We start from the raw sequence: 114,809 nt of genomic DNA on the forward strand, positions 1-114,809 counted from the left end.
ACTGCCGCTCGAAAGCATTGCTGCCAGCATTCGTGTGCAATTGGCCAAGGAGCACGCCAGTGCTGATGCCAAGACCAAGGCTGAACAGCTGATTGTCAGCCTGCGTGAAGGCAAGACACCGCTGGACAAGGCCATCGACGGTCAGAACTGGAAAGTGATCCAGGCAGCCACTCGTGGCCAGGAAGGGGTTGACCCAACCGTGCTGCAAGCCTTGTTCCGCATGCCGAAGCCGGCAGCCAAGGACAAGCCGACCTTCAGCAGCGTGACCCTGGCCGATGGTAGCCTGGTGATCGTGCGACTGAACGGCGTGAACGAAGCTGCCGCGCCGACCGAAGAAGAGAAGGCTCAATACCGCCGCTTCCTCGCCTCGCGCATTGGCCAGCAAGACTTTGCGGCTTACCGCAAGCAGCTGGAAAGCCAGGCTGAGATCAAGCGTTACTGATGCCTGACTGAGTTTCGCGCGACACAAAGACCCCGGCCGAAAGGCTGGGGTTTTTTTATGGCGCAATCAAAAGATCGCAGCCTTCGGCAGCGCCTACAGGAACATGCGTACACCTGCAGGCGCTGCCGAAGGCTGCGATCTTTTGACCTTTGCTTTGTTTTTAACGCCCCGCGACTTTTTCTGCATATGCGAGGTCAACACTTCTGTAACCGTTTTAAGACACAATCGATGCTCCGCTAAGCATCGATCTGTTGCACAATACGCCCCGAACCGTTTTCCTCAGGATGTTCAATGTTTAAATCATTTCCCATGCGGGTTGTCGGGCTGGCGCTGGTGCTGGCCGCTGCGGCCGGTTGCTCGTCGAAGAAAGCCGCCATCTATGAGCATGAGAACTTCGACGACTCTGGAACGTTTTCCCGTAATTATCCGGTGACTGATGCGCAAACCTGCGAAGCCGCCCGTCGGGCGTTGCTCAGCCAGGGCTACATCATCACCAGCAGCGATCCGAAACTGGTTAGCGGCCACAAGAGCTTCCAGCAGACCGGCGATACGCACATGGAGATCAGCTTCAGTGTGGTCTGTGCCGATGATGGCACCGAGGGCCACCACGCGACCATGTTCGCCAACGCCCTGCAGGACCGTTATGCGCTGAAGAAGACCAACAACTCCGCCAGCCTCGGTGTGGGTGTGTTGGGCTCGGTGTCGATGCCGATCGGCTCGTCCGACGACTCGATGGTCAAGGTTGCCAGCGAAACCGTATCGTCCTCCAAGTTCTACGAGCGTTTCTTCACCCTGGTCGAGCTGTTCCTGCCGCCGGAAGCGAAGAAGGCCGCGCACATCGTCGAAAAACCCAAAACCGACCTGGGCGTGCCTGAAGCCAAGGTCGCACCGGCTCCGTTGGCGCCGACCCCGGCACCCGCGGCTGAGCCTGCCCCGGCCCCGGCCGCTGAGCCCACTCCGGCGCCCGCTGCTTCGGAACCGGTAGCTCCGCCGCCTGAAGCCGCGCCAATTGCGCCGACCGAGCACAGCGAACCTTCGTCGTCCGCGGAAACCGTCACTCCACCGGCAGAGTCGACCTTGCCTCCACCGACCGAGCCGATTCCAGCCATGCCTGTCTCCAGCCACTAATCTGCCTCTGGCATTACGGGATCGGGTCAGACGACACCGATCCCGCCGTGGCTTTCAAAATTGATTCACGTCAAACCAGGTCGTTGTCCTACAGCCTGTATCGAAAAAATCCTGTGATAAATTCCTGACCGCCTGCTACGTTTTATTAAGTAGCCGCTGAGTGTCGTGCCTGCGTCATTTTTCTTTCACGTGGGCACTTTATGCTCAAGGCGCTGGTCATTTATTCAGGCATTTTTTTTAAACAAGCGTGGGGGGATTTGAAATGGACGAATATCAGGAAGAGTTGCTCGAGTATCAGGCGTTTGAACTCGACCCGCTGGAACCTGCCGAAGACGCTACCGAGCTGTAAGCGTCAGGCGGTTTGGCGATGACTGCGGCGAAACTCGCCGGGTGTCTGGCCATTCCAGCGTTTGAAGGCCCGTTGAAACGCTTCGGCTGAGGCAAAGCCCAGCAGGTAGGCGATTTCTCCGAACGCCAGTTCCGTATCGCGTATGTAGGTCATGGCCAGGTCGCGACGCGTGTCGTTGAGAATCGCGCGATATTGCGTGCCTTCTTCGGCGAGTTTGCGACGCAAGGTCCAGGTGGGCAGCTTCAAGCGTGCCGCCACTTCTTCCAGGTCGGGCTCCCGGCCACCATTGAGCAACGGCCCCAGCAGCGCAATGATGCGTTCGCGCAGACTGCGGGTGCGTGTCAGTTGCTCCAGTTCCCGTTCACACAACTGCAGCAAGTGCCGCCAGGTACTCGGGCAATGCTGCGGGTTGCGTTGGGCGAGGCCGGCCAGGCTCAAGCGCAGTTGATTGTGCTCGGCGCCGAACTGGATCGGGCAATCACCCAGAACGGCATAAGCCTCACGGTAATCCGGTGCTTCGAACTCAATCTCGATCCGTTCCGCGCGCAACGGGGTAGGGCTCAGGCTGGACAATTGCTGCAACCAGCCGGAAATGATCGAATCCACCACGAAGCGGTTGTAGGCGTTGTAAGGGCTGATGGAATAGAACCGCAGCCACGCCCCTTGAGCGTCTTCGTGAAAGCTCGACTGACCGCGATAGTTGGAGCCGTACAAGGCTTCGAAGCGAATCAGGCAGCGCGCCGCTTCTCGCACCGTCGGCGCCTGCGCGGCGGTGACCCCGGCCAGGCCAGCCTGGCTCAGGCGGCTGAGCTGGCCCATGCGCAAACCCAATGCCGGGTCGTTGGTCAGCGCAATGGCGCCGTGGCCCAGGCGCATGTAGCGCGGGATCGACAGCCTTGCGCCCGCTTCGCCAAGGCGTGCCGCGTCGAGACCGTATTGTTCAAGCAATGGCTGCGGGTCTGCACCCTGGCTGCGCACGGCGTCTGCCAGGCTATGAACAAAGCCCACTGACAGATCGCCGAGCCGCATCGGCTGCGGTTTCATCGCTTACAACCAGAGGTTCAGCAGGCGCGCGCCACGGGCATTGCCGTCGGCGAATTGCTGCCCGTTGCTGCTGAGAAAGCTTTGACCGGCGCTGCCCTGATCCCAGAATTGACCGCGCAGGAATACGCTCATGCCGGCGGTTGCCTGACTGCTGGGCGGTTGCGCGGTGAGGGTCAGGCGGTGCCAGGCCTGGCCTTCGCTGAGTTCGTCGGCCTTGAGGCTGACCGAGCCAGGCGTCGACAACCCCTTGTAACCGCGCCACGGTTTATCCCAGGTGCCGCGCCCGATGACAAAGGCCGGGACCGCGACGAACTGCGCGCCCTGAGCGTCGAGCTTGCGATAGTTGTCTGGATACCAGCTGTCGCTGCCGATCAGGATGCCGAGGCGTCCGGCCGGGGTGTCGACCACGCTGAGGGTATGCTCGCCATTAGCCGCGATGACCTCATGCTCAGCGAAGATTGGATGCATCTGACGCTGAGGCTGGCCGAGCGGCAGCCCGTCGCGGCCGAACACCACGCTGCTGTTGTACAGCGCGCCACGGCCGATTTTCAGGGCGCCGTCAATGATGCTGGGGTCAGGGAGCACGATGGAACCGGCCACCAGCGTCACGTTGAATTCCTTCGCCAGACCGCCGAACAGCGCCTGGTAATCCTTGGCCATGCCCTTGGCCTTCATGCGCAGGTGGGCGTCGTCCAGGCGGCTGTCACCCTTGGCATTGATCAGGGCGCGGAGGAACTTCAAGGGGTTGCTCACAGCCAGCCAGTTCATGGCTTCCTTGAGCGTGGTGGCTTGGTAAAGCTCATCTTTCTCACCGCTGACCATCAGCCACGTGCCGATATGCTCGGGCAGTACGACGATGGTTTTTTCATTCAGCAGGCCCTGGTCCCGGGCTTTCTGCAAATAGGCCGCGAGCTTGCGATGCAGGCGTTCGGGGCTTTGGTAGTCAGTGGGAAACAGCTCGGGCTGGATGCCCAGCAAATTGCCGCGATCGGCGGGCGTGCCTTGATCGACCGCGAGATTGATTCGCAGGTCCGACAGGTAATGACCCACCGGACGATCCGCGGCCCACATGGCGTAGGTCGTGAGGGCGGCGATCAACGCCATGGAAAAGGTCAGGTACAGAAGTTTGCGCATGGGAAAACAATCAACAGCCGTGTGCAGGGTTCGCCGACTAGGGTAGGGCCCATACCGGCGCTTGCCAAGGGCTGCTGCGCATTTGGATCAATAAGTTGTCAGTTACGGTCATTGAGCGACGTCGGGAGTGCTCATAGTCTGTTGCACATGAGAGGGGCGCCAAAGAGCGCCCACATTTTTCCGTGATCGCTCGTTGTGGAGTTACCGATGACCGCCGCTCATTACCCGCACCTGTTGGCCCCGTTGGACCTGGGTTTTACCACGTTGCGCAACCGCACCCTGATGGGCTCGATGCACACCGGTCTTGAGGAAAAACCCGGTGGCTTCGAGCGCATGGCGGCGTACTTCGCCGAACGTGCTCGCGGCGGCGTTGGCCTGATGGTCACGGGCGGTATCGGCCCGAACGACGAGGGCGGCGTGTATTCCGGTGCGGCCAAGCTGACCACTGAAGAAGAAGCGCTCAAGCACCAGATCGTGACCCGCGCGGTGCACGAGGCGGGTGGCAAGATTTGCATGCAGATCCTCCACGCCGGGCGTTATGCCTACAGCCCGAAACAGGTCGCACCGAGCGCCATTCAGGCGCCGATTAACCCGTTCAAGCCTAAAGAGCTGGACGAGGAGGGCATTGAGAAGCAGATCAGCGATTTCGTCACCTGTTCGTCTCTGGCGCAACTGGCCGAGTACGACGGCGTCGAGATCATGGGTTCCGAAGGTTATTTCATTAACCAGTTCCTCGCGGCCCACACCAACCACCGTACCGACCGTTGGGGCGGCAGCTACGAAAACCGCATGCGCTTGCCGGTGGAAATCGTGCGTCGGGTGCGTGAAGCGGTAGGCCCGAACTTCATCATCATTTTCCGCCTGTCGATGCTCGATCTGGTGGAAGGTGGCAGCACCTGGGAAGAAATCGTGCAGTTGGCCAAGGCCATCGAGCAGGCCGGTGCGACCATCATCAACACCGGTATCGGTTGGCACGAAGCGCGGATTCCGACCATCGCCACCAAGGTCCCGCGTGGTGCGTTCAGCAAGGTCACTGCCAAACTGCGCGGTTCGGTGAAGATTCCGTTGATCACCACCAACCGCATCAACACCCCGGAAGTCGCCGAGCAGATCTTGGCCGAAGGCGATGCCGACATGGTCTCCATGGCGCGGCCATTCCTCGCCGACGCGGACTTCGTCAACAAGGCCGCCGCTGGCCGCGCTGACGAAATCAACACCTGCATCGGTTGTAACCAGGCGTGCCTCGACCACACCTTCGGCGGCAAGTTGACCACGTGCCTGGTCAACCCGCGTGCTTGCCATGAAACCGAGCTCAATTACCTGCCAGTGCAGCAGATCAAGAAAATCGCCGTCGTCGGTGCCGGTCCTGCGGGCCTTTCCGCCGCGACCGTGGCTGCCGAGCGTGGTCATCAGGTGACGTTGTTTGACTCGGCCAGTGAAATCGGTGGTCAGTTCAACATCGCCAAGCGTGTACCGGGCAAGGAAGAGTTCTTCGAAACCCTGCGCTATTTCAACCGCAAATTGCAGACCACCAACGTCGAGGTCTGCCTGAATACCCGCGTCGATGTGGCTCGACTGGTCGAGGGCGGTTACGACGAGATCATTCTGGCCACCGGCATTGCGCCGCGTACACCGGCCATTGAAGGCGTCGAGAACACCAAGGTGCTGAGCTACCTGGACGTGATCCTCGAGCGCAAACCGGTGGGCAAGCGCGTTGCGGTGATCGGCGCCGGCGGGATCGGTTTTGACGTGTCGGAGTTTTTGGTTCACCAAGGCGTTGCCACCAGCCTCGACCGTGCCGCGTTCTGGAAAGAGTGGGGCATCGATACGCACCTTGAGGCGCGCGGCGGTGTCGCCGGGATCAAGGCTGCGCCGCATGCACCGGCCCGTGAGGTGTTCCTGCTGCAACGCAAGAAATCCAAGGTCGGCGACGGGCTGGGCAAAACCACCGGCTGGATTCACCGCACCGGTCTGAAGAACAAGCAGGTGCAGATGCTCAACAGTGTCGAGTACCTGAAAATCGACGATCAAGGCCTGCACATCCGTATTGGCGAAACCGGCGAGCCGCAAGTGCTGGCGGTGGACAACATCGTGATTTGCGCCGGGCAGGACCCGCTGCGTGAATTGCACGACGGTCTGGTCGCGGAGGGGCAAAACGTGCATTTGATTGGTGGCGCAGATGTCGCGGCGGAGCTGGATGCCAAGCGGGCGATCAATCAGGGATCGCGGTTGGCTGCCGAGTTGTAATTTGCAGGTCTCGCGTGCCTATGGCTATCGCGGGCAAGCCCGCTCCCACAGGTTCTATGTTGTTCATGCATTTTGTGAGCGATGCAAAACCACTGTGGGAGCGGGCTTGCCCGCGATGGCGTCCTCAACGCTGCTAAGATGCCGGCTCATTACCCGGACCCGGCATCGATGCTTTTCCCTCCCGACCACTGGCTACCCCAGGCCCCGCTCCAACCCCTGCATCTCGACTGGCTCACTGCCGCCGGCATCGAAGTCGCGATCCTGCGCCTGGACCAGATCGACCCGCTGATCAGCGGCAACAAGTGGTTCAAACTCATCGAACACCTGAAAGCCGCCGACCACGTCGGTGCCGAAGGCATCATCAGCCTGGGCGGCGCGCACTCCAACCATTTGCATGCTCTGGCAGCCGCGGGTAAACGTTTCGGCTTCCCCACCGTTGGCCTGCTGCGCGGTCATCCACAAGACACCCCGACGGTGAAGGATTTGCAGGCCTTCGGCATGCAATTGCATTGGCTCGGTTATGGCGGCTATCGCGCGCGGCATGAAGCGGGCTTCTGGTTGCCGTGGCAAACCCGATACCCGACCTTGCAGCCGGTGCCGGAAGGAGGCGGCGGTTTGCGCGGGGCGCGCGGTTGCATGCAACTGAAGGCGCAGGTGGGCGAGCAACTGAAGGATTTGGGCTGGAACGACTACGACGGTTGGTGGCTGGCCTGCGGAACCGGCACCACCCTGGCTGGCCTGGTGCTGGCCGAAGCGGGTGAGCACCCGGTTTATGGTGCGTTGGCGGTGCCCGACGACCATGGCGTGGCGCAGCAGGTCGAATCGATTGTGCGAGAGGCGGCTGTAGAGAATCCGGCTTACGAACTGTTCGATGCCAGCCGTGGGGGTTTTGCCAAAGTCGATCCGCCGTTGCTTGAATTCATTGAACAGACCGAGCAGGTCAGCGGCATTCCACTGGAACCGCTGTACACCGGCAAAGCGCTGTTGGCGCTCAAGCAGCACGTTGAAACCGCAAGGTTCGAAAAGGGCACACGGCTGATTTTCATCCACACTGGCGGCTTGCAGGGCCGCCGGGGTTTCCATCCCCAAATCTGAAAATCACCGCCAACCCCTGTGGGAGCGGGCTTGCCCGCGAAGGCGGTGTGTCAGGCAACATTGATTTCACTGACACGGCCCCTTCGCGGGCAAGCCCGCTCCTACAAGTTTTCGGTGGTGTCAGGTGTTACGAGGTTCGCGTTTGGGCATCATCCGCAGCAAGGTGTTATCGCCCACCACGTAATGATGATAAATCCCCGCTACGGCATGCAGGCCGATCAGCCAATAACCAATGGTGCCGCCGAGTTCATGCCAGCCCTGGATCTGCTTGGCCAATGCCTTGTCTTCCGCAACCAGCAACGGCAGGTCGAAGCCGTAGAACATCACTTGATGGCCCTTGGCGCTGGTGACCAGCCAGCCCAGGATCGGCATGGCGATCATGAAAATATACAGTGCCCAGTGCATCAATCTGGCCAGAACCGTCTGCCAGTGCGGCGACGCCGGGAAGATTTGCGGCGCCGGCCCCAGACTGCGAGCGAACAGCCGTAGCCATACCAGTACGAACACCGTCAAACCCAGCATGAAGTGCGATTCAGTGATCAGCGCTCGACCGCCGCTGCCTTTGGGAAAGATCCCGCGAAATTCGATACAGGCGTAAACCAGCACCAGCAACACCAGCATCAACCAATGCAGCGCGATCGATACGGTGCTGTAGCGCGAATCGGAGTTTTTCCACGGCATACGGCGTTCCTCACAGGTCAGGTCGAGCCACCGTTCTTGTTCGACGGTGTGCTTTAACTGTAATCCGTTTCGGAGGGTTTGCCTGAGGCGATCGATCGTCGAATGCGCTGGTTCAGGTAATAGACAGAAAAAACGCACAACCCTTGTAGGAGCTGTCGAGTGAAACGAGGCTGCGATCTTTTGATTTTGCTTTTTACAAACAAGATCAGAAGATCGCAGCCTCGTTTCACTCGACAGCTCCTACGGGGGCCGTGCGGTTTTGGATCAGTTGGTTTGCGGCATCTCGCCGTTGGCCAGACGCTTGTTGATGTCGGCGATGACTTCCGGCAGATCGCTAATGGTGTCGATCATGTAGTGCGGCCGCGAGCCGGCGAACAGGGCGTGGATGCGCTTGCGTTCGCTGGCCAGGGTGTCGCTGCTGAGCGCGCGATAACCTTCGTAGTCCAGGCCCAGCGCGTTGCCCGAGCAGATCAACGCCACGGTCCACATGCCGGCGCGACGTCCTTCGAGAATGCCTGGCACCGTGTCGTCGATCTTCACGCAGGCCGCAACATCGTCGATGCCCAGGGCGATTACGTTGGCCAGGGCTTGAGCCGGCCATGGGCGGCCGTTGGGTACTTCGTCGGTGGCGACCACGTGATCGGCGACGTAACCGTTGGTGGCGGCCAGTTCTACAACCTTGTCCATGACCTGTTTCGGGTAACCGGAGCAAGAACCGATCTTGATCCCTTGCTGGCGCAGGTTGGCGATGGTGTCCAGTGCACCCGGAATCAGCGCCGAGTGCTCGGCGATTTTCTCGATCTGCAAGGGCATGAAGCGCTCGTAAATCGCGGTGACGTCGTCATCGGTCGGCGTGCGGCCGAAGGCCTTGCGATAACGCTCGGCGACTTGCGGCTGATCGCACAGGGTGCGGATGTGATCCCACTTGCCCATGCCCATCGGCCCACGGGCTTCTTCGATGGACACCTGGACGTCGAACTCGGCGAAGGCTTCGACAAAAATCTGCGTTGGGGCGAAGGAGCCAAAGTCGACCACGGTGCCGGCCCAGTCGAGGATGGCGGCTTGGAGTTTGGTTGGGTTTGCGTAGTTCATGTCTCAAATCCTGTCGGTGGGAAATGGTGATTTTCTGTAGGAGCTGTCGAGTGAAACGAGGCTGCGATCTTTGAAACGGCAACGTCAAAAGATCGCAGCCTCGTTTCACTCGACAGCTCCTACAGGGCATCGTGAATCAGATGTCGAGGACTTCCATTTCGCGTAGCACGTCGGCAACCGCTGCCACCGCCGCGTGCATCTCGGCCTGGTTGACGTGCCCAATGCAGCCGACGCGGAAGGTTTCGACCTGGGTCAATTTGCCGGGATAAAGGATGAAACCCTTGGCCTTGACGCGTTCGTAGAACTCCTTGAACTGGTAGCGCGGGTCTTTCGGCGCGTGGAAGGTGACGATGATCGGCGCCTGGATTTCGGCTGGCAGAAAGCTGCGCAAGCCCAGTTTGGCCATGTCATCGAGCAGCACTTTGCAGTTGTCGGCGTAGCGCTGATGCCGGGCCGGCAAGCCACCTTCTTCGTTGTATTGCAGCAGCGCTTCGTGCAACGCGGCGACCACATGGGTCGGCGGGGTAAAGCGCCACTGACCGGTCTTGGCCATGTAGGTGTGCTGGTCAAACAAATCCATCGCCAGCGAGTGCGAGTTGCCAGCGGCATTCGCCAGCGCTTCTTTACGAGCGAAGACAAAACCCATGCCCGGTACGCCTTCCAGGCATTTGCCCGAGGCGGCGATCAGTGCGTCGAACGGCACCTGTTGCGCGTCAATCGGCAGGGCGCCAAAGGAGCTCATGGCGTCGATGATCAGGCGTTTGCCATGTTGTGCAATGACTTGGGCGATTTCCGGCAGCGGGTTGAGAATGCCGGTGCTGGTTTCGCAGTGAATCAGCGCAACGTGGGTGATGCTGGCATCGCCGCGCAGCAGGCGGTCGACGTCGGCGGCGGTGGTCGGTTCGTCTTCAGCGGTTTCGAAGGTGCTGAACGGACGGCCGAGCACTTCGCAGATTTTCGCCAGGCGTTTGCCATAAGCGCCGTTGATCAGCACCAGGACTTTACCGTCGCGAGGCACCAGCGTGCCGATTGCAGCTTCGACGGCGAAGGTGCCGCTGCCTTGCAGGGGCACGCAGTGGTGAGTGTCGGCGCCGTTGATGATCGCCAGCAGTTGCTCGCAAAGGCTGGCGGTCAATTGGTTGAAGCGGTCATCCCATGAACCCCAGTCGACCATCATCGCCTGACGGGTGCGGGCCGATGTGGTCAGTGGGCCGGGGGTGAGCAGGATGGGTTCGGCAGTACTCATTCTCGTGTCCTCGCAATCGATGGGATGAAGCTACGGGGCTTAAATTGCAATTTGCCGAGCTATCAATCAAATTGTTTGTTGTTATGCCAGCCATCAGTGAGGGTTATTCATGAACCTGTTCCAGCTCCGCGCCTTTGATGCGGTGGCCCGCGAGGGCAGCTTTACCCGGGCCGCCGCGCGTCTGTTCATCAGCCAACCGGCGGTCACCGGGCACATCAAAGCCTTGGAGGAGCACTATCAGATCACCTTGTTGCGCCGCACCGCGCGACGGGTGGAGCTGACGGAAGAGGGCACCAAACTCGCGGCGATCACCCGCGCAATGTTTGGCCTGGCCGAAGAAGCGCAGGTGATGCTGGAGGCGAATCGGCAGTTGCTGACTGGACGTCTGGAAGTGGCGGCGGACGGCCCGCACATGGTGATGCCGATGCTGGCGAGCCTGCGGGCGCGGTATCCGGGGATCACCGTGAATTTGCGCTTGGGTAACGCGCAGGAAACGCTGGCGGCGCTGTTGTCGGAACATGCCGACGTCGCGGTGCTGACCGAGGTCGAGCCGCGCAAGGGGCTGCATTTGCAAGCGTTGAGCGAATCAAGAATCTGCGCATTGGTGCCCGACAGCCATCCGTGGGCGCAGAAGTCCAAGGGTGTGCAGCTCAAGGAACTGGATCAGGTGATCATGGTGTTGCGTGAGCCGAGTTCGATCACTCGACGCACGTTTGATGAGGCTTGCGCCCAGGCCAAGGTTAATCCACGGGTGTTGCTGGAACTGGACAGCCGCGAGGCGGTGACCGAGGCCGTCGCTGCGCAATTGGGTGTGGGGGTGGTGTCTTCGGTGGAAGTCAGCCATGACCCGCGAGTGGCGGCGGTGCCGATTATTGGTGAGGGGTTGGTGAATCGGCACATGATCGGGTGTATGGAACGGCGGCGGGATTTGCGTTTGATACAGGCGTTTTTTGGCTTGGCGCCAGTCCGGTAAACCGTGGCGCGGCCATCGCGGGCAAGCCACGCTCCCACAGGTTTTGCGTCGTACACAAGATTTGCAGATCTCTGTGGGAGCGGGCTTGCCCGCGATGAGGCCGGACCGGCTTAAACCAGGCTTTCGCGAACCATCTCCAGAAACGTCGCCACCACCCGCCGGGAACTCTGCTCGCGCAAGCACACCAGCGTCTCTGTCAGCCGCCGTTTGCAATCGGTAATCGGCAACGCACACACCCTGGAATCCGCACCAAACTCGGCGGCCGACACCACGCCTACGCCAATCCCCACGACCACCGCCTCACGCGCCGCTTCCCGGCCTTCGACCTGAATCGCCGGGCGGATGCGAAACCCGGCCTGGGCCATCTCCTCTTCCAGCGTTTGTCGAGTCACTGAACCGATTTCCCGCAGCACCAACGGCGTGTCGTCGAGGTCCGCCAGGCAGATGGACTCGCGATCAGCCCAGGGATGATTGCGCGACACGAACGCCACCATCGGGTCATTGCGCAATGGCAGCGAAATCAGTCGTTCGTCGCTGACCTCGCGGCCCAGCAACGCCAGATCGGCTTGATAGTTGAACAACCGAAACAACGATTCATCGGTGTTGCCGGTTTCGATCTTCACGCTGATGCCGGGGTAGCGTTCGCAGAACCGTGCGATCTGCGGCAACACATGCACCGGCGCATCGACGGCAAGGATCAGGCTGCCGGTCTGCAATGCCTGCGAGTCTTGAAGTAACTCCTGCGCCTCGGCTTCGATGACGAACAGTCGCTGCGTGATGCTGAGCAAGCGCTCACCCAGATCAGTCAGGCGCACCGAGCGTTTGTTGCGGTGAAACAGCAACACACCAAAACGCTCTTCGAGTTTGCGCACCTGGTCGGAAATCGCCGGTTGCGTCAGAAATAACCGCTCGGCGGCTTTGGTAAAGCTTCCGTGGACGGCCACGGCGTGGAAGGCTTTGAGCTGGGCGTGGGAAACCGACATCGAAACCTCCAGTAACAAGCTGAGCTTATATTGGAAATACGATAAATCGATTTCACTTATTAATCAGTAATTGTTTTTATCGACCTCAGCCCCGGTGACTGGTCAGTCGAACAGCAGCGGTGGCCATGAGCCTGGCGTGCAACAGCAGGTCTCATCTGACCGATATCGCCTCAGGGAAGCAGCGGTATCGAAGTGCTCAACAATAAAAAAACAGGCGTTATTTCTCAAATTCTGCCGGCACACTCACACCCTGAGGTCAGAACCACAATGAACAAGCACATCGGCACTATCAAGCGTTGGCGCGTGCAGATCTTCGCGATCACCTGGCTCGCCTACGCCGCTTTCTACTTCACCCGCAAAGCTTTTTCCGTGGCAAAACTGGGGATCGCCGAAGACCCCACCTTCATGCTCGACAAAATGGCCATGGCCAACCTCGATGCCATCTACCTGACCGCGTACGCCATCGGCCAATTCACCTGGGGCATCCTCGCCGACCGCTTCGGCCCTCGGGTCGTGGTGCTTGGCGGGTTGCTGATTTCCGCCGTCGCCGCGCTGGTAATGGGCAGCTTCGCCACACTGCCGATCTTCGCCACGTGCATGTTGATTCAAGGGTTGGCGCAGTCCACGGGATGGTCGGGGCTGTGCAAGAACATCGGCAGCTTCTTTCCCGCCGAGCAGCGTGGGCGGGTGCTCGGGTTATGGAGTTCCTGCTACGCCTTTGGCGGTCTGGTCGCGTCGCCGTTTGCAGGCTGGTGGGCGTATACGCTGATCGGCACCTGGCACGCGGCATTCATTTCCAGTGCGGCGGTGGTTGGGCTGGTCGCCGTGCTGTTTTTTATTTTTCAACGCAACAAACCGGAAGACGTCGGCTTGCCGGCGGTGGAACCGGAGCCGGAGCTGACGGCGGAAGAGACCTACGCGCAAAGCAAGATCAGCGTTCTGGAACCGTTAAAGGAAATCCTGCGCAACCGCACGGTGCTGGTGCTGGGCCTGGCGTACTTTCTGCTGAAACCGGCGCGCTACGCGATTCTGCTCTGGGGGCCGGTGATCGTCTTCGAGCAAATGCCGACCGTGGGCAAGGTCGGCGCGGCGATCATTCCCACCGCGTTTGAATTGGCCGGGCTGCTCGGGCCGATCCTGCTCGGCCTGGCTTCGGACAAACTGTTCGGCGCCCGACGCATGCCAGCGTGCGTACTCAGCCTGTTGGCGCTGACCCTGACGCTGGCCTTGTTCATGGGCGCTTTGCACACCGGTAGCGTGTTGCTGGTGGTGGCGCTGTTATTCGTCATGGGCCTGACGTTGTACGGACCGGACTCGATGATCAGTGGCGCCGCCGCGATCGATTTCGGCACCGCCAAGGCGGGCGCAACAGCGGCCGGTTTCGTCAACGGTTGCGGCTCGGTCGGGGCGATTCTCGGCGGGTTGCTGCCGGGCTATTTCGACTCGGTCACCGTCTTTATCGTCTTCGCCGGCTGCGCCATGTTCTCAGCCCTGGTGTTGATCCCGCACTGGAACAGTCGCCCGGCTGGCCTGCGCCCTGACAGCGCCTTCGTGCCTAACCAAGCGATGACCGTAAAACCCCTGCGTAGCTGAACCCCTTTCCCTCGCGGCTTGCTGCGCCTGCGGCAGGCCGGCGTGTGGATACCTGACTGGAGATTTCCCCATGAGACCCTTTTGGCTGGACCAGGCCTTGAAGGCGGATACATCCGAAACCTGCCCGGCACTGGACGGCGACACCCGCGCCGATGTCTGCATCGTCGGCGGTGGCTACACCGGGTTGTGGACCGCGATCATGCTCAAGGAGCAAAACCCCGAACTGGATGTGCTGCTGATCGAGGCCGATATTTGCGGTGCCGGTGCCAGCGGGCGCAACGGTGGTTGCGCGCTGTCGTGGTCGGCCAAGTATTTCACTCTGGAACGGCTGTTCGGCGTCGAAGAAGCGGTGCGTCTGGTCAAGGAGTCGGAGCGCAGCATCCACGCCATCGGCGCCTTCTGCGAGCAGTACGCGGTGGATGCCGATTACCGCCTCGATGGCACGCTTTATACCGCCACCAACCGCGCCCAATGCGGCTCGACCGACGCGGTGATTGCGGCGCTGGAGCGCAACGGCATCAACTCTTTCACTCAACGGCCGGTGGCCGATGTGCAACGCATGGCCGGTTCCAGCAAGCACCTGGAAGGCTGGTTTTCCCCGGCCGCTGCGAGTGTGCAGCCTGGCAAATTGGTGCGCGGTTTACGCCGGGTCGCCTTGCAACTCGGAGTGAGGATTCATGAAAAGACCGCCATGACCGGACTGGAGGAAGGTAAGCCTGCGGGGATCAGAACCCCGAACGGCAACATCCGCGCGGACCGGGTGGTGTTGGCGATGAATGCCTGGATGGCCCGCGCATTTCCGCAGTTCGAACGCAGTGTGGCGATCGTTTCCAGCGACATGCTGATCACCGAACCACGACCCGACCTGCTCAACGAAATCGGCTTGACCAGCGGCGTCACGGTGCTCGATTCGCGGATTTTCGTGCACTACTACCACAACACCCCGGACGGTCGAATCATGCTCGGCAAGGGCGGCAATACCTTCGCCTATGGTGGGCGCATGCTGCCGGTGTTCGATCAGCCATCGCCCTATGCCGGTCTGTTGCAGCACAGCCTCGCGGATTTCTTTCCGGCGTTTGCCGAGGTCAAGGTCGAAGCGACCTGGAACGGTCCTTCGGATCGCTCGGTGACGGGGTTGCCGTTTTTCGGCCAGATGAGTGCCAGCGGCAACGTGTTCTACGGTTGCGGTTATTCCGGCAGCGGGGTCGGGCCGTGTCATATGGGCGGGCAGATTCTCGCCTCGATGGTCCAGGGCCTGGACAACGCCTGGACCCGTTCGCCGCTGGTGAATGGGCCCTTGGGCTTCTTTCCTCCGGAGCCGATTCGTTACCTCGGCTCACTGATGGTGCGCAACGCGATCCGTCGCAAGGAACGCGCCGAGGATCACGGGCGCCGGCCTCGGCATCTGGACGTACGCCTGGCGAAATTCGCAGCGGCGGCCGGCAAGGCTGACAAGGGCTAAAGATCAGGGCGATTGACCAGCCAGTCGAGCAGCAAGCGGGTATCGCTGCGGGAGTCTGGCGTTGGCGCGGGCCGAGGCATGTGAGTGCGGCCCAACCCGGCGCAGAGCACCGGACGATCCGGGTCGCTGTCGAGGAAACTGATGAGCACGTCGCTGCCAGCCCTCGGCAGTGTGCACGGGTTTATTCGGCCGTCCGGCGTGGCGAGGGCAACCGGTAGCCAGAGGCCGATGGATTGATCCGGATCGGGTTCCACGGTGGGCCATAGTCTGACCTGTATTCGACCGCGATCATCCAGCGTCGCCGGCTCCCCGTTATGGCCAAGCACCCGAGCGGGCTGATATCCCGGGATGCACGGCCTGATGTGTTCGAGCGCCGGCCTGAATACCGTTGACCAGGGAATGGCGGTGAATTGGTTGCGGTACGTCAGGGCGATATCGGCCTTGTCTCCAGCGAGAATCGAAGGCTGTTGCCCCTGATGTCGGGTCTCGGTGAGCAGCCATTGATCATTGAAACTCGACAGCGGGTGCTCGGCCACTTGCACGATCCGCGCGCTGTGCACAGCGCTCAGGTTACTTTGGCAATGAATCTGCACATGCTGGCAACGCAGACGCTCCAGTTGTCGGCGGCTGCGTTGATCACGATGGCTCTGTTCCGGGGCGGGGCGCGGTAGCGTCGGAGCCGATCTGGCAAAGGCGTGATTGGCCGCGCCGTCGTCGACGTTCAGCGCGCCACGGTTTTGTGCATCCGGTTGTGTAGGCATGGGCGGCGAGTCGTGCCGCTGGAACAATTCAGTGATCGTCGGCAGGGCACTTTCGCCGCTGGCGTCGTCCTCGAAGGTCATCAGCAGCGGCTCCTGCGGGAAGCTCAGGCTGTCATCGGCCAGGACCAGCACATGCCCATCGCGGTGATGTTCGAAGTGATAGTGAATGCCTTCCTCTTCGCACAAGCGTTGCAGCAAGGTCAGGTCAGTCTCTTCGTACTGAATGCAAAAAGGCCGCAGCGGGTAGTGCCCGTTCGCCAGCTCAAAACGATAGCTGCCCTCGGGCAAGTCATGTTCCTCGAATAACTGACGCAAGATCATCGGCACGCTCACGCGATGAAACACCCGGCGTGAACGGTGCCGGTCCAGCGCCTGAAGGTAGGGCACCAGCCACAGTTTGTAGCCGATGCGGTACGGGCCGCGATGTTCATAGCTGACGCTATGGAGCACCCCGTGAATACCGTTGCCATCCCCCAGGCTGAGAAAAGCCGCCTGTTGCAGCAGCCGGTCGAGGTTCATGGCCGGTGCCAGGCCGATCACTTCGATGTCGAATCGATACGGCCGGTTGAGGCCTTCACGGCCACTGAACTGCAACACCTGCAAACTCAAATCACCGTCGAGGAGTGTCAGGGTGAAGGGACTTTCCTTGTCGTTGTGCATCGATTGCGCTTCTGCCATGGGTACGGGCGCAGAGGGTACGAAACCATAGCGGTTTAAGGACATGGCAAATCGACTTTTCAGAATCGCCCTACAACCACCGGTGAAGATGTCGATCCGTCGTTGCGATTTTTTTGGTCGATTGCCAACTTTAGGCCGTATAAACTTGCGCCATGCGTCGGCCAATAGATGTCTCGGCGCCATAGATAAGAGAGTGAGTAATGGGCGCACAGTGGAAGGTTAAACACAAAGAAGCGGCATCTAACGCCAAGGGCAAGATCTTCGGCAAACTGGTGAAAGAAATAACCATTGCTGCGCGTAACGGTGCCGATGTTGCCACTAACGCACACCTGCGACTGGTGGTTGAACAGGCTAAAAAAGCTTCGATGCCCCGCGAAACCCTTGAACGCGCGATCAAGAAAGGCTCGGGCCAGCTCGGCGAAACCGTGCAATACCATCGCGTGACCTACGAAGGTTTCGCGCCGCATCAGGTGCCGCTGATCGTTGAATGCGTGACCGACAACATCAACCGCACCGTCGCTGAAATCCGCGTGGCGTTCCGCAAGGGCCAACTGGGCGCTTCCGGTTCGGTGGCGTGGGACTTCAACCATGTCGGCATGATCGAGGCGTCCCCGGACAGCCCTGACGCCGATCCGGAAATGGCCGCGATCGAAGCCGGTGCCCAGGATTTCGAACCGGGTGAAGAAGAGGGCACGACCCTGTTCCTGACCGAGCCTGCGGACCTCGATGCGGTGCAGAAAGCGCTGCCAGAGCAAGGTTTCACGGTGTTGTCGGCGAAGTTGGGTTACCAGCCGAAGAACCCGGTCACCGGTCTGAGCGATGAGCAGATGGCTGAAGTCGAAGCGTTCCTTGAAGGCCTCGATAACCATGATGACGTGCAGGACATGTTTGTCGGGTTGGCGGGTTAAAGATCAAAGATCGCAGCCTTCGGCAGCTCCTACAGGTGTACGCAAAACCCTGTAGGAGCTACCGCAGGCTGCGATTTTTTCAGGGATCACCAGCCATTCAACTCCCGCACAATCTCGCTGAATCCCGGCCGCGCCAGTACATCCGCCTGACAGCAGCGCAGCTGTAAATCCTCCAACTGCCCACGTCCCTCATCGCTCAGCCCCGAGTCGATCCGCTCCAGCAATTCCCCCAGCAAAACCCCGAACGCGCGCACTTCGATGCGTTGCAATGCGCGGCTTTCAAGGTTGTCCGTGGTGGCATGGAAAGACGCCGCGCCAAAGTCCCCCAGCAGACAATCACCTTGCTCGTTCCACAAAATATTGTGGCCGTAGAGGTCGCCGTGGGTGATGCCGTGTCGGTGCAAATGCTCGGCTACTGACGCGATGCCGCTGGCGATTCGCAAGGCTACGCCGGCACTGAACCGGGTGTCGTTGGCGTAGACGTCGCGGGTGCAGGACGCCAGGCTCGGCAGTGCGGCCAGGTTGCGATAACTCGGGTCGAGCAGTTGCATGACCAGCCCGACCTGATCGTGCGGATGCCCGACGATCCGCCCCTCGACCCGGATCAGGTTGGGGTGGATGCCGGCGGTGATGCAGGCGTTCATTTCATGCAGGGGCGAGCCATCGCTGGTCATTTCGCCTTTGTAAAGTTTGATCGCGACCGGCATGGCGGGGAGCCCCGGCCGTTGCCACGTTGCCCGATGAATCACCCCCGAAGCACCTTCGCCCAGTTGCTGCTCCAGGTGCAGTTCCGACCAGGGGATGCTCGGGGTCGCTTCAAGGGCGGCGGCGTCGGCTTCGGTTTCCAGCGGATTACCGGCGTAGGCCAGCCAGGTCAAGCTCGGCAGGGTCAGCAGCCATTCGGGCAGCTCGGTCAACCGGTTGGCGGCGATGCGGATCAGTTCGAGTCGATGACAGTGACGCAAGCTATCGGGCAAACGCTGCAGGTGATTACCGGCCAGCATGAGTTTTTGCAGATGCGGGCGTTCACCCAGCTCGGTCGGCAGCGCTTCGATGCAGTTGTCGGTCAGGATCAACCAGCGCAACAACGGCGGCAGGGCGGCGGCGGGGACTGTTTCGATGCGGTTGGCCTTGAAGCCGACCATGGTCAGCGCCGCGCACTGGCCCAGGCAGGCGGGCAGTTCGGTGAACTGATTGTCCGAACAGAACAACACACGCAGGCGGGTCAGGCGGTGCAAGTCGTCCGGCAGGCAGCTCAGGGCGTTGCCCGTGAGGTTGAGCACCTCCAGCGAGTCGGCCAGGTCGAAAATTTCACGGGGAAACTCGGTCAGGCCACAGGCCAGGTCCAGACGGGTGATGCCCGACAATTGACCGGCGCGCAGTTGTGCAAGGGTATCCATGAACAGATTCACTATTGATCGGGAAGAAGGCGTGGGTGGCATGATAACGACTTGGCATGAATCAAAGATCAAAAGATCGCAGCCTTCGGCACCTCCTACAGGAGTACGCGTGCAATGCAGGAGCTGCCGAAGGCTGCGATCTTTTGATCTATGCCTCGCGCACTTCCACCAGTTGCCCCAACCGACTCCGCGTACGCGCCAGGTCAATGGCATCGCCCCCCAGGCTTTCACGCAATGACCGCTGCCCGAGCAGGATCAAATGTTTGTCCTGGTCATACAACACGTCGACCAGATTGATAAAGCGCTGCTGGGCGGCGATGGAACAATCGGCAAGGTTGGGCAGTTCATCTATGACCCAGTGATCGAAACGCCGGCACAGCTCCAGGTAGTCCATGACGGCAGTGGGTTGATCGCACAAATCGCTAAAAGTGAACCCGATAGTGCGCTCGGCGCAGTATCGGGCTTGCAGATGCCGGGCCCCGACAGGCAGCGCGATGGCTGGCGTGTTGTGTTCGGGCAAATTCAGTGTCTGGCGCTGCGCCGCCGTGGCAGGCCAGATGTACTGACCCAGGGTGAACAACTGCTGCGCGTGGGTTCTGACCTGGCTGCGGTAATCGTGAGGGCCGCCGACTTCCAGGATCTGCATGCGCGCGTTGATCAAGTCGATCACCGGTTTGAAGCGCGCATGGTACAGCGGGTTGGGCAGCAGGCCTTCCGGTGGGTAATTGGAGGTGACCAGCAGCAGGATGCCGCGGCGAAACAACGCCTTGAACAGCCGCGTGATGAGCATCGCATCGCCGATGTCGTGGACGTGAAACTCGTCGAAGCACAGCACCCGGCAATCGCGCAGCAACTGATCGAGGGTGGCTGCAAGTGCATCGGGCTGATCGCGATGGCTGAACATGCCCTGGTGCAGTTGGGCAAAGAACTGATGGAAGTGCAGACGCTGTTTTTCCGCGATCGGCAGGGCCTGGAAAAAGCCGTCCAGTAGCCAGCTCTTGCCACGTCCGACGGCGCCATGCAGGTAAAGGCCCGGCAGTGTTTTCGCCGAAGTGCCGAGCAGCGCCGTGGCGTGCTGCGCCATGCAATCGATCACGCGCTGCTGGCTATGGCTGAGGGTGTAACCCTGGGCGTGGGCCTTGTGGTGGAAGTAGTCGTGGATGACTCGACCGCAGGCACTGGCTGGCGCAGCCGATGCCTTGCCGAACAAGCGGCGTAGCGTCGGCCAGCGTGGTGTGAGTCGCGAACGGCTTGGCGGTCGAACGGCCACTGTGATGTCACCCCCGTGATCTTCAGCCCGGCTTACCGGGCTGCGGCGGGGTAGTGTAACCAAACGGGGAATTTTCATTCCCGTGGCGTTATCGAAACCCTTGTAGCGGGGGAGCCTTGCTCGAAAACCAATCAACGCACGAAACCTGTGGGAGCGGGCTTGCCCGCGAAGGCGACGCATCAGTCGACATTGATGTTGTCTGACGCACCGCTATCGCGGGCAAGCCCGCTCCCACAGGGGTTGCTTTGTTGCCTCAATCGTCTTGTCTCAGTTCGTTAGCGCTCGATGCTGCGATTCCACCGCGCATTCCACGCCGGACGCTGTTCGTTGACCTGATCCCAATCGATCGCAATGGCGGTGGTCAGGTATTGCTTCATCGCCTCGACCTGACCGCGGGTCTTGTCGGTGGTCGGGGTGTTCGGGTTGGACGGGATCTGGTCGCCATCTTCAAGCGCGGCGGCTTGTGCTTCAGGTGTCAGCAGGAACGCGGCGAGTTTCTGCGCCAGTTCCGGCTGGGTGTTGTTGGCGATGGCGCATTCAGCGACGTTGAGCACCACGGCGCCTTCCTTCGGTTGCGCGTATTCCACCGGCATGCCCTTGAGTTTCAGGGCGGTGACCTGGGTCGGCGTCAGCGGGAACAACGCCGCTTCGTCGGTCTGGAGCATTTCGGAAATCTTCGCCGAGCTCGGAATGTACTCCAGCACGTTACGCCCGACCGTATTTGGCCACGCCTTGAAGCCTGGCTCGACGTCGGTTTCGCTGCCGCCCTGAATCCGGTTGAACATCAGGAACCCGTGCAGGCCGAAGGTCGAAGAGGCCATCGACTGGAACACCAGTTTGTCCTTGAAGCGCGGGTCAGCCATGTCCATCCATGAGGTCGGCGCGCTCCAGCCTTTTTCCTTGAACAACCGCGTGTTGTACGCCAGCCCAGTCACCCCGAGGCTGACCGCCACGGCTTGTTCCTTGATCCGCCCTTTGGCCGGAATCTGCGCCAGCGGTGCGCTGTCTTCGAGTTTGTCGCACAGGCCCATGGCGATGGCGCGGTACATGATGCCGTCGTCGAGGAACATTACGTGCATCTGCGGGTTGCCTTTGCTGGCCTGGACCTTGGCCAGAATATCGGCCGAGGTGCCAGGCACGATCACCACTTTGACGTTGTTGGCCTTCTCGAACACCGGCAGCACTTTGTCGGCGTACAGCCGTTCCATGGTGCCGCCGTTCATGCCCAGGTAAAGCGTCGGTTCGGCCTGGGCCTGGCTGACGGTGAACAGGGCGCTCAGGCAGGAGAAACCCAGCAATGCAGTGCGTTTGACGTTATTCATTGGCGCGACCTTCCTCTATCAAGCAACGGAGATGGAGTGAAACCGGGTGATGGAAAACGCATCCAGCGGCGTGGTTGACGTGCCGCTGCAGATTATTTCGGTGAGCGCCTGGCCCACCGCCGGGCCGATCTGGAAACCGGCGCCGGCAAAGCCGAACGCATGCAACAGACCGGGTTGCGTGCTGCTGTGGCCGATCACCGGTTGGCGATCGGGCAGGTAACCTTCGGTGCCGCTCCAGGTGCGAATGGCCTGGGCGCCCTCACGAAACGGGTAGAGTTCGACGGCCTGGCGCAGGATCTCGATCACCGCGTGCTGGCCGGGACGGGCGCGAGCGTCGTCGAGGGCAAACCCCTGGCCGCCGCCCCACACGCAATTGCCGCGCGCGACCTGTCGGGCATAAATGCCGCCGCCCTCGACGCCGGCGCTGGCGTTCATCACCAGTGGCAACGGTTCGGTGACCAGCATCGCCGGGTGCCCGGCGGGCATCGGCCCCGCTTCGCCGAATTGCGCGGCGAGGTTTCCGGCCCAGGCGCCGGCGCAGTTCAGCAGCCAGGGCGCCCGCAGTTCGAGACCGTTTTGTGTGCTGACACGAAAGCGCTGACCGTCGTGTTCCACCACATTCACCGCGCACTGTTCATGCAGTTGCGCGCCATGCCGACGTGCGGCCTGGGCAAACGCCGGGGACACCAGGCGCGGGTTGGCGTGACCGTCGTCCGGGCAGAACGAGGCGCCGACCGCCACCTCACCGACCCACGGAAAACGCTCGCGCAACTCGTTGCGGTCGAGCACTTGCAGATCGAGGCCGAAGCCCTGACTGCTGGCGGCATAGTCCTGCAAGGCGTGCAGATCGTTGAGGCTGCGGGCCAATTTCAAGTGGCCGCTGCGTTGATATTCGCCGTTGATGCCGATCAGTTGCGGCAGTCGACTCCAGATTTCATGCGCCCGTTGTGACAAGGGCAGTTGCGATAGCGGCCGGCCCTGACGACGCACGCCGCCGTAGTTCACGCCGCTGGAATGCGAGCCGCAAAAGTCCCGCTCCAGCAGCGCAACACGGCGACCGGCCTTGCTCAGGAACAGCGCGGCGGAGGCGCCGACAATGCCGCCGCCAATGATCACTGCATCGACCTCGATCATGCCTCGACCTCCAGACCAAACGGCAGGGGTTTGATCGGCGCCTGAGCCCGCAAGCGGCCAATGTCGGACACATCACGTTGGCTTTCGCAGGCAATGATTTCCGCTGCTGCTGCGCCGCACATCCGGCCCTGACAGCGACCCATGCCGACGCGGCAGTGGGCTTTGACCCGGTTGATTTCCCAATGGCCTTCGCGCACGACCTGGCGAATGTCTCCGGCCGCGACTTCCTCGCAACGGCAGATCATCACGTCATCCGCGACGTGAGTGGCCCAGTCTTCGGGAAAGGCGAAGGCCCGTTCCAGGCCCTGACGAAACTCGCCGATGCGCATCAGGGAATGTTCCAGGTGCGCGGGGCGCTCTGACGGGATCAGGTAGCCGATGTCTTCGAGCAACGCCAGGGCGGCCCGTTCACCGGCCATTTCGGCGGCGTCGGCACCCATGATGCCGGCGCCATCACCGGCCAGATAAACCTCGGCGACACTGCTGCGACCGGCGCTGTCACGTTGCGGCAGCCAGGCGCGGGTGAGCGGGTTCCAGGCGAATGCGCAGCCGGGCAAGTCGGCGGGCTGGGTTTCACTGCGCAAGCCATGGGCGAAGGCGACGGCGTCGCAGTCGATGTGTTGCGGGCCTTTTGCGTTGCGCCAGCTCAGTGATTGCACGCGTTGTTGGCCGTTGATTTGGGTCAGGCTGGCGCCTTGATGCACCGGGATGCCATGGGCGGTCAGCCAGGCGCGGTAATAAATGCCTTTAGCCAGTGTGGCCGGTTGTGACAGCAGGCCGGGGAGGGCGCGGGCCTGAGCGCTGAACGGTGAACTGTCGAGCACCGCAACCACCTTCGCGCCGGCCTTGGCGTATTGATACGCCACCAAATACAGCAACGGTCCGCTGCCGGCGAACACCACGCGTTCGCCGATGGCGCATCCCTGGAACTTCAGGGCGATCTGCGCCGCGCCGAGGCTGTAGACCCCCGGCAGCGTCCAGCCGGGTACTGGCAGAATCCGGTCGGTGGCGCCCGTCGCGACAATCAGCCGGGAGAACGCCAAGCGTGCGGCACGGCCTTCATGCAAGGTGTCGAGAGCACCGTCTTCGGCATTCCACACCAGGGTCTCGGGGCGGTAATCGAGGTGCTCGCGCAGCTCGTCGATGGTTTGATGCAGCGCGCTGGCCTTGCTGGCTTCGAAGCCATACAGCTTGCCCGGTGAACGCTTGAAATTGGCCGGCTGACGCCGATAAATCTGCCCGCCACCACGCGCTGCTTCATCCAGCAAAACAGGACGCACGCCGTGAGCAACCAGGGTTTGCGCAGCACGGATCCCGGCGGGACCGGCGCCGACGATGACCACAGAATTCATACCCACCTCGGCTGTGTATGCTTGCGGGCCCCATCGCGGGCAAGCCCGCTCCCCCCTTCGATTTGTGCCCGACACACCCCCCCTGTAGAAGCTGGTTTGCCAGCGAAGACGGCGGCCCATTCAACATCGAAGGTGGCTGACAGATTGCTATCGCGAGCAAGCTTGCTCCTACATTGGTTAGCGGTGTTCATAGCGAACGCCCCGGTTCACGGCTGATCTGCTGCCCGGCCTCAAGTAATGTCGAACAGGCCCGCACCCGGCGACCATCGCCCAGGCGTACCCAGCAGTCCTGACAGGCGCCCATCAGGCAAAACCCGGCGCGGGGTTCGGCGCTGAAGTCGCTGCCGCGCAGGTGTTCGCTGCAGGTCAGCACCGCCGTCAGCACGGTGTCGCCGAGCAGGCCGCTGGCCGGTTGGCCGTCGAGGGTAAAGTCCAGGGCCGGGCGGTCGCCTTCGGCCAGTCGTTTCAGCAGAGCCATGGCGCCCTCATTGTTTACCCACCAGAACCCGATCCAGGCCATAGACCCGATCAAGCAAAATCATCGTCAACGCCGTCAGACCAATCACCAGTGCCGACACCGCCGCCATCATCGGATCGATGGATTCGGTGGCGTACACGTACATCCGCACCGGCAAGGTTTGCGTGGCCGGCGAGGTGACGAAGATCGACAGCGTGACCTCGTCGAAACTGTTGATAAACGCCAGCAACCACCCTCCGGCGACCCCCGGCAGAATCATCGGCAAGGTGATCTGCCGGAACAGTGTGAAACGCCCGGCACCCAACGATTGCGCCGCATGTTCAGCACTGCGATCCAGACCGATCGCCGACGCCAGCACCAACCGCAACACATACGGCGTGATCACCAGCACGTGGGCAAAGATCAGCCAGCCGAAGCTGCCGTTCACCCCCATCAATGCAAACAAGCGCAGCAACGCCACCCCCAGCACCAGGTGCGGAATGATGATCGGTGACAGAAACAGCCCGTTAAAAAAATCCCGGCCGGGGAATTCGAAACGCGTGATCGCCAACGCTGCCGGCACCGCGATCAGCGTCGCCAACGTGGCGGCGCAGAACGCCAGGATCAGGCTGTTGTAGAACGCATCGACAAAGTCGGCACGCTCGAATACTGCGCGGAACCAGCGCAGGGAAAAGTCGGTGGTCGGCAAACTCAGGGTGTTTTCCGGGGTGAAGGCCACCAGGCACACCACCACCAGCGGCGCGAGCATGAACAGCACCACCAGGGCATGGAACAGCAGGGCGAAAGGACCGTTCTTGGACATGACGAGTTATCCCAATGACTTCTTGTAGCGGCCTTCGATCATCCGGTTCCACGACAGCATGATCAGCAGGTTGAGCAACAGCAGGGCCACGGCAATCGCGGCGCCCATCGGCCAGTTGAGCTCCGACAGGTACTGGTCGTAGATCAGCGTCGCGACCATCTTCAGGCGGCGTCCGCCGAGCAAGCCGGGAATCGCGAACGAGCTGGCGGCGAGGCCGAACACGATCAACGTGCCGGAGAGCACACCGGGCATGATCTGCGGCAGCACCACTTGGCGCATCACCGTGAAATGGCTGGCGCCCAGCGACAACGCAGCCTGCTCGGCGGCCGGATCGAGTTTCTGCAACGAGGTCCAGACCGGAATGATCATGAACGGCAGCATCACGTGCACCAGCGCAATCACCACCGCGAACGGCGTGTAGAGCAGCTTCATTGGCGAGCCGCCGAAGGCTTGCAAGGTCTGGTTGACCAGGCCGTCGGCACCGAGCAACAGGCTCCAGCCGAAGGCGCGTACCACCACCGAAATCAACAGCGGCGTGAGGATCAGAATCAGGAAAATCGAGCGCCACGGCGCACCCATGCGGCTGAGGATGTAGGCCTCGGGCACACCGTTCACCACGCAGAGCAGGGTGGTCAGGGCGCTGATCCACATCGTGCGCAGAAAGATTTCGTAGAAGTACGGATCACCCAGCAGGCTGCTGTAATGATCGAGGGTGTAGGCGTCGCCGTTGATTCCCGAGCTGTAGTCGAAGACGTTGAACGACAGCAGCAGCGTCAGGCCCAACGGGATCACCAGCAAACCGAGGTACAAAGCCAGGGCCGGTGCCGATAGCCAATAACCCTGGCGGCCCTGACGAATGGAAACGAGCGTACTCATGCCGACACCTCGTCGACACTCAGCACCCGCAACAGCGCAGCGTCCCAGTCCAGGCCAACTGCCGTGCCCTCGCACATCGGTGCCGATCCGTCGTTGCGGCGCACCACGCTGAGTTCGCCCAGGGTCGTCGAGACGCCATACAACCATTGGCTGCCGAGAAAGAAGCGGCTGACGATGTTGCCTTGCAGACGGCCCTGACCTTTTTCCCGCAGGTCGATTTTTTCCGGGCGCAGGCTGAGGGTCAGTTCACCGCCACTGCGGACCTGGACCACACCTGCCTCATCACGCTCGCCGGGCAACAGGTTGGCCTTGCCGACGAACCCGGAAATGAACTCGGTGCGCGGGTGTTCGTAAAGGGTGTAAGGCGCGTCGATCTGGGTGATGCGCCCGGCCTGCATCACCACCACGCGGTCACTGATGGACAGCGCTTCGGACTGGTCGTGGGTGACCATCAACGTGGTGATCCCGACTTCGCGCTGGATGCGGCGGATTTCGAATTGCATCTCTTCGCGCAGGTTGGCGTCGAGGTTCGACAATGGTTCATCGAGCAGCAGCACCGGTGGCTCGATCACCAGCGCGCGGGCCAGGGCAACCCGGTGGCGCTGGCCGCCGGACAATTCCCGTGGATAACGCTCGGCATGCTGGTCGAGCCGCACCAGTTTCAGCACCCGGTCGACCCGTTGCTGCAACTCGCCGTTGGGCACTTTGCGCATGCGCAGGCCGAAGGCGACGTTGTCTTTGACGGTCATGTGCGGAAACAGCGCGTAACTCTGGAACACCACCCCCAAACCGCGACTGGCGGGGTTGGCGGGGGTGATGTCGCGACCGGCCAGCACGATGCGTCCGCTGCTGACTTCAACGAAGCCGGCGATCATTTGCAGGGGGGTGGTTTTACCGCAGCCGGAGGGGCCGAGCAGCGAGACGAACTCGCCTTTCTCGACCGAGAGGTTGGTGGCGACGACGGCGTCGATCTCGCCATAACGTTTGCCGAGTCCTTCAAGTTGCACAAAAGCCATAACTGCGCTCCACCTGAGATTGTTATGCGCGGCCTGAGGTCGCGCTTTTTTGTATGGGCAGATACGAAAAGAGGTTGCTGGGTGCGTTGGCGCTCGACGTGGGTCGGCTGCCGCTGTTGTTCGAATCGCCCCTGATGGACGCAGAGTAGGACGAAGACTAGGATGGGCTCAATGGCCTATTTCACTGAAGCGATGACTATTTTCAGTTTCATTCGGTGAGTAAATTAATTATCGAGATAACCCATGTCAGATTCCATTGAGCGGAATGAAAACAAAAATGAAGTCGGTGTCGGCGCGGTCTCAAGGCTGTTTGCCGTGCTGCGCAGCCTGGGGGACACCGTCGAGGGCGGGGAGCGCGTGACGCAACTGGCTCAACGCATCGGGTTGTCGCAACCGACCACCCACCGCCTGCTGCGCAGCCTGATGGACGAGGGTATGGTCGAGCAGGATGCACGCAGCAAACGCTATCGCCTGAGCCTGGAGTTTTTTGCCCTGGCCGCTCGCGCCGGCAACAGCGGCAACCTGCGCGAACTGGTGCGGCCGGCGTTGCTGCGGCTGTCGGCGTCGTTGGGCGATTCGTTGTTTTTGCTGGCACGCAGTGGCTTCGATGCGATCTGCCTGGACCGCAGTGAAGGACCGTTTCCGATTCGCACGTTTACCGGGGATATCGGTGGCCGAGTGGCGCTGGGCGTGGGGCAGGGCAGCCTGGCGATTCTGGCGTTTCTGCCGGAGGAGGAGCGCGACACGGTGATTCACTACAACCTGCCGCGGTTGAAGGATTTCCACCTGTACGACGAGGTGTTCCTGCGCTCGGAAGTCGAGAACGTGCGCAAACTCGGCTATGCAGGGCGCAACACTGGCGTGTTGCAAGGCATGGCCGGGGTGGCTGTGCCAATTCTGGACCGTGAAGGGCGGGCCGTGGCGGCGTTGAGCGTGGCGACCGTGAGTGATCGACTCGGCCCGGATCGCTTGCCGACAGTGGTGGAAATGCTCAAGCGCGAAGCGGCGCTGATCGGGCCGCGGATCAATCCGTTTGATCCGTTGTTGCGCAGGCCTTCGCAAGTGTTTGGCCAGGGTTGAACACGACTTGGAAACCTGCACAAATCTCTGTGGGAGCGGGCTTGCCCGCGATGACGGCGGCAAATCCAACATTGATGGTGGCTGACAGTTTGCTATCGCGGGCAAGCCCTCTCCCACAGGATTGCGCTGTGATCAAAACCGCAAGGTTTGCTTGAGCATTTGCGCCGCTGGTGTATCGCTCGGGCTGACCATCGCGTAGTTGTAGCCGCCCCCCGACCAATACTCGGCCTGCAACTCGCCATCGCTGCGACTGCCCCTCGGCAACAGGTAGTTTTTCGGCCCCGGCGGTCGCACGTAGAAGCTGACCTTGTGCCCGCTGTGGTCCTCGTAAACCACCATCGCCGCTGGCCCTTGCTCGGTGCTGAGCAGGCGCCCGCTGACCGGTTTGAAACCTGCGCCCGAGAGGTCCGGCAAGCGATTGGCCTGGGTGAAATAACGGTCGAGCCAGCCCTGCATATCGCCGTCGTCGCTGACCTTGTAGTCGGCCGGCAACATCCCTTGCTGGGCAAACAGACGGTACGCCTGCATCGCATCGGCCATCGGCAGCGCGGCGCTGAGAAGGGTCATTTCCCGCGCTTGCCAGCCACTCAACCCGCCGACACTGACCGCAATCAGCAACACGGCGGCGCTGGCCAGGTGGCGGCGCGATTGCCGTTTCAGGCGGTGGCGAATCAGCGCCGGGTCGAGGTCCGGATTGGCCGGTTGCTGCAACGCACCACCGAGTGCCGCGCGCAGTTGCTGGGCGTCCTGTTGCCAGGCACGTACCTGCGCGGCAACTTCCGCGTTGCTTGCCAGAAAAGTGTCCACCAGACGTCGGTCGGCATCGCTGAGCTGATGGTCGACGTAGGCGTGCAGGTCATGCTCGCTTGGGGGCATGCTGATCATTTGAGTCTCCGCAGGGAAGGGCGGGTGATTTCGCCGTCGCTGAGTTGGCGCAAGGCCTGACGGGCGCGGGACAGGCGGGACATCACGGTGCCGGTGGGGACGTCGAGAATCTCGGCGACCTCCTTGTAGCTCAAGCCTTCCACCGACACCCAGAGCAGCAGCGCGCGCTGTTCGGTCGGGAGTTGATCGAAGGCTTTGAGGGTCGATTGGGCAATCACGGTGCGTTCCACCGACGGCTGCGCATCGTCACGTCCGGTAAAGAATTCGAGCATCCGCGCATACCGCCGCGAGCGCCGGTGGGCATCGAGAAACTGTCGATAAAGGATCGAAAACAGCCAGGCGCGCAAATCGCCCTCGGGGCGTTTGTCGGCCCAACTCGACAGCGCCCGTTCCAGACTCGCCTGCACCAGATCGTCGGCGCTGCTGGGATTGCGCGTCAGCGATACGGCAAACCGGCGCAATCTGGGAATGATTTCTCTCAGTTGTTCGTCGATATCGTTCATGAACTTTTTTCTAGTCACTACGCTGTGGACTAGGAAGACGCCCGGTGTCCGAGGTTATTCCACGCCTGAAAAAATAAATACCGCACGAGGGAATAAACCCTCGTGGGGTTCGTCTGCTTGATTCTTCTCACTTGTGGCCGATGGCCCTGGAGTCATTCATGGTAGATCGTTCATCACCGCCCACCCGGCCACCGCTGAGTACCGCAAACTTGATAGTGCGTTTGGCCGGCATTGCCGTGGTTGTCGCCGTTGTGGCCGGGGCTTTTGCCTACGTCAATGGCACCTTTGACCCACAGCGCCTGACGCCGAAAAAGCTGATCAATGTGTTGGAGACCAACAACGGTGTGCACCCGGGGTTTCGACGTAATCACTCCAAAGGGGTGTGCGTGATCGGGCATTTCGAGAGCAGCGGCGAGGCGCGCAGCTATTCCACTGCACAGGTATTCAATGACCCGCGGACCCCGGTGGTAGGACGTTTCGCTCTGCCGGCCGGTAATCCTTATGCGCCGGACAACAGCGTGCCGATCCGCAGCCTGGCGCTGCGTTTCACCCAAGCCAACGGCCAACAATGGCGCACCGGAATGAACAGCATGCCGGTGTTCCCGGTGGGCACGCCCGAAGCGTTCTATCAATTGCAGCAAGCCCAATCGCCAGACCCGGCCACCGGTAAACCGAATCCGGCGGCCGTGCCCGCGTTCTTTGGTTCGCATCCGGAAGCCGCGCCGTTTCTGGACTGGATCAAAACCGCCAAACCGTCGGCCAGTTACGTGACGGAAACCTACAACAGCGTCAATGCGTTTTACCTGGTGAACGCGTCCGGGCAACGGCAGGCGGTGCGCTGGAGCATGGTGCCGGTAGCGCAGGATGCGGCGGGCGCAACGGCGCCGGAGGGCGGCGAGTTCCTGGAGAAAGACCTGGTGCAACGTATGTCCGCAGGGCCGTTGCGTTGGCAGTTGAACATCACCCTGGCCAACCCCGGCGATCCGGTCAACGATGCGAGCAAGGCCTGGCCCGACGGCCGCAAGGTGCTGAATGCCGGGACCCTGGTACTCGAAAGCACCCAACCACAACTCAACGGCGAGTGCCGTGACATCAACTACGACCCGCTGGTATTGCCGGCCGGGATCGAAGGTTCCGACGACCCGCTGCTCGCCGCGCGTTCAGCCGGTTACGCCAGTTCCTATTTGCGTCGCACCAGCGAAGTCAGCCAGTTGCCCGCCGCTAAACAGGAGGCTAAACAATGAGCACTCAACCGACTCATTTCGCACCACTGGCGCGGCTGCTGCACTGGCTGATGGCGTTGATGATCATCGCCATGCTGTTTATTGGCGCGGGCATGGCCGCCTCGGTGTCTGAACGCCATGAGTGGCTGATCCATTTGCACAAACCCTTGGGTGTCGCGATCCTGCTGCTGGTGATCGTCCGCCTGGGGGTGCGCTTCTCCACGCAACAACCTCCGTTGCCGGCGGATTTACCGGGCTGGCAGGCGCTGGCGGCCAAGGCGTCGCATGTCTTGCTGTATGCGCTGATGCTGATTTTGCCGCTGCTGGGCTGGGCGATGATATCGGCGGCAGGCGATCCGGTGATGCTTAGCAGCTCGCTGCAATTGCCATCGATCGTGCCAGCGAATGCGCAGGTGTTTGCGTTCCTGCGCAAGGCGCATGGGTACTTGGCGTACCTGCTGTTCCTGACGGTGCTGCTGCATTTGGCGGCGGCGTTGTTTCACGGTTGGATACGTCGCGACGAGGTGCTGGACAGCATGCTGCGGGGGAAGGATCGCCACTGATCCCCCGCGAAAACCTGTAGCAGCTGTCGAGCTTGCGAGGCTGCGTTCGGCTGCGAAGCAGTCGCAAAACCAAACGCCGCGGTTATTCAGATTGACCGAGGTGAATGGCTTGACGACTGCTTCGCAGCCGGACGCAGGCTTCGCCCGCTGCTACATGGTCAGTGTGAGGCGGCTTCCAGCGGTTGGGTCTGGGTGGCGAGTGTTCGCCACCAGTAAATCAATGCCACGGCGTTGATGCTTGCACCTAACAGGCACACACCCATCCACCCGGCCCAGGCATACATCGCCGTTGAACCGATCGAGCCCAGGGCGCTGCCAATCGAATAAAACAGCATGTAACCGGCGGTGAGTCGACTTTGGGCTTCGGGGCGCACGCTATAAATCATGCTTTGGCTGGTGACATGCACGGCCTGCAAACCCAGATCCAGCGTGATCACCCCAAGCAGCAAGGCCCACAGTGAGGACTGGGTGAGCGCGATAGGCAACCAGGAAACCAGCATCAATAACAGTGACAAACCGCTGGTCCATTGACCCCAGCCACGACCGGCCGGATGCCCGGCGCGGGCGGCAGCCAAGGCGCCGGCGGCCCCTGCCAGTCCGAATAATCCGATTTGGGTGTGGGACAACGACAGCGGCGGTGCGCTCAGCGGCAACACCATGGGCGTCCACAACACCATGGCGCTGGCGAAGGTCAGCAGCGCCAGGATGGCCCGTTGACGCAACACCGGTTCTTCCTTGAACAACGTGAACACCGAGCCGATCAACGCGCTGTAACTGCTGCGGGTTTTGGCGGCTTCATGCTTGGGCAGCACGCGGAACAACAGCAGCGCCATCACCAGCGTCAAACCCGCCGACAACAGATAGATCGAGCGCCAGCCGGCCAGGTCAGCCATGCCGCCGGACACTGTCCGGGCCAGCAAAATACCGACGACGATGCCGCTGGTAATCACACCCACCACACGCCCTCGTTGCGCCGGCACTGCCAACGTCGCGGCATAGGCCACCAGCACCTGAGTCACGACCGCGAGCAAACCGGTCAACGTCATTCCGATCAGCAGCCAAGCGCTGTTCGAGGCCAGAGCGATCATCAACAAGGCCAACACTGATAAAAGGGTTTGCGTGACGATCAAACGTCGACGGTTCAGCAGATCGCCGAGCGGCACCAACAGCAACAATCCGACGCCATAACCGACCTGAGTGAGCGTGACGATAATGCCGATGGTTGCCGTATCCATGGCGAACGCCTTGGCCATGGCATCGAGCAGCGGCTGTGCGTAATACACGTTGCCAACGGCGAGTCCGCACGCGACAGCAAATAGCAGCACCACGCCAGTGCTGAGAATTGGTTGATTGGGCTTCATGCCAGGCTCCTAAAGTGGTTTCTAAATAAAACCAGTTGTACGGTAAGGAGTCCGGTTTTATATTGCAACCACATTTGTTGTCGAGAGCGTATTCATGGCCAAACGTACAAGCATGGAAGACGCCGAATGCCCGGTTGCCCGTTCACTGGATGCCATTGGCGATTGGTGGTCATTGCTGATCGTGCGCGATGCGTTCGATGGCATCCGCCGGTTCGGTGAGTTCCAACGCAATCTGGGCATGGCGAAAAACATTCTCTCGGCGCGCCTGCGGACGCTGGTGGCCCACGGGATATTCGACCTGGTGCCGGCCTCGGATGGCAGCGCTTATCAGGAATACGTGCTGACCGAGAAAGGCAAAGGCCTGTTCCCGTTGATCATTGGATTGCGACAGTGGGGGGAGGCGTTTTTCTATGAGGCAGGGGAGGCGCGTTCGCGGGTGGTTGACCGAGCTCATGGGCAGCCCGTGCGCCGGTTGGAGTTACGCGCCGAGGATGGACGTTTGCTGGGTCCGGAGGATTGTGTGCGGGTTGTGGCTGAGTGAAACGTCAAAAGATCGCAGGCTTCGCCAGCTCCTACAGGGTTTTGTGTACACCTGTAGGAGCTGCCGAAGGCTGCGATCTTTTGATCTTGATACGTGAAAACGATGATCAGCGTAGGGTATTGACCATCTCCGCCACCGTCGTCAACACATCCTTCCCCAACTGCTTCGATCGCTTCCCCGACCACCCAGTCAACGCATTCGGCGCGTCATTATTGTCCTTGAACGGCATCTCCAACGTCAGCGACAAGCAGTCAAATTTTTGCCCAACGCTGTTGCACGCCAGCGTCATGTTGGCCTTGCCCGGCTCATCTCGGGTGTAGCCGTGCTTGGTCTGGAAGTCTTTGGTCAGGTGCTTCAAGTGATCGCGGAAGTGGGTTTCGAGCTTCTCGATCCGCGGCGTATAACCAGGATTGCCTTCGCAACCGGCGGTGAATACGTAGGGAATTTCTTCATCGCCGTGGATGTCGAGGAACAGGTCGACGCCGTACTTTTCCATCTGCTGTTGTACGAAAAACACTTCCGGGCTGATTTCCTGGCTGGCGCTCTGCCACGCGCGGTTCAGGTCCTGGCCCATGGCGTTGGTGCGCAGGTGACCGTGGAAGGCGCCGTCCGGGTTCATGTTCGGCACCAGGTACAGGTCGGCGCTGGCCAGCAGTTTGTTGAGGACCGGGTCGTCGTGTTTTTCCAGGCGTTCGATCACACCTTCCATGAACCATTCGGCCATGTGTTCGCCCGGGTGTTGCTGGGCAATCATCCAGACCTTGCGCTGACCTTCGGCGCCAGTGCCTTTACGTAGCAGCTGAATATCACGCCCTTCGGCGCTCTTGCCGGTGGCCAGCAGCTCGGTGCCAGCCTTGGTCAGTGCCTGCTCGATCAGCCAGTCATGACGGCCACGGCTGTAGGGTTCGAAGTAGGCGAACCAGGCGTGGGTAGCCGTGGCTTCGAGGCTGAAGCGCAGGCAGTCGCCTTCGAAGATGGTCGGCACCCGGAACCAGTTGACGTGGTCGTAGGAGGCTACGGCCTGATAACCATCCCACGCCTTGTTGTACGAAGATTTGCTGGCATTGTTCAGACGAAACCAGTGCTCCTGACCGACGTGCAGACCGCTGGCCTTGAAGTGGAACCACTGAAAGTGCGGGCTGCGCGTGTCTGGCTTGATGGCCAGCAGGGCTTGCAATGGGTTGCTGATGTCCAGCACTTCAATGTTGCCACTGTCGAAGTTGGCACTGATGTCGAAAGAGGATTTAGCCACGGTCATAGTCGATTCCTGATTATGATTTTATGGCTGCTACTTTACACGCTGGGAAGGGAAAAACCGGGGGAAATTGCGGGGTGAAAGGGGGGCGTCCTCCTTGACGCCGACGCAGCTTAGAGACTGTGCGATTGATTCTCAAGTGCTATTTTTCATTAGTTTGGCCCAATGATGCCGGGCATCTCTTGCCAACGGACATTCTTTTGATATCATCCGCGCCATTCGAATTTGCAGCACCTAAAGACTTCATTAGCCTGAAGGTAAAGCCAGAATAACTGGCAAAAAAAAGACCCGGCAAAAAGCCGGGTCAAAAACCGTGATTAGCCTGATGAGGAGAGAGTCCAGGAGACCGACCTAAGGTTCCTTGGACAATCGACTGATCTCGCGACCAGCTACATGCAATAATAATCATTCTCGTTTGCAAGTCAAATGATTTTATCTGCGCGATTGGAAAATTCTTTCCCGTCCTCCTCGTAAACACCTCCGTCTCACCTGTTCTGATGGTCCTCCAGGGACCGATCCACCATCGCCTTGGCCATGTCGATCATGTGCACGGTCGAAAACGCCAGATCCCGAGGTGCGCCTTGCAGGTTGTTGGCTGACTCGAAGGCTGTCGCGGCGGCACAACGCAGCAGATCTGACGCATGAACCAAAGCCTCTTCGCAGCTGATGTTGCGGTTCACATCAAAGAAGCGTTCCTCGACCACCTCTTCTGAAACAGCTGGTTTCAAGTAATAGTCCAGCGCGCGCTGCGCAGCGGCAGAGCCTTGGGGGGAGGTGAGGCTGGTGTCGATTTGCATGTCAGGCAGGTCATTGCTGGGGATATTCATGGCGGGGGCAAGCTCCGTGTTAGATTCAGATCCGTGAACCAATCCTAGTACGAAGTGTATTTGTGACGAGAATTTAAATACTACAAGTTGTGTTTTGATGGCCGGAGGCGCCCACGTATCGTGCCGCACATGGATAAATGGATTGAATTGGTCAAGGCCAAGATGAGTGAACTCAAAGTCACTCAAGAGATACTCGCTGAACGCCTCGGGATGTCCCAGGGCGGCGTCGGCCACTGGCTGAATAAACGTCGCGAGCCCGGCATCGACAACATGAATCGCGTGTTGAAAGCGCTCGGAATGGACTTTCTCGAAGTGGCGCTGGTGATCCGCGAGCCACTCGTCCCGGACGCTGACGAGATACCGCTGGCGCACAAGTACAACCCGTACTTCCGCTATCCGGTCAGCGACTGGCGGGAGCCGGCTGAGGCGCGCGAGGGTGAGCTGAAACTGTGTAGCAAGGAGCGCTATGAGCTGACCGACTACCACGCCCAGGGCCCGGCTTTCTGGTTGAGTGTGGTGGGCGATGCGATGACCGCGCCCAGCGGTATCAGTATCGCCGAGGGCATGATGATACTGGTGGACCCGGCCATTGTGCCGGAACCCGGAAAACTGGTGATCGCGCGGTGGCAGGACAGCGCCGAGGCGACGTTTCGCAAGCTGATCGAAGAGGGCGGGCAGCGTTACCTGGTCCCGCTCAATCCGACGTATCCGAAAGCCCTGTTCACCGAAGAGTGCCGAATCATCGGCGTGGTGGTTCAGGCAACAGCCAAGTTCTGATCAGATCGGTCCTCGCAAGGCGTAGGACCGATCTTCGTTTCAGGCTTCTTCCAACTCGACCAGCGCGCTGCCTTCGCTGACCATCTCGCCTTCCTGGCAATACAACGCCTTGATCACGCCTGCGTGTGGCGCACGAATGCTGTGCTCCATCTTCATCGCTTCCAGCACCACCAGCTGCGCCCCGGCCTCGACCGTTTGCCCGGCCTCGACCAACACCCGCACGATGCTGCCGTTCATGGGCGCGGTGAGCCCGCCTTGATGGCTATGACTGGCTTCGACGGCACTGATCGGGTCATAAGACTCGATGCGGCGCAATTCACCTTCCCATTGCAGGTACACGAAATCACCACGGCGGATTGCCCGATGCTGGCGGCGTACGCCGTCGTGCTCGGTCAGCAATTGTTCGCCCTTGAGCTGTGCCGTGTGCGCATCGGACGCGCCCAGGGTCAGCGCCCGGTCTTGCCCTTCGCAGCTCAAGTGCAGGGTGATTTCTGTCGGCAGGCCCGCGCGGAAACCGTTGCTGTTGGCCCACGGCGAACCCAGGTCATCGGCGCGGGTTGAGCGCGGCTGGCTCTGGGCAAACGCCTGGGCGGCGGCTTGCCAGAACTCGTCGCTGAGGTCGGCAGGTGCTGGCAGCAGTTGTTCCTGATAACGCGGGATGAACCCGGTATCCAGTTCAGCCGCGGCAAACGCCGGGTGGCCGATGATCCGGCGCAGGAAGTTGATGTTGGTCTTGAGCCCGCCAATCGCAAATTCATCGAGCATGCTCAGCAAGCGCAGCCGCGCCTGTTCACGGTCCTCGCCCCAGGCAATCAGCTTGCCGAGCATCGGGTCGTAGAATGGCGAGATCTCATCGCCTTCCTCGACGCCACTGTCGACACGCCGCCCCGGACCTTCGGCGGATTCGCGATACAACTCCAGACGCCCGGTGGCCGGCAGGAAATCATGGCTCGGGTCCTCGGCATACAGCCGCACTTCGATCGCATGGCCTACCAGCGGAACCTCGGCCTGTGTCATTGGCAGCGCTTCGCCACGGGCGACGCGAATCTGCCAGGCCACCAGGTCGAGGCCGGTGATGGCTTCGGTGACCGGGTGTTCGACTTGCAGGCGCGTGTTCATTTCCATGAAGAAGAACTCGCCGCGCGAGTCCAGCAGAAACTCAACGGTGCCGGCGCCGACGTAACCGATGGCTTGTGCCGAATGCACAGCGGCTTCGCCCATGGCGCGACGCAATTCCGGGCTCAGGCCGGGAGCCGGTGCTTCTTCGACGACTTTCTGGTGCCGGCGCTGAATCGAGCAGTCACGTTCGTTGAGGTACAGGCAATTGCCGTGCTGGTCGGCGAACACCTGGATTTCCACGTGGCGCGGCTTGAGCAGGTATTTCTCCACGAGCATCCGCGAATCGCCGAACGAGGATTTCGCTTCACGCTGGGCCGAGGCCAGGGCTTCGGCCAGTTGGCTGACGTCCTCGACCACTTTCATGCCTTTGCCGCCGCCACCCGCCGTGGCTTTGAGCAGCACCGGATAACCGATGCGCTCGCAGGCATCGCGGAAGGTGTCGAGGTCTTGCGCTTCACCGTGATAGCCCGGCACCAGCGGCACGCCGGCGGTTTCCATCAAGGCTTTGGCGGCGGATTTGCTGCCCATGGCGTCGATGGCCGAGGCGGGCGGGCCGAGGAAAATCAGGCCCGCTTCTTCGATGGCGCGGGCGAACCCGGCGTTCTCGGAAAGAAAGCCATAACCCGGATGAATCGCCTGTGCGCCACTGGCCTTGGCGGCGGCGATCAGTTTGTCGATTTGCAGGTAACTGTCGGCGGCTTTGCTGCCACCGAGGTCGACGCGGATATCCGCTTCGCGGCTGTGCCGAGCGTCACGGTCGGTGGCGCTGTGCACGGCCACGGTGGTCAGGCCCAGAGCCTTGGCGGTGCGCATCACGCGGCACGCGATTTCGCCACGGTTGGCCACCAGCAGAGAGGTAATGACAGGTGCGCTCATCAACGCGGCTCCTTGGTGGTGGTTGCGGCTTGCCAGCTCGGCGGACGTTTTTGCAGAAAGGCCCGCAGACCTTCCTGGCCTTCGGGGCTGACGCGAATTCGGGCGATAGCGTTTTCGGTGTAGCGACGCAGGGCCGGGGTCAGCGCACCGTTGCCGACTTCGCGCAGCAAGTCCTTGCTGACGCGCATGGCGGCCGGGCTGTTGAGCAGCAGGTTGTCGATCCACTGTTCGACGTTCTGTTCCAGCTCAGCCGCCGGATAACTCTCCGACAACAAGCCGATTTCCCGTGCCCGTTGCCCGCCGAAACGTTCGGCGGTCAACGCATAACGGCGTGCCGCGCGCTCACCGATGGCTTGCACCACGAACGGGCTGATCACCGCCGGGGCCAGGCCGATGCGCACTTCCGACAGGCAGAACTGCGCGTCATCGGCACCGATGGCCATGTCGCAGCAACTGATCAGGCCCAGCGCGCCGCCGAATGCCGCGCCTTGCACAACGGCCACGGTCGGAACTTTCAGCTTCGCGAGGTTGTACATCAACTCCGCGAGTTCCCGGGCGTCGTCGAGGTTGGTGTGGTAATCGAGTTCGGCCGATTGCTGCATCCAGGCCAGGTCGGCGCCGGCGCTGAAGTGTTTGCCACGGCCACGCACCAGCAGGAATCGCAGGCTGGCATCGCTCGATACCTTGTCCAGGGCGAGGATCAGTTCGCGGATCATTTCGGCGTTGAAGGCGTTGTTCTTTTCTTCACGGCTGAGCCACAGGGTCGCAAAACCCCGTGGGTCGGTCAGCAGTTCGAGGGTGTTGAAGTCGCTCATATTCTTCCGTTCTCCACGGCACTGTGTAGGAGCTGGCTTGCCAGCGAAGGCGGCCTTGAGCCTTGCAGCGCCGATGAAGACGCCTTCGCCGGCAAGCCGGCTCCTACAGGATCACATCCGGAACACGCCGAAGCGGCTCGGTTCGATTGGCGCGTTCAGCGACGCCGACAAGGCCAGGGCCAGTACATCGCGGGTCTGCGCCGGGTCGATGACGCCGTCGTCCCACAAGCGCGCGCTGGAATAATACGGATGGCCCTGTTCTTCGTACTGGTCGAGGATCGGTTGCTTGATCTCGGCTTCCTGCTCGGCGCTGAAACCCTGGCCACTGCGCTCAGCCTGTTCCCGCTTGACCTGCACCAGCACGCCAGCCGCTTGTTCGGCACCCATCACACCGATCCGCGCGTTCGGCCACATCCACAGGAAACGCGGATCGTAAGCCCGGCCGCACATACCATAGTTACCGGCGCCGAAGCTGCCACCAATGATCACGGTGAATTTCGGCACCTTGGCGCACGCCACGGCGGTCACCAGTTTTGCGCCGTGCTTGGCGATGCCGCCAGCCTCGTATTTCTGGCCGACCATGAAGCCGGTGATGTTTTGCAGGAACAGCAACGGAATGCCACGCTGACAGGCCAGTTCGATGAAGTGCGCGCCTTTCTGCGCGGCTTCGGCGAAGAGGATGCCGTTGTTGGCGAGGATCGCGATCGGGTAACCGTGCAAGTGGGCAAAGCCACACACCAGCGTCGTCCCGAACAGCGCCTTGAACTCGTCGAACACCGAACCGTCGACCAGCCGCGAAATGACCTCGCGCACGTCGAACGGCTGCTTGGCGTCCGCCGAAACAACGCCGTACAACTCGTCGCTGCTATAAAGCGGCGCGATCGGCGTGCGTTGCTGCACTTCGCCGAGCTTGCGCCAGTTGAGGTTGGCGATGCTGCGTCGTGCAATGGCGAGGGCGTGTTCGTCGCTTTCCGCGTAATGGTCGGCGACCCCGGAAATCTTGCAGTGCACATCGGCACCGCCCAGGTCCTCGGCGCTGACCACTTCACCGGTGGCGGCTTTCACCAGCGGCGGGCCGGCGAGGAAAATCGTCGCTTGCTCGCGCACCATGATCGCTTCGTCGGCCATGGCCGGCACATAAGCACCGCCCGCCGTGCACGAACCCATGACCACCGCGATCTGCGGAATGCCCATGGCGCTCATGTTGGCCTGGTTGAAGAAGATCCGGCCGAAGTGTTCGCGGTCCGGAAACACTTCATCCTGACGCGGCAGGTTGGCGCCGCCCGAGTCCACCAGATAAATGCACGGCAGGCGGTTTTGCTGGGCGATGGTTTGGGCGCGCAGGTGTTTTTTCACGGTCAGCGGGTAGTACGAGCCACCTTTCACGGTGGCATCGTTGGCGACGATCATGCATTCGACGCCTTCGACACGGCCGATCCCGGCAATTACGCCAGCAGCTGGAACGTCTTCGCCGTACACCTCGTAGGCCGCCAGTTGGCTGATCTCAAGAAACGGCGAGCCCGGATCGAGCAGACGATTGATGCGCTCGCGAGGCAGCAATTTGCCCCGCGAAGTGTGGCGTTCTTGAGCCTTCGGGCCGCCACCTTGCTGCACTTGGGCGAGCAAGGTGTGCAGGGCGTCGACCTGTTTGAGCATCGCCGCGCTATTGGCGGCAAACTCCGCCGAACGGGGGTTGAGCTGGGTATGCAGGATAGCCATGGACAGCTCCGTTTAGCGGGTTTCGTTGAACAGTTCGCGACCGATCAGCATGCGACGGATCTCACTGGTGCCGGCGCCGATTTCGTACAGCTTGGCGTCACGCAACAGACGGCCGGCCGGGAATTCGTTGATGTAGCCGTTGCCACCGAGAATCTGGATCGCGTCGAGGGCCATTTGCGTGGCGCGTTCGGCGCTGTAGAGGATCACCCCGGCGGCGTCCTTGCGCGTGGTTTCGCCGCGCTCGCAAGCCTGGGCGACCGCGTAGAGGTAGGCGCGGCTGGCGTTGAGTTGGGTGTACATGTCGGCGACTTTGCCCTGGATCAGCTGGAATTCGCCGATGCTCTGGCCGAACTGCTTGCGGTCGTGGATGTACGGCACGATCAGGTCCATGCACGATTGCATGATCCCGGTCGGGCCGCCGGACAGCACGACGCGTTCGTAATCGAGGCCGCTCATCAGCACTTTCACGCCGCCGTTGAGCACGCCGAGGATGTTTTCTTCCGGCACTTCAACGTCGTCGAAGAACAGTTCGCAGGTGTTCGAGCCGCGCATGCCGAGCTTGTCGAATTTGTTGCTGCGGCTGAAGCCTTTGGAATCACGTTCGACGATGAACGCGGTAATGCCGTGAGGACCTTTTTCAAGGTCGGTCTTGGCGTAGATCACATAGGTGTTGGCGTCCGGGCCGTTGGTGATCCAGGTTTTGCTGCCGTTGAGGACGTAGTGATCGCCGCGTTTGTCGGCGCGCAGTTTCATCGACACCACGTCGGAACCGGCATTCGGTTCGCTCATGGCCAGGGCGCCGATGTGTTCGCCGCTGATCAGCTTCGGCAGGTATTTGATTTTCTGCTCGTGATTGCCATTGCGGTTGATCTGGTTGACGCAGAGGTTGGAGTGCGCGCCGTAGGACAAGGCGACCGAGGCCGAGCCACGGCTGATTTCTTCCATGATGACTACGTGCGCCAGGTAACCCAGGCCAGCGCCGCCGTACTCTTCCGGCACGGTAACGCCGAGTAGGCCCATGTCGCCGAATTTGCGCCACAAGTCGGCGGGGAACAGGTTGTCGATGTCGATCTGAGCGGCGCGCGGGGCGATCTCTTTGGCGACGAAGGACTGAACCTGATCGCGCAGCATGTCGATGGTTTCACCGAGGGCAAAGTTCAGGGATGGGTAGCTCATGGGTCACCTTTTGGCTTTTTTGTAGGGCGGGGAGGGCAGTGATTTGGCTCTCACCTTTACGTTAACGTAAGCCTGTGACGAATGGCTGTCAATCACCCTTTACGTTAACGTCAACTTAGGTGATTCTGTAGGAGCCGAGCTTGCTCGCGATGGACGTTAACGAAGACGGGTGCTGCCTGAATTTACGCGGTGCTCCGACGTCCTTCGCAAGCAAGCTTGCTCCTACACAATAAAGACAATAGGGGTCGTCATGGATCAACCCAGTGCAAGCCCGCAGCGCAGCTATACCCGTGGTTCCCAGGATAAATCCTTGCTGGCGATGACCATCGGTCAGGCATTCGATAACACCGTCGCGCAGTACCCGACCGGGGAGGCGCTGGTCGTGCGTCATCAACAGTTGCGCTACACGTGGCAGCAACTGTCCGCAGCCGTGGACGTGCATGCCCGGGCGCTGCTGGCGCTGGGTTTGCAGACCGGTGATCGTCTGGGCATCTGGGCACCGAACTGCGCCCAGTGGTGCATCAGCCAGTTCGCCAGTGCGAAAATCGGTGTGATTCTGGTCAACATCAACCCGGCCTACCGCAGCTCCGAACTCGAATACGTATTAAAGCAGTCCGGCTGCCAATGGCTGGTCTGCGCCGGTGCCTTCAAGACTTCCGACTATCACGCCATGCTGCAAGGGCTGGTGCCGGAGCTGGCGGAGCAATCCATCGGCAAGTTGCAGTGCGAACGCCTGCCGGAGCTGCGCGGGGTTATCAGCCTGGATGCGCAGCCGCCCTCGGGTTTCCTGCCGTGGTCGCAACTGGCCGATCTGGCTAATGGCATCTCGGTTGAACACTTGCACGAGCGCCAGGACAGCCTGCATTTCGACCAGGCGGTAAATATCCAGTACACCTCCGGCACCACCGGTTTCCCCAAGGGCGCGACCCTCAGTCACTACAACATTCTCAACAACGGGTACATGGTCGGCGAAAGCCTCGGCCTGAGCGCCGATGATCGGCTGGTGATTCCGGTGCCGCTGTATCACTGCTTCGGCATGGTCATGGGCAACCTCGGTTGCATCACCCACGGCAGCACCATGATTTACCCCAACGATGCGTTCGATCCGCTGCTGACCCTGAGCACCGTCGCCGAGGAAAAGGCCACCGCGCTGTATGGCGTACCGACTATGTTCATCGCCATGCTCGATCAACCCAAACGGGCAGAGTTCGATCTGTCGAGCCTGCGCACCGGGATCATGGCCGGGGCGACCTGCCCGATCGAGGTCATGCGCCGGGTCATCAGTGAAATGCACATGAGCGAAGTGCAGATTGCCTACGGCATGACGGAAACAAGTCCGGTGTCGTTGCAGACCGGTCCGTCAGACGAGCTGGAATTGCGCGTCACCACCGTCGGCCGCACCCAACCGCAACTGGAAAGCAAAATCATCGACGAAGCGGGCAACCTCGTACCGCGCGGCACCATCGGTGAGCTGTGCACTCGCGGTTACAGCGTGATGCTCGGCTACTGGAACAATCCGCAAGGGACGGCGGAAGCCATCGACCAGGCGGGCTGGATGCACACCGGTGATCTGGCGAGCATGAACGACGAGGGCTACGTGTGCATTGCCGGGCGGAACAAGGACATGATCATCCGCGGCGGTGAGAATATTTACCCCCGCGAGCTGGAAGAGTTCTTTTTTACCCACCCGGCGGTGGCGGACGTGCAAGTGATCGGCATTCCGTGTTCGCGTTATGGCGAAGAGATTGTCGCCTGGATCAAATTCCACCCGGGCCACAGCGCTACCGAGCAGGAACTGCAAGCCTGGTGCAAGGAGCGCATCGCGCACTTCAAGACACCGCGTCACTTCAAGTTCGTCGAGGAATTCCCGATGACCGTGACCGGCAAGATCCAGAAATTCCGGATGCGCGAGATAAGCGTCGAGGAGTTGCGTAGCCGGCAAAGCTGACAAGGCCTTCTGTAGGAGCGAGCTTGCTCGCGAAAGGCGTCAACGATAACGCGTGCAGTCTGGATCAACGCGGTGTTTTTGAGTTCTTCGCGAGCAAGCTCGCTCCTACAGAGGGGCGGTGTAAAACTTAAATGCCAGAAAGCACAAAGGGGAGCCGAAGCTCCCCTTTAATTTTGTCGTTGCGCGTGCTCTTTTTTTATTATTGAGGGGCGGTCTGTTTTTGTTTTTAGAAACCGTGACCCTTTACCGCTGTTTTTATCGATCCCCATCCGGGATCAAGAGCAAACGTATTTTTTTGAGCGCTGATCTACTTTTTCGCTGAGCGATCCAACCAGTTCGGGAGCTACCTGAAGGTAGTTTTATTGTTCTCTGCCCGGTTGCGGGTGACTTCGAAAAGCACCCTGAAAAGCACATCCTCTCCAAAAAAATCTGTTAGCTGCGTCTCTGCCGTGTTGTTTTTGTTATGTCAGAGTCGTTACGTCTTATTTTTATTAGGTTTGCCGCTTTTTTTGTTCTTGTTATGCAATAGAGATAGCAGAAGCCGTGCCAACTTTTAAAAACCCTTATAAATCAACGTCTTGTGGTTTTGTAGGATTTTTCGTTCGGTCAAACGCCGACAATTTGTTTCCGTGTTACTCGCTTTCGCCCACGTTTTTGAGGGTGCGGTAACACCCGGACACATCCGCGCGCTCACTGTGCGCTGCGAGCCTTGGCCACGCGCGAACCGGTAGGGCGTCCCAGCACGCTGCAAATTTGCTGGCCGGCCACAATCAACGCGTCGAGGTCGATTCCGGTCTCGATGCCCAAGCCGTTGAGCAGGTAAACCACGTCTTCGGTGGCGACGTTACCGCTGGCGCCCTTGGCGTAGGGGCAGCCGCCGAGGCCGGCAATGGAACTGTCGAACACCGCGATGCCTTCGAGCAGGCTGGCGTAGATATTGGCCATGGCTTGGCCGTAGGTGTCGTGGAAGTGCCCGGCCAGTTTCTCACGCGGCACCTGGGCCGAAACCACTTCGAACATCTTGCGGGTCGCGCCAGCGGTGCCGGTGCCAATGGTGTCGCCGAGGGACACTTCGTAGCAGCCCATTGCGTAAAGCTCGCGAGCGACCCGGGCGACTTGTTCCGGCGCAACGTTACCTTCGTAAGGGCAGCCGAGCACACACGACACGTAACCGCGCACGCTGACGCCATGCTGTTTGGCGGCGTCCATGATCGGCACGAAACGCTCCAGGCTTTCGCTGATCGAGCAATTGATGTTGCGCTGGGAAAACGCTTCGGAGGCCGCCGCGAACACCGCGACTTCCTTGACCCCGGCGGCGATGGCGTCTTCAAACCCGCGCAGGTTGGGGGCGAGTGCGCCATAGGTCACACCTGGCTTGCGCTGGATTTGTGCGAAGACCTCGGCGGAACCGGCCATCTGCGGCACCCATTTGGGCGAAACGAAACTGCCGACCTCTATATAGCCCAGGCCGGCGGCGGTCAGCGCGTCGACCAGTTGCACCTTGTCCGCAACGCTGATGGGTTGGGCTTCATTCTGCAGACCGTCGCGAGGGCCGACTTCGACCAGACGTACGTGAGTGGGTAGGGACATGGGGATTGACCTGTCTAATTGTATGAATACTCACAGAACCCTGTAGGAGCCGAGCTTGCTCGCGAAAGCGGTATGTCCTTCAACATCGATGTCGACTGACCTGACGCTTTCGCGAGCAAGCTCAGCTCCTACACGAGCTGCTGGCTTTTGATGGTCTGCTCCAGCGCCTGGACGCAGCGCTCCTGCGCGGTGTCCAGCTCCAGCTTCATCTGCTCGATGTCGAGCATTTGTTGCTCCAGCTGTTCGCGACGTTCGGCGATTTTGGTCAGCATGGTTTGCAGCTGTTTCTGATTGCCACCGGTCGGGTCGTAGAGTTCGATCAACTCGCGGCATTCGGCCAGCGAAAAGCCGATGCGCTTGCCCCGCAGGATCAGCTTCAGGCTGACCTTGTCGCGGGGCGTATAGATGCGTTCCTGGCCACGCCGCTCGGGGCTGAGCAAGCCTTGCTCTTCATAAAAGCGAATGGCCCGGGTGGTGATGTCGAGCTCGCGGGCGAGGTCGGAAATGCTATAGGTCTGGCTGCTCATGGAAGCGCTCGAATAAGGTCATGGCGCTAAGCTAATGGCAGGTTGACGTTTACGTCAAGGGGCAGGGGTTTATGGTGCTGCTGACGGCCCCTTCGCGGGCAAGCCTCGCTCCTACAGGTCTTGCACAATTCCTGTAGGAGCGAGGCTTGCCCGCGAAGAACGATGACGCAGTAACAAGCCCTACACCTTATCGAGCTTCTTCTCATGCGCCGTCACCTGCTGGCACAACTCGATCATCTGCTCGCGCATCCAGCGGTTGGCCGGGTCCTGGTCGGTGCTTTCATGCCAGTAAAGGTGGGTTTCCACCGGCGGCACATCATTGACCGGCAGATTAAACGCGTGCAGCTCATGGCGACGGGCAAAGCGCTCCGGCACGGTCATGACCATGTCGGTCTGTTGCAGCACTTGCGAGGCCATCAAGTAATGCTGGGAACGCAGGGCAATCTTGCGCTGAATCCCCATCTTGCCCAGCGCCAGATCGACATGCCCCAAACCGCTGCGGCGGCTGGAAATGTGAATGTGCGTCAGCGACAGATAATCATCGAGGGTGAATTTCTCTTTGCCCGCCAACGGATGGCCCTTGCGCATGGCACACACGTAACGGTCTTCCATCAATTTGACGTGGCGCACCTGAGGGTCAGTGTTGAGCGGCGCATCGACAGCGAAGTCGAGGCGACCGGCCGCCAGTTCCTTGGTGGTCTCGCGGCGCTTGGACAGGAAGCTCTCGATGATCACCGTCGGCGCCAGGCGACGCAGGCGCTGGAACAGCGGCGGCAGGATCACTGCTTCGGTGAGGTCGGTCATGCTGATGCGGTAGGTCTTGACCGCCTGCAGCGGGTTGAAAATGCGGCTTTCCTGCACCGACACCCGCAGCAACGAGAGGGCGTTGCGCACCGGCCCGATAATGTTCTGGGCCATCGGCGTCGGGACCATGCCCTGAGCAGTGCGTACGAACAAAGGATCGTTGAAGGTCTCGCGCAGACGGGCCAGAGCGTTCGAAACCGCCGGTTGAGTAATGCCGACAATCTGCCCGGCGCGGGTCAGGTTGGCTTCGGTGTAGATCGCGTCGAAGACGATGAAAAGGTTGAGGTCGACCTTGCTCAGATTCATTGCGCTGCACTCTTATTGTTGGGCTCTCAATCACCCGATCATATATCGGTGATGAATGTTAATACACGCCGAGAATAGGCTAGGTAAATTTTCGTAGCTGTTCTAGCATCGATTCCATGACCTGAACAACCCCTCTCAACCCCCGTTAAAAGGTAGAGCTGCCCATGGATTTCGCTTATTCGCCCAAGGTGCAAGAACTGCGTGAGCGCGTGACCGCGTTCATGGACACCTACGTATATCCCGCCGAAGCCGTGTTCGAGCGCCAGGTCGCCGAGGGCGATCGCTGGCAGCCGACGGCCATCATGGAGGAGCTCAAACTCAAGGCCAAGGCGGAAGGCCTGTGGAATTTGTTTCTGCCTGAGTCGGAACTCGGCGCCGGCCTGACCAACCTCGAATACGCGCCCCTGGCAGAAATCATGGGGCGTTCGCTGTTGGGCCCTGAGCCGTTCAACTGCTCCGCGCCTGACACCGGCAACATGGAAGTGCTGGTGCGTTACGCCAACGAAGAACAGAAACAACGCTGGCTCGAACCGCTTTTACGCGGCGAAATCCGCTCGGCGTTCGCCATGACCGAACCGGACGTCGCGTCCTCCGACGCCACCAACATGGCCGCCCGTGCCGTGCGTGATGGCGACGAGTGGGTGATCAACGGTAAAAAATGGTGGACCTCGGGGGCCTGTGATCCGCGCTGCAAAATCCTGATCTTCATGGGCCTGAGCAATCCCGACGCGCCGCGCCATGCGCAACACTCGATGATTCTGGTGCCGGTGGATGCTCCGGGCGTGAAGATTGTTCGGCCGCTGCCGGTGTTCGGTTACGACGACGCGCCGCACGGTCACGCCGAAGTGCTGTTTGAAAATGTGCGGGTGCCGTACGAAAACGTCCTGTTGGGCGAAGGACGCGGCTTCGAAATCGCTCAAGGTCGCCTTGGCCCAGGCCGTATCCACCACTGCATGCGTTCGATCGGCATGGCGGAACGTGCGTTGGAGCTGATGTGCAAACGTGCGGTGAGCCGTACGGCGTTCGGCAAACCGCTGGCGCGTCTGGGCGGCAACATCGACAAGATTGCCGACTCGCGGATGGAGATCGACATGGCGCGCCTGCTGACGTTGAAAGCGGCGTACATGATGGACACCGTCGGCAACAAGATTGCCAAGAGCGAAATTGCGCAGATCAAGGTGGTCGCACCGAACGTCGCTTTGCGGGTGATCGACAGGGCTATCCAGATTCATGGCGGGGCCGGGGGTTCCAACGATTTCCCGCTGGCCTACATGTATGCCATGCAACGCACCCTGCGCCTGGCCGACGGCCCGGACGAAGTGCACCGCGCGGCGATCGGCAAGTTCGAGATCGGCAAGTACGTGCCTAAAGAAATGATGCGTAGCGGGCAGTAAGACCGAGTCATCGTTCATCGCGGGCAAGCCCGGCTCCCACAGGTTCAGTGTGATCCCTGTGGGAGCGGGCTTGCCCGCGATGGCGGTGGCCGATTCAACACAGCAACATCTGACTCAATACACCCAAACCTCAACCCGCCGATTCTTGATCCGCCCCTCATCCGCGCTATTGGCCGCCACCGGCATCTCGGCACCAAAGCCGCGAATCTCGCGAAACACCACACCGCTTTTCACCAGTTCCCGTCGCACCGCCATGGCCCGCAACTTCGACAACAGATCGGCGCGTGCCGGGTCGTTCTTGGCATCGCCAAACCCCACCAGCGTCACCTCCCGGTTGGTCTTGTCGTGCTGCTTTATATAGTCGAGCACCCGCGACAGATCCTGTCGGGCCTTGTTGTCCAGGCTGGCGCTGCCTTCCTCGAAGCGAAAATTCACCGACAGCCGCTGGGCATGGCGGCTCAGTGCCTGATAACCCTCGGGCATCAGCGCGTTCGGCGTGACGGCCATGGCCTGGACTGTCTGGGCAATAAAACCGTTGGCCGCGACAATCGCTTGGCCCTTGCTGCTCTGAGCGAATGCCACCAAGGCTTCGGCCCAAGGATTTCTCCCATTGGGCGGCAAGTAAAAGAACAACCGGCGGGATAACGGATAGTCTTCCGTGGCGATCAGGCTATACAGCGGCAACATCGCTTGGGATTGGCCGTCAGCAATTGCCACGGCTTTGGCCTGACGCACGTAAGGCAGGCCGATGAAACCAATGCCTTGCGGGTCCTGGCTGACGGCGTCGGACAATTGCTCGCTGGATTCGAAGCGTTTCGCCGCACTGTGAAGCGTTTTCCCACGACGACTGAGGACCAATTCCTTGAAGGTGTCGTAGGTGCCCGATTGATCATCCCGCGCGTAGAGGTGAATCGTCCCACCGCTGCCGCCGAGTTCTTCCCAGGTTTTGGCTTCGCCGCTGAAGATTCGCGCCAGTTGTTCGGTGTTGAGTTGGTTCAGCGGGTTTTGCGGATGAAGGATGATCGCCAACCCATCGATGGCAATGACTTGCTCGGCGGCGGGGCTTTTCAGATCGCCCAGGCCTTTGAGGTCTGCCAGTTCGCTGTCCTTGATCGGGCGCGACGAGGCGGCGAGGTCGGCGGTGGCGGCTTTCAGCGCTGTGAATCCGGTGCTGGAGCCGTGGGCTGCGACGTCCACCGCCACTCGCCGGCCTTGAGCGGTTTCGCCAATGACACGCAATTCGTTAACGGTGTCCGAGGCTTCGCTGTGCACCTTGAGCAGGCCCTGTTCGCGCAGCAAGCCCTCGACCAGCGCCGGGCCCAATGCCGCGCCGATGGTGTTGGAACCCTGGATGCGCAGCACGGGGCCGTTTTCGGGCGTCGGCAAATCGCCGGCCGACGCCATCAACGGCTGCCAGGCGCAGAGCATCAACAGGAACAACACGCGCAGGGTCATGCCGGCACCTTATAGAGCCAAAGGAAGTGCCGGGAGAATAAGTCAGTAAGATTTCCGAAAGATGACAGATCAAAAGATCGCAGCCTGCGGCAGCTCCTACAGGATGTACGCCGAACCCTGTAGGAGCTGCCGCAGGCTGCGATCTTTTGCTTTTAGCTCAATTCGAGCCAGATCGGCGCATGATCCGATGGTTTTTCCATCCCGCGCAGGTCGTAATCCACGCCGGCATCCTTGACCCGTGGCAGCAACCCATGGGACGCCATGATCAAGTCAATCCGCAGGCCTCGTTTGGGTTCGTCTTCAAACCCGCGGCTGCGGTAGTCGAACCAGCTGAAACGGTCGGCCACATCCGGGTTCAGATGGCGGAAGCTGTCCACCAGGCCCCAGTTTTTCAAGCGGGCCATCCACTCGCGCTCTTCTGGCAGGAAGCTGCACTTGCCGGTTTTCAGCCAGCGTTTCATGTTGTCCGGGCCGATACCGATGTCACAGTCTTCCGGGGAAATGTTCACGTCACCCATCACTACCACCGGCTGATCGTTGCTGAACTGGCTTTCCAGCAATTGCTGCAGATCGCTGTAAAAGCGCTCCTTGGCCGGGAACTTGGTGGGGTGATCGCGGCTTTCACCCTGTGGGAAATAACCGTTCATGATGGTCACCGGCACGCCATTGGCGTCGGCGAACGTGCCCCAGATGAAGCGCCGCTGAGCGTCTTCTTCATCGGTGGCGAAACCTTTGTGCAGCGCCAGTGGTTCTTTGCGCGAGAGCAGGGCGACGCCGTAATGGCCCTTTTGCCCATGGAAATACACGTGATAGCCCAGCGCCTGGACCTCGGCCAGCGGGAACTGGTCGTCGTGGACCTTGGTTTCCTGCAGGCCGATCACGTCTGGCTGGTGTTTCTCGATCAGCGCCGCCAGCTGATGGGGGCGAGCGCGCAGCCCGTTGATGTTGAAGGAGACGATCTTCATGGTCGGCAGTCCTGGCAAAAGGGCGATGCTAGCTGACATGTAGGAATGGGGCCAGTGTGGGGTGAGTGGATTCGTGTTTGTCTGTCAGCTTTGTGTGAGCAGTAATGGCCCCATCGCGGGCAAGCCCGCTCCCACAGGTATTAAGTCTGGTCTATACCTTGTGGGAGCGGGCTTGCCCGCGATGACGGCTCAAGCCGCAACACTGATTCGGATCAGCAAGGAACTGTGCCGCTGCTTATAGGCTCGTACCAAGAAGAGCGCAGTCATTTGAGCTGTGCCCCGGGGAGAAATACCGTTATGCCCGAAACCTCGACCGCCATTGCCGATATTCATATGCTCGACAGCGGCTACTCCCGCGAAGCTCGTTCCTTGTTGTACCAGGCCTACCGGCACGAGCCGACGTTCGGCTACCTGTTCGAAGCCGAACGCCCCGGTTATGAACAGCGGGTGCGCGCCACCGTGCGCGAACTGGTCAAGCAACACTTTTTCCAGGAGTTGCCCGCCATCGGTCTGTTGGTCAACGACCGCTTGATCGGCATTGCGCTGATCGCACCGCCGCAACGTCGCCTGGGCATCACCGAAAGCTGGGCCTGGCGCCTGCGGATGGTGCTCAGCACCGGGTTTCGCTGCACCCGCCGTTACCTCGAATATCACGATGCGGTGATGGCGTGCGTGCCATCCGACTCGGTGCACCTGCTGCCATTGCTGGGGATTCATCCGCAATTTCAGGGCAAGCACTTCGGCGAACAACTGCTGCAAGCGGTGCACAACTGGTGCGCGGTCGACGAACACTCTCAGGGTGTGGTGCTCGATACCGGGAATCCTCGTTATCTGGAGTTCTATAAGCGTCAGGGCTATGAAGAAATTGGTGAAGTCGCTGTAGGACCGATCCGCGAGCACGTGTTTTTCCACGCCAATCCCCAGGTGGTGCAAACCGCAACCGCATAGAAGGTCGAACTTTCCGCGCACGCCAGGCTCTATCACGCTCCCAAGCTCGTGATAGCATCCGCGCCTATGAAGTTTCCAGGAAGAATTACCAGTGGCGTGCTGATGCTGATTACCAGCTGCACGGCGCTGGCGCAAAGTGAATTGGATGTGCGGATCAAACCGTCCAACGATGAACTGAAGGCCAATATAGAGGGCTATATCGGCAGCCTCGGCGATCGTGACGAGGAAGCCTTGCTGCGCTTCAGTCGTGGCGCCGAGGAACAGGCGCGCAAGGCCGCCCAGGCCTTGGGTTATTACCAACCGCAGATCGACACCGACGTGAAGGGCGGCAAGACGCCGCGCCTGATCCTCAACATCGAGCCTGGCGAACCGATCCATTTGCGCAACGTCACCGTGCGCGTCGACGGGCCGGCCGCATCGCTCAAAGCCTTTCGTGTGCCCAAAAGCAATGCGCTGAAAACCGGTGCCGTGCTCAACCATGGCCATTACGAAGACGCCAAACGCCTGATCCAGAACCAGGCCTCGCGCTACGGTTTTTTCAGCGGCTACTTTTCCAGTCAGAAATTGTTGGTCGACCCGCGAGCCGGCGTCGCCGACATCGAGCTCATCTACAACAGCGGCCCGCGTTACTCACTGGGCAAGGTCAGTTTCGAGGGCGACACGCCGTTCGACGAAGATTTGCTGAAACGCATGGTGCCGTTCAAGCAAGGCGCGCCTTACGACTCCGAACTGATCGCCGAACTCAATCAGGCGATGCAATCGAGCGGCTATTTCGAAAGTGTACGGGTCGACGCGGCACCGACCGCGGCGAAAAACGATGTGATCCCGGTCGACGTCAAACTCGAAACCCGTAAACCACGGACCATGGGCCTCGGGCTCGGTTATTCCACCGACGTCGGCCCACGGGTCAAGGCCAACTGGACCCGGCACTGGGTCAACCCGCAAGGGCACAGTTATGGCTGGGAGACCGAAGTCTCGGCGCCCCGGCAGAACGTCGGGGTGTTCTATGACATTCCGCTGGACCCGCCTCTGACCGACAAACTGCGCTTCGCTGGTGGTTATCAGAACGAAGAAATTGCCGACAAGGACTCCCTCAGCAAACTGCTGACCATCGGTCCCGAGTGGCACAGCAAGTTGCCCAGCGGTTGGCAGCGGGTGGTGTCGCTCAAGTGGCAGCGCGAAGAATACCGGCTCGGCGACGACTCGGGGCTCAGCACCTTGCTGATGCCAGGCGTCAGCTATTCCTACTTGAAAAGCGATAACCGCATCGACCCGCACAACGGCTATCGCCTGGAGTTCGAGACCAAAGTGGCCAAGGAAGGCTTGGGTTCCGACAACAACCTGCTGTACGGCACGGCGTTGATAAAAGGCCTGACCACGGTCTTCGACAAGCACCGCTTCCTCGGTCGGGTGCAGGTCGGTGGCAGCGCCACCAATGGCTACGCATCGGTGCCGCCGTCGCTGCGCTTCTTCGCCGGTGGCGATCAGAGCGTGCGCGGTTACGACTACCAAAGCCTGTCCCCGGAAAACTCCGAGGGCGACCGCATCGGTGGCCGCTACATGGTCGCCGGCAGCGTCGAGTATCAATACTCCGTCGCCGAAAAATGGCGGGTCGCGACCTTCATCGACCAGGGCAATTCCTTTAATACACTTGAGCTGCCGAACCTCAAGACCGGCGTCGGTATCGGCGTGCGCTGGGTCTCGCCGGTGGGGCCGATTCGCCTCGATCTGGCCCACGCGATGGACGACGACGGCGGCATTCGATTGCACTTTTCCATGGGGCCTGAGCTGTGAAGCGTGGTTTGAAGTTAACGCTGCTGGCGATTCTGGCGCTGCTGATACTGGTCGTCCTGAGCGTGGCCACGGTGCTGGGTACGGCGACGGGCAGCCGCTGGGCGCTGGGGTTTGTGCCGGGTTTGACCGTAGAAAACTTTCAGGGCCGATTGGGTGGGCAGTGGAGCGCCGACCATGTGCTGTGGCAGCAAGACACCAGCCGAATTGAACTGAGCAAAGTGATTTTCGCCTGGTCGCCGTTGTGCCTGACGCGCATGACCCTGTGCATCGAACAGCTCAAGGCTGATCAGGTCAGCCTGCAATTCCCGCCCGGCACAGAAGAGGACAGCGGCGGGCCGATCACGCTTCCGGATTTGAAATTGCCACTGGCCATCGAGCTGGGCGACGTCCAGGTTGGCAGCTTGCTGTTCAATGGCAGTGAAGAACTCAAGGGTCTGCAACTGGCAGCGCACTGGACCGCCAATGGCATGCAGATCGACTGGGTGAAATTGCAGCGCGACGAGCTCAGTCTGAATCTCTCCGGCCAGTTGCAACCGAGCGGTAACTGGCCGCTAAAAGCTGAAGGCAAACTGACTTTGCCGGCGCCGGGCACCGAGCCTTGGGCGCTGGCCTTGAAAGTCGACGGCGATTTGCTGAAAACCCTCAACCTGCACGCCGACAGTAGCGGCTACCTCAACGGGCAACTGACCGGCGAACTGCAACCGCTGGTGGAAAACTTGCCGGCGAAAGTGCGAATCACCGCCGACGGCTTCAAGGCCAGCGCCGATCTGCCTGACACCTTGTTACTCAATCAAGTGGAACTCACCGGCGTTGGCGACCTGAAAAACGGTTACCAATTGCACGGCACAGCGACATTGCCCGCAGAAGCCGGCCCGGTCGCGCTGATGCTGCAAGGCAAGGTCGACGCCAACGGCGCACAGATCGCCGCGCTCGACCTGACGGCCAACGACAAGCAAAGCCTCAAGCTCACCGGCAACCTCGACTGGAGCAAAGGCCTGAGCGCCGATGCCAAAATCGACTGGCTGGATTTCCCGTGGCATCGCCTCTATCCGCTGATCGACGAACCAGAAGTGGCGTTGCGCAGCTTCAACGGTGAAGTCTCGTACACCGACGGCAAATACATCGGCAACTTCAAAGCCGCACTCGATGGCCCGGCGGGAGCGTTCAGCCTGACCAGCCCATTCAGCGGCGATCTGAGCAAAATCTACCTGCAACAAATTCAACTGGTCGCCGGACAGGGCAAGGCCGAAGGGCACCTGAACCTGCAATTCGCCGATGGCATCGCCTGGGACACCGCACTGGACCTGTCGGCAATCAACCCGGCGTACTGGGTCGCGGAATTGCCGGGCATTTTGGCCGGGCCGCTGCGCAGCAAAGGCGAGATCAAGAATGAAAAACTCAGCCTGAGCGCCGACCTGGATTTGAAGGGCAAACTGCGTGGGCAACCTGCCGTTCTCCAGGCCAAGGCCGATGGCGCCGGGGAGCAATGGAACCTCAGCGCTCTGCAAATTCGTCTGGGCGACAACAGCATCACCGGCAAGGGCAGCCTGCAACAGAAACTCGCTGGCCAGATCGATATCAAGCTGTCGCGCCTGGCCCAGCTCTGGCCGCAATTGCGCGGTCAGCTCAATGGCCGCATTGACGTCGCCGGCACGCTCAAAGCCCCGCAAGGCAAGCTCGGGTTGCAAGGCACGCAACTGGCGTTTGCCGACAATCGCCTGCAAAGCCTGAACCTCGACGCCACCCTCGACAGCGCTCAACGGGCGAAGATCGACCTCAAGGGCAGCGGCATTCAGGCCGGTGACACGTCGCTGGGCACACTGACCGCCAGCGGCCAGGGCGATATCAAAAACCAGAAACTCGCCCTTGATCTGCAAGGGCCGAAGCTGAAACTGGCGCTCGGTCTTGACGGCAATCTGGACAAAGGCAACTGGCGTGGACGTTTGGCCAGTGGCGATATCCAGGCCGGTGGGCAGGACTGGAAGCTGCAAGGTCCGGCGAAACTGGAACGGCTGGCGGACGGCAAGATCAACTTCGGCGCTCATTGCTGGATGTCCGGCCCGGCCAGCCTGTGCGGTGAAGACCAGCGCCTGATGCCGGAGCCAAAGCTGCGTTACCACCTCAAACAATTCCCGATCGACAGCCTGGCGCAGTGGCTGCCGAAGGATTTCGCCTGGAAAGGCCGGCTCAACGCCGACCTGCAACTGGACCTGCCGGCCAGCGGCCCGAACGGCCAGATCAGCATTGATGCCAGCGGCGGCACCTTGCGCGTGAAGGAAAAGGATCAGTGGCTGGACTTCCCGTACCAGGCCCTGACCCTCACCAGCAAACTCACGCCCAAACGCATCGATACCGACCTTAACTTCGTCGGCGGCAAGCTCGGCGAATTGAGGGTCCAGGCGCAGATCAATCCATTGCCGGCGAACAAACCGCTGACCGGTTCGTTCCGCTTGAATGGCCTGGACTTGTCAGTGGCGCGGCCGTTTGTGCCGATGGTCGAGAAGCTGACCGGGCGCTTGAATGGCAGCGGCACGATTGCCGGTACGCTGATGGCGCCGCAGGTCAACGGCAATCTGCTGCTCAGCGACGGCGAGATTTCCGGGCCTGAATTGCCGATGGAGATTCAGGCCTTGCAACTGCGGGCGGTGATCGCGGGTGAAACCGTTCAATTGGACGGCGGCTGGAAAAGCGGCAAGACCGGGCAGGGCAGCCTTAATGGCAATATCGCCTGGGGTCAGGCGCTGGTGGTGGACCTGGCGCTCAAGGGGTCGCAGTTGCCGGTCACGGTCGAGCCTTATGCCAAGCTGGAAGTGGCGCCGGACCTGAAGATTTCGCTGAAGGACGACAAACTGGCAGTCGTCGGCAAAGTGCTCGTGCCTAAAGGCGAGATCACCGTGCGCGAGCTGCCGCCGTCGACGGTCAAGCTCTCGGATGACACGGTAATCGTCGGTCAGCAGACTGAAGAAGGCAAACCGCCGATGGTCATGGCGATGGACATCGATGTGGTCGTGGGGCAGGACAAGCTGAGCTTTGCCGGGTTTGGCCTTACCGCCAATCTGCAAGGCCATGTGCACATCGGCGACAACCTGGACACCCGTGGCGAACTCTGGCTTAACGACGGGCGTTATCGCGCCTACGGTCAGCGGCTGACGGTGCGCCGGGCGCGCTTGCTGTTTGCCGGCCCCATTGATCAGCCGTATCTGGACATTGAAGCGATTCGCCAGACCGACGACATCATCGCCGGCATTCGCCTGAGCGGCAGTGCCGAGCAGCCGACCACGCAGATCTTCTCCGAACCGGCCATGAGCCAGGAACAGGCCTTGTCCTATCTGGTGCTGGGGCGTCCGTTGGCCAGCAGCGGCGAAGACAACAACATGCTCGCCCAGGCGGCGCTCGGGTTGGGCTTGATGGGCAGCTCGGGGGTGACCGGAGGCTTGGCGAAAAACCTCGGGATTGAGGATTTCCAGCTCGACACCGAAGGTAGCGGCAACGCCACCAGCGTGGTCGCCAGCGGCAATATCTCCGAGAAACTCAGCCTGCGTTATGGCGTGGGCGTATTCGAGCCGGCCAACACCATTGCCTTGCGCTACAAGCTGAGCAAGAAGGTCTACCTCGAAGCCGCGGGCGGCGTGGCCAGTTCGCTCGACATCTTCTACAAACGGGATTTCTAGGTCCGTTCCTTCCCATAAATGGCGTCGCCCCCAATCGCGGGCAAGCCCGCTCCCACAGGGATCACACTGGACCTTGTGGGAGCGGGCTTGCCCGCGATGGCGTCTGGGTGGTCACCACATTATTCAATGCCATTTATCACCTAAATACAAAGCAACCTAACTATTACGTTGACATTCGCTGCCTAGGCAGTAACATCTCGTCATACATTCACTGCCTAGGCAGCTAATTGGTGGCTCGATGAAACACTTCACCCCAGACGGATTCCACAATTGCCATCTCGGCCTCTTGCTCGGGCGCGCTGCGCTGCTCAAGGACCGGATCATCGACACCCACATGGAACCCCACGGCATCACCGCCGCGCAGTTCAAGGTGCTGATCATCATGGCCCAGTTCGGCGTCGATACCCCGGCCGAGCTGTGCCGGCACCTGTCCCTGGACAGCGGTTCGATGACCCGAATGCTTGATCGTCTGGAACAGAAAGGTTTCCTCGCCCGCCAACGTTCCGAGGCGGATCGCCGTCAGGTGCAACTGGTGCTGACCGAAGAAGGGCAGAAGCTCGCAGACCTGCTGCCGCACATCGGCGCTGACGCCATGAATGAACTGGCCGGCGCCATCAGCCCGCAAGAGCTGGCGACCCTGGAACAGATCCTGAAGAAAATCTTGGTGGCAGCCGGTGACTCGATCACCTTGCTGCGGGTAGGTGACAAATGAGCAGTAAAACCCTGCGTACCAGCCTGAGCGCCGTGCTATTGGCCATGAGCCTGGCCGGTTGCGCCAGTTACAGCGGCCTGAACACCGAAGGCGTCAGCCTGGAGGCGAAAAACCTCAAGGCCGGGCAATCCCTCAGCGGCTTAACCCTGTCGCCAGCGGCCTGGCCGAAAAGCGATTGGTGGAAAAGCCTCGGCGATCCGCAGCTCGACGGTCTGATCCGCGAAGCCCTGCACGACAGCCCCGACATGCAAATCGCCGACGCTCGCGCGCATCAGGCCAGCGCCGCCGCGTACGCCGCCGACGCCGCGCGGATGCCGACCCTCGATGCCAGCGCCGGTGTCAGTCGTTCGCGCCTGGCCCGGGATCAAGACCCGAGGGGCGAGGGCGATGCGTACGCCACTGTGCGTAACATCGGCGCCAGTTTCAATTACAACTTCGACCTGTGGGGCGGTCAGCGTGATGCCTGGGAAGCCGCGTTGGGCCAGGCCCGCGCAGCCGAAGTCGATCAACAGGCCGCGCAGCTGACCTTGTCTGCCGACGTCGCTCGCGCCTACAGCGATCTGGGCCAGGCGCACATCGTCTATGACCTGGCCAATGAAGACCTCAAGCGCACCAAGCAAATGCTCGACCTGAGCCAGCGTCGCCTGAGTTCGGGCATCGACAGTCAATACCAGTTCCAACAAACCGAAAGCCTCGAAGCCACCTCCGAAGCCAGCCTGATCGACGCCGAAAAACGCCTGCAAAGCGCGAAAATCGCCTTGGCCGTGCTGCTTGGCAAAGGCCCGGATCGCGGCAACGAAATCGCCCGACCGAAAATTCTCCAGGCCAGCGCCGTGGCACTGCCGTCGGTACTGCCGGCCGAGTTGCTCGGTCGTCGTCCAGACCTGGTGGCCGCGCGCTGGCGGGTCGAGGCGGCGAGCAAGAACATCGACGCCGGCAAAACCCAGTTCTATCCCAACCTGAACCTGAGCGCCGCGGCCGGTGCCGAATCGTTATTGGGCGACGCGATGTTCGGTTCGGCGAGCCGTTTCTTCAACGTTGCGCCGACGATCTCGGTGCCGATTTTCGACGGCGGCCGCCTGCGCGCCGACCTCGATTCGCGCGATGCCGATTACGACCTCGCCGTGGCGCAGTACAACAAAAGCCTGGTGAAAGCCTTGGGCGATGTCAGCGACACCATCAACCAGTTGCGTGATATCGGCCGGCAGATCGGGGCGCAGCAACATGCCACCGACATTGCCCAGGATTCTTACAACACCGTGGTCCAGCGGTACGGTTCCGGCATCGGCAACTACCTGGACGTGCTCAGCATCGAGCAGCAATTGCTCCAGGCCCAGCGTCAGCTGGCCAACCTGAATGCCGAGCAGATCGACCTGTCGATCCAACTGATGCAGGCGCTGGGCGGCGGCTTCCAGGGCGAAACCCTGGCCGCCGCCAAGACAACCCCAGCCACGCTGACCCACTAATTCAAGGTAACTGTCATGGCCACTGCCGAAACAACTTCAACCCCTGACAACGCAGAAGATACCAGTAACCCACGCAAACGCAAAGTGATGCTGGTGGTGCTCGCGATCGTGGTGATCCTCGCCAGTGTTGGCGTCTGGGGTTATCACGAATTCTACGGTCGCTGGAATGAAAGCACCGATGACGCCTACGTAAACGGCAACGTGGTGGAAATCACCCCGCTGGTCACCGGCACCGTCGTCAGCATCGGTGCCGACGATGGCGACCTGGTCCATGAAGGCCAGGTGCTGATCAACTTCGACCCGAACGACGCCGAAATCGGTCTGCAAAATGCCCAGGCCCAGCTGGCGCGCACCGTGCGCCAGGTTCGCGGTTTGTACAGCAACGTCGACGGCATGAAAGCCCAGGTCAACGCCCAGCAGGCTGAGGTGCAGAAGGCGCAGGACAACTTCAATCGGCGGAAGAATCTGGCTGCCGGCGGGGCGATTTCCCAAGAAGAACTGTCCCACGCTCGCGACGACCTGACCTCGGCGCAAAACGCCCTGGCCAATGCCAAACAGCAACTCAAGACCACCAGCGCGCTGGTCGATGACACCGTGGTGTCGTCGCATCCGGACGTGATGGCCGCCGCCGCGCAACTGCGTCAGGCGTACCTGAACAACTCGCGCAGCACCTTGATCGCGCCGGTCACCGGTTACGTTGCCAAGCGTTCGGTGCAACTGGGCCAGCGCGTCCAGCCGGGTACGGCGCTGATGGCGGTGATTCCGCTGGATCAGCTGTGGATCGACGCCAACTTCAAGGAAACCCAGCTGCGTGACATGCGCATCGGCCAACCGGTGGACATCGAAGCTGACCTGTACGGCAGCAGCGTGAAGTACAGCGGCACCATCGACAGCCTCGGCGCCGGTACTGGCAGCGCGTTTGCCCTGCTGCCGGCGCAGAACGCCACCGGTAACTGGATCAAGATCGTCCAGCGGGTGCCGGTGCGGATTCACATCAACCCCGAAGAACTGGCCAAGCACCCGTTGCGGGTCGGCCTGTCGACTCAGGTCGATGTGAACCTGCGCGACCAGAGCGGCCCGGTGCTGGCGCAGCAGCCGCCGCAAAAGGCTTCGTTCAGCACCAACGTCTATGATCGTCAGTTGGCCGAGGCCGACGCGATGATCACTCAGTTGATTCACGACAACAGCGCCGCGGTCAGCAAGACCGCGCAACGCTGATCAGTCATCACATCGACCCTGTGGGAGCGAGCCTGCTCGCGATAGCGGTGGATCATTCAATGATGATGTCGACTGCCACGGCCCCTTCGCGAGCAAGCTCGCTCCTACAGGGTTAGTTGCGTCTGTAACCGGCGCAACGCCAATCAGGTTTCAAAGGATTCGCGATGAGCAATAACGCGTCTTTCACGCCACCCAGCCTGTTGCTCAGCACCATCGGCCTGTCGCTGGCGACCTTCATGCAGGTGCTCGACACCACCATCGCCAACGTGGCGCTGCCGACGATTTCCGGCAACCTGGGCGTGAGTTCGGAGCAGGGCACTTGGGTGATCACTTCGTTCGCCGTGAGTAACGCCATCGCGTTGCCGCTGACCGGTTGGCTCAGTCGGCGTTTCGGTGAGGTGAAACTGTTTCTGTGGGCGACCATCCTGTTCGTGATTGCCTCGTTTCTCTGCGGCATCTCGACCTCGATGCCTGAGCTGATCGGCTTCCGTGTGCTGCAAGGCCTGGTGGCCGGTCCGCTGTACCCGATGACCCAGACGCTGTTGATTGCCGTCTATCCACCCGCCAGGCGCGGCATGGCCCTGGCGTTGCTGGCGATGGTCACGGTGGTGGCGCCGATTGCCGGGCCGATTCTCGGTGGCTGGATCACCGACAGTTACAGCTGGCCGTGGATTTTCTTTATCAACGTGCCGATCGGGATTTTCGCGGTGATGGTGGTGCGTTCGCAGCTCAAGGCGCGCCCGGTGGTGACCAGTTACCAACCGATGGATTACGTGGGGTTGATCACGCTGATCATTGGCGTTGGCGCGCTGCAGGTGATTCTTGACAAGGGCAACGACCTGGATTGGTTCGAATCGAACTTCATCATCATTGGCGCCGCTATTTCGGTGATTGCGCTGGCGGTGTTCGTGATCTGGGAAATGACCGACAAACACCCGGTGGTCAACCTGCGGCTGTTCGCCTACCGAAACTTCCGTATCGGCACCATTGTGCTGGTGTTGGGGTACGCCGGGTTCTTCGGTATCAACCTGATCCTGCCGCAATGGCTGCAAACCCAGATGGGCTACACCGCGACGTGGGCCGGGTTGGCGGTGGCGCCGATCGGGATTCTGCCGGTATTGATGTCGCCGTTTGTCGGCAAATACGCGCACAAATTCGACCTGCGGCTGCTGGCCGGCCTGGCGTTCCTGGCGATTGGCTTGAGCTGCTTCATGCGTGCCGGGTTTACTAACGAAGTGGACTTCCAGCACATCGCCCTGGTGCAGTTGTTCATGGGGATTGGTGTGGCGCTGTTCTTCATGCCGACCTTGAGCATTCTGATGTCGGACTTGCCACCGAGCCAGATCGCCGACGGCGCGGGCCTGGCCACGTTCCTGCGGACCTTGGGCGGCAGTTTTGCGGCATCGCTGACCACCTGGATCTGGATTCGCCGGGCGGACCAGCACCATGCGTACCTCAGCGAAAGCATCACCACCTACGAGCCGGCGACCCGGGATGCGTTGAACAGCCTGGGCGGGGCGGGCACTCCGGCGTATGCGCAGCTGGATCATGTGCTGACCAGCCAGGCATACATGCTCTCCACCGTGGATTACTTCACGTTGCTGGGGTGGGCGTTCATGGGGCTTATCGTGATCGTCTGGCTGGCGAAACCGCCGTTTGCGGCGAAGGCCGGGCCGGCTGCCAGCGGCCATTGAGCCAACCACAAAACCCTGTGGGAGCGGGCTTGCCCGCGATAGCGGAATCACATTCAACACCTATGTTGACTGATCCAATGTCATCGCGGGCAAGCCCGCTCCCACAGGTTCTTCTTTCAGCAGCTAGTTTGCGGGGGCTGCCAATTGTGGTGGCGGGGCAAAGTCGAACGGTGCCAACGCAAACCCCTGCTCATCCACCTGCAATGCCCAGCCCTGACGATCCCAATCCCCCAACACAATGCGCTTGGCCGCTTGCTCGCCAATCTGCAATTTGTGGATAGCGGGGCGATGGGTGTGCCCGTGGATCAAGGTTTTCACGCCATAGGCCTGCATGATCCGCGGCACTTCGTCCGGGGTGACATCAACGATGTCATTGGCTTTCATCCGCGTCTGCGCACGGCTTTCACTGCGCAGTTTGCGTGCCAGTTTCTGCCGGGTGCCCAAGGGCAAATGCCGCAGGATAAACAGGGTGATCGGGTTGCGCAGGTAACGACGCAGCTTCATATAGCCAATGTCGCGGGTACACAGGCTGTCGCCGTGCATCAATAGCACCGGCTCGCCGTTGAACTGCACGACACTCGGGTCCTTCAGCAAGGTACAACCGGCCTGTTTGCAAAAGGCCCGGCCAAGCATGAAGTCGCGATTGCCGTGCATCAGAAAAATTGCCGTACCGCTGTCGCTGAGTTCGCGCAGGGCCTGGCAGATGGAACGCTGGAACGGCGTCATGGCATCGTCGCCAATCCACGCCTCGAAAAAATCGCCGAGGATGTACAACGCACTCGCCGAACGGGCGCGTCCGGCGAGCAAATCCAGAAACGCCCGGGTAATGTCCGGGCGCTCCTCTTCCAGATGCAAGTCTGAAATCAGCAGTATCACTCAATGATCTCGGCTTTCTCGATGATCACGTCTTCTGCTGGCACGTCCTGGTGGCCGGACTTCATGGTGGTGGAAACACCTTTGATCTTGTCGACTACTTCTTCGCCTGCAACCACTTTGGCGAATACCGCGTAGCCCCAGCCCTGAGTGGTCTTGGCACTGTGGTTGAGGAAGCTGTTATCAGCCACGTTGATGAAGAACTGGGCTGACGCCGAATGCGGCTCCATGGTGCGCGCCATGGCCACGCTGTACTTCACGTTCGGCAGGCCGTTGTCGGCTTCGTTCTGGATGCTTGGGCGCTTGTCTTTCTTTTCTTTCATGCCTGGCTCGAAACCGCCGCCCTGGATCATGAAGTTACCGATGACGCGGTGGAAAACAGTGTTTTCGTAGTGACCGGCTTTAACGTATTCGATGAAGTTGGCCACGGTGAGCGGGGCTTTTTCAGCGTTCAGTTCCAGGACGATGTCGCCATGGTTGGTGGTCAGTTTGACTTGGGTCATGATCGGTACTCTTTCAATGAATTCGTGGGTTTCGGGGCGTTACAACCCCCAACCGGTCTGGCCAGCAACAGCCAAGGTGCGCAGTTTAGCGCGACAGACGGGAATTTCGAGGCTGTTTTTCATGTGCATCCGATTAAATGCAGCCGTTTTCGGACCTGCTCTGTCAGCGACTTGACGGCATCGGCTATGATAGGCCCCTTTGTTTTGTCAGGCCCTTCTCCGGCCGCGCACTTGTACGTCCAAGGATCCTATGAGCAAGCCCACTGTCGAACCTACCTCGAATTCCAAGACCGGCCCTGCCGTGCCGGTCAATTTCCTGCGCCCGATCATCCAGGCGGACCTGGACTCGGGTAAGCACACGCAGATCGTCACCCGTTTCCCGCCTGAGCCCAATGGCTACCTGCACATCGGTCACGCCAAGTCGATTTGCGTGAACTTCGGCCTGGCCCAGGAATTCGGCGGCGTCACGCACCTGCGTTTCGACGACACCAACCCGGCCAAGGAAGACCAGGAATACATCGACGCGATCGAAAGCGACATCAAATGGCTGGGCTTCGAATGGTCCGGCGAAGTGCGCTACGCCTCGCAGTATTTCGACCAGTTGCACGACTGGGCCGTGGAGCTGATCAAGGCCGGCAAGGCCTACGTTGACGACCTGAGCCCGGAGCAAGCCAAGGAATACCGCGGCACCCTGACCGAACCGGGCAAGAACAGCCCGTTCCGTGACCGCTCCGTGGAAGAAAACCTCGACTGGTTCGCCCGCATGAAGGCCGGCGAATTCCAGGACGGCGCACGCGTGCTGCGGGCCAAGATCGACATGGCCTCGCCGAACATGAACCTGCGTGACCCGATCATGTATCGCATCCGTCACGCGCATCACCACCAGACCGGTGACAAGTGGTGCATTTACCCGAACTACGACTTCACCCACGGTCAGTCGGACGCCATCGAAGGCATCACCCACTCGATCTGCACCCTGGAGTTCGAAAGCCATCGTCCGCTGTACGACTGGTTCCTGGACGCCTTGCCAGTGCCGGCGCACCCGCGTCAGTACGAATTCAGCCGCCTGAACCTGAACTACACCATCACCAGCAAGCGCAAGCTCAAGCAACTGGTCGATGAAAAGCACGTGTTCGGCTGGGACGACCCGCGCATGTCCACGCTGTCGGGCTTCCGCCGCCGTGGCTACACCCCGGCGTCGATCCGTAACTTCTGCGAGATGGTCGGCACCAACCGCTCCGACGGCGTGGTCGACTACGGCATGCTTGAGTTCAGCATCCGTCAGGATCTGGACCAGAACGCTCCGCGCGCCATGTGCGTGCTGCGCCCGTTGAAGGTAGTGATCACCAACTACCCGCAAGACCAGGTCGAGAACCTCGAACTTCCGCGTCATCCGCAGAAAGAAGAACTCGGCGTGCGCAAGTTGCCGTTCGCCCGTGAAATCTACATCGACCGCGATGACTTCATGGAAGAGCCGCCAAAAGGCTACAAGCGCCTGGAACCGAACGGCGAAGTGCGTCTGCGCGGCAGCTACGTGATCCGCGCCGACGAAGCGATCAAGGACGCCGATGGCAACATCGTCGAACTGCGTTGCTCCTACGACCCGGAAACCCTCGGCAAGAACCCTGAAGGCCGCAAGGTCAAAGGCGTGGTGCACTGGGTGCCGGCGGCTGCCAGCATCGAGTGCGAAGTGCGTCTGTACGATCGCCTGTTCCGTTCGGCCAACCCTGAAAAGGCTGAAGACAGCGCCAGTTTCCTGGACAACATCAACCCTGACTCGCTGCAAGTTCTCACTGGTTGTCGTGCAGAGCCTTCGCTGGGCGACGCACAGCCGGAAGACCGTTTTCAGTTCGAGCGCGAAGGTTACTTCTGCGCGGATATCAAGGACTCGAAACCGGGCGCTCCGGTGTTCAACCGTACCGTGACCTTGCGTGATTCGTGGGGCCAGTGATTCAAGGAACAACATAAAGTGCTAACGATCTACAACACGCTCACCAAGAGCAAAGAAGTCTTCAAGCCGCTGGATGGCAACAAGGTGCGCATGTACGTCTGCGGGATGACCGTGTACGACTACTGCCACCTCGGCCACGGCCGCAGCATGGTCGCGTTTGACCTGGTGACCCGCTGGTTGCGGTTCAGCGGCTACGACCTGACCTACGTGCGCAACATCACCGACATCGACGACAAGATCATCAATCGCGCCCGTGAAAACGGCGAGTCGTTCGAAGCGCTGACCGAGCGCATGATCGCGGCGATGCACGAAGACGAAGCGCGCCTGAACATCAAGAAGCCGGACATGGAACCGCGCGCCACCGGCCACATCGCCGGCATGCACGCGATGATCCAGACCTTGATCGACAAGGGCTACGCCTACGCACCGGGCAATGGCGACGTGTACTACCGCGTCGCCAAGTTCATGGGCTACGGCAAGCTGTCGCGCAAGAAAATCGAAGACCTGCGCATCGGCGCGCGGATCGAAGTCGACGAGTCGAAGCAGGACCCGCTGGACTTCGTGCTGTGGAAAGCCGCCAAGCCAGGCGAGCCAAGCTGGGAGTCGCCGTGGGGCGAAGGTCGTCCGGGCTGGCACATCGAGTGCTCGGTGATGTCGACCTGCTGCCTCGGCGAGACCTTCGACATTCATGGCGGCGGCAGCGATCTCGAGTTTCCGCACCACGAAAACGAAATCGCCCAGAGCGAAGCGGCCACCGGCAAGACCTACGCCAACGCGTGGATGCATTGCGGCATGATTCGCATCAATGGCGAGAAGATGTCCAAGTCCTTGAACAACTTCTTCACCATTCGCGACGTGCTGGAAAAGTACCACCCGGAAGTCGTGCGTTACCTGCTGGTGTCGAGCCACTACCGCAGCGCGATCAACTATTCGGAAGACAACCTCAAGGACGCCAAAGGCGCACTCGAGCGTTTCTACCACGCGTTGAAAGGTCTGCCGAACGTGGCGCCTGCTGGTGGCGAAGCGTTCGTCGAGCGTTTCACCCAGGTGATGAACGACGACTTCGGCACGCCGGAAGCCTGCGCGGTGCTGTTCGAGATGGTGCGCGAGATCAACCGTCTGCGCGAGAGCGATCTTGATGCAGCGGCGGGTTTGGCGGCGCGCTTGAAGGAACTGGCCAGTGTGCTGGGTGTGTTGCAGCTTGAGGCAGATGACTTCCTGCAAGCCGGCGCGGAAGGGCGGGTTGATGCGGCTGAGGTTGATGCGCTGATTGCTGCGCGTCTGGCCGCTCGTGCGGGTAAAGACTGGGCCGAATCGGACCGCATCCGCGACCAGCTCACCGCCATGGGCGTGGTGCTGGAAGACGGCAAGGGCGGCACGACCTGGCGTCTGGCTGACTGATCGCTGAGTTCGTTACAAACAAAACCCGCCTTGTGCGGGTTTTTGTTTATGCGCAGGGCATCAATACTGCGGCGTCGCGGTTGACGCCATCGCGGGCAAGCCCGCTCCCACAGTGGTCTGGGGTGTATTCCGATTGTGAGTACCGCATAAATCCCTGTGGGAGCGGGCTTGCCCGCGATGGTCTCAAGCCTGGCACACTGCTACGGCTCACTCCTTCACTCAGCCTGGCGCAACCGCTTGTAAAGGGTATTGCGGCTCACCCCCAACCGCCGGGCCAGGTGCGAAATATTCCCCCCAGCCGCTTGCAACAGCCGATTCAAATCCTCGGCATCATTCAAATCCACCGCCAGCGGCTCTGGCGTCTCCACCGGCTCCATCTCCAGATCGACAAAAAAATCATCCGGTAAATGCTCCGGTCGCACCGGTTGTTCCTCGGCCATGGCCAGCGCTACCTGCATCACGCTGCTGACCTGGCGCAAATTCCCCGGCCACGGATGGCGGCCGAACAACTCCGTCACTTCCCGGCTCAACCCGGCCCACTGGCTCGGCTCACGATGTTGCTCCCACAAGCGCTTGAACAACGCCTGCTTGTCACTGCGCTCCCGTAGCGGCGGCAATTCCAGGGTCAGGCCGCCGATCCGGTAATAAAGGTCTTCACGAAACCGTCCCAACTGCACCTGTTCACGCAACGAGCGGTTGGTCGCCGAGATGATGCGAATATCCACCGGGAACAGCTCGCTGCTGCCCACCGGTTGCACGCAACGCTCCTGCAACACGCGCAACAGTCGGGCCTGGGTCGGCAGCGGCATGTCGCCGATTTCATCGAGGAACAGCGTGCCTTTGTCGGCTTTGCGGATCAGCCCGATGCTGCCTTTCTGATTGGCGCCGGTGAACGCGCCTTTCTCGTAGCCAAACAGCTCGGACTCCACCAGTTCGGCGGGGATCGCTGCACAGTTGACGGCAATGAACGGTTGTTTGCTGCGCGAGCTGGCCTGGTGCAGCGCTTTGACGAAAACTTCCTTGCCGACGCCGGTTTCACCGTGGATCAGCAGCGGAATGTCTTTTTCCAGCAAACGCTCGGCCTGACGTACGGCTTTTTCTACTCGACTGTCACCGAAATGCAGGGTGTTGAGGCTGATCGCTGCCGGCGCCGCCACTGTTGGTTCCGCTGCCTTGGTTTCAGAAAACAGTCTCGCCTGAATCGGCACCTGTTTCGGTCGCTTCAACAGGCATTGAAAGCGATTGCGCCCGGAAGCTTGCAGGGCGAAGGGCAGGCCATCGGGCTGGTTCAGCAGTTCCAGCAAGGACACCTTGAACAGGCTCTCGACACTGACCCGCGACAGGCTGATGCCCAGCAGATTGTCGGCCCGGCGGTTGGCCGACAGCACCTGGCCGGTTTCATCGAAGATCAGCAACCCGGCCCATTGGCTGTCGAGGTTGTTCAGCCCGGTGTTGAAGGTCAGTTGGAAATGCTGGCCGTGGAACAGGTTGAGGATCAGCCGGTTCTCCACGGTCTGACTCATCATCTTGACCATGCCGAGGGTGTGGGACGGCGGCAGGTAGCTGTCGCTGGACACATCCAGCACCGCGATCACCTTGCGTTCGGCATCGAAAATCGGCGCGGCGGAACCGGTCATGAAGCGGTTGGCCTTGAGGAAATGTTCATCGTGCTCGATGTGCACCGCCTGCTCGCAAGCCAGCGCGGTGCCGATCGCATTGGTGCCGCTGCAACGCTCCATCCAGCTGGCGCCGGCGCTGAAACCGCGGGTCAGGCTCGGCTCGATAAAACGTTGGGTGCCCCAGGACGTCAGCACCTGGCCCTGGTTGTCGGCCAGCATGATCAGGCAATTGGAATTGCTCAGGATGTTCTCGTAATACGGCAGGACTTCCTGGTGGGTGGTCTGCACCAATGAATGCTGGCTCTCCAGCAACTGCGCGATGCCTTCCGCCGGTAACTGGTCAAACGCCGGAGCGCTCTGATGATCGAGGCCGAACGCACGGCAACGCGACCAGGAGTCCTGGATGATGGCGTCGTGGGAGAGCTTTGATGCGGGTGCGGCCATGGCAGGCAATCTCTGAGCAAAGCTTTTATTGTTTTTATGGAGGTACACAACCCCTGTAGGAGCGAGCTTGCTCGCGAAGGACGTCACCGATGATGAGGGATGCCTGAATGAACGAGGCGGCCATGCGTCCATCGCGAGCAAGCTCGCTCCTACAGGGAGCGTGAACTGTCCGTAGAGTGTTGTTCACTATTGTTCATTGTCAATCTTTGAACTGTTCAATTGTTCATTCGAGGTTGTTCATTTCTGTTCAGCAACGAAAGCGGTTTTCCCTGCATTTGAAGGATTTTCAAGCCGGATCAAAAGCTTGCAATTTCTGGCACGAAAGTCGCTCTACCGCTCAGGTCGCTTGACTCCAAATAATAAAAAAGGCCGAGCCATGTCATTAACCCTGGAGCATGTCAGCCGCACCGTCGAGGGCCAGACCTGGATCGACGATGCGTGCCTTAGTTTCGAACCCGGATCTTTCAACGTTTTGCTCGGCCGCACGCTGTCCGGCAAAACCAGTCTCATGCGCCTGATGGCCGGCCTGGATAAACCCGACAGCGGCCGCATCCTGATGAACGGCGTCGATGTAACACAGCGCCCGGTGCGCCTGCGCAACGTGTCGATGGTCTATCAACAGTTCATCAATTACCCGACCATGACCGTGTTCGAGAACATCGCCTCGCCGTTGCGCCAGGGCGGCGTTTCCAACGAACAGATCCAGAGCAAGGTGCTGGAAACCGCGAAGATGCTGCGTATCGAGAAATTCCTCCAGCGCCATCCCCTCGAACTCTCCGGCGGCCAGCAACAGCGCACGGCCATGGCCCGGGCGCTGGTCAAGGACGCCGAGCTGATCCTGTTCGACGAGCCACTGGTGAACCTCGATTACAAGCTGCGCGAAGAGCTGCGTCAGGAAATGCGCGAGCTGTTCAAGGCGCGGCACACCATCGCCATCTACGCCACCACCGAACCCAACGAAGCCCTGGCACTGGGTGGCACGACCACCATTCTTCACGAAGGCCGGGTGATCCAGAGCGGCCGATCCACCGAGGTTTATCACCAGCCACAAACGGTGCTGGCGGCGGAGTTGTTCTCCGAACCGCCGATCAACCTGATGCCCGGACGCATTGCCGGCAACGAAGTGAGTTTTGCCAATTTCGTGCATTTCCCGTTGAACGTGGATCTGCGCCCGGTGGGTGAGGGCGAGTTCCGCTTCGGGGTGCGGCCGAGCCACATCTCGCTGGTGCCCAGCAACGACGACGATCTGGAACTGGCGGTGACGGTCGAGGTGGCCGAGATCAGCGGTTCGGAAACCTTCCTGCATGTGCGCAACGAGCATTTCCTGTTGGTGCTGCACCTGCCGGGCGTCCACGAATACGACGTCGATGCGCCGATTCGCATCTATATCCCGACCCATAAATTGTTTGTGTTCGATAAGCAGGGGCGGCTGGTCCAGGCGCCCGGTCGCCGTATCGCGAGGGTTGCCTGATGGCTGAAATTCGTTTGCAACACCTCGCCCACAGTTACACCCGCACGCCGAGCGGCCCTGAGGATTATGCGATTCGCGAGATGGACCACGTCTGGGAGCAGGGCGGCGCCTACGCGTTGCTCGGGCCGTCGGGCTGTGGCAAGTCGACGTTGCTCAACATCATTTCCGGGTTGCTCAGCCCGTCCCAGGGCCAGGTGCTGTTCGACAGCAAAGTGGTCAACGACCTGACCCCGGAGAAGCGCAACATCGCCCAGGTTTTCCAGTTTCCGGTGGTCTACGACACCATGACGGTGTTCGACAACCTGGCCTTCCCGCTGCGCAATCAGGGCATGGCCGAGGCGAAAATCCACAGCAAGGTGCAGGAAATCGCCGAGGTGCTCGACCTCCAGGCGTTGCTGAGCAAAAAGGCCCGCAACCTCACCGCCGACGAAAAACAGAAAGTCTCCATGGGCCGGGGGCTGGTGCGCGATGACGTCTCGGCGATCCTGTTCGACGAGCCGCTGACGGTGATCGACCCGCACCTGAAATGGAAGCTGCGGCGCAAGCTCAAGCAGATCCACGAGCAGTTCAACATCACCATGGTCTACGTCACCCACGATCAGCTGGAGGCTTCGACCTTCGCCGACAAGATTGCGGTGATGTACGGCGGGCAGATCGTGCAATTCGGTACGCCGCGCGAGTTGTTCGAGCGGCCAAGCCATACCTTTGTCGGCTATTTCATTGGCAGCCCCGGGATGAACCTGATCGAGGTTCAACCGCAAGCAGGCGGCGTCGGTTTTGCCTCGACCCATTTGCCGCTGTCCGAGGCGATGCAGAAACGCATCGCCGAGTCCGAGTGGAGAACCCTGAAGGTCGGTATCCGTCCGGAATTCGTGCATGTGTGGGACGAACCCTTTGATGACGCGATGCAGGCACGGGTCGTACACGTCGAAGACCTCGGCACCTACAAGATCATGACTCTGAACCTCGATGGCGCACCATTGAAAGTGCGCCTGACCGAAGACAAACCAGTGCCCGAGGGCACTGCGTACATCAGCTTCCCGGGCCAGTGGTTGATGGTCTATGCCGACGACTACCTGCTGGAGGTATAGCCATGAACAAGGTGCAGAACAACAAGGCGTGGTGGCTGGTGTTGCCGGTGTTTTTGCTGGTGGCGTTCAGTGCGGTGATCCCGATGATGACGGTGGTCAACTATTCGGTGCAGGACATCTTCGACCAGTCCAGCCGCTATTTCGTCGGCGCGGATTGGTACAAGCAGGTGCTGCTCGATCCGCGCCTGCATGACTCGCTGTTGCGGCAATTCATCTACTCTGGCTGCGTGTTGCTGATCGAGATTCCGTTGGGTATCGCCATCGCCCTGACCATGCCGACCAAGGGCCGCTGGTCCTCGCTGGTGCTGATCATCCTGGCGATTCCGTTGCTGATCCCGTGGAACGTGGTGGGGACGATCTGGCAGATTTTCGGCCGGGCCGACATCGGCCTGCTCGGTTCGAGCCTCAACGCCATGGGCATCAGCTACAACTATGCGGCGAACACCATGGACGCCTGGGTCACGGTGCTGGTGATGGACGTCTGGCACTGGACGTCGTTGGTGGCGTTGTTGTGCTTCTCCGGGCTGCGCGCAATTCCCGACGTGTATTACCAAGCGGCGCGGATTGATCGGGCCTCGGCCTGGGCGGTTTTCCGACACATTCAGTTGCCCAAGCTCAAGAGCGTGCTGTTGATCGCGGTGATGCTGCGGTTCATGGACAGTTTCATGATCTACACCGAGCCGTTCGTGCTCACCGGCGGCGGTCCGGGGAACGCCACGACCTTCTTGAGCCAGACCCTGACGCAGATGGCGATCGGGCAGTTTGACCTCGGCCCGGCGGCGGCCTTCTCGCTGGTGTATTTCCTGATCATCCTGTTGGTGTCCTGGCTGTTCTACACCGCCATGACTCACTCTGACGCCAACCGCTGAGGTCTGCCATGAGTAAAAGAAAGCTGATCCCGCTGCTGATCTACATCCTGTTCCTGCTGGTGCCGATCTACTGGCTGCTGAACATGTCCTTCAAGAGCAATACCGAAATCCTCAGTGGCCTGACCCTGTTTCCGCAGGACTTCACCTTCGCCAACTACAAGGTGATCTTCACCGATCCGGCCTGGTACACCGGTTACCTCAACTCGCTGTACTACGTGAGCCTGAACACGGTGATCTCGCTGAGCGTGGCGTTGCCGGCGGCGTACGCGTTCTCGCGCTATCGCTTCCTCGGCGACAAGCACCTGTTCTTCTGGCTGCTGACCAACCGCATGGCGCCGCCAGCGGTGTTCCTGTTGCCGTTCTTCCAGCTGTATTCCTCGATCGGGTTGTTCGATACCCACATCGCCGTGGCGTTGGCGCACTGCCTGTTCAACGTGCCGTTGGCGGTGTGGATTCTCGAAGGCTTCATGTCCGGCGTGCCGAAGGAGATCGACGAAACGGCCTACATCGACGGCTACAGTTTTCCCAAGTTCTTCGTGAAGATTTTCGTCCCGCTGATTGGCTCCGGTATCGGCGTCACGGCGTTTTTCTGCTTCATGTTTTCCTGGGTCGAACTGCTGCTGGCGCGCACGCTGACGTCGGTGAACGCCAAGCCGATCGCGGCGGTGATGACCCGCACGGTCTCGGCGTCGGGCATCGACTGGGGCGTGCTGGCGGCGGCGGGGGTGTTGACCATCCTGCCGGGCATGCTGGTGATCTGGTTTGTTCGCAACCACGTGGCCAAGGGCTTTGCCCTGGGCCGGGTCTGAGGAGCTGATGATGGAATGGATGAGTTGGACCGGCCCGACGGCGGCGTTCTTCAGCGTCATTGCCTTGATCCTGGTGGGGATGACGACCTGGGAATTACGTTCGCCGAGCATTCTTCGGCGTGGTTTGTTGCCGATTGCCACCACCCGTGGCGATCGGCTGTTTATCGGTCTTCTCGGCAGCGCCTACCTGCATTTGCTGGTAATCGGCGTCACCGACTGGAGCATCTGGGTCGCGTCCGCGTTGTCCCTGGTGTGGCTGTTGGCTGTGATGCGTTGGGGCTAGTCGAATCGCTCGGCAATGTTGCTCCGAAATCTAAACAGGAGGTCTCTATGTTCGACAAAAACAATAAGCTGCGACATAGCATTTCATTGGCAGCCATGCTGGCACTCAGCGGTTTGAGCGCGTCTGCCTGGGCCGATGCCTACGAAGACGCGGCAAAAAAATGGATCGGCAGCGAATTCAAGCCGTCCACCCTGACGGCCGATCAGCAGCTCGAGGAATTGAAGTGGTTCATCAAGGCCGCGCAACCGTTTCGCGGGATGGACATCAAGGTCGTCTCGGAAACCCTGACCACTCACGAGTATGAGTCCAAGGTGCTGGCCAAGGCCTTTACCGAAATTACCGGGATCAAGGTCACCCACGACTTGCTGCAAGAAGGCGACGTGGTGGAAAAACTGCAGACGGTGATGCAATCGGACAAGAGCATCTATGACGGCTGGGTCAACGACTCTGACCTGATCGGTACGCACTTCCGTTATGGCAAGACCGAATCGATCACTGACCTGATGGCGAACGAAGGCAAGGCGTACACGTCGCCGACCCTCGACATCAAGGACTTCATCGGCATTTCCTTCACCACGGCGCCCGACGGCAAGATCTATCAGTTGCCCGATCAGCAGTTCGCCAACCTGTACTGGTTCCGTGCGGACTGGTTCGAGCGAGCGGACCTGAAAGCCAAGTTCAAGGAAAAGTACGGCTACGAATTGGGCGTACCCGTGAACTGGTCGGCTTATGAAGACATCGCCAAATTCTTCAGCGAAGACGTCAAGGAAATCGACGGCAAGCGGGTTTACGGGCACATGGACTACGGCAAAAAAGACCCGTCCCTGGGTTGGCGCTTCACCGATGCCTGGTTCTCCATGGCCGGTGGTGGTGACAAGGGTATTCCGAACGGTTTGCCGGTGGACGAGTGGGGTATCCGCGTCGAGGATTGCCATCCGGTGGGTTCCAGCGTGACCCGTGGTGGCGACACCAACGGCCCGGCGGCGGTGTTTGCCACGACCAAATACGTCGACTGGCTGAAGGCCTACGCACCACCGGAAGCGGCGGGCATGACCTTCTCCGAATCCGGGCCGGTGCCGTCTCAGGGCAACATCGCCCAACAGATCTTCTGGTACACCGCGTTCACTGCCGACATGACCAAACCGGGGCTGCCCGTGGTGAACGCCGACGGCACGCCGAAATGGCGCATGGCGCCGTCGCCGCGTGGGCCGTATTGGGAGGAGGGCATGAAGCTGGGGTATCAGGACGTGGGTTCCTGGACGTTCATGAAATCCACTCCTGAGAAACAGAAACTGGCGGCCTGGCTCTATGCGCAGTTCGTGACGTCGAAAACGGTATCGCTGAAGAAAACCATCGTCGGCCTGACGCCGATCCGTGAGTCGGACATCAACTCGCAAGCCATGACCGACCTGGCACCGAAACTTGGTGGTTTGGTGGAGTTCTACCGCAGCCCAGCCCGTGTGCAATGGACCCCGACCGGGACCAACGTGCCGGACTATCCGCGTCTGGCACAGCTGTGGTGGAGCCACATCGCCGAAGCGGCCAGTGGCGATAAAACTCCGCAACAGGCGTTGGACGGTTTGGCCAAGGATCAGGACGCAATCATGACTCGCTTGGAACGATCGAAGGCGCAAACCACTTGCGCACCGAAGATGAACCCCGAGCGTGATGCGCAGTATTGGTTCGATCAGCCGGGCGCTCCGAAGCCGAAACTGGCAAACGAGAAGCCTAAAGGTGAAACCGTGAGCTATAACGAGCTGCTTAAATCGTGGGCGGATGCGCGTAAGTAAATCGCTGTGATGTGAAACGCGAACGGCACCGGAAGGTGCCGTTTTTATGGGTGTCGGTTTTACCGCATTTTCCTTGAACAAACTCGGTCCCTTGTGGGAGCTGGCCTGCCAGCGATGGCGGCCTGATAGCCGACCATGTTCTTTCAGGTGTACATATCCATTCCAGCGGTAACGGCCACCTATGGTTTCGCCCTTACGGCGAGTCCCTTTTGTCAAACGCCACAAAAGGAACCAAAAAGTCTTGCCCCAGCGTCCGGCCCCTCGCTGGGGCTCGGCGTTCCTTCGCTCCGGTATTCATCTGGGCGCATCGCCTCCGGTCTGCTTCGCGACGACCTCCTCTCGATGTGTTCGGCTGCGCCGAACGGCGCTACGCGCCCACCCCCAGATGAACACCTCCACTCAGCCTGCCGAAGGGGCGGGTAGATCAAAATCAAAAGCGGCAAGCGAGCTAACGCTCGGCCTGTTGAGTGGTGAAAAGCGACGCGGTACGCCGCTGTGCTTTTGATTTTCTGTAGGAGCGAGGCTTGCCCGCGAAGGCGGCCTGGTAGCCGACCAGTCTCTCGCAGATGTACCCGGCCCCATTTTGGAAACGAGCCAACTCGCGAAGGCGCCATCAGCCATCGCACTGGAATCAAGTCAACGCCGCCAGTTGTTCTACCGTTTCTGGAAACCGCTCGACCAGCCGAATCAAGGTAGTGGCCTGCGCATTCGGTTGTGCCCGTCCTTGCTCCCAGTTTTCCAGCGTCCGGGTATTCGTACGCAAATACATCGCGAATACCGATCGGGAAAGATTGAGCTGTTGACGGATGGCTACCACTTCCTCGGCAGTGATGGGCACCAGTTTTGGCAACTGAACTTTGTGGGTTCGCAAAGTGATTTTGCCTTGGCGCTCATCTGCAAGGGCTTCGAGGCCATCCATCAGTTCGGAAAAAATGTCACGTTTCATAGTGGGATCTCGTGTTGATTTCTCTTTCCAGCGCTTGTCTGAACAGTTTTTTCTGGGAGGGCGACAGGTCGTCTTGCTCGTTTTTGTTGTACACGGTGAACAGCCAGAATTGATCGAAGCCTGACCACCAGTAGTAAATCACCCGTAATCCGCTGCGCTTGCCTTTGCCTCGTCGTTGATCGCAGAAGCGGATTTTGCGCAGTCCACCGGTGCCCTCAATCAGATCGCCCGCTTCCGGATTACTCAGCAACTCCAGTTGAAAGCTGCGAAACAGTTCGTCATCCAGGTAATCGTCTCGATGTTTCTGAAACATACGTAATTCGATAAAAAGAGCATCCATGTTCTGTACGCTACCTACGTATAGTTTTGTCTCGATAATCGAATCGGTCAAGGCGTCTGTGCCTGCCAATTCGGTCAAGTCGTTACGTTAAGGTTGGAGGCAGGATAGGGATGTAGGACGCGGCTGATTTGTCTGCGAGGTGATTCTGGATGTCGGGGGAGGAGGCATTGGAGATCAAAAGATCGCAGCCTCGTTTCACTCGACAGCTCCTACAGGGAACGCATTCCAATGTAGGAACTGTCGAGTGAAACGAGGCTGCGATCTTTTGACTTTGAAACCCAAAAACGCAAAAACGGCACCCGAAGGTGCCGTTTCTGTTTTCTACCAAGTAACGCTAAGCGATCAACCCGCCAGTCCCGCCTGCTGAATCAGAACCAGCAACGGCTGTGGATACAGACCCAGGAAGAACGCCAGTGCTGCGATGGCCAGCAGCATCACGCCGCCTGCACGTTGTTCCCAGTGCAGTTGCGCATCGTGGCGACGCAGGTTCGGTTCGATCAGGTACAGGGTGACCATGACGCGCAGGTAGTAGAAGACGCCGATGGCGCTGCCCAGTACCAGAGAACCGACCAGCCACCATTGGTGCGACTCGACACCGGTGGCGATGATGTAGAACTTGCCGATGAAGCCCGCGGTCAGCGGGATGCCGGCCAGGGACAGCATCATCACGGTCAGTACGGCGGTCAGGTACGGACGGCGCCAGAACAGGCCGCGGTATTCGTACAGGGCATCGGCGTCGCGACCGTTGTACGGCGAGGACATCAGCGTAATCACGCCGAACGCGCCGAGGCTGGTGATCACGTAGGTGACCAGGTACACGCCGATGGCTTCCACGGCCAGGCCTTTGCTCGCCACCAGGGCGATCAGCAGGTAACCGAAGTGAGCGATGGACGAGTAACCCAGCAGACGCTTGAGGTTGCTCTGGGTCAGTGCCAGCAGGTTACCGAACAGGATCGACGCGATGGCGATGATGGTCAGCACGTTGCTCAGGACACCGCTGCTTGCCGCTGGCGAGATCTGGAACAGACGCACCATCACCGCAAATACCGCGACCTTCGAAGCGGTGGCCAGGAACGCCGCCACCGGTGCCGGAGCACCTTCGTAGACGTCCGGGGTCCAGAGGTGGAACGGCACCAGCGACAGTTTGAACGCCAGGCCGATCATCATCATGCCCAGGCCCAGTTGCGCCAGCGAGCTTGGCAGGCCAGTAGCCGCCAGCGCCTGGCCGATACCGACGAAGCTCAGGGAGCCTGCGTCGGCGTAGAGCAGGGCCATACCGAACAACAGGAACGCAGAACCGGCGGCCGACAGCACCATGTACTTGATACCGGCTTCCAGCGAGCGCTTGTTGAAGAAGGCGTAGGCCACCAGACCGTAGACCGGCACCGAGAGCAGTTCCAGACCGATGAACAAGCCGGCCAGGTGCTGCGCGCTGACCAGAACCAGGCCACCCGCGGCGGCCATCAGGATCAGCAGGTACAGTTCTTCACGGTTGCCCGGGTAACCCGAACCGCCATCGCCGAGGTAGGCGTGGGCGAGGGTGACACAAGCGAGGGTGGCGACCAGGATCAGCGCCATGTACAGACACGCGAAGCTATCAATCTGCAGCAGTGGGGTCACGGCCAGAGGCGCGACTTTCAAGGCTGGCAGGATCGACAGCAACGCCAGGTTCAAACCCGCCACGGAAATCAGGAAGGTCTGCGAGTGGTTGCGGCGCCAGGCGATCGCCAGCATCACCACGATGATCGTGGCGCTGGTGATCAACAACGGCGCAAGCGCGATAAAGTGTTGAGTCGTGAATTCCATAGCGCTCTTACCGGGCCGAAGCGAGTTGAGTGAAGGCGGTGCCGAGCCACTGCTGCACGCCATGCATCGTCGCGGCAGAAGTGTCGAGGAACGGCTGCGGGTAGACGCCGATGTAAATCAGCAGCGCCGCCAGACCGACCACCATGATCAGTTCGCGACCGTCCATGCCATGCATCACCGCGTCCGATTTGGACGGGCCGAAGTAGGCACGGTGGATCATGATCAGCGAGTAGACCGAACCGAACACCAGGCCCGACGTTGCGATCACGGTAATCCATGGCGCAGCGGCGAACGTGCCGATCAGAATCAGGAACTCACCGACAAAGTTACCGGTCCCCGGCAAGCCCAGCGATGCGGCCGCGAAGAACAGGCTGATGGCCGGCAGGTAAGCGATCTTCGACCACAGGCCACCCATTTCACGCATATCACGGGTGTGAGTGCGTTCGTACAGCTGACCGCTGAGGATAAAGAGTGCCGCGGCCGACAGACCGTGAGCCAGCATCTGCATCACCGCGCCTTGCAGCGCCAGTTGGCTGCCGGAGTAGATGCCGATCAACACGAAGCCCATGTGGGAAACGGAGGAGTAGGCGATCAGTCGCTTGATGTCGGTTTGCGCGAACGCCAGGAAAGCACCGTAGAAAATCCCGATCAGACCCAGGGTCATGGCGATCGGCGCGAACTCGGCCGAGGCATTCGGGAACAGCGGCAAGGCGAAACGCAGCAGACCGTAGGCCGCCGTCTTCAGCAAGATACCGGCCAGGTCGACCGAACCTGCTGTTGGCGCCTGGGCGTGAGCGTCAGGCAACCAGGAGTGGAACGGTACGACCGGCAGTTTCACCGCGAAGGCGATGAAGAAGCCGAGCATCAGGATGTACTCGGTGGTGAGCGACATCTTGGTTTTCAACAGGTCGGCGTAGTTGAAGGTAATCACGCCGGTGTCGTTGAAGTTGACCAGTACCAGACCGAGGATCGCCACCAACATGATCAGGCCGGAAGCCTGAGTGAAGATGAAGAACTTGGTCGCCGCGTAGATCCGGGTTTTCTTGCCGTCCGAAGAACTGTGACCCCAGAGCGCGATGAGGAAGTACATCGGCACCAGCATCATTTCCCAGAAGAAGAAGAACATGAACAGGTCGAGGGCGAGGAACACGCCGACGACACCGCCCAGGATCCACATCAGGTTCAGGTGGAAGAAGCCAACGTGACGCTGGATCTCTTTCCACGAGCAGAGTACCGAGAGGATACCCAGCAGGCCGGTCAGCAGGATCATCAGCAGCGACAGGCCGTCGAGGGCCAGGTGCACGCTGATGCCGAAGCGCTGGATCCAGATGTGCTTGAACTCAAGCACCCAGGTCGGATCCGCGCCAGGCGCCGGAGCAAATGAATAATTACCGTGGGCCCACAGCCAGAGGCCGAGCGCGAGTTCCAGGGTCATGGTCAACAGCGCAATCCAGCGGGGGAGGGTGGCGCCGAAGCGCTCACCCATCCAGCACAGCAGGCCGCCGATGAAGGGGATCAGGATTAGCCAAGGCAGAATCATGACGGGCTCAATTCCTTTCGCAAGTTCGCAAGGTTCATATTCAGACCGCTACCAGCACAATGGCGCCGATGACCAGCACGGAGCCGGCTGCCATCGAGGCCGCGTACCAACGCAGTTGACCGGTTTCGGTACGGCTCAGGGCGGTGTGGCCGCCTTTGGCCATACGCGGGATCAGACCGATGGTCTGGTCGAGCGGGTCTTTGCGCAGTGCGTGGCTGATCGCAAGGTATGGCTTGACGAACAGTTTGTCGTAGATCCAGTCGAAGCCCCAGGCAGCGAACCACCAGGCCGAAAGGAAGCGGCCAATGCCGCTGTTGGCGATTGCAGTGACGAAACGCCGCTTGCCGAGGAACAGCAGCGCGGACAGCAGGATACCGGCCAGGGCAATGGCGCCCGAGGCGATTTCCAGACTGTGCTTGGCTTCGCCGCCGGCGTGGCCGACGCTTTCCGGCAGCACGCCGTGCAGTGGCGGAACGATCATGGCGCCGACGAAGGTCGACAGCACGATCAGCACCGACAGTGGCAGCCAGTGAGCGATGCCGTGACCGGCGTGCGCTTCGGTCTTCGCTTCACCGTGGAACGCGATGAAGATCAGGCGGAAGGTGTACAGCGACGTCATGAACGCACCGACCAGACCTGCGTACAGCAGACCGTGGTTGCCGCTGGCGAACGCTTCCCAGAGGATTTCGTCCTTGGAGTAGAAGCCCGCGGTCACCAGTGGCAGGGCCGACAGGGCCGCGCCGCCGACGATGAAGCTGGCGTAGGCCAGTGGCAGTTTTTTCCACAGGCCGCCCATCTTGAAGATGTTCTGCTCGTGGTGGCAGGCAACGATCACCGAACCGGACGCAAGGAACAGCAGCGCCTTGAAGAAGGCGTGGGTCATCAGGTGGAAGATCGCGCCATCCCATGCACCCACGCCCAGCGCCAGGAACATGTAGCCGATCTGGCTCATGGTCGAGTAGGCGAGGATACGTTTGATGTCGGTCTGTACCAGGGCGGCAAAACCCGCCAGAACCAGGGTCACGCCGCCGACGATGCCGACCAGGTGCAGGATGTCCGGCGCCAGGGTGAACAGGCCGTGAGTACGGGCGATCAGGTAGACACCGGCGGTCACCATGGTCGCGGCGTGGATCAGTGCCGAAACCGGGGTAGGACCGGCCATCGCATCCGCCAGCCAGGTTTGCAGTGGCAGTTGCGCGGATTTACCGACAGCGCCACCCAGCAGCATCAGGGTGGCCATGACCATCCAGAAGTCGCCGGCCTGGAATTTCTGCGGTGCCAGCACCAGCAGTTCCTGGATGTTCAGCGTGCCCAGTTGCGCAAACAGAATGAACAGGCCGATGGCCATGAACACGTCGCCGATACGGGTGACGATAAAGGCCTTGAGTGCCGCGTTACCGTTGTTGCGGTTGCTGTAGTAGAAACCGATCAACAGGTACGAGCACAGGCCCACGCCTTCCCAACCGAAGTACAGGAACAACAGGTTATCGCCCAGCACCAGGAACAGCATGCTGGCGATAAACAGGTTGGTGTAGGCGAAGAAGCGCGAGTAACCGGCTTCACCGCGCATGTACCAGGACGCGAACAGGTGGATCAGGAAGCCGACGCCGACGACCACGCCGAGCATGGTCACGGACAGACCATCCAGGTACAGCGCGAAGTTCGGCGTAAAGCCTTCCACCGCCATCCACTGCCACAACACCTGGGTGTAGTGACCGCCTTCAGGTGGCGCAACGTTGAACTGCCAGATCACATAAGCAGTCACGATCGCCGACAGGCCAATGGAGCCGACGCCGATCAGCGCCGAAAGGTTTTCCGAGAAGCGGCCGCGTGAGAACGACAGCAGCAGGAAACCGATGAGAGGGAATACGAAAGTCAGATAGAGAAGATTCATCCGCGCATCTCGCTGGCAGCGTCGATATCGAGAGTGTGGAAGCGGCGATACAGCTGCAACAGAATCGCCAGGCCAATACTGGCCTCGGCGGCTGCCAGGCTGATCACCAGGATGAACATGATCTGTCCATCCGGCTGCGCCCAGCGGCTACCGGCGACGATGAAAGCCAAAGCGGAGGCATTCATCATGACCTCCAGGCTCATCAGCACGAAGAGAATGTTGCGGCGGACCATCAGGCCGACCAGACCGAGGCAGAACAGGATGCCGGCAACCGCCAGACCATGCTCCATAGGGATAGCAGGCATCGTCATTGCTCCTTGGCTTCGTTGCGGCCCAAGTGGAACGCCGTGACGGCTGCGGCAAGCAGCAACATCGAGGCGAGTTCGACCACCAGCAGATAAGGACCGAACAGGCTGATGCCCACGGCCTTGGCGTCTACGGTGGTGTGGCCGACGGCCTGGCCGCTGTCGTGGCTGAACAGCACATACAGCAGTTCAGCCAGCAGCAGGGCGCCGAGAATCACCGGGCCGAGCCAGATACCGGGCTTGAGCCACACGCGCTCCTGCTGAACCGAGGCCGGGCCGAGGTTCAGCATCATCACCACGAACACGAACAGCACCATGATGGCGCCAGCGTAGGCGATCACTTCCAGCACACCGGCGAACGGTGCGCCGAGGGCGAAGAACGTCATCGCCACGGCGATCAGCGAAATGATCAGGTAGAGCAGGGCGTGCACGGGGTTGGTGTTGGTGATCACACGAAGCGTGGACACAACAGCGATACCCGATGCGAAATAGAAAGCGAATTCCATCTTTCTTCCTTAAGGCAGCAAGCTCTTCACGTTGATCGGCTGGGCTTCATTCTGCGCGGAGCCTTTTGGCTTACCGGCAATCGCCATACCTGCAACACGATAGAAGTTGTAATCAGGGTTTTTACCGGGGCCGGAGATCAACAGATCTTCTTTCTCGTAAACCAGGTCCTGACGTTTGAACTCGGCCATTTCGAAATCCGGTGTCAGCTGGATCGCGGTGGTCGGGCAGGCTTCCTCGCAGAGGCCGCAGAAAATGCAGCGCGAGAAGTTGATGCGGAAGAAGTCCGGATACCAGCGACCGTCTTCGGTTTCAGCTTTCTGCAACGAGATGCAGCCGACCGGGCACGCCACGGCGCACAGGTTGCAGGCTACACAGCGCTCTTCGCCGTCGGGGTCGCGGGTCAGGACGATACGTCCACGGTAGCGCGGCGGCAGGTACACGGCTTCTTCCGGGTACTGCAGCGTGTCGCGCTTGCGGAAGGCGTGGCCGAAGATCATCACCAGGCTGCGAAGCTGGGTGAAGAAGCCATGCACGATGTCAAATATGTACTTCATGATTCTCTATCCTCACTGAGCCGCGACGGCGGGCGTGTTGAGCAACACGATCGCAGCGGTCACCAGCATGTTGACGAGGGTCAGCGGCAGGCAGAACTTCCAGCTGAAATCCATCACTTGGTCATACCGTGGGCGCGGAATCGAGGCGCGCAGCAGGATGAAGATCATGATGAAGAACGCGGTTTTCAGCGCGAACCAGATGAACGGGATCTGCGGCAGAATGCCGAACGGACCGTGCCAGCCACCGAAGAACAAGGTCACCAGCAGCGCCGAAATCAACACGATGCCGATGTACTCGCCGACGAAGAACATGCCCCATTTCATGCCGGCGTATTCAATGTGGTAACCGTCGGCCAGTTCCTGTTCCGCTTCCGGCTGGTCGAACGGGTGACGGTGAGTCACGGCGACGCCAGCAATGAAGAACGTCAGGAAACCGAAGATCTGCGGAATGATGAACCACAGGTTCTGCGCTTGATAGTCGACGATGTCGCGCATGTTGAACGAGCCGACCTGGATCACGATGCCCATCAACGACAGGCCCATGAACACTTCGTACGACACGGTTTGTGCCGAGGCCCGCAAGCTGCCCAGCAGGGCGAACTTGTTGTTACTCGACCAGCCGGCGAACAACACCGCGTAGACCGACAGACCGGCCATGGCGAAGAAGAACAGGATGCCGATGTTCAGATCCGCCACGCCCCAGGTCGGGGTGATCGGGATGATCGCGAAGGCAATCAGCAAGGCGCTCATGGCCACGACCGGTGCCAACGTGAAGATCATCTTGTCGGCGAACGGCGGGGTCCAGTCTTCCTTGAAGAACATCTTGATCATGTCGGCCGCGATCTGGAACGCGCCGAACGGGCCGACGCGGTTCGGACCGTAACGGTCCTGCCAGAGGGCGAGCAGACGACGCTCGACCCAGCTCAGCAGCGCGCCGCACACCACCACGGCGAGCAGAATCACGATGGCCTGGATGACCGCGATAATCACGTCGATCACTTCAGGAGTGAACCAAGTCATAGCGCTGCCTCCTGCAGACCATCAACGGTTTTGCCAAAGATCGCTGGCGGAATGCCGGCGATGCCCGCAGGCAATGCCACCAGACCGGCACCCAGCTCTTCGTTGATGCGCAGCGGCAGACGCAGGGTCTGACCAGCCACGTTCAAGCTCAGCATGGCGCCGTCATTGACACCCAGACGGTCGGCTTCGGACTTGGCCAGCGACACGTAGGCGGCTGGAATGCGTTCTTGTACCGGTGCGGCTTTGGAAGAGTTCTCTTCGCTGCCGAACAGGTGGAAGAACGGCACAACCTGCCAGGTGCCCTGGGCCGGGTTGAAGGCGCGCGGAACACTGGCGAACCAGTTCAGCGAATCACCGGTGCTTTCGATCAGGCGGGTGCCCGGGTCGCCAGCGCGGATGTGACCACCGACTTCGTCCTGGAACTTGTTCCAGGCCTGCGGCGAGTTCCAGCCCGGAGACCAGGCGAATGGTACTTGCTGACGCGGTTCGACCGAGCCCGAGTAACCTTCCATGGAGAACGAGAACGCGGTGTCGTTATCCTGGGAAGTACGCGGTTCGTGCACGCTGATGTCAGCGCGCATGGCGGTGCGACCGGAGTAACGCAGTGGTTCGCGAGCCAGTTTCAGGCCTTTGATGCGGAACGCAGCGGACGGCGCGGCATCGACGATGCGCGCCAGTTGCGGGGTGCTTGCAGCAACGGCAGCGGTGACGTGGTCCAGTTGGGTCCAGTCGATCGGCTGGGTCAACAGGGTTGCGCGCAGGGCATGCAGCCAGCGCCAGCCTTCGTGAACCAGGATGCTCGCGTCGAGGTAAGTCGGGTCGAAGACCTGGAAGAAGCGCTGGGCGCGGCCTTCCTGGCTGACCAACGTACCGTCGCCTTCAGCGAAGCTGGCGGCTGGCAGGACCAGGTGCGCGCGATCGCTGGTGGCAGTCTTCTGATGGTCGGCAACGATCACCACTTTCGCGGCGGTCAGGGCGGCATCGACCTTCGCTTTGTCGGTGCGGGTGTACAGATCGTTTTCCAGCACGACGATAGCGTCGGCCTTACCGTCTATCACCGCTTGCAGCGCGTCGTCGACCGAGTTGCCACCGAGCATGGCCAGGCCGAGGCTGTTGGCCTCTGGCACGATCAGGCTGATGGAACCGTTCTTCTCGCGCAGCTTCAGGGCTTTGGCGATGTTCGCGGCGGCTTCGATCAAGGCTTTGGAGCCCAGGGAAGTACCCGCGATGATCAGCGGACGCTTGGCCGCGAGCAGGGCGTCGGCAATGCGCTTGGCCAGGTCCAGTGCATCGGTGTCCAGGCCTTCAACGGCAGGCGCGCTGGCGTCGAGGGCGTGAGCCACGGCGAAACCGATGCGGGCCAGGTCGTCTGGCGCCGCGTGTACGCATTCTTCAGCGATGTCGTCGAGCTTGGTTTCAGCCAGGCTGGCGATGAACAGCGGGTTCAGTTCTTTCTGACCGATGTTCTTCACTGCAGCGTCGAGCCAAGGCTGAACGCGCATGGCGTCGGCCATGTCTTCGGCTTTGCCCTTGACCGATTGACGCAGGGACAGGGCCATGCGGGCAGCAGTCTGGGTCAGGTCTTCACCGAGGACGAAAATCGCGTCGTGGTCTTCGATGTCGCGCATGTTCGGGATCGGCAGCGGGCTGTCTTTCAACACCTGCATGACCAGACGAATGCGTTCCAGCTCGGCGGCTTCAATACCGGAGTAGAAGTGCTCGGCACCGACCAGTTCGCGCAACGCGTAGTTGCTTTCGAGGCTGGCGCGGGGCGAACCGATACCGACGATGTTGCGACCGCGCAGCAGGTCGGCGGCTTTATCCAGTGCTTCGTCGAGGGTCAGCTTGGCGCCGTTGGCCAGCAGTGGCTGACGCGGGCGATCCTTGCGGTTGACGTAGCCATAGCCGAAACGGCCACGGTCGCACAGGAAATACTGGTTTACCGAACCGTTGAAACGGTTTTCGATACGACGCAGTTCACCGTAGCGCTCGCCCGGGGAGATGTTGCAACCGCTGGAGCAGCCATGGCAGATGCTCGGCGAGAACTGCATGTCCCACTTACGGTTGTAACGCTCGGAGTGCGTCTTGTCGGTGAACACACCGGTCGGGCAGACCTCGGTGAGGTTGCCGGAGAACTCGCTTTCCAGGGTGCCGTCTTCAACGCGACCGAAGTACACGTTGTCGTGGGCGCCGAATACGCCGAGGTCGGTGCCGCCAGCGTAATCCTTATAAAAGCGCACGCAGCGGTAGCAAGCGATGCAGCGGTTCATTTCGTGGGAAATGAACGGGCCCAGTTGCTGGTTCTGGTGGGTACGCTTGGTGAAGCGATAACGGCGCTCGTTGTGGCCGGTCATCACGGTCATGTCTTGCAGGTGGCAGTGACCGCCTTCCTCACAGACCGGGCAGTCGTGAGGGTGGTTGGTCATCAGCCATTCGACGACGCTGGCGCGAAACACTTTCGCTTCTTCGTCGTCAATGGAGATCCAGCTGCCGTCGGTAGCTGGCGTCATGCAGGACATGACGATCCGACCACGCTTGTCGTTTTCGTCGGTGTACTGCTTGACCGCGCACTGGCGGCAAGCGCCAACACTGCCAAGGGCTGGGTGCCAGCAGAAATAAGGGATATCGAGGCCTAGCGACAGACACGCCTGTAACAGGTTGTCTGCCCCATCGACTTCGAGCTCTTTGCCGTCTACGTGGATAGTGGCCATGGTTCAAAGTTCTTCGTTGGCCCGGTGTCAGCGGGCGTGGCTAATGGAATCTTGTTATTCGCGCGAATCAAAACAGCCGTTAAAGGCGTCATCGCACGAAAAGCGAACGGCACGGACCGTTCGCTTTTTTAAAGCGTTAAGCGCCGACTACAATCGGCCTTGCCAGAGGCGGGACGACAGCGCTGACAGGCGCGATGCCGGCTTCGAACTCATGGCGGAAGTATTTGATTGCGCTGCCCAACGGCTCCACGGCGCCCGGTGCGTGAGCACAGAAGGTCTTGCCTGGGCCGAGGAAACCGACCAGACCCAGCAGGGTCTCGATATCGCCGGCTTGCCCTTCACCGTTCTCGATTGCACGCAGCAGCTTGACGCTCCACGGCAGACCGTCACGGCACGGGGTGCAGAAACCGCAGGATTCACGGGAGAAGAACTCTTCCATGTTGCGCAGCAGGGACACCATATTGACGCTGTCGTCCACCGCCATGGCCAGGCCAGTACCCATACGGGTGCCCACTTTGGCGATGCCGCCGGCGTACATTTGTGCGTCCAGGTGTTCCGGCAACAGGAAACCAGTACCGGCGCCGCCTGGCTGCCAGCACTTGAGCGTGTAACCGTCGCGCATGCCGCCGGCGTAGTCTTCGAACAACTCGCGACCGGTGACGCCGAATGGCAATTCCCACAGGCCCGGGTTCTTGACCTTGCCGGAGAAGCCCATGAGCTTGGTGCCCATGTCTTCGCTGCCTTCGCGCGCCAACGATTTGTACCAGTCCACGCCGTCGGCAATGATCGCCGGGACGTTGCACAGGGTTTCAACGTTGTTCACGCACGTCGGCTTGCCCCACACGCCTACGGCGGCAGGGAAGGGCGGCTTGGAGCGCGGGTTGGCGCGGCGGCCTTCGAGGGAGTTGATCAGTGCGGTTTCTTCACCGCAGATATAACGCCCGGCACCGGTGTGGACGAACAGCTCGAAATCGAAGCCGCTGCCCAGGATGTTCTTGCCCAGCAGGCCGGCTGCCTTGGCTTCTTCCACGGCACGGTTCAGGTGCTTGGCGGCGGTGGTGTATTCGCCACGCAGGAAGATGTAACCACGGTAGGTTTTCAGCGCGCGAGCACTGATCAGCATGCCTTCGATCAGCAGATGGGGCAGTTGCTCCATCAGCATGCGGTCTTTCCAGGTGTTCGGCTCCATCTCATCCGCGTTGCACAGCAGGTAGCGGATGTTGATGGATTCGTCTTTTGGCATCAGGCCCCACTTAACGCCAGTGGGGAAGCCTGCACCGCCGCGGCCTTTCAAGCCTGCGTCTTTCACGGTCTGGACGATGTCGTCCTGAGCCATGTCGGCGAAGGCCTTGCGCGCAGCAGCGTAACCGTTCTTGGCCTGGTACTCGTCGAGCCAGACAGCTTCGCCGTCGTCACGCAGACGCCAGGTGAGCGGGTGAGTCTCGGCCGACCGCTTGATGCGGTTGGCAGGACCGAAGGAAGTCAGGGTCATACGTAGCCCTCGAGCAATTTGGCAACGCCGGCAGGCTGCACATCACCGAAGGTGTCGTCGTCGATCATCAACGCCGGCGCCTTGTCACAGTTGCCGAGGCAGCAGACCGGCAGCAGGGTGAAACGACCGTCGGCGGTGGTCTGACCCAGGCCGATGCCCAGATTGCTCTGGATTTCGCTGACAACCGATTCGTGGCCGCCGATGTAGCAGACCATGCTGTCGCAGACGCGAATGATGTGGCGGCCGACCGGCTGACGGAAGATCTGGCTATAGAAAGTAGCCACCCCTTCAACGTCGCTCGCCGGAATGCCGAGGATCTCGCCGATGGCGTAGAGCGCGCCGTCAGGCACCCAGCCACGTTCCTTCTGGACGATCTTCAGGGCTTCGATCGACGCCGCGCGCGGGTCTTCGTAGTGATGCAGCTCGTGCTCGATGGCCGAGCGCTCGGTTTCGCTCAGGGCGAAACGGTCTGTCTGGATAAGCGTGCTATTCATGCTTAGCGGTCCACGTCGGCCATAACGAAATCGATACTACCCAGGTACGCAATCAAGTCCGCGACCATGCTGCCTTTGATCACCGAAGGGATCTGCTGCAAGTGCGGGAAGCTTGGAGTACGAATCCGGGTGCGGTAGCTCATGGTGCCGCCATCGCTCGTCAGGTAATAACTGTTGATGCCCTTGGTCGCTTCAATCATCTGGAAGGATTCGTTGGCCGGCATGACCGGGCCCCACGAAACTTGCAGGAAGTGCGTGATCAGGGTCTCGATGTGCTGCAGCGTGCGCTCTTTGGGCGGCGGCGTGGTCAGCGGGTGATCCGCCTTGTACGGGCCTTCCGGCATGTTGCGCATGCACTGCTCGATGATCTTGATGCTCTGGCGCATTTCTTCGACGCGCACGATGCAACGGTCGTAGGCATCGCCATTGGCGGCCAGCGGTACTTCGAATTCGAAGTTCTCGTAACCGGAGTACGGACGCGCTTTACGCAGGTCGAAGTCGCAACCGGTCGAACGCAAGCCTGCACCGGTGACGCCCCATTCGAAGGCTTCTTTGGTGTTGTAGGCGGCGACGCCGATGGTCCGGCCTTTGAGGATGCTGTTGTCCAGTGCGGCTTTCTGGTATTCGTCCAGACGCTTTGGCATCCACTCGACGAAGTCTTTCACCAGTTTTTCCCAGCCGCGTGGCAGGTCGTGGGCGACACCACCGATGCGATACCAGGCCGGGTGCAGACGGAAACCGGTGATGGCTTCGATCACCGTGTACGCCTTCTGGCGGTCGGTGAAGGTGAAGAACACCGGCGTCATGGCGCCAACGTCCTGGATGTACGTCCCGAGGAACAGCAGGTGGCTGGTGATCCGGAAGAACTCGGCCATCATGATGCGGATGACGTCGACCTTCTCGGGCACCTTGATGCCGGCCAGCTTCTCGACCGAGAGCACGTACGGCAGGTTGTTCATCACGCCACCGAGGTAATCGATACGGTCGGTGTACGGAATGAAGCTGTGCCAGGACTGACGCTCGGCCATCTTCTCGGCACCACGGTGGTGGTAGCCAACGTCAGGCACGCAATCGACGATCTCTTCACCGTCCAGCTGCAGGATAATGCGGAACGCACCGTGTGCCGAAGGGTGGTTAGGGCCGAGGTTGAGGAACATGTAGTCCTCGTTCGCACCGGAACGCTTCATGCCCCAGTCTTCAGGCTTGAAGCGCGCGGCTTCTTCCTCAAGCTGTTGCTTGGCCAGGTTCAGGGTGAACGGGTCGAACTCGGTGGCGCGGGCCGGGAAGTCCTTGCGCAGCGGGTGACCTTCCCAGGTCGGCGGCATCATGATGCGGGTCAGGTGCGGGTGACCGGCAAAGTTGATGCCGTACATGTCCCACACTTCACGCTCGTACCAGTTGGCGTTCGGCCAGATGCCGGTCACGGTCGGCACGCTGAGGTCGCTCTCGGACAAGGCAACCTTGATCATCACGTCACTATTACGTTCGATCGACATCAAGTGATAGAACACAGTGAAGTCGGCGCCGCTTGGCAGCCCTTGACGCTTGGTGCGCAGACGCTCGTCCACGCCGTGCAGGTCATAGAGCATGACGTACGGCTTGGGCAGGTTGCGCAGGAAGGTCAGGACTTCGACGAGTTTGGCACGGGCAACCCAAAGCACCGGCATGCCGGTGCGGGTAGGCTGGGCGGTGAACGCCTCGGGGCCAAAACGGTTATTCAGTTCGACGACCACATCCTGGTCGTCTGCCTTATAAGGCGGGATGTACAGAGCACTGCCTGTAGTCATGGTTATTTATCGCTTTCGGTCAACGTAAAGAATGAAGCCAGTGTCTCGTTCTATATAAGAAGCAGATCTGGATCAGACTTCGTCGGGGCTGCGCAGGTTGGTGACTGCGATTCGCTGTTCGCGGCGCTTTTCCTTTTCGGAAGGCATCTCGGCGCGATACACGCCTTGATCACCAACGACCCAGGAAAGCGGACGACGCTCCTGTCCAATCGACTCCTGCAACAGCATCAAGCCTTGCAGAAAAGCTTCAGGGCGGGGCGGGCAGCCAGGCACGTAGACGTCCACGGGCAGGAACTTGTCCACCCCTTGAACGACGGAATAGATGTCGTACATGCCACCGGAGTTGGCGCACGAACCCATGGAAATAACCCATTTAGGTTCGAGCATTTGCTCATAGAGACGCTGAATGATCGGCGCCATCTTGATGAAGCAGGTGCCAGCGATAACCATGAAATCCGCCTGACGCGGCGATGCCCGGATAACCTCGGCGCCAAAGCGCGCGATGTCGTGGGGCGCCGTGAAGGCGGTGGTCATTTCAACGTAGCAGCACGAAAGACCGAAGTTATACGGCCACAGGGAGTTCTTGCGCCCCCAGTTGATCGTGCCGTTAAGCACGTCTTCGAGCTTGCCCATGAAGATGTTTTTGTGAACTTGATCTTCTAACGGATCGGAAACGGTTTCCCGTTCGCCAATCGGATACTGCTCGTTAGGAGCATCGGGGTCGATCCTGGTGAGATTGTATTGCATTGCCAAAGCCTCATTGTTTCAGCTTCGCTTGCCGCTTACGACGAGCTTCCGGAGCCCAGTCAAGGGCGCCCACTCGGAATAGGTAGACAAGGCCTGCCAACAGAATTGCTATGAAAACGAGAGCTTCGACGAATCCGGTCCAGCCGCTTTCGCGGACGGACACAGACCAGGCAAAGAGAAAAAGGGCTTCGATATCGAAGATCACGAAGAGCATCGCGACCAGATAGAATTTGGCTGAGAGCCGCAAGCGGGCGCCACCTGTAGGTAGCATGCCGGACTCGAACGGTTCGTTTTTGCTGCGGCCCCAGGCTTTTGACCCAAGAAGGCTGGAGACGCCGAGCATGAAGGCACACAGGCCGACGACGCCCAGAAGGAAAATGGCAAAGCCCCAGTTGTGGGCCATGAGTCCTGTCGCTTCGGGCATGCTGGTAATCCTTAACAGAGAGCAAAGGTCTCTGAGCTTGAAAAGAAACAAAGCAGTGACGATATGTCGCAGCAATCAATCCCGCTGATTTTATGGCACAACACGGTGCAAGTAAAATTCCTATAGCGAAATTATTTACAGGAATAAGGACATAGCGAACCTCCAAAGCCCCGCAGCCCATGCGTTGCGGGCATTAGCCGGGTTTTCATCAATTATGTTTTGTAGGGAATGTAACGAACATAGTTGCCGCTAAATGATAATCAATATTGTTTGAGCGGGTTTTTAAACTGTTTAACGGGCAGGTGGCCGGGAAGTTGCCTTACATGCACGTTACTGCAAGTAGCGAGCGGGGTCGTTTTACCCTGTTTTCCTGATCGGGAAATTGCTCCGGATCAATGATTTTTCGCACAGAACCTGGTCGCCGCACGATCCCTGTAGCAGCTGCCGAAGGCTGCGTTCGAGGGCGAAGTCCTCGCAAAAACATTCTCCGCGTTGTGTCTGGTTCACCGTGCGCTTCGGTTTTGCGACTGCTGCGCAGCCGGACGCAGCCTTCGGCAGCTGCTACAGGGTTGCGCCGCTCAAGAAATCGCGGGCAAAAAAACGCCCCGAACCAGTCGGGGCGTCAGATGTGCGGCGTTGCGGTTAGCTTTCTATTCGGTCCGCAACGGCCGTTCGTTCAGGCCAAGCAGATCAGTGGAACTGTTCTTCTTCAGTCGAACCGGTCAGCGCGGTGACCGAAGACGAGCCACCTTGAATCACGGTGGTCATGTCGTCGAAGTAGCCGGTGCCCACTTCCTGCTGGTGAGCCACGAAGGTGTAACCCTTGGCAGCGTCAGCGAACTCTTGCTCTTGCAGCTTCACGTAGGCAGTCATGTCGTTGCGGGCGTAGTCGTGCGCCAGGTTGAACATGCTGTGCCACATGTTGTGAATGCCGGCCAGGGTGATGAACTGGTGCTTGTAACCCATGGCGGACAGTTCGCGCTGGAACTTGGCGATGGTCGCGTCGTCCAGGTTTTTCTTCCAGTTGAAGGAAGGCGAGCAGTTGTACGACAGCAGTTGGTCCGGGTATTCCTTTTTGATCGCTTCAGCGAAGCGACGAGCCTCGTCCAGATCCGGCTTGGCGGTTTCGCACCAGATCAGGTCGGCGTACGGCGCGTAAGCCAGGCCGCGAGCGATCGCCTGGTCGAGACCGGCGCGCACTTTGTAGAAACCTTCCTGGGTACGTTCGCCAGTCACGAATGGCTGGTCGTACGGGTCGCAATCAGACGTCAGCAGGTCAGCCGCGTTAGCGTCGGTACGCGCCAGGATGATGGTCGGAGTACCGGCAACGTCAGCCGCCAGACGAGCAGCGGTCAGCTTCTGTACGGCTTCCTGGGTAGGAACCAGTACCTTGCCGCCCATGTGGCCGCATTTTTTCACGGAAGCCAGTTGGTCTTCGAAGTGAACGCCGGCGGCGCCTGCTTCGATCATGCTCTTCATCAGCTCGTAAGCGTTCAGTACGCCGCCGAAACCGGCTTCAGCGTCAGCTACGATCGGAGCGAAGTAGTCGATGTAACCTTCGTCGCCCGGGCCTTTGCCGGCTTTCCACTGGATCTGGTCAGCACGACGGAACGAGTTGTTGATGCGCTTGACCACGGTTGGAACCGAATCCACCGGGTACAGCGACTGGTCCGGGTACATCGATTCTGCGGAGTTGTTGTCCGCAGCGACTTGCCAGCCCGACAGGTAGATGGCCTGGATGCCGGCTTTGACTTGTTGTACAGCCTGGCCGCCGGTCAGGGCGCCCATGCAGTTGACGAAATCTTTCTCAGGACGGAAGGATGGCTTGGCGCCCTGGGTCACCAGGTTCCACAGCTTCTCGGCGCCCAATTTTGCAAAGGTGTGCTCAGGTTGAACCGAGCCACGCAGGCGGACGACGTCAGCAGCGGAGTAAGCGCGTGTCACGCCTTTCCAGCGTGGGTTTTCAGCCCAATCTTTTTCGAGGGCTGCAATTTGCTGTTCGCGTGTCAGTGCCATGGAGATAAACCTCGTCGCATAGGTCTGGGTGGAAAATTCCTGCTCCTGCCAGATACGCGGTAAGAAGTGCGTAAAAGGCTGCTCGCTGACCAGAAGCTTAGGTGGTCAAGTCGGATTCGGCGGGGATGGCGACGGGATGAACGATGGGCTCGAGGGGAAGTGAGCAGGTAAGGGCGAACTGTCGAGCGCATTCGGGCGTCGTGGGCCTTGGTACGAACTTCAGTGTGGAGCCGGGTTACCTAATTACGCTTCCGTCCCTCGGGACAACTTCGTTCCAGTCGGCAACCTCGTCAAACACACCTTGTGGGCGGTACAGACACGAAGCGGCTCGCGGGGTAGGTGCGAACGGCGCCTCGAAGGCCCTTGCCAGGGCCCCTGATTAGCGGGAGCGAGGCCATCATGCCTTCGCTTTTTTGTATCGTCAAACGTTTTGTAGTGCTTTTTTTCAGGCACTACATCTTTGGTCTAATACGACTAATCAGTCAGTTTTCGGTGGTTTAGTCCAAAGTATCGACTTTCACCCGCAGGGTCATGTCATCCCGGCCCTGGGTCGAGTAGCTGCGGGTCACGCCCTGTTTATCGGCCTGAGTCTGGCGGTTCACGCCCGCCAGGGTGATCCATTCGCCGAGTCGCCCCGTGACGGTTGTGTCGGTACTTTGCACGTTCACTACATCGGGACGTTCCTGGCTCATGCGGTCACGGTTGGTACTGATCGCCAGGTGAACGATGTCGCCGGTGACGCTGGCGGTGACGTAGAAGCCCTGGGTGACGTTGCGGTACTCGGTCTGGCTGCGCAGGTCGCCGTAGGAATCGGTCTGGCTGCTGGTGAGCGGCACGCTCTGGCCGACCTGGATCAGTGCTGGTGCACCTTCGCTGGCCTGGATCTGCTGGATGCCGCCATCGCGGCTTTCAGTGCTGCGATTGATGATTCGGGTCTGGCTGGGTTTGGCACCGTTTACCGAGTAACCCTGATCGCCCTGGACGTTGTTTTCGTTGGTATCGACGGTGATGAGCAGGCGCTTGGGTTGGGTGTCGAGTTGGGCGATCAGGGCTTTAAGTTCGTCGATCTTGCGCTGATCAGCATTGACGATCAGTTGATTGCCGTAAGCGCTGACCTGGCCATCCTTGCCGATAAAATCCTGTGCCATCGGCAGCATGTCAGCGCTGGTGTGGTAGTTCAGAGGCACGATCTCGGTGGCGGCCATGACCGAAAAACTGCAGGTCAGCAGCAGCGTGGTGAGCAGGGTGCGTAGGGACATGTCCGTTATCTCCGACTTCTGATGTGGTGCCCGTAGGAGCGAGCTCGCTCGCGAAGGACGCAAGAGCGACGCGGGGTGTCAGGTTTCAAGCATTATCGTTGACGACCATCGCGAGCAAGCTTGCTCCTACAAGGGCTTAATATTGCCAGTTTGTCGGCTCGGGATGGGGCAAGTTGAATCGTAGACAGCAAAACGCCCCGGCATTGATCAATGCCGAGGCGTTTTGGGGTGTTCTTTCGGGCCTCTTCGCGGGCAAGCCTTGCTCCTACAGGTTTGGCGTAGTCCCTGTAGGAGCAAGGCTTGCCCGCGAAGGCCGCAACTCGGTATCAAGCCGAACCGCGCACCATGTCCACATGCGGAATCCCTGCTTCCAGGAACTCCTCACTGACAATGCTAAAACCCAGGCGCTCATAGAACGCCGTGGCTTGCACTTGTGCGCTGAGCTTCTGCTGCTTCAGGCCGCGCTTCTCGGCATCGAGGATCACTGCTTGCATCAGCGCATCACCGACTTTCAAGCCACGCCAGTCCTTGAGCACCGACACCCGGCCGACGTTACCGTCGGGCAGCAGGCGGGCGGTGCCAATCGGAAAGTCGTCTTCGAGTGCGAGGAAATGCACCGCGCCCTGGTCATCGGCATCCCATTCCAGTTCAGGTGGAACGGACTGCTCGGCGATGAACACCGTTTCACGAATGCGCCGGATCTCGGTGTTGTCCTTTTGCCAGTCTGCGACACGTACGTGAATCTTATTCATCGGCAAACCCCAGGCTTCCTTGCTTGATCAGTTCACACAGCAGGCCACGGCTGTCTTCGTCGCTCAGCCAGTCGCCAAGATTGTCGGTGTGCAGGGCGTCGGCGGCACAGATCAGCTTCAGCAGTTCGCGCAGCTTGCCCGGCAGGTAACGACTCTGGCCGCTGGCGAACAGCAGCAAGTCGTCATCCACTTCCGACCAGGCCAGGCGCGCGCTTGGGTTACGGATCAGCACGGCGCCTTGCTCCAGGGCGCTGAGCACGTCGTCTTCTTCGACGTCTTCCGGACCCACCACCAGCTCCGGGTAGCGCGGCTCGGTCATGAACTGGCCGAACCAGGTCAGCAGCAGGCGCTCGTCGCTCATGTGCTCGGCCAGCAGGCTTTTCAGGCGATCGAGAGCGTCGTGCTGGATCTGATGCGGATCGACCGCAGGCAGGGCGTCGGCGTCGGTGTAACGCTCTTCGTCCGGCAGGAACTGGCTGAGGAAGTCGGTGAAGTGAGTCAATACTTCAGCGGCGCTCGGTGCGCGGAAACCAACGGAATAGGTCATGCAATCCTCGACGGCCACGCCGCAATGGGCCAGGCGTGGTGGCAGGTACAGCATGTCGCCCGGCTCCAGAACCCACTCATCGGTGGCTTCGAAGTCGGCGAGGATGCGCAGGTCGGCGTGCGGCAGCAGCGGGCTCTCGGAATCGCACATCTGGCCGATTTTCCAGTTGCGCTTGCCGTGGCCTTGCAGCAGGAATACGTCGTAGTTGTCGAAGTGCGGACCGACGCTGCCACCCGGGGCGGCGAAGCTGATCATCACGTCGTCGACGCGCCAGCTCGGCAGAAAGCGGAAGTGCTCGAGCAGCTCGTTGACTTCCGGGACGAATTGGTCGACGGCTTGCACCAGCAGGGTCCACTCGCGTTCCGGCAATTTGCTGAATTCGTCTTCGGCGAACGGGCCGCGGCGCAATTCCCAAGGGCGCTCACCGTGCTCGATCACCAGGCGCGATTCGACTTCTTCTTCCAGCGCCAGGCCGGCCAGCTCGTCGGCGTCGATCGGGCTTTCGAAATCAGGAATCGCCTGGCGGATCAGCAACGGTTTTTTCTGCCAGTAGTCGCGCAGGAATTCCCGTGCCGTGATGCCGCCCAGTAGTTGAAGAGGAATGTCAGGATTCATGTGTAACCTATTGAAAAAAAAGCACTTTTCAGACGGGAATAAAAACGCCCGGCGCTGCCGGGCGTCTCAAAAGGGTAAAACGGTCGATCAGATGCGTTTGGCTTGCTCGACAGCGTTGCCGATGTAGTTCGCCGGGGTGAGCAGTTTCAGCTCGGCCTTGGCGGCGGCTGGCATCTCCAGGCCGTCGATGAAAGTTTGCAGTGCTTCAGGGCTGATGCCCTTGCCACGGGTCAACTCTTTCAGCTTCTCGTACGGGTTTTCGATGTTGTAGCGACGCATGACGGTCTGGATCGGCTCGGCCAAGACTTCCCAGCACGCGTCGAGGTCAGCCGCGATTTTCTGCGCGTTGAGCTCCAGTTTGCTGATGCCTTTGAGGCTGGCTTCGTACGCGATCACGCTGTGGGCGAAGCCGACACCGAGGTTGCGCAGCACGGTGGAGTCGGTCAGGTCACGCTGCCAGCGGGAGATTGGCAACTTGCTCGCCAGGTGCTGGAACAGTGCGTTGGCGATACCCAGGTTGCCTTCGGAGTTTTCGAAGTCGATCGGGTTGACCTTGTGCGGCATGGTCGACGAACCGATTTCGCCAGCGATGGTGCGCTGTTTGAAATAACCCAGGGAGATGTAGCCCCAGATGTCGCGGTCGAAGTCGATCAGGATGGTGTTGAAGCGCGCGATCGCGTCGAACAGCTCGGCAATGTAGTCGTGCGGTTCGATCTGCGTGGTATACGGGTTGAAACCCAGGCCCAGTTCGTCTTCGATGAAGGCGCGGGCGTTTTCTTCCCAGTCGATCTCAGGGTAGGCCGACAGGTGCGCGTTGTAGTTGCCGACAGCGCCGTTGATTTTGCCCAACAGCGGAACGGCGGCGACCTGGGCGATTTGACGCTCCAGACGGTAAACCACGTTCGCCAGCTCTTTGCCCAGGGTGGTCGGCGAGGCCGGTTGACCGTGGGTGCGCGACAGCATCGGCACGTCAGCGAAACGGATCGCGAGTTCGCGGATGGCTTCGGCGGTCTGGCGCATCAGCGGCAGCATCACGTCATCACGGCCTTCGCGCAGCATCAGGGCGTGGGACAGGTTGTTGATGTCTTCGCTGGTGCAGGCAAAGTGGATGAACTCGCTGACCTTGGCCAGTTCCGGCAGCTTGGCCGCTTGCTCTTTGAGCAGGTATTCGATGGCTTTGACGTCGTGGTTGGTGGTGCGCTCGATCTCTTTGACACGCTCGGCGTGCTCCAGAGCGAAGTTGTCCGCCAGGGTGTTCAGCACCGCGTTGGCTTCGGCGGAGAACGCCGGCACTTCGCTGATGCCTGGGTGAGCGGCCAGGCGCTGGAGCCAGCGCACTTCAACCAGAACGCGAGCACGGATCAGGCCGTATTCGCTGAAAATTGGGCGCAGGGCCTGGGTTTTGCCGGCGTAGCGGCCGTCAACAGGGGAAACCGCAGTGAGCGAAGAAAGCTGCATGGGGTGTTCTCGGACAGTCGGGCAACGAAATGGGGCGCGTATCATACATGAAAAAATCCGCCGGTCCGTTGCCAACTGACCGGCGTATTACGCGTTACAGATCTAAAGCAGTGTTGCGGGCGCGGTTCAGCTGCTGCGCATCAGCGGGTAAAGCTCTTTGAGCAACTTGCGACGGCTGATCACCAACTGCCAACGATGACCGCCCAACTGCCGCCACAGGCGTGCCGAACGAATCCCGGCCAGCAACAGGGCGCGGATTTTCGAGGCGTTGCTCGGTTGCTGCAGATTGCGCATGTCGCCGTGGACCTGAATCCGTTGGCGCAAGGTGCTCAGGGTGTCCTGGTACAGCGCGCCGCAGGCGGCGATGACGTTTTCGTGGACCGGGCCGAAGTGCTCGACCTGGGACTGGATCTGCGGCAAACGCTTGCCGATAACGTCCAGCATGTCGTTACGCTTGGCCAGTTGACGCTCCAGGCCGAGCATCGCCAGTGCGTAGCGCAGTGGTTCGCGCTGCAGGGTGCTCGGGTCGCGCTCCAGGGCGCCGATCAATGCGCGGTAGCCTTCACGCAGATTGATGTCGTCGCCGCCGTACACTTCCAGAGTGTCCTTGGGGTCGCGAATCAGCAGGCTGCCGAGCATGCAGGTCAGGCCGGCTTCGGTGGTCTGGCCGGTCTTGGCGATCTTGTCGACCAGCACGGCGGCGAGAAACACGCCGCCCAGCGCCGTCAGTTGCTCCTGCGTCGGGCTCATTGCTGCTCGCCTTGAGGGGTGCCTTTGCTGGTCCACGGTTCGGCGATTTCGATCACGCCACCGCCAAGGCAGATTTCACCGTCGTAGAACACCACGGATTGGCCCGGGGTGACCGCGCGTTGCGGGTCATCGAAGATCGCGCGGTAGCCGGTGGCGGTTTTTTCCAGCGTGCAAGGTTGATCGCTCTGGCGATAGCGGACTTTGGCGGTCAGCTTGCGCGGCTCGGTCAAATCGATCGGGTTGACCCAATAGATATCCGAGGCGAGCAGGGCGCGGGAGAACAGGTACGGGTGGTCATTGCCCTGGCCGACGATCAGCTCGTTGTTGACCAGATCTTTGATCAGCACGTACCACGGCTCGTCGCTGGCATCTTTCAAGCCGCCGATGCCCAGGCCCTGACGCTGACCGATGGTGTGGTACATCAAGCCGTGGTGACGGCCGATGACTTCGCCTTCGGTGGTCTTGATCTCGCCGGGTTGCGCCGGCAGGTATTGCTTGAGGAAGTCGCTGAAGCGGCGTTCGCCGATAAAGCAGATCCCGGTGGAATCCTTTTTCTTCGCGGTGGCCAGCTCGTGTTTCTCGGCAATCGCGCGCACTTCGGGCTTTTCCAGCTCGCCGACCGGGAACAGCGTCTTGGCGATCTGTTCGCCGCCGACGGCGTGAAGGAAGTAGCTCTGGTCCTTGTTCGGGTCCAGGCCCTTGAGCAATTCAGTGCGGCCATTAATGTCGCGGCGGCGCACGTAGTGGCCGGTGGCGATCAGGTCGGCACCGAGCATCATGGCGTAGTCGAGGAACGCCTTGAACTTGATCTCGCGGTTGCACAGGATGTCCGGGTTCGGCGTGCGACCGGCCTTGTATTCGGCCAGGAAGTGCTCGAACACATTGTCCCAGTATTCGGCAGCGAAGTTGGCGGTGTGCAGCTTGATGCCAATCTTGTCGCAGACAGCCTGAGCATCCGCCAGGTCGTCCATGGCGGTGCAGTATTCCGTTCCATCGTCTTCTTCCCAGTTCTTCATGAACAGGCCTTCCACCTCATAACCCTGCTCGATCAGCAGGAGAGCGGAAACGGAAGAGTCCACGCCGCCGGACATGCCGACAATGACGCGCTTCTTTTGTGTATCAGAAGGGGCTGGATCACGCATAGGGATTCAATGAGTGTCTTGAAAAAGGACGCGATTCTAACAGGCCGAAGCCCGCAAGGCTAAAGAGAAGGGCGGATCAGTTCGAGACCGAAGTGTTTACCGTCCAGATAATCGTCGATACAACGGATGATCAGCTCACTGCGCCAGTTTGCGCGCTGTGCCAGCAGTTCGTCACGCGTCAGCCATTTTGCGCCGACAATGCCGTCGTCCAGTTGATAGTCGGGGTGATGCTTGAGCGGTTTTGCTGTGAAGCAGACCCGTTGATAGGTCACGCCGTTGCTCGGGGCGGTGTACAGGTAAATGCCCACCACACCGGTCGGTTCGACGTCCCAGCCGGTTTCCTCGAGGGTTTCACGGATGGCGGCGTCGATCAGGGTTTCGTCCGGGTCGAGGTGGCCGGCGGGTTGGTTGAGCACCGTTCGTCCGCCCTTGAGTTCTTCGACCATCAGGAAGCGGCCGTTGTCTTCGACGATGGTGGCGACGGTGATGTGGGGTAGCCAATCCATAAAGCTTCCTCAATTCTGAATATTGAAACCCGCCCCCTGTAGGAACTGGCTTGCCTGCGAAAGCGGCGGGTCAGTCGACATCGATGTTGAATGATAAGCCGCCTTCGCTGGCAAGCCAGCTCCTACAGGGGGCACAAACAGAAACCCCGGCACTGGGCCGGGGCTTCTTTGCATCCTTACAACCTTAAACCAGCGCAGCGATCGCGGCGTTGAAAGTGTTGCTTGGGCGCATGGCCTTGCTGATCAGCTCGGCATTGGCGTGGTAGTAACCGCCGATGTCCACTGGCTTGCCCTGAACGGCGTTGAGCTCGGCAACGATGGTTGCTTCGTTCTCGGCCAGGGTTTTGGCCAGCTGGCCGAACTGCGCTTGCAGTGCCGTGTCTTCGGACTGGGCGGCCAGGGCTTGAGCCCAGTACAGCGCCAGGTAGAAGTGGCTGCCGCGGTTGTCGATGTTGCCGACTTTGCGCGATGGCGACTTGTTGTTGTCGAGGAACTGGCCGGTGGCCTGATCCAGGGTCTTGGCCAACACCAGCGCTTTAGGGTTGTTGTAAGTCACACCCAGATGCTCAAGGGACGCGGCCAGGGCCAGGAACTCGCCCAGGGAATCCCAGCGCAGGAAGTTTTCTTCCAGCAGCTGTTGAACGTGCTTCGGTGCCGAACCGCCAGCGCCGGTTTCAAACAGACCGCCGCCGTTCATCAGCGGAACGATCGACAGCATCTTGGCGCTGGTGCCCAGTTCCATGATCGGGAACAGGTCAGTCAGGTAGTCGCGCAATACGTTGCCGGTCACCGAGATGGTGTCCTTGCCTTCGCGAGTGCGGCCCAAGGTGAACGCCATCGCGTCGACTGGCGACATGATGCGGATGTCCAGGCCCGACGTGTCGTGATCCTTCAGGTAAGCCTGAACTTTCTCGATGACTACGCCGTCGTGGGCGCGCATTGGGTCCAGCCAGAAGATTGCTGGAGTAGCGCTTGCACGAGCACGGTTGACGGCCAGTTTGACCCAGTCCTGGATCGGCGCGTCTTTGGTCTGGCACATGCGGAAGATGTCGCCGGCTTCAACCGACTGTTCCAGCAGGGTGCGGCCAGCGCTGTCGGAAACCCGAACCACGCCGTTGGCCTTGATCTGGAAAGTCTTGTCGTGCGAGCCGTACTCTTCGGCTTTTTTCGCCATCAGGCCGACGTTTGGCACGCTGCCCATGGTGGTCGGATCGAAAGCGCCGTGCAGCTTGCAGTCTTCGATCACCGCCTGGTAGATGGTGGCGTAGCAGCGATCCGGGATCACAGCCTTGGTGTCGTGCAATTGACCGTCAGTGCCCCACATCTTGCCGGAGTCACGGATCATCGCTGGCATCGAGGCGTCGACGATCACGTCGCTCGGCACGTGCAGGTTGGTGATGCCTTTGTCGGAGTTGACCATGGCCAACGACGGACGAACGGCGTAGACCGCCTGGATGTCCGCTTCGATCGCAGCTTGCTGCTCGGCCGGCAGGGCCTTGATGCGAGCGTACAGGTCGCCGATGCCGTTGTTCAGGTTGAAGCCGATCTGTGCCAGCACGTCAGCGTGCTTGGCCAGTGCGTCTTTATAGAACTCGGCAACGATCTGGCCGAACATGATCGGGTCGGAGACCTTCATCATGGTGGCTTTGAGGTGAACCGACAGCAGTACGCCTTTTTGCTTGGCGTCTTCGATCTCGGCAGCGATGAAGCTGCGCAGAGCGTTTTTGCTCATGACCGCGCAATCGAGGATCTCACCGGCTTGCACGGTGGTTTTTTCTTTCAGGACGGTGGTGGTGCCGTCTTGAGCGATCAGTTCGATTTTGACGGCGTCAGCGGCGTCGATCAGGGCAGCTTTTTCGCTGCCGTAGAAATCGCCGGTGCTCATGTGCGCAACGTGGGACTTGGAGTCTTTGGCCCAGGCGCCCATTTTGTGCGGGTGCTTGCGTGCGTAGTTCTTGACCGACAGTGGCGCACGACGATCGGAGTTGCCTTCGCGCAGAACCGGGTTCACGGCGCTGCCCTTGATCTTGTCGTAACGCGACTTGGCGAGCTTGTCAGCGTCGCTGGTCACGGTTTCCGGGTAGTCAGGGATTGCGAAGCCTTGGTCTTGCAGCTCTTTGATCGCGGCTTGCAGTTGCGGAACCGAGGCGCTGATGTTCGGCAGCTTAATGATGTTGGCTTCCGGCGTGACGGCCAGGTCGCCCAGTTCGGCGAGGTGGTCGGCTACGGCTTTGTCGCCCAATTGCTCGGGGAAGCTGGCCAGGATGCGCCCTGCAAGAGAGATATCGCGGGTTTCCACGGCGATATCAGCGGAGGCGGTGAAAGCCTCTACGATAGGCAACAGTGAATAGGTGGCGAGGGCGGGAGCTTCGTCGGTGAAGGTATAGATGATCTTCGAGCGGGTGGGCATATTCGGATTAACTCTCTCTTCTTTGCTAAAGCGTGCGCAGAAAAACTCGAGGGGCGCCGGGTAAGCGCGTTCGTTCAAAGTCATCCATGAGCCGAATGTCGAGATTTGTGCGCGGTGATGTTGGGTGCATCAGTCGAGCGTCAAGCGGGTGGACTGCGGTAACGGTCCTGCTTTTTCGGGCCCGGCATCTCGGCTACTTGTTCAGTGGCAGGAGCGGTCGGCCGTCGTGACTCTGTGGTCAGCGGGCGGCATTATACATAGGTAGCTGGCAATCTGCCGATGGTTCATGCGCAACGATTTTCGTCCATTGGTCTAAAGGTCGCAGGGGCGAGGGGGGCGTAGAGTCTTGCACCGTGCTTGAGTTTGGCACTTTTCCCTTTGCTTTCAGGCTTGTACGCCGCGAACTGTGTAGCTTTGCGGCAGATGGACAGAACAGAGGGTTTGCGTGCCGATTTAACTGGGGTACGCTCGAACGAAGCCAGATGTTCAATCCAAACAATGGAGTTCAGCATGGGATACAAGAAGATTCAGGTTCCAGCAGTCGGCGACAAAATCACCGTCAACGCGGACCATTCTCTCAATGTTCCTAACAACCCGATCATCCCCTTCATCGAAGGTGATGGTATTGGTGTTGATATCAGCCCGGTCATGATCAAGGTTGTCGATGCTGCTGTTAAGAAGGCTTACGGCGGCGATCGCAAAATTTCCTGGATGGAAGTCTACGCCGGGGAGAAAGCGACTCAGGTTTACGATCAGGACACCTGGCTACCTCAGGAAACCCTGGACGCGGTCAAGGATTACGTGGTTTCCATCAAGGGCCCTCTGACCACGCCGGTCGGTGGCGGCATCCGTTCGCTGAACGTGGCCCTGCGTCAGCAGCTCGACCTTTATGTGTGCCTGCGCCCGGTGCGCTGGTTCGAAGGCGTGCCTAGCCCGGTCAAGAAACCAGGCGACGTCGACATGACCATCTTCCGTGAGAACTCGGAAGACATTTATGCCGGTATCGAATGGAAAGCCGGCTCGCCGGAAGCGACCAAGGTCATCAAGTTCCTGAAAGACGAAATGGGCGTGACCAAGATCCGTTTCGACGAAAACTGCGGTATCGGTATCAAGCCGGTTTCCCTGCAAGGCACCAAGCGCCTGGCGCGCAAGGCCCTGCAGTATGTGGTCGACAACGACCGCGACTCGCTGACCATCGTGCACAAAGGCAACATCATGAAGTTCACCGAAGGTGCCTTCAAGGAATGGGCCTACGAAGTGGCCGCTGAAGAATTCGGCGCGACCCTGCTCGACGGCGGGCCGTGGATGCAGTTTAAAAACCCGAAAACCGGCAAGAACGTCATCGTCAAGGACGCCATCGCCGACGCCATGCTCCAGCAGATCCTGCTGCGCCCGGCCGAATACGATGTCATTGCGACCCTGAACCTGAACGGCGACTACCTCTCCGACGCCCTGGCGGCGGAAGTGGGCGGTATCGGTATCGCGCCGGGTGCCAACCTGTCCGACACCATCGCCATGTTCGAAGCGACCCACGGTACTGCGCCGAAGTACGCCGGCAAGGACCAGGTCAACCCGGGTTCGCTGATCTTGTCCGCCGAGATGATGCTGCGTCACATGGGCTGGACCGAAGCCGCCGATCTGATCATCAAGGGCACCAACGGCGCGATTTCCGCCAAGACCGTGACCTATGACTTCCACCGTCTGATGGAAGGCGCGAAACTGCTGTCTTCTTCGGCGTTTGGTGATGCCCTGATCTCGCACATGTAAGCGAATCGGATGTAATAAAAAACCGCCCGACTCCAGTGATTGAGTCGGGCGGTTTTTTTATGACTGGAGGGTGGGTGCGAACTTAAGCTGTCACGGTTTGTTGCCCGTTGGGTGTGACGACGGCCTGAGCATCCTCAGGTGTACCGATATTGACGGCGTGCAGGCCTTTTGGGCCTTGAATAATGTCAAAGACGACCGCTTGACCGGCTTTCAGGGTTTTATAACCGTCCATCTGGATGGCTGAATAGTGCGCAAACAGGTCTTCGCTATCACCATCCTTGTTGATGAATCCGTAGCCCTTGGCGTTGTTGAACCATTTGACCTTGCCCTTGACTGTGCCTTTGACCTTCTCTGTGTCCTTGACGCCTGACATACCCATATCCCTCTGCAACAGACTCCATCACTGGAGTATCATCCAGTACATCCGCAGTCGAACCTTGCAAATAGAGTTGACTCCGCGGACCTTTTTTACCCACTGTGGGCTCTATTGGTTGTAACACCGTTTTGCCGATAGTCAAGGTGACCAGGCAGTCGGAGTTGAAATCGACGATGGCCGCCCCCACCACTGTATTCGAACAACTAACGAACCTTTCTTTCCATGCATGCAATCAGCCAGATTCGACTAACATTCAATCAGGATCATCCTGATTCACACGACGACGATTCCGCAGGCATTGCTGTCCAGGAGGCTAAGCCTGCTTTACAGGCGCCGCCGATGTACAAGGTGGTTTTGTTCAATGATGACTACACACCGATGGATTTCGTCGTCGAAGTGCTCGAGGTGTTTTTTAACCTGAATCGCGAGCTGGCGACCAAGGTCATGCTGGCCGTCCACACAGAAGGACGGGCAGTATGTGGAGTGTTTACCCGCGACATCGCCGAGACCAAGGCCATGCAGGTCAACCAGTACGCCAGGGAAAGCCAGCATCCGCTACTCTGTGAAATCGAGAAGGACGGTTAATCGCCGGACACTTGGGTATGAGGTGAAGCTATGTTAAACCGCGAGCTCGAAGTCACCCTCAATCTTGCCTTCAAGGAGGCCCGTTCGAAGCGTCATGAATTCATGACCGTCGAGCACCTCCTGCTGGCCCTATTGGACAATGAGGCTGCCGCCACCGTTTTGCGTGCCTGCGGCGCAAACCTCGACAAACTCAAGCACGACCTGCAGGAGTTCATCGACTCCACCACGCCATTGATCCCCGTTCATGACGAGGATCGTGAAACCCAGCCAACCCTGGGCTTCCAGCGTGTACTGCAACGTGCTGTCTTTCACGTACAGAGCTCGGGCAAACGCGAAGTAACTGGTGCCAACGTGCTGGTTGCAATCTTCAGTGAGCAAGAGAGTCAGGCAGTGTTCCTGCTGAAACAGCAGAGCGTTGCGCGCATCGATGTCGTCAACTACATCGCCCACGGCATTTCCAAAGTACCGGGGCATGGCGATCACTCTGAAGGTGAGCAAGATATGCAGGACGACGAGGGCGGTGAGTCTTCATCTTCAGGCAATCCTCTGGATGCTTATGCCAGCAACCTCAACGAACTCGCGCGCCAGGGTCGAATCGATCCATTGGTAGGCCGTGAGCTGGAAGTCGAACGTGTCGCGCAGATCCTGGCGCGCCGTCGCAAAAACAATCCGCTGCTGGTGGGCGAGGCAGGCGTGGGTAAAACCGCGATTGCCGAAGGCCTGGCCAAACGCATTGTCGACAACCAGGTGCCGGATCTGTTGGCCAACAGCGTGGTGTATTCCCTCGATCTGGGGGCCTTGCTGGCCGGGACAAAGTACCGCGGCGATTTCGAGAAACGCTTCAAGGCGTTGCTCAATGAGCTGAAAAAACGTCCTCAGGCGATTCTGTTCATCGACGAAATCCACACTATCATTGGTGCGGGTGCCGCGTCCGGTGGCGTCATGGATGCCTCGAACCTGCTCAAGCCGCTGCTGTCGTCCGGCGATATCCGGTGCATCGGTTCGACTACCTTCCAGGAATTCCGCGGGATCTTCGAGAAGGACCGTGCTCTGGCTCGGCGCTTCCAGAAAGTCGACGTGTCGGAACCTTCGGTGGAAGACACCATCGGCATCCTGCGCGGCCTGAAAGGGCGTTTCGAAGCGCACCACAACATCGAGTACAGCGATGAGGCCCTGCGCGCAGCGGCTGAGCTGGCCTCGCGTTACATCAATGACCGGCACATGCCGGACAAGGCGATCGACGTCATCGACGAAGCGGGTGCTTATCAGCGCCTGCAACCGATCGAGAAGCGCGTGAAACGCATCGAAGTGCCTCAAGTCGAGGACATCGTCGCGAAAATCGCGCGGATTCCGCCTAAGCACGTCACCAGTTCCGATAAAGAGCTGCTGCGTAACCTTGAGCGTGACCTGAAGCTGACCGTATTTGGCCAGGATGCGGCGATCGACTCGCTGTCGACCGCGATCAAACTGTCCCGTGCCGGCCTCAAGTCGCCTGACAAGCCTGTCGGTTCGTTCCTGTTCGCAGGGCCGACCGGTGTCGGTAAAACCGAAGCGGCGCGTCAGTTGGCCAAGGCGTTGGGCATCGAGCTGGTTCGTTTCGACATGTCCGAGTACATGGAGCGCCACACCGTCTCGCGTCTGATCGGTGCACCTCCTGGCTATGTCGGGTTCGATCAGGGCGGTCTGCTGACCGAAGCCATCACCAAGCAGCCTCACTGCGTGCTGTTGCTCGATGAGATCGAGAAGGCGCATCCGGAAGTCTTCAACCTGCTGTTGCAGGTCATGGATCACGGTACGCTGACCGATAACAACGGGCGCAAGGCGGATTTCCGTAACGTGATCGTCATCATGACGACCAACGCCGGTGCCGAAACGGCAGCTCGCGCCTCGATCGGTTTCACCCATCAGGACCACTCGTCTGATGCGATGGAAGTGATCAAGAAGAGCTTCACGCCGGAATTCCGTAACCGTCTGGACACCATTATCCAGTTTGGTCGCCTCAGTCATGAGGTCATCAAGAGCGTGGTGGACAAGTTCCTTACCGAGCTTCAGGCGCAGTTGGAAGACAAGCGTGTGCAGCTTGAGGTGACGGACGCGGCGCGCAGCTGGTTGGCGGCGGGTGGTTATGACTCGGCGATGGGTGCTCGACCTATGGCGCGTTTGATTCAGGACAAGATCAAGCGTCCGCTGGCGGAAGAGATTCTCTTTGGCGAATTGGCTGATCATGGAGGCGTGGTGCATATCGATCTGAAGGATGGTGAGTTGACCTTCGATTTCGAGACCACGGCGGAAATGGCCTGACAGCTGTAGAGCAAAAAGGCGCCTTCGGGCGCCTTTTTTATTGCCTATTGGATTTGGGGTATATCCGTTGCTGCGGTAACGGCGGCTTAGGGTTTCGCCCTTACGGCGAGTCCCTTTTGTCAAACGCCACAAAAGGAACCAAAAAGTCTTGCCCCAGCGTCCGGCCCCTCGCTGGGGCTCGGCGTTCCTTCGTTCCGGTATTCATCTGGGGGCATCGCCTCCGGTCTGCTTCGCGACGACCTCCTCTCGATGTGTTCGGCTGCGCCGAACGGCGCTGCGCGCCTAACCCCCAGATGAACACCTCCACTCAGCCTGCCGAAGGGGCGGGCAGATCAAAAGCAAGATCAAAAGCTCAGGCGAGCTAACGCTCGGCCTGTTGAGTGGTGAAAAGCGACGCGGTAGGCCGCTGTGCTTCTGATTTTCTGTAGGAGCGAGCTTGCTCGCGATGGACGTTAACGATAACGCGTGTTTGCGGGATAAACGCGTCGCCCTCGGGTTCATCGCGAGCAAGCTCGCTCCTACAGGGGATTGGTGGTCTATTCAAATGTGCGGTTGCACACGGTCGAGGCGTTGGCGAAGGCTGCGATCTTTTGATCCGCTTTGGCTCTGACTCTGGCTCTGGCAACGCTCGGCCTGTTTAGTGGTGAAACGCGACGCGGTAGGCCGCTGTGCTTCTGATTTTCTGTAGGAGCGAGCTTGCTCGCGATGGACGTTAACGATAACGCGTGTTTGCGGGATAAACGCGTCGCCCTCGGGTTCATCGCGAGCAAGCTCGCTCCTACAGGGGATTGGTGGTCTATTCAAATGCGCGGTTGCACAGGGTCACTGCGCTGGCGAAGGCTGCGATCTTTTGATCCGCTCTGGCTCTGGCTCTGGCTCTGGCTCTGGCTCTGGCTTTTGATCTTGATTTTGATCTTGATCTTTTGCCCCTTCGGCAGGCCGAGCGTAGGTGTTCATCAGGGGGTTAGGCGCGTAGCGCCGTTCGGCGCAGCCGAACACATCGAGAGGAGGTCGTCGTGAAGCAGACCGGAGGCGATGCCCCCTGATGGGCACCGTAGCGAGGGAACACCGAGCCTAGGCGAGGTGCCGTACACCGGGGCAAAGCCTTTTGCTTACTTTTCGGCGTCTGGAAAAGTGAGTCGCTGTAAAAGCGAAACCATAAGCAGCCATTACCGCAGCAACGGATATACACACAATCCTATAAAGCGCGGACACAAAAACGCCCGGCATAAACCGGGCGTTCTGTATTGACTTGATTAACGAGCGCGGTAAGTGATCCGCCCTTTGCTCAAGTCATAGGGCGTCAGCTCGACGCGCACTTTGTCACCGGTAAGAATACGAATGTAGTTCTTGCGCATCTTGCCGGAAATATGCGCGGTTACGACGTGCCCATTTTCCAACTCCACACGAAACATGGTGTTGGGCAGGGTGTCGACGACAGTGCCTTCCATTTCGAAGCTGTCTTCTTTCGACATGCAGTAAAGCCCTCGGTGTCCAATGAATGGCCCGGTGCAACTGCGCCAGGCAAAAGCGGCGTGCATTGTGCCCGAAAAATGGGGTTTAAGCCAAGGGGTTTAGGGCTTGCTCTAGTTCAGGATGACCCAGCGCTGATTAATCAGCAGTTCGATGGGACGATATTGAGTCTTGTAGCTCATTTTTTTGCAGTTTTTGATCCAATAGCCCAGATAGACCGCTTCCAGCCTCAGGCGTCGGGCCTCGGCGATTTGCCAGAGGATCGCGTAACGCCCCAGGCTGCGACGTTCTTCGGCGGGTTCGTAGAAGGTGTAGACCGCCGACAGACCGTTCGGCAGCAAATCGGTCACGGCCACGGCCAGCAACCGTCCGTCGAGGCGGAATTCGTAGAATCGGGAGAACGGCAGGTCGCGCACCAGGAAAGTGGCGAACTGATCGCGACTCGGCGGATACATGTCGCCGTCGGCATGCCGCTGTTCGATGTAGCGCTGATACAGGTCGAAATACTCTTCGCTGAACCCCGGTTTTGCCGGGCGCACTTGCAGGTCAATGTTGCGCTTGAAGATGCGTTTCTGCTGACGATTCGGGGTAAATTGCGCCACGGGGATCCGTGCCGGCACGCACGCATTGCAATTCTGGCAATGCGGCCGGTAGAGATGGTCGCCACTGCGACGGAAACCCATCTCCGACAGATCTGCGTAGACATGCACATCCATGGGCTGACTAGGGTCGAGAAACAGGGTAGTGGCCTGCTCCTCGGGCAGATAACTGCAAGAGTGCGGCTGAGTGGCATAGAACTTCAAACGCGCCAACTCGGTCATGATCAACCCTCGGGATAATGCTTTTGATTAAGTGTAAGCCACGCGCGCAAAAGTCGCTCAGCAAACCCAGGTTGCGCGGCTGGGTTGGTCCAGATGCTGCGCAAGGTAGCGGGCAAATTCGCGGCGTGGAATGGCCCGGGCGCCGAGGCTGTGCAAATGGTCGGTGGGCATCTGGCAGTCGATCAGCACAAAGCCTGAGTCTTTCAGATGTCGGACCAGTGTGGCAAAGCCATATTTGGAGGCGTTATCGGCGCGACTGAACATCGACTCGCCGAAAAATAGCTGCCCCATGGCCAGGCCATACAGCCCGCCGACCAGCTCGCCCTGGTCCCAGACTTCCACCGAGTGCGCGTAACCGCGCCGGTGCAGTTCGAGGTAGGCGTTCTGCATCGCTTCGGTGATCCAGGTGCCATCGGCGTGGTCGCGCGGTGCGGCGCAGGCGCGGATGACCGCGGCAAAATCCTGATCGAAGGTCACTTGATAGCGTTGCTGGCGCAGCAACTTGTTCAGGCTGCGAGAGACATGCAGTTCGTCGGGAAACAGCACGGTGCGCGGATCCGGCGACCACCAGAGAATCGGCTGGCCTTCCGAAAACCATGGAAAACAACCGTGGCGATAGGCTTTAACCAGGCGATCGGCGGACAGGTCTCCGCCCGCAGCCAACAGTCCGTTGGGATCGCGCATGGCTTTTTCCAGCGGCGGGAAGGTCAGGGAGTTGCGTTGTAACCAAGTCAGCATGGCATCCGGGCTTGCAGAAGGGGAGGGCGGTGGCGGGCTGGTCGGCCCGCCGTGAAGTGTGCCGTCAAACGGTCGGAATGTCGTCGAGGTATTTTTCGGCGTCCAGCGCGGCCATGCAACCGGCGCCGGCCGACGTGACGGCCTGGCGGTAAACATGATCGGCTACACCGCCGGCAGCAAACACGCCTTCGATTGCAGGGGCGGGGGCATCGCCTTCGCTGCCGCCCTTGACCAGCAGATAGCCGTCACGCATCTCCAGTTGGCCCTGAAACAGGTCAGTGTTGGGCTTGTGGCCGATGGCGATGAACACGCCGGTCAGCGGCAATTCCGTGGTTTCGCCCGTGTGGCTGTCGCGCAGGCGGGCGCCGGTCACGCCGCTGGCATCGCCCAGCACTTCGTCGAGATTCTGGTTCCAGTGCAGGCGAATATTGCCGTTGGCGGCTCGTTCGAAGAGTTTGTCCTGAAGGATTTTCTCCGAGCGCAACTTGTCGCGCCGGTGGATCAGGTGGACTTCCTTGGCGATATTCGACAGGTACAGCGCTTCTTCAACCGCCGTGTTGCCGCCGCCGATCACCGCGACCACCTGATTGCGATAGAAGAAGCCGTCACAGGTGGCGCAGGCCGAAACGCCTTTGCCGGCAAACGTCTCTTCCGATGGCAGTCCGAGGTATTGCGCCGAAGCGCCGGTGGCAATAATCAGCGCATCGCAGGTGTAAGTGCCGCTGTCACCGATGAGTTCGAACGGGCGCTGTTGCAACTTGGCGGTGTGGATATGGTCGTAGACGATCTCGGTGTCAAAGCGCTCGGCGTGTTTTTGCATGCGTTCCATCAGTACCGGACCGGTGAGGCCTTCGACGTCGCCGGGCCAGTTATCGACTTCGACGGTGGTGGTCAGCTGGCCACCTGCCTGTATGCCGGTAATGACAACGGGTTTGAGGTTGGCGCGGGCGGCATAAACGGCTGCGCTGTAACCGGCAGGGCCGGAACCCAGAATGATCAGGCGGGAATGCTTCGCTTCGCTCATAAAAACACCTCATAAGCCTTTGTCACAAAAGAGAATGCATGCTCAAATTGAACCGCGCGCAATGGGCGTTTGGCTATGCTACACCCAAGGGTCACAAGCATGGCATCGGACGAACAAACCCGTACAATGCCTGTCTGTAACTGTGCTTGTAACAAAATAAGCAGTACGCGCCGTGTTTATAAAAACCGGGGCGCAGTGTTAAAAGTAGTCCCAGTTGCGCCTGTTAACTTTTTTACCTGCCTGGATTGGGCAGTTTTTTATAGTCATTCAACAGATGGACGCGCCACTGGCGCAGGAAAAGTAGCGTTTTGAAGAAATCCACCGCAGCACCTAAACCAGCCGTTGTTCCGCTCTGGCGCCAGCATTTGCACTACCGACTCAAGGAAGGTGCATTGATCGCCATCGGTGCCTTGTGCCTGTTCCTGATGATGGCCTTGTTGACCTATGGCAAGGACGATCCGGGCTGGAGCCATAACAGCAAGATCGACGATGTACAGAACTTCGGCGGGCCGGCCGGCTCCTACAGCGCCGATATCCTGTTCATGGTGCTGGGTTACTTCGCCTACATCTTCCCGCTGTTGCTGGCGGTCAAGACTTACCAGATCTTCCGCCAACGCCACGAACCGTGGCAGTGGAGCGGCTGGCTGTTTTCCTGGCGCCTGATCGGTCTGGTGTTCCTGGTGCTGTCGGGCGCGGCCCTGGCGCATATCCATTTTCACGCGGCGACCGGTCTGCCGGCCGGCGCTGGCGGTGCCTTGGGCGAAAGCCTTGGCGACCTGGCCAAGAATGCCCTGAACATCCAGGGCAGCACGCTGCTGTTCATCGCGCTGTTCCTGTTCGGCCTGACGGTGTTCACCGACCTGTCGTGGTTCAAGGTGATGGACCTCACCGGCAAAATCACCCTCGACCTGTTCGAACTGTTCCAGGGCGCGGCCAATCGCTGGTGGGCCGCCCGTGTCGAGCGTAAGCAACTGGTTGCGCAATTGCGTGAAGTCGACGACCGCGTGCATGACGTGGTGGCGCCGACCGTTACCGACAAGCGCGAACAGGCCAAGGTCAAGGAACGCCTGATCGAACGTGAGCAGGCCCTGAGCAAGCACATGTCCGAGCGCGAGATGCAGGTGCCGCCGGTGATTGCCCCGGCGCCGCCGAAACCGGCAGCGCCGAGCAAGCGCGTGGAAAAAGAGAAACAGGCGCATTTGTTCGTCGACAGCGCCGTCGAAGGCACCTTGCCGCCGATCTCGATTCTCGACCCGGCGGAAAAGAAACAGCTCAATTATTCGCCTGAATCCCTGGCTGCGGTTGGCCACTTGCTGGAAATCAAGCTCAAGGAATTCGGCGTCGAAGTCTCGGTGGATTCGATTCACCCGGGTCCGGTGATTACCCGTTACGAAATCCAGCCCGCTGCCGGGGTTAAAGTCAGCCGTATCTCCAACCTGGCAAAAGACCTTGCGCGTTCCCTGGCCGTGACCAGTGTGCGTGTGGTGGAAGTGATTCCGGGCAAGACCACCGTCGGTATCGAGATCCCGAACGAAGACCGCCAGATCGTGCGGTTCTCCGAAGTGCTGTCGACCCCCGAGTACGACAACTTCAAGTCGCCGGTCACGCTGGCGCTGGGCCATGACATCGGCGGCAAGCCGGTCATCACCGATCTGGCGAAAATGCCGCACTTGCTGGTGGCCGGTACGACCGGTTCCGGTAAGTCGGTGGGCGTGAACGCGATGATCCTGTCGATCCTGTTCAAGTCCGGCCCGGAAGACGCCAAGCTGATCATGATCGACCCGAAAATGCTTGAATTGTCGATCTACGAAGGTATTCCGCACCTGCTGTGCCCGGTCGTGACCGACATGAAGGACGCGGCCAACGCCCTGCGCTGGAGCGTGGCGGAGATGGAGCGTCGCTACAAATTGATGGCGAAGA

General features: G+C 60.1%; 96 protein-coding genes (2 of these 96 only partly in view). 34 read left to right on the top strand and 62 right to left on the bottom strand.

Going from position 1 to position 114,809, the window contains the following annotated elements; genetic code table 11:
- Positions 1-442, top strand: the final stretch of a protein-coding gene (locus tag AEQ67_RS25415; protein ID WP_059406534.1) for a SurA N-terminal domain-containing protein. It extends 1,430 nt beyond the left edge of the window; 442 of the gene's 1,872 nt are visible here — the last part of the coding sequence; its start codon lies beyond the left edge, outside the window; its stop codon occupies positions 440-442.
- Positions 443-733: 291 nt separating this feature from the next.
- Positions 734-1,570: a DUF2242 domain-containing protein gene (locus tag AEQ67_RS25420; RefSeq protein ID WP_059406535.1), complete on the top strand. Its 837-nt coding sequence runs from the start codon at positions 734-736 to the stop codon at positions 1,568-1,570.
- A 352-nt stretch (positions 1,571-1,922) separates the two neighbouring features.
- On the opposite strand, the gene AEQ67_RS25425 is transcribed toward AEQ67_RS25420, so the two are convergent.
- Together AEQ67_RS25425 and AEQ67_RS25430 are read right to left on the bottom strand one after the other, a co-directional pair.
- The gene (locus tag AEQ67_RS25425; protein ID WP_059406536.1) at positions 1,923-2,963 is read right to left on the bottom strand and encodes an AraC family transcriptional regulator; all 1,041 of its coding nucleotides are present in this window, start codon (positions 2,961-2,963) and stop codon (positions 1,923-1,925) included.
- Between the two features lie 3 nt (positions 2,964-2,966).
- Entirely contained in the window at positions 2,967-4,097 is a 1,131-nt protein-coding gene (locus tag AEQ67_RS25430; RefSeq protein ID WP_059406537.1) for a carbon-nitrogen hydrolase family protein, read from the bottom strand.
- 207 nt (positions 4,098-4,304) lie between these two features.
- Between AEQ67_RS25430 and AEQ67_RS25435 the strand changes: the two genes are divergently transcribed.
- Together AEQ67_RS25435 and AEQ67_RS25440 are read left to right on the top strand one after the other, a co-directional pair.
- Entirely contained in the window at positions 4,305-6,344 is a 2,040-nt protein-coding gene (locus AEQ67_RS25435) for an oxidoreductase (protein ID WP_059406538.1), read from the top strand.
- Positions 6,345-6,512: 168 nt separating this feature from the next.
- Positions 6,513-7,439 carry a 1-aminocyclopropane-1-carboxylate deaminase/D-cysteine desulfhydrase gene (locus AEQ67_RS25440; protein ID WP_059406539.1) on the top strand — a complete coding sequence of 309 codons (927 nt, stop codon included), beginning with the start codon at positions 6,513-6,515 and terminating at the stop codon, positions 7,437-7,439.
- A gap of 120 nt (positions 7,440-7,559) precedes the next feature.
- On the opposite strand, the gene AEQ67_RS25445 is transcribed toward AEQ67_RS25440, so the two are convergent.
- From AEQ67_RS25445 to AEQ67_RS25455, 3 genes are all read right to left on the bottom strand, one after another.
- Positions 7,560-8,120: a cytochrome b gene (locus AEQ67_RS25445; protein ID WP_059406540.1), complete on the bottom strand. Its 561-nt coding sequence runs from the start codon at positions 8,118-8,120 to the stop codon at positions 7,560-7,562.
- Between the two features lie 264 nt (positions 8,121-8,384).
- Positions 8,385-9,212: a phosphonoacetaldehyde hydrolase gene (phnX, locus tag AEQ67_RS25450; protein WP_059406541.1), complete on the bottom strand. Its 828-nt coding sequence runs from the start codon at positions 9,210-9,212 to the stop codon at positions 8,385-8,387.
- A 136-nt stretch (positions 9,213-9,348) separates the two neighbouring features.
- Entirely contained in the window at positions 9,349-10,458 is a 1,110-nt protein-coding gene (locus AEQ67_RS25455) for a 2-aminoethylphosphonate--pyruvate transaminase (protein WP_059406542.1), read from the bottom strand.
- Between the two features lie 109 nt (positions 10,459-10,567).
- Here AEQ67_RS25455 and AEQ67_RS25460 point away from each other — a divergent pair, with 109 nt between their 5' ends.
- On the top strand, positions 10,568-11,431 hold the full coding sequence (locus AEQ67_RS25460) for a LysR substrate-binding domain-containing protein (RefSeq protein WP_059406543.1): 864 nt from the start codon (positions 10,568-10,570) through the stop codon (positions 11,429-11,431).
- A gap of 110 nt (positions 11,432-11,541) precedes the next feature.
- Here AEQ67_RS25460 and AEQ67_RS25465 read toward each other — a convergent pair whose 3' ends face one another.
- Positions 11,542-12,414: a LysR family transcriptional regulator gene (locus AEQ67_RS25465; RefSeq protein ID WP_059406544.1), complete on the bottom strand. Its 873-nt coding sequence runs from the start codon at positions 12,412-12,414 to the stop codon at positions 11,542-11,544.
- A 267-nt stretch (positions 12,415-12,681) separates the two neighbouring features.
- Between AEQ67_RS25465 and AEQ67_RS25470 the strand changes: the two genes are divergently transcribed.
- Both AEQ67_RS25470 and AEQ67_RS25475 read left to right on the top strand, forming a co-directional pair.
- Complete coding sequence (locus tag AEQ67_RS25470) at positions 12,682-14,007, top strand: MFS transporter (protein WP_059406545.1); 1,326 nt, start codon at positions 12,682-12,684, stop codon at positions 14,005-14,007.
- A 70-nt stretch (positions 14,008-14,077) separates the two neighbouring features.
- A complete protein-coding gene (locus tag AEQ67_RS25475) occupies positions 14,078-15,469 on the top strand; it encodes an FAD-dependent oxidoreductase (protein WP_059406546.1) in 1,392 nt (463 codons plus the stop codon).
- Here the strand turns inward: AEQ67_RS25475 and AEQ67_RS25480 are convergent.
- On the bottom strand, positions 15,466-16,890 hold the full coding sequence (locus tag AEQ67_RS25480) for a type VI secretion system Vgr family protein (RefSeq protein ID WP_059406547.1): 1,425 nt from the start codon (positions 16,888-16,890) through the stop codon (positions 15,466-15,468). The two genes, AEQ67_RS25475 and AEQ67_RS25480, sit on opposite strands and share 4 nt — an antisense overlap.
- A 218-nt stretch (positions 16,891-17,108) precedes the next feature.
- Between AEQ67_RS25480 and AEQ67_RS25485 the strand changes: the two genes are divergently transcribed.
- Positions 17,109-17,816, top strand: coding sequence for a YebC/PmpR family DNA-binding transcriptional regulator (locus AEQ67_RS25485; protein WP_059406548.1), 708 nt, complete (start codon positions 17,109-17,111; stop codon positions 17,814-17,816).
- 86 nt (positions 17,817-17,902) lie between these two features.
- On the opposite strand, the gene AEQ67_RS25490 is transcribed toward AEQ67_RS25485, so the two are convergent.
- The 9 genes from AEQ67_RS25490 to AEQ67_RS25530 form a co-directional block, all read right to left on the bottom strand.
- Positions 17,903-19,216 carry a leucine-rich repeat-containing protein kinase family protein gene (locus tag AEQ67_RS25490; RefSeq protein WP_059406549.1) on the bottom strand — a complete coding sequence of 438 codons (1,314 nt, stop codon included), beginning with the start codon at positions 19,214-19,216 and terminating at the stop codon, positions 17,903-17,905.
- Between the two features lie 148 nt (positions 19,217-19,364).
- The gene (gene zapE / locus AEQ67_RS25495) at positions 19,365-20,486 is read right to left on the bottom strand and encodes a cell division protein ZapE (protein WP_059406550.1); all 1,122 of its coding nucleotides are present in this window, start codon (positions 20,484-20,486) and stop codon (positions 19,365-19,367) included.
- A 275-nt stretch (positions 20,487-20,761) separates the two neighbouring features.
- Positions 20,762-21,808 (bottom strand): ABC transporter substrate-binding protein, encoded by a 1,047-nt coding sequence (locus AEQ67_RS25500; protein ID WP_059406551.1) that lies wholly within the window; start codon positions 21,806-21,808, stop codon positions 20,762-20,764.
- An 18-nt stretch (positions 21,809-21,826) separates the two neighbouring features.
- Positions 21,827-22,942 carry an NAD(P)/FAD-dependent oxidoreductase gene (locus tag AEQ67_RS25505; RefSeq protein ID WP_059406552.1) on the bottom strand — a complete coding sequence of 372 codons (1,116 nt, stop codon included), beginning with the start codon at positions 22,940-22,942 and terminating at the stop codon, positions 21,827-21,829.
- The gene (locus AEQ67_RS25510; protein WP_059406553.1) at positions 22,939-24,294 is read right to left on the bottom strand and encodes an FAD/NAD(P)-dependent oxidoreductase; all 1,356 of its coding nucleotides are present in this window, start codon (positions 24,292-24,294) and stop codon (positions 22,939-22,941) included. Before AEQ67_RS25510 ends, AEQ67_RS25505 begins: the two co-directional genes overlap by 4 nt.
- 187 nt (positions 24,295-24,481) lie before the next feature.
- On the bottom strand, positions 24,482-24,772 hold the full coding sequence (locus tag AEQ67_RS25515; RefSeq protein ID WP_059406554.1) for a (2Fe-2S)-binding protein: 291 nt from the start codon (positions 24,770-24,772) through the stop codon (positions 24,482-24,484).
- Positions 24,773-24,779: 7 nt separating this feature from the next.
- Entirely contained in the window at positions 24,780-25,574 is a 795-nt protein-coding gene (locus AEQ67_RS25520; protein ID WP_059406555.1) for an ABC transporter permease, read from the bottom strand.
- Positions 25,575-25,580: 6 nt separating this feature from the next.
- Positions 25,581-26,450 carry an ABC transporter permease gene (locus AEQ67_RS25525; RefSeq protein WP_059406556.1) on the bottom strand — a complete coding sequence of 290 codons (870 nt, stop codon included), beginning with the start codon at positions 26,448-26,450 and terminating at the stop codon, positions 25,581-25,583.
- Positions 26,447-27,466 carry an ABC transporter ATP-binding protein gene (locus AEQ67_RS25530; RefSeq protein WP_059406557.1) on the bottom strand — a complete coding sequence of 340 codons (1,020 nt, stop codon included), beginning with the start codon at positions 27,464-27,466 and terminating at the stop codon, positions 26,447-26,449. The genes AEQ67_RS25525 and AEQ67_RS25530 overlap by 4 nt, the downstream gene beginning before the upstream one ends.
- A gap of 243 nt (positions 27,467-27,709) precedes the next feature.
- Between AEQ67_RS25530 and AEQ67_RS25535 the strand changes: the two genes are divergently transcribed.
- Positions 27,710-28,546, top strand: a complete 837-nt coding sequence (locus AEQ67_RS25535) for an IclR family transcriptional regulator (RefSeq protein WP_059406558.1) — start codon at positions 27,710-27,712, stop codon at positions 28,544-28,546.
- Positions 28,547-28,678: 132 nt separating this feature from the next.
- Here AEQ67_RS25535 and AEQ67_RS25540 read toward each other — a convergent pair whose 3' ends face one another.
- Positions 28,679-29,431 carry an anti-sigma factor family protein gene (locus AEQ67_RS25540; protein ID WP_059406559.1) on the bottom strand — a complete coding sequence of 251 codons (753 nt, stop codon included), beginning with the start codon at positions 29,429-29,431 and terminating at the stop codon, positions 28,679-28,681.
- The gene (locus AEQ67_RS25545; protein ID WP_059406560.1) at positions 29,428-29,934 is read right to left on the bottom strand and encodes an RNA polymerase sigma factor; all 507 of its coding nucleotides are present in this window, start codon (positions 29,932-29,934) and stop codon (positions 29,428-29,430) included. The genes AEQ67_RS25540 and AEQ67_RS25545 overlap by 4 nt, the downstream gene beginning before the upstream one ends.
- A gap of 158 nt (positions 29,935-30,092) precedes the next feature.
- Between AEQ67_RS25545 and AEQ67_RS25550 the strand changes: the two genes are divergently transcribed.
- Positions 30,093-31,178 carry a catalase family peroxidase gene (locus AEQ67_RS25550; RefSeq protein WP_059406561.1) on the top strand — a complete coding sequence of 362 codons (1,086 nt, stop codon included), beginning with the start codon at positions 30,093-30,095 and terminating at the stop codon, positions 31,176-31,178.
- Positions 31,175-31,720, top strand: a complete 546-nt coding sequence (locus AEQ67_RS25555; RefSeq protein WP_059406562.1) for a cytochrome b — start codon at positions 31,175-31,177, stop codon at positions 31,718-31,720. The genes AEQ67_RS25550 and AEQ67_RS25555 overlap by 4 nt, the downstream gene beginning before the upstream one ends.
- 158 nt (positions 31,721-31,878) lie before the next feature.
- On the opposite strand, the gene AEQ67_RS25560 is transcribed toward AEQ67_RS25555, so the two are convergent.
- The gene (locus AEQ67_RS25560; protein ID WP_059406563.1) at positions 31,879-33,081 is read right to left on the bottom strand and encodes an MFS transporter; all 1,203 of its coding nucleotides are present in this window, start codon (positions 33,079-33,081) and stop codon (positions 31,879-31,881) included.
- Positions 33,082-33,175: 94 nt separating this feature from the next.
- Between AEQ67_RS25560 and AEQ67_RS25565 the strand changes: the two genes are divergently transcribed.
- Complete coding sequence (locus tag AEQ67_RS25565; RefSeq protein ID WP_059406564.1) at positions 33,176-33,622, top strand: winged helix-turn-helix transcriptional regulator; 447 nt, start codon at positions 33,176-33,178, stop codon at positions 33,620-33,622.
- Between the two features lie 106 nt (positions 33,623-33,728).
- Here the strand turns inward: AEQ67_RS25565 and AEQ67_RS25570 are convergent, their stop codons facing one another.
- Together AEQ67_RS25570 and AEQ67_RS25575 are read right to left on the bottom strand one after the other, a co-directional pair.
- On the bottom strand, positions 33,729-34,880 hold the full coding sequence (locus AEQ67_RS25570; protein ID WP_059406565.1) for a M14 family metallopeptidase: 1,152 nt from the start codon (positions 34,878-34,880) through the stop codon (positions 33,729-33,731).
- Between the two features lie 482 nt (positions 34,881-35,362).
- Positions 35,363-35,704, bottom strand: a complete 342-nt coding sequence (locus AEQ67_RS25575; protein WP_059406566.1) for a DUF6124 family protein — start codon at positions 35,702-35,704, stop codon at positions 35,363-35,365.
- A 129-nt stretch (positions 35,705-35,833) separates the two neighbouring features.
- Here AEQ67_RS25575 and AEQ67_RS25580 point away from each other — a divergent pair, with 129 nt between their 5' ends.
- Complete coding sequence (locus AEQ67_RS25580; RefSeq protein WP_059406567.1) at positions 35,834-36,481, top strand: LexA family protein; 648 nt, start codon at positions 35,834-35,836, stop codon at positions 36,479-36,481.
- A 39-nt stretch (positions 36,482-36,520) separates the two neighbouring features.
- On the opposite strand, the gene AEQ67_RS25585 is transcribed toward AEQ67_RS25580, so the two are convergent.
- The 4 genes from AEQ67_RS25585 to AEQ67_RS25600 all read right to left on the bottom strand — a co-directional run bounded on the left by AEQ67_RS25585 (position 36,521) and on the right by AEQ67_RS25600 (position 42,186).
- Positions 36,521-38,476, bottom strand: coding sequence for an acetyl/propionyl/methylcrotonyl-CoA carboxylase subunit alpha (locus tag AEQ67_RS25585; protein WP_059406568.1), 1,956 nt, complete (start codon positions 38,474-38,476; stop codon positions 36,521-36,523).
- On the bottom strand, positions 38,476-39,291 hold the full coding sequence (locus AEQ67_RS25590; protein WP_059406569.1) for a gamma-carboxygeranoyl-CoA hydratase: 816 nt from the start codon (positions 39,289-39,291) through the stop codon (positions 38,476-38,478). The genes AEQ67_RS25585 and AEQ67_RS25590 overlap by 1 nt, the downstream gene beginning before the upstream one ends.
- Before the next feature lie 111 nt (positions 39,292-39,402).
- Positions 39,403-41,010 carry a carboxyl transferase domain-containing protein gene (locus tag AEQ67_RS25595; RefSeq protein WP_059406570.1) on the bottom strand — a complete coding sequence of 536 codons (1,608 nt, stop codon included), beginning with the start codon at positions 41,008-41,010 and terminating at the stop codon, positions 39,403-39,405.
- Positions 41,011-41,022: 12 nt separating this feature from the next.
- Positions 41,023-42,186 carry an isovaleryl-CoA dehydrogenase gene (locus AEQ67_RS25600; protein ID WP_059406571.1) on the bottom strand — a complete coding sequence of 388 codons (1,164 nt, stop codon included), beginning with the start codon at positions 42,184-42,186 and terminating at the stop codon, positions 41,023-41,025.
- A gap of 250 nt (positions 42,187-42,436) precedes the next feature.
- On the opposite strand from AEQ67_RS25600, the gene AEQ67_RS25605 reads away from it, so the two are divergent.
- The gene (locus tag AEQ67_RS25605; RefSeq protein ID WP_059406572.1) at positions 42,437-44,134 is read left to right on the top strand and encodes an AMP-binding protein; all 1,698 of its coding nucleotides are present in this window, start codon (positions 42,437-42,439) and stop codon (positions 44,132-44,134) included.
- A gap of 690 nt (positions 44,135-44,824) precedes the next feature.
- Here AEQ67_RS25605 and AEQ67_RS25610 read toward each other — a convergent pair.
- The 3 genes from AEQ67_RS25610 to AEQ67_RS25620 form a co-directional block, all read right to left on the bottom strand.
- Positions 44,825-45,724, bottom strand: coding sequence for a hydroxymethylglutaryl-CoA lyase (locus AEQ67_RS25610; RefSeq protein WP_059406573.1), 900 nt, complete (start codon positions 45,722-45,724; stop codon positions 44,825-44,827).
- Positions 45,725-45,852: 128 nt separating this feature from the next.
- Positions 45,853-46,251 (bottom strand): MerR family transcriptional regulator, encoded by a 399-nt coding sequence (locus tag AEQ67_RS25615; RefSeq protein WP_059406574.1) that lies wholly within the window; start codon positions 46,249-46,251, stop codon positions 45,853-45,855.
- 180 nt (positions 46,252-46,431) lie between these two features.
- Positions 46,432-47,361: a LysR family transcriptional regulator gene (locus AEQ67_RS25620; protein WP_059406575.1), complete on the bottom strand. Its 930-nt coding sequence runs from the start codon at positions 47,359-47,361 to the stop codon at positions 46,432-46,434.
- A gap of 164 nt (positions 47,362-47,525) precedes the next feature.
- Here AEQ67_RS25620 and AEQ67_RS25625 point away from each other — a divergent pair, with 164 nt between their 5' ends.
- A complete protein-coding gene (locus AEQ67_RS25625) occupies positions 47,526-48,755 on the top strand; it encodes an acyl-CoA dehydrogenase (protein ID WP_059406576.1) in 1,230 nt (409 codons plus the stop codon).
- Positions 48,756-48,869: 114 nt separating this feature from the next.
- Here the strand turns inward: AEQ67_RS25625 and AEQ67_RS25630 are convergent, their stop codons facing one another.
- Both AEQ67_RS25630 and xthA read right to left on the bottom strand, forming a co-directional pair.
- Positions 48,870-50,210 (bottom strand): substrate-binding domain-containing protein, encoded by a 1,341-nt coding sequence (locus AEQ67_RS25630; RefSeq protein WP_059406577.1) that lies wholly within the window; start codon positions 50,208-50,210, stop codon positions 48,870-48,872.
- Positions 50,211-50,362: 152 nt separating this feature from the next.
- Positions 50,363-51,175 (bottom strand): exodeoxyribonuclease III, encoded by an 813-nt coding sequence (xthA, locus tag AEQ67_RS25635; protein WP_027925073.1) that lies wholly within the window; start codon positions 51,173-51,175, stop codon positions 50,363-50,365.
- Between the two features lie 297 nt (positions 51,176-51,472).
- On the opposite strand from xthA, the gene AEQ67_RS25640 reads away from it, so the two are divergent.
- From AEQ67_RS25640 to AEQ67_RS25670, 7 genes are all read left to right on the top strand, one after another.
- Entirely contained in the window at positions 51,473-52,123 is a 651-nt protein-coding gene (locus AEQ67_RS25640) for a GNAT family N-acetyltransferase (protein ID WP_059406578.1), read from the top strand.
- A gap of 66 nt (positions 52,124-52,189) precedes the next feature.
- Positions 52,190-53,917: an autotransporter assembly complex protein TamA gene (locus AEQ67_RS25645; protein WP_059406579.1), complete on the top strand. Its 1,728-nt coding sequence runs from the start codon at positions 52,190-52,192 to the stop codon at positions 53,915-53,917.
- Complete coding sequence (locus tag AEQ67_RS25650; protein WP_059406580.1) at positions 53,914-57,588, top strand: translocation/assembly module TamB domain-containing protein; 3,675 nt, start codon at positions 53,914-53,916, stop codon at positions 57,586-57,588. Before AEQ67_RS25645 ends, AEQ67_RS25650 begins: the two co-directional genes overlap by 4 nt.
- A gap of 238 nt (positions 57,589-57,826) precedes the next feature.
- Complete coding sequence (locus AEQ67_RS25655; protein ID WP_059406581.1) at positions 57,827-58,300, top strand: MarR family winged helix-turn-helix transcriptional regulator; 474 nt, start codon at positions 57,827-57,829, stop codon at positions 58,298-58,300.
- Complete coding sequence (locus tag AEQ67_RS25660; RefSeq protein ID WP_059406582.1) at positions 58,297-59,766, top strand: efflux transporter outer membrane subunit; 1,470 nt, start codon at positions 58,297-58,299, stop codon at positions 59,764-59,766. Before AEQ67_RS25655 ends, AEQ67_RS25660 begins: the two co-directional genes overlap by 4 nt.
- Positions 59,767-59,781: 15 nt before the next feature.
- On the top strand, positions 59,782-60,984 hold the full coding sequence (locus AEQ67_RS25665; protein WP_059406583.1) for an HlyD family secretion protein: 1,203 nt from the start codon (positions 59,782-59,784) through the stop codon (positions 60,982-60,984).
- 164 nt (positions 60,985-61,148) lie between these two features.
- Complete coding sequence (locus AEQ67_RS25670; RefSeq protein ID WP_059406584.1) at positions 61,149-62,678, top strand: DHA2 family efflux MFS transporter permease subunit; 1,530 nt, start codon at positions 61,149-61,151, stop codon at positions 62,676-62,678.
- A gap of 123 nt (positions 62,679-62,801) precedes the next feature.
- On the opposite strand, the gene lpxH is transcribed toward AEQ67_RS25670, so the two are convergent.
- Complete coding sequence (gene lpxH, locus AEQ67_RS25675) at positions 62,802-63,554, bottom strand: UDP-2,3-diacylglucosamine diphosphatase (protein WP_059406585.1); 753 nt, start codon at positions 63,552-63,554, stop codon at positions 62,802-62,804.
- On the bottom strand, positions 63,551-64,054 hold the full coding sequence (locus tag AEQ67_RS25680; RefSeq protein WP_045062337.1) for a peptidylprolyl isomerase: 504 nt from the start codon (positions 64,052-64,054) through the stop codon (positions 63,551-63,553). Before AEQ67_RS25680 ends, lpxH begins: the two co-directional genes overlap by 4 nt.
- Before the next feature lie 250 nt (positions 64,055-64,304).
- Here AEQ67_RS25680 and AEQ67_RS25685 point away from each other — a divergent pair, with 250 nt between their 5' ends.
- Complete coding sequence (locus AEQ67_RS25685; protein WP_059406586.1) at positions 64,305-66,005, top strand: glutamine--tRNA ligase/YqeY domain fusion protein; 1,701 nt, start codon at positions 64,305-64,307, stop codon at positions 66,003-66,005.
- Positions 66,006-66,023: 18 nt separating this feature from the next.
- Positions 66,024-67,406: a cysteine--tRNA ligase gene (gene cysS / locus AEQ67_RS25690; protein ID WP_059406587.1), complete on the top strand. Its 1,383-nt coding sequence runs from the start codon at positions 66,024-66,026 to the stop codon at positions 67,404-67,406.
- Between the two features lie 215 nt (positions 67,407-67,621).
- Here the strand turns inward: cysS and AEQ67_RS25695 are convergent, their stop codons facing one another.
- The gene (locus AEQ67_RS25695) at positions 67,622-69,469 is read right to left on the bottom strand and encodes a sigma-54-dependent Fis family transcriptional regulator (protein ID WP_059406588.1); all 1,848 of its coding nucleotides are present in this window, start codon (positions 69,467-69,469) and stop codon (positions 67,622-67,624) included.
- Between the two features lie 376 nt (positions 69,470-69,845).
- On the opposite strand from AEQ67_RS25695, the gene AEQ67_RS25700 reads away from it, so the two are divergent.
- Genes AEQ67_RS25700 through AEQ67_RS25725 form a run of 6 tightly spaced genes read left to right on the top strand, consistent with a single transcriptional unit; the run spans position 69,846 to position 75,782 of the window.
- Positions 69,846-70,940, top strand: a complete 1,095-nt coding sequence (locus AEQ67_RS25700) for an ABC transporter ATP-binding protein (protein WP_059406589.1) — start codon at positions 69,846-69,848, stop codon at positions 70,938-70,940.
- Positions 70,940-72,031: an ABC transporter ATP-binding protein gene (locus AEQ67_RS25705; protein ID WP_059406590.1), complete on the top strand. Its 1,092-nt coding sequence runs from the start codon at positions 70,940-70,942 to the stop codon at positions 72,029-72,031. The genes AEQ67_RS25700 and AEQ67_RS25705 overlap by 1 nt, the downstream gene beginning before the upstream one ends.
- A 2-nt stretch (positions 72,032-72,033) precedes the next feature.
- On the top strand, positions 72,034-72,900 hold the full coding sequence (locus tag AEQ67_RS25710) for a carbohydrate ABC transporter permease (protein WP_033057091.1): 867 nt from the start codon (positions 72,034-72,036) through the stop codon (positions 72,898-72,900).
- A gap of 8 nt (positions 72,901-72,908) precedes the next feature.
- Positions 72,909-73,709, top strand: a complete 801-nt coding sequence (locus AEQ67_RS25715) for a carbohydrate ABC transporter permease (RefSeq protein WP_017339615.1) — start codon at positions 72,909-72,911, stop codon at positions 73,707-73,709.
- A 10-nt stretch (positions 73,710-73,719) separates the two neighbouring features.
- Positions 73,720-73,992 carry a DUF2160 domain-containing protein gene (locus AEQ67_RS25720; RefSeq protein WP_059406591.1) on the top strand — a complete coding sequence of 91 codons (273 nt, stop codon included), beginning with the start codon at positions 73,720-73,722 and terminating at the stop codon, positions 73,990-73,992.
- A 47-nt stretch (positions 73,993-74,039) separates the two neighbouring features.
- Positions 74,040-75,782 (top strand): ABC transporter substrate-binding protein, encoded by a 1,743-nt coding sequence (locus AEQ67_RS25725; RefSeq protein ID WP_059406592.1) that lies wholly within the window; start codon positions 74,040-74,042, stop codon positions 75,780-75,782.
- A gap of 631 nt (positions 75,783-76,413) precedes the next feature.
- Here the strand turns inward: AEQ67_RS25725 and AEQ67_RS25730 are convergent.
- The 24 genes from AEQ67_RS25730 to AEQ67_RS25845 all read right to left on the bottom strand — a co-directional run bounded on the left by AEQ67_RS25730 (position 76,414) and on the right by AEQ67_RS25845 (position 103,804).
- Positions 76,414-76,728: a helix-turn-helix domain-containing protein gene (locus AEQ67_RS25730; RefSeq protein ID WP_059406593.1), complete on the bottom strand. Its 315-nt coding sequence runs from the start codon at positions 76,726-76,728 to the stop codon at positions 76,414-76,416.
- A complete protein-coding gene (locus AEQ67_RS25735; protein ID WP_059406594.1) occupies positions 76,718-77,068 on the bottom strand; it encodes a toxin in 351 nt (116 codons plus the stop codon). The genes AEQ67_RS25730 and AEQ67_RS25735 overlap by 11 nt, the downstream gene beginning before the upstream one ends.
- Positions 77,069-77,410: 342 nt before the next feature.
- A complete protein-coding gene (nuoN, locus tag AEQ67_RS25740) occupies positions 77,411-78,874 on the bottom strand; it encodes an NADH-quinone oxidoreductase subunit NuoN (RefSeq protein WP_059406595.1) in 1,464 nt (487 codons plus the stop codon).
- Between the two features lie 7 nt (positions 78,875-78,881).
- Positions 78,882-80,414 carry an NADH-quinone oxidoreductase subunit M gene (nuoM, locus tag AEQ67_RS25745; protein WP_059406596.1) on the bottom strand — a complete coding sequence of 511 codons (1,533 nt, stop codon included), beginning with the start codon at positions 80,412-80,414 and terminating at the stop codon, positions 78,882-78,884.
- Between the two features lie 40 nt (positions 80,415-80,454).
- Complete coding sequence (gene nuoL, locus AEQ67_RS25750) at positions 80,455-82,308, bottom strand: NADH-quinone oxidoreductase subunit L (RefSeq protein ID WP_059406597.1); 1,854 nt, start codon at positions 82,306-82,308, stop codon at positions 80,455-80,457.
- On the bottom strand, positions 82,305-82,613 hold the full coding sequence (gene nuoK / locus AEQ67_RS25755; protein ID WP_007946416.1) for an NADH-quinone oxidoreductase subunit NuoK: 309 nt from the start codon (positions 82,611-82,613) through the stop codon (positions 82,305-82,307). The genes nuoL and nuoK overlap by 4 nt, the downstream gene beginning before the upstream one ends.
- A 2-nt stretch (positions 82,614-82,615) precedes the next feature.
- A complete protein-coding gene (gene nuoJ, locus AEQ67_RS25760) occupies positions 82,616-83,119 on the bottom strand; it encodes an NADH-quinone oxidoreductase subunit J (RefSeq protein ID WP_059406598.1) in 504 nt (167 codons plus the stop codon).
- Positions 83,120-83,128: 9 nt separating this feature from the next.
- Positions 83,129-83,674: an NADH-quinone oxidoreductase subunit NuoI gene (gene nuoI / locus AEQ67_RS25765; RefSeq protein ID WP_007946418.1), complete on the bottom strand. Its 546-nt coding sequence runs from the start codon at positions 83,672-83,674 to the stop codon at positions 83,129-83,131.
- Between the two features lie 12 nt (positions 83,675-83,686).
- A complete protein-coding gene (nuoH, locus tag AEQ67_RS25770; protein ID WP_059406599.1) occupies positions 83,687-84,694 on the bottom strand; it encodes an NADH-quinone oxidoreductase subunit NuoH in 1,008 nt (335 codons plus the stop codon).
- Positions 84,691-87,405, bottom strand: coding sequence for an NADH-quinone oxidoreductase subunit NuoG (gene nuoG / locus AEQ67_RS25775; RefSeq protein ID WP_059406600.1), 2,715 nt, complete (start codon positions 87,403-87,405; stop codon positions 84,691-84,693). Before nuoG ends, nuoH begins: the two co-directional genes overlap by 4 nt.
- A 136-nt stretch (positions 87,406-87,541) precedes the next feature.
- The gene (nuoF, locus tag AEQ67_RS25780) at positions 87,542-88,897 is read right to left on the bottom strand and encodes an NADH-quinone oxidoreductase subunit NuoF (RefSeq protein ID WP_059406601.1); all 1,356 of its coding nucleotides are present in this window, start codon (positions 88,895-88,897) and stop codon (positions 87,542-87,544) included.
- The gene (nuoE, locus tag AEQ67_RS25785; protein ID WP_008146039.1) at positions 88,894-89,391 is read right to left on the bottom strand and encodes an NADH-quinone oxidoreductase subunit NuoE; all 498 of its coding nucleotides are present in this window, start codon (positions 89,389-89,391) and stop codon (positions 88,894-88,896) included. Before nuoE ends, nuoF begins: the two co-directional genes overlap by 4 nt.
- A gap of 2 nt (positions 89,392-89,393) precedes the next feature.
- Positions 89,394-91,178, bottom strand: a complete 1,785-nt coding sequence (nuoC, locus tag AEQ67_RS25790) for an NADH-quinone oxidoreductase subunit C/D (protein ID WP_059406602.1) — start codon at positions 91,176-91,178, stop codon at positions 89,394-89,396.
- Between the two features lie 72 nt (positions 91,179-91,250).
- On the bottom strand, positions 91,251-91,925 hold the full coding sequence (locus AEQ67_RS25795; protein ID WP_007946424.1) for a NuoB/complex I 20 kDa subunit family protein: 675 nt from the start codon (positions 91,923-91,925) through the stop codon (positions 91,251-91,253).
- Positions 91,926-91,935: 10 nt separating this feature from the next.
- Positions 91,936-92,349, bottom strand: coding sequence for an NADH-quinone oxidoreductase subunit A (locus AEQ67_RS25800; RefSeq protein ID WP_003223812.1), 414 nt, complete (start codon positions 92,347-92,349; stop codon positions 91,936-91,938).
- Positions 92,350-93,039: 690 nt separating this feature from the next.
- Complete coding sequence (aceA, locus tag AEQ67_RS25805; RefSeq protein ID WP_008032724.1) at positions 93,040-94,365, bottom strand: isocitrate lyase; 1,326 nt, start codon at positions 94,363-94,365, stop codon at positions 93,040-93,042.
- Positions 94,366-94,862: 497 nt separating this feature from the next.
- Positions 94,863-95,624: a secretin N-terminal domain-containing protein gene (locus AEQ67_RS25810; protein WP_059406603.1), complete on the bottom strand. Its 762-nt coding sequence runs from the start codon at positions 95,622-95,624 to the stop codon at positions 94,863-94,865.
- 326 nt (positions 95,625-95,950) lie between these two features.
- Positions 95,951-96,376, bottom strand: a complete 426-nt coding sequence (locus AEQ67_RS25815; protein ID WP_059406604.1) for a GNAT family N-acetyltransferase — start codon at positions 96,374-96,376, stop codon at positions 95,951-95,953.
- Entirely contained in the window at positions 96,369-97,538 is a 1,170-nt protein-coding gene (locus tag AEQ67_RS25820) for a ribosomal protein uL16 3-hydroxylase (RefSeq protein WP_059406605.1), read from the bottom strand. Before AEQ67_RS25820 ends, AEQ67_RS25815 begins: the two co-directional genes overlap by 8 nt.
- An 87-nt stretch (positions 97,539-97,625) precedes the next feature.
- The gene (gene purB / locus AEQ67_RS25825; RefSeq protein ID WP_059406606.1) at positions 97,626-98,996 is read right to left on the bottom strand and encodes an adenylosuccinate lyase; all 1,371 of its coding nucleotides are present in this window, start codon (positions 98,994-98,996) and stop codon (positions 97,626-97,628) included.
- 126 nt (positions 98,997-99,122) lie between these two features.
- The gene (hflD, locus tag AEQ67_RS25830) at positions 99,123-99,746 is read right to left on the bottom strand and encodes a high frequency lysogenization protein HflD (protein ID WP_059406607.1); all 624 of its coding nucleotides are present in this window, start codon (positions 99,744-99,746) and stop codon (positions 99,123-99,125) included.
- Positions 99,743-100,888, bottom strand: a complete 1,146-nt coding sequence (gene mnmA, locus AEQ67_RS25835; protein WP_059406608.1) for a tRNA 2-thiouridine(34) synthase MnmA — start codon at positions 100,886-100,888, stop codon at positions 99,743-99,745. The genes hflD and mnmA overlap by 4 nt, the downstream gene beginning before the upstream one ends.
- 59 nt (positions 100,889-100,947) lie before the next feature.
- The gene (locus tag AEQ67_RS25840) at positions 100,948-101,394 is read right to left on the bottom strand and encodes an NUDIX hydrolase (RefSeq protein WP_059406609.1); all 447 of its coding nucleotides are present in this window, start codon (positions 101,392-101,394) and stop codon (positions 100,948-100,950) included.
- A gap of 184 nt (positions 101,395-101,578) precedes the next feature.
- Positions 101,579-103,804, bottom strand: coding sequence for an NADP-dependent isocitrate dehydrogenase (locus tag AEQ67_RS25845; protein WP_059406610.1), 2,226 nt, complete (start codon positions 103,802-103,804; stop codon positions 101,579-101,581).
- Positions 103,805-104,314: 510 nt separating this feature from the next.
- On the opposite strand from AEQ67_RS25845, the gene icd reads away from it, so the two are divergent.
- A complete protein-coding gene (gene icd / locus AEQ67_RS25850; protein WP_046047455.1) occupies positions 104,315-105,571 on the top strand; it encodes an NADP-dependent isocitrate dehydrogenase in 1,257 nt (418 codons plus the stop codon).
- Between the two features lie 82 nt (positions 105,572-105,653).
- Here the strand turns inward: icd and cspD are convergent, their stop codons facing one another.
- Entirely contained in the window at positions 105,654-105,944 is a 291-nt protein-coding gene (gene cspD, locus AEQ67_RS25855) for a cold shock domain-containing protein CspD (protein WP_059406611.1), read from the bottom strand.
- 225 nt (positions 105,945-106,169) lie between these two features.
- Between cspD and clpS the strand changes: the two genes are divergently transcribed.
- Together clpS and clpA are read left to right on the top strand one after the other, a co-directional pair.
- Entirely contained in the window at positions 106,170-106,532 is a 363-nt protein-coding gene (clpS, locus tag AEQ67_RS25860; RefSeq protein WP_027925124.1) for an ATP-dependent Clp protease adapter ClpS, read from the top strand.
- Positions 106,533-106,562: 30 nt separating this feature from the next.
- Complete coding sequence (gene clpA, locus AEQ67_RS25865; RefSeq protein WP_008146900.1) at positions 106,563-108,833, top strand: ATP-dependent Clp protease ATP-binding subunit ClpA; 2,271 nt, start codon at positions 106,563-106,565, stop codon at positions 108,831-108,833.
- Positions 108,834-110,089: 1,256 nt separating this feature from the next.
- Here the strand turns inward: clpA and infA are convergent.
- The 4 genes from infA to trxB form a co-directional block, all read right to left on the bottom strand.
- Positions 110,090-110,308 (bottom strand): translation initiation factor IF-1, encoded by a 219-nt coding sequence (infA, locus tag AEQ67_RS25875; RefSeq protein ID WP_002553999.1) that lies wholly within the window; start codon positions 110,306-110,308, stop codon positions 110,090-110,092.
- 111 nt (positions 110,309-110,419) lie between these two features.
- Positions 110,420-111,127, bottom strand: a complete 708-nt coding sequence (locus AEQ67_RS25880) for an arginyltransferase (protein WP_059406613.1) — start codon at positions 111,125-111,127, stop codon at positions 110,420-110,422.
- A 57-nt stretch (positions 111,128-111,184) separates the two neighbouring features.
- Positions 111,185-111,865 carry a leucyl/phenylalanyl-tRNA--protein transferase gene (gene aat, locus AEQ67_RS25885; protein WP_059406614.1) on the bottom strand — a complete coding sequence of 227 codons (681 nt, stop codon included), beginning with the start codon at positions 111,863-111,865 and terminating at the stop codon, positions 111,185-111,187.
- Between the two features lie 64 nt (positions 111,866-111,929).
- A complete protein-coding gene (gene trxB, locus AEQ67_RS25890) occupies positions 111,930-112,889 on the bottom strand; it encodes a thioredoxin-disulfide reductase (protein WP_059406615.1) in 960 nt (319 codons plus the stop codon).
- 308 nt (positions 112,890-113,197) lie between these two features.
- Here trxB and AEQ67_RS25895 point away from each other — a divergent pair, with 308 nt between their 5' ends.
- Positions 113,198-114,809: the 5' portion of a DNA translocase FtsK gene (locus tag AEQ67_RS25895; RefSeq protein WP_082377954.1), read on the top strand. The gene runs 797 nt beyond the window's last position; only the first 1,612 of its 2,409 coding nucleotides appear in the window; its start codon is at positions 113,198-113,200; its stop codon lies off the right edge, out of view.

The sequence above is a fragment of the Pseudomonas sp. RIT-PI-q genome, assembly GCF_001297125.1.
In the GTDB taxonomy this organism is placed as follows: domain Bacteria; phylum Pseudomonadota; class Gammaproteobacteria; order Pseudomonadales; family Pseudomonadaceae; genus Aquipseudomonas.

Excerpts from the sequence above, each read along its gene's own strand:
- AEQ67_RS25420 (WP_059406535.1), top strand. The coding sequence starts at position 734 with ATGTTTAAATCATTTCCCATGCGGGTTGTCGGGCTGGCGCTGGTGCTG.
- AEQ67_RS25425 (WP_059406536.1), bottom strand. The coding sequence starts at position 2,963 with ATGAAACCGCAGCCGATGCGGCTCGGCGATCTGTCAGTGGGCTTTGTT.
- AEQ67_RS25430 (WP_059406537.1), bottom strand. The coding sequence starts at position 4,097 with ATGCGCAAACTTCTGTACCTGACCTTTTCCATGGCGTTGATCGCCGCC.
- AEQ67_RS25435 (WP_059406538.1), top strand. The coding sequence starts at position 4,305 with ATGACCGCCGCTCATTACCCGCACCTGTTGGCCCCGTTGGACCTGGGT.
- AEQ67_RS25440 (WP_059406539.1), top strand. The coding sequence starts at position 6,513 with ATGCTTTTCCCTCCCGACCACTGGCTACCCCAGGCCCCGCTCCAACCC.
- AEQ67_RS25445 (WP_059406540.1), bottom strand. The coding sequence starts at position 8,120 with ATGCCGTGGAAAAACTCCGATTCGCGCTACAGCACCGTATCGATCGCG.
- phnX (WP_059406541.1), bottom strand. The coding sequence starts at position 9,212 with ATGAACTACGCAAACCCAACCAAACTCCAAGCCGCCATCCTCGACTGG.
- AEQ67_RS25455 (WP_059406542.1), bottom strand. The coding sequence starts at position 10,458 with ATGAGTACTGCCGAACCCATCCTGCTCACCCCCGGCCCACTGACCACA.
- AEQ67_RS25460 (WP_059406543.1), top strand. The coding sequence starts at position 10,568 with ATGAACCTGTTCCAGCTCCGCGCCTTTGATGCGGTGGCCCGCGAGGGC.
- AEQ67_RS25465 (WP_059406544.1), bottom strand. The coding sequence starts at position 12,414 with ATGTCGGTTTCCCACGCCCAGCTCAAAGCCTTCCACGCCGTGGCCGTC.
- AEQ67_RS25470 (WP_059406545.1), top strand. The coding sequence starts at position 12,682 with ATGAACAAGCACATCGGCACTATCAAGCGTTGGCGCGTGCAGATCTTC.
- AEQ67_RS25475 (WP_059406546.1), top strand. The coding sequence starts at position 14,078 with ATGAGACCCTTTTGGCTGGACCAGGCCTTGAAGGCGGATACATCCGAA.
- AEQ67_RS25480 (WP_059406547.1), bottom strand. The coding sequence starts at position 16,890 with ATGCACAACGACAAGGAAAGTCCCTTCACCCTGACACTCCTCGACGGT.
- AEQ67_RS25485 (WP_059406548.1), top strand. The coding sequence starts at position 17,109 with ATGGGCGCACAGTGGAAGGTTAAACACAAAGAAGCGGCATCTAACGCC.
- AEQ67_RS25490 (WP_059406549.1), bottom strand. The coding sequence starts at position 19,216 with ATGGATACCCTTGCACAACTGCGCGCCGGTCAATTGTCGGGCATCACC.
- AEQ67_RS25500 (WP_059406551.1), bottom strand. The coding sequence starts at position 21,808 with ATGAATAACGTCAAACGCACTGCATTGCTGGGTTTCTCCTGCCTGAGC.
- AEQ67_RS25505 (WP_059406552.1), bottom strand. The coding sequence starts at position 22,942 with ATGATCGAGGTCGATGCAGTGATCATTGGCGGCGGCATTGTCGGCGCC.
- AEQ67_RS25510 (WP_059406553.1), bottom strand. The coding sequence starts at position 24,294 with ATGAATTCTGTGGTCATCGTCGGCGCCGGTCCCGCCGGGATCCGTGCT.
- AEQ67_RS25515 (WP_059406554.1), bottom strand. The coding sequence starts at position 24,772 with ATGGCTCTGCTGAAACGACTGGCCGAAGGCGACCGCCCGGCCCTGGAC.
- AEQ67_RS25520 (WP_059406555.1), bottom strand. The coding sequence starts at position 25,574 with ATGTCCAAGAACGGTCCTTTCGCCCTGCTGTTCCATGCCCTGGTGGTG.
- AEQ67_RS25525 (WP_059406556.1), bottom strand. The coding sequence starts at position 26,450 with ATGAGTACGCTCGTTTCCATTCGTCAGGGCCGCCAGGGTTATTGGCTA.
- AEQ67_RS25530 (WP_059406557.1), bottom strand. The coding sequence starts at position 27,466 with ATGGCTTTTGTGCAACTTGAAGGACTCGGCAAACGTTATGGCGAGATC.
- AEQ67_RS25535 (WP_059406558.1), top strand. The coding sequence starts at position 27,710 with ATGTCAGATTCCATTGAGCGGAATGAAAACAAAAATGAAGTCGGTGTC.
- AEQ67_RS25540 (WP_059406559.1), bottom strand. The coding sequence starts at position 29,431 with ATGATCAGCATGCCCCCAAGCGAGCATGACCTGCACGCCTACGTCGAC.
- AEQ67_RS25545 (WP_059406560.1), bottom strand. The coding sequence starts at position 29,934 with ATGAACGATATCGACGAACAACTGAGAGAAATCATTCCCAGATTGCGC.
- AEQ67_RS25550 (WP_059406561.1), top strand. The coding sequence starts at position 30,093 with ATGGTAGATCGTTCATCACCGCCCACCCGGCCACCGCTGAGTACCGCA.
- AEQ67_RS25555 (WP_059406562.1), top strand. The coding sequence starts at position 31,175 with ATGAGCACTCAACCGACTCATTTCGCACCACTGGCGCGGCTGCTGCAC.
- AEQ67_RS25560 (WP_059406563.1), bottom strand. The coding sequence starts at position 33,081 with ATGAAGCCCAATCAACCAATTCTCAGCACTGGCGTGGTGCTGCTATTT.
- AEQ67_RS25565 (WP_059406564.1), top strand. The coding sequence starts at position 33,176 with ATGGCCAAACGTACAAGCATGGAAGACGCCGAATGCCCGGTTGCCCGT.
- AEQ67_RS25570 (WP_059406565.1), bottom strand. The coding sequence starts at position 34,880 with ATGACCGTGGCTAAATCCTCTTTCGACATCAGTGCCAACTTCGACAGT.
- AEQ67_RS25575 (WP_059406566.1), bottom strand. The coding sequence starts at position 35,704 with ATGAATATCCCCAGCAATGACCTGCCTGACATGCAAATCGACACCAGC.
- AEQ67_RS25580 (WP_059406567.1), top strand. The coding sequence starts at position 35,834 with ATGGATAAATGGATTGAATTGGTCAAGGCCAAGATGAGTGAACTCAAA.
- AEQ67_RS25585 (WP_059406568.1), bottom strand. The coding sequence starts at position 38,476 with ATGAGCGCACCTGTCATTACCTCTCTGCTGGTGGCCAACCGTGGCGAA.
- AEQ67_RS25590 (WP_059406569.1), bottom strand. The coding sequence starts at position 39,291 with ATGAGCGACTTCAACACCCTCGAACTGCTGACCGACCCACGGGGTTTT.
- AEQ67_RS25595 (WP_059406570.1), bottom strand. The coding sequence starts at position 41,010 with ATGGCTATCCTGCATACCCAGCTCAACCCCCGTTCGGCGGAGTTTGCC.
- AEQ67_RS25600 (WP_059406571.1), bottom strand. The coding sequence starts at position 42,186 with ATGAGCTACCCATCCCTGAACTTTGCCCTCGGTGAAACCATCGACATG.
- AEQ67_RS25605 (WP_059406572.1), top strand. The coding sequence starts at position 42,437 with ATGGATCAACCCAGTGCAAGCCCGCAGCGCAGCTATACCCGTGGTTCC.
- AEQ67_RS25610 (WP_059406573.1), bottom strand. The coding sequence starts at position 45,724 with ATGTCCCTACCCACTCACGTACGTCTGGTCGAAGTCGGCCCTCGCGAC.
- AEQ67_RS25615 (WP_059406574.1), bottom strand. The coding sequence starts at position 46,251 with ATGAGCAGCCAGACCTATAGCATTTCCGACCTCGCCCGCGAGCTCGAC.
- AEQ67_RS25620 (WP_059406575.1), bottom strand. The coding sequence starts at position 47,361 with ATGAATCTGAGCAAGGTCGACCTCAACCTTTTCATCGTCTTCGACGCG.
- AEQ67_RS25625 (WP_059406576.1), top strand. The coding sequence starts at position 47,526 with ATGGATTTCGCTTATTCGCCCAAGGTGCAAGAACTGCGTGAGCGCGTG.
- AEQ67_RS25630 (WP_059406577.1), bottom strand. The coding sequence starts at position 50,210 with ATGACCCTGCGCGTGTTGTTCCTGTTGATGCTCTGCGCCTGGCAGCCG.
- xthA (WP_027925073.1), bottom strand. The coding sequence starts at position 51,175 with ATGAAGATCGTCTCCTTCAACATCAACGGGCTGCGCGCTCGCCCCCAT.
- AEQ67_RS25640 (WP_059406578.1), top strand. The coding sequence starts at position 51,473 with ATGCCCGAAACCTCGACCGCCATTGCCGATATTCATATGCTCGACAGC.
- AEQ67_RS25645 (WP_059406579.1), top strand. The coding sequence starts at position 52,190 with ATGAAGTTTCCAGGAAGAATTACCAGTGGCGTGCTGATGCTGATTACC.
- AEQ67_RS25655 (WP_059406581.1), top strand. The coding sequence starts at position 57,827 with ATGAAACACTTCACCCCAGACGGATTCCACAATTGCCATCTCGGCCTC.
- AEQ67_RS25660 (WP_059406582.1), top strand. The coding sequence starts at position 58,297 with ATGAGCAGTAAAACCCTGCGTACCAGCCTGAGCGCCGTGCTATTGGCC.
- AEQ67_RS25665 (WP_059406583.1), top strand. The coding sequence starts at position 59,782 with ATGGCCACTGCCGAAACAACTTCAACCCCTGACAACGCAGAAGATACC.
- AEQ67_RS25670 (WP_059406584.1), top strand. The coding sequence starts at position 61,149 with ATGAGCAATAACGCGTCTTTCACGCCACCCAGCCTGTTGCTCAGCACC.
- AEQ67_RS25680 (WP_045062337.1), bottom strand. The coding sequence starts at position 64,054 with ATGACCCAAGTCAAACTGACCACCAACCATGGCGACATCGTCCTGGAA.
- AEQ67_RS25685 (WP_059406586.1), top strand. The coding sequence starts at position 64,305 with ATGAGCAAGCCCACTGTCGAACCTACCTCGAATTCCAAGACCGGCCCT.
- AEQ67_RS25695 (WP_059406588.1), bottom strand. The coding sequence starts at position 69,469 with ATGGCCGCACCCGCATCAAAGCTCTCCCACGACGCCATCATCCAGGAC.
- AEQ67_RS25700 (WP_059406589.1), top strand. The coding sequence starts at position 69,846 with ATGTCATTAACCCTGGAGCATGTCAGCCGCACCGTCGAGGGCCAGACC.
- AEQ67_RS25705 (WP_059406590.1), top strand. The coding sequence starts at position 70,940 with ATGGCTGAAATTCGTTTGCAACACCTCGCCCACAGTTACACCCGCACG.
- AEQ67_RS25710 (WP_033057091.1), top strand. The coding sequence starts at position 72,034 with ATGAACAAGGTGCAGAACAACAAGGCGTGGTGGCTGGTGTTGCCGGTG.
- AEQ67_RS25715 (WP_017339615.1), top strand. The coding sequence starts at position 72,909 with ATGAGTAAAAGAAAGCTGATCCCGCTGCTGATCTACATCCTGTTCCTG.
- AEQ67_RS25720 (WP_059406591.1), top strand. The coding sequence starts at position 73,720 with ATGGAATGGATGAGTTGGACCGGCCCGACGGCGGCGTTCTTCAGCGTC.
- AEQ67_RS25725 (WP_059406592.1), top strand. The coding sequence starts at position 74,040 with ATGTTCGACAAAAACAATAAGCTGCGACATAGCATTTCATTGGCAGCC.
- AEQ67_RS25730 (WP_059406593.1), bottom strand. The coding sequence starts at position 76,728 with ATGAAACGTGACATTTTTTCCGAACTGATGGATGGCCTCGAAGCCCTT.
- AEQ67_RS25735 (WP_059406594.1), bottom strand. The coding sequence starts at position 77,068 with ATGGATGCTCTTTTTATCGAATTACGTATGTTTCAGAAACATCGAGAC.
- nuoN (WP_059406595.1), bottom strand. The coding sequence starts at position 78,874 with ATGGAATTCACGACTCAACACTTTATCGCGCTTGCGCCGTTGTTGATC.
- nuoM (WP_059406596.1), bottom strand. The coding sequence starts at position 80,414 with ATGATTCTGCCTTGGCTAATCCTGATCCCCTTCATCGGCGGCCTGCTG.
- nuoL (WP_059406597.1), bottom strand. The coding sequence starts at position 82,308 with ATGAATCTTCTCTATCTGACTTTCGTATTCCCTCTCATCGGTTTCCTG.
- nuoK (WP_007946416.1), bottom strand. The coding sequence starts at position 82,613 with ATGCCTGCTATCCCTATGGAGCATGGTCTGGCGGTTGCCGGCATCCTG.
- nuoJ (WP_059406598.1), bottom strand. The coding sequence starts at position 83,119 with ATGGAATTCGCTTTCTATTTCGCATCGGGTATCGCTGTTGTGTCCACG.
- nuoI (WP_007946418.1), bottom strand. The coding sequence starts at position 83,674 with ATGAAGTACATATTTGACATCGTGCATGGCTTCTTCACCCAGCTTCGC.
- nuoH (WP_059406599.1), bottom strand. The coding sequence starts at position 84,694 with ATGACTTGGTTCACTCCTGAAGTGATCGACGTGATTATCGCGGTCATC.
- nuoG (WP_059406600.1), bottom strand. The coding sequence starts at position 87,405 with ATGGCCACTATCCACGTAGACGGCAAAGAGCTCGAAGTCGATGGGGCA.
- nuoF (WP_059406601.1), bottom strand. The coding sequence starts at position 88,897 with ATGACCCTGACTTCCTTCGGTCCTGCCAACCGCATCAAGCGGTCGGCC.
- nuoE (WP_008146039.1), bottom strand. The coding sequence starts at position 89,391 with ATGAATAGCACGCTTATCCAGACAGACCGTTTCGCCCTGAGCGAAACC.
- nuoC (WP_059406602.1), bottom strand. The coding sequence starts at position 91,178 with ATGACTACAGGCAGTGCTCTGTACATCCCGCCTTATAAGGCAGACGAC.
- AEQ67_RS25795 (WP_007946424.1), bottom strand. The coding sequence starts at position 91,925 with ATGCAATACAATCTCACCAGGATCGACCCCGATGCTCCTAACGAGCAG.
- AEQ67_RS25800 (WP_003223812.1), bottom strand. The coding sequence starts at position 92,349 with ATGCCCGAAGCGACAGGACTCATGGCCCACAACTGGGGCTTTGCCATT.
- aceA (WP_008032724.1), bottom strand. The coding sequence starts at position 94,365 with ATGGCACTGACACGCGAACAGCAAATTGCAGCCCTCGAAAAAGATTGG.
- AEQ67_RS25810 (WP_059406603.1), bottom strand. The coding sequence starts at position 95,624 with ATGTCCCTACGCACCCTGCTCACCACGCTGCTGCTGACCTGCAGTTTT.
- AEQ67_RS25815 (WP_059406604.1), bottom strand. The coding sequence starts at position 96,376 with ATGAATAAGATTCACGTACGTGTCGCAGACTGGCAAAAGGACAACACC.
- AEQ67_RS25820 (WP_059406605.1), bottom strand. The coding sequence starts at position 97,538 with ATGAATCCTGACATTCCTCTTCAACTACTGGGCGGCATCACGGCACGG.
- purB (WP_059406606.1), bottom strand. The coding sequence starts at position 98,996 with ATGCAGCTTTCTTCGCTCACTGCGGTTTCCCCTGTTGACGGCCGCTAC.
- hflD (WP_059406607.1), bottom strand. The coding sequence starts at position 99,746 with ATGAGCCCGACGCAGGAGCAACTGACGGCGCTGGGCGGCGTGTTTCTC.
- mnmA (WP_059406608.1), bottom strand. The coding sequence starts at position 100,888 with ATGCGTGATCCAGCCCCTTCTGATACACAAAAGAAGCGCGTCATTGTC.
- AEQ67_RS25840 (WP_059406609.1), bottom strand. The coding sequence starts at position 101,394 with ATGGATTGGCTACCCCACATCACCGTCGCCACCATCGTCGAAGACAAC.
- AEQ67_RS25845 (WP_059406610.1), bottom strand. The coding sequence starts at position 103,804 with ATGCCCACCCGCTCGAAGATCATCTATACCTTCACCGACGAAGCTCCC.
- icd (WP_046047455.1), top strand. The coding sequence starts at position 104,315 with ATGGGATACAAGAAGATTCAGGTTCCAGCAGTCGGCGACAAAATCACC.
- cspD (WP_059406611.1), bottom strand. The coding sequence starts at position 105,944 with ATGTCAGGCGTCAAGGACACAGAGAAGGTCAAAGGCACAGTCAAGGGC.
- clpS (WP_027925124.1), top strand. The coding sequence starts at position 106,170 with ATGCATGCAATCAGCCAGATTCGACTAACATTCAATCAGGATCATCCT.
- clpA (WP_008146900.1), top strand. The coding sequence starts at position 106,563 with ATGTTAAACCGCGAGCTCGAAGTCACCCTCAATCTTGCCTTCAAGGAG.
- infA (WP_002553999.1), bottom strand. The coding sequence starts at position 110,308 with ATGTCGAAAGAAGACAGCTTCGAAATGGAAGGCACTGTCGTCGACACC.
- AEQ67_RS25880 (WP_059406613.1), bottom strand. The coding sequence starts at position 111,127 with ATGACCGAGTTGGCGCGTTTGAAGTTCTATGCCACTCAGCCGCACTCT.
- aat (WP_059406614.1), bottom strand. The coding sequence starts at position 111,865 with ATGCTGACTTGGTTACAACGCAACTCCCTGACCTTCCCGCCGCTGGAA.
- trxB (WP_059406615.1), bottom strand. The coding sequence starts at position 112,889 with ATGAGCGAAGCGAAGCATTCCCGCCTGATCATTCTGGGTTCCGGCCCT.